110 protein-coding genes, 1 tRNA gene and 2 pseudogenes (2 of these 113 only partly in view) are annotated in these 113,495 nt (G+C 67.8%); 71 read left to right on the forward strand and 42 right to left on the reverse strand.

Annotation, left to right across the window (positions count from 1 at the left end; all coding sequences use genetic code 11):
• Positions 1–162, forward strand: the end of a protein-coding gene (locus QUE68_RS07035; protein WP_284225255.1) for a multidrug effflux MFS transporter. 1,131 nt of this gene lie to the left of the window's left edge; the window shows 162 of its 1,293 coding nt (coding positions 1,132–1,293); its start codon lies off the left edge, out of view; it ends in the stop codon at positions 160–162.
• 169 nt (positions 163–331) lie between these two features.
• Entirely contained in the window at positions 332–2,344 is a 2,013-nt protein-coding gene (locus tag QUE68_RS07040) for an MFS transporter (protein WP_284225256.1), read from the forward strand.
• A gap of 1 nt (position 2,345) precedes the next feature.
• Here the strand turns inward: QUE68_RS07040 and QUE68_RS07045 are convergent, their stop codons facing one another.
• Genes QUE68_RS07045 through QUE68_RS07055 form a run of 3 tightly spaced genes read right to left on the reverse strand, consistent with a single transcriptional unit; the run spans position 2,346 to position 7,679 of the window.
• Positions 2,346–3,704: an FAD-binding oxidoreductase gene (locus QUE68_RS07045; RefSeq protein ID WP_284225257.1), complete on the reverse strand. Its 1,359-nt coding sequence runs from the start codon at positions 3,702–3,704 to the stop codon at positions 2,346–2,348.
• Positions 3,701–7,117 carry a TM0106 family RecB-like putative nuclease gene (locus QUE68_RS07050; protein WP_286275759.1) on the reverse strand — a complete coding sequence of 1,139 codons (3,417 nt, stop codon included), beginning with the start codon at positions 7,115–7,117 and terminating at the stop codon, positions 3,701–3,703. Before QUE68_RS07050 ends, QUE68_RS07045 begins: the two co-directional genes overlap by 4 nt.
• A 46-nt stretch (positions 7,118–7,163) precedes the next feature.
• Positions 7,164–7,679, reverse strand: a complete 516-nt coding sequence (locus tag QUE68_RS07055) for an LppP/LprE family lipoprotein (protein WP_284230729.1) — start codon at positions 7,677–7,679, stop codon at positions 7,164–7,166.
• 134 nt (positions 7,680–7,813) lie between these two features.
• Here QUE68_RS07055 and QUE68_RS07060 point away from each other — a divergent pair, with 134 nt between their 5' ends.
• Together QUE68_RS07060 and QUE68_RS07065 are read left to right on the forward strand one after the other, a co-directional pair.
• Complete coding sequence (locus QUE68_RS07060; RefSeq protein WP_284225258.1) at positions 7,814–9,493, forward strand: DEAD/DEAH box helicase; 1,680 nt, start codon at positions 7,814–7,816, stop codon at positions 9,491–9,493.
• Positions 9,494–9,531: 38 nt separating this feature from the next.
• The gene (locus QUE68_RS07065; RefSeq protein ID WP_286275347.1) at positions 9,532–10,635 is read left to right on the forward strand and encodes an acyltransferase family protein; all 1,104 of its coding nucleotides are present in this window, start codon (positions 9,532–9,534) and stop codon (positions 10,633–10,635) included.
• Positions 10,636–10,644: 9 nt separating this feature from the next.
• Here QUE68_RS07065 and QUE68_RS07070 read toward each other — a convergent pair.
• The 4 genes and pseudogenes from QUE68_RS07070 to QUE68_RS07085 all read right to left on the reverse strand — a co-directional run.
• Positions 10,645–11,190 (reverse strand): annotated as a pseudogene (locus QUE68_RS07070) (TetR/AcrR family transcriptional regulator); the annotation flags it as partial.
• Positions 11,190–12,425, reverse strand: coding sequence for a cytochrome P450 (locus QUE68_RS07075; RefSeq protein WP_286275348.1), 1,236 nt, complete (start codon positions 12,423–12,425; stop codon positions 11,190–11,192). The pseudogene QUE68_RS07070 and the gene QUE68_RS07075, both read right to left, overlap by 1 nt.
• Positions 12,426–12,484: 59 nt before the next feature.
• On the reverse strand, positions 12,485–12,874 hold the full coding sequence (locus tag QUE68_RS07080) for a nuclear transport factor 2 family protein (protein ID WP_284225263.1): 390 nt from the start codon (positions 12,872–12,874) through the stop codon (positions 12,485–12,487).
• Complete coding sequence (locus QUE68_RS07085) at positions 12,871–13,350, reverse strand: DUF3237 domain-containing protein (RefSeq protein WP_286275349.1); 480 nt, start codon at positions 13,348–13,350, stop codon at positions 12,871–12,873. Before QUE68_RS07085 ends, QUE68_RS07080 begins: the two co-directional genes overlap by 4 nt.
• Before the next feature lie 117 nt (positions 13,351–13,467).
• Here QUE68_RS07085 and QUE68_RS07090 point away from each other — a divergent pair, with 117 nt between their 5' ends.
• Positions 13,468–14,115 carry a winged helix-turn-helix transcriptional regulator gene (locus QUE68_RS07090; RefSeq protein ID WP_284225266.1) on the forward strand — a complete coding sequence of 216 codons (648 nt, stop codon included), beginning with the start codon at positions 13,468–13,470 and terminating at the stop codon, positions 14,113–14,115.
• A gap of 10 nt (positions 14,116–14,125) precedes the next feature.
• On the opposite strand, the gene tap is transcribed toward QUE68_RS07090, so the two are convergent.
• Complete coding sequence (gene tap, locus QUE68_RS07095; protein WP_286275350.1) at positions 14,126–15,358, reverse strand: multidrug efflux MFS transporter Tap; 1,233 nt, start codon at positions 15,356–15,358, stop codon at positions 14,126–14,128.
• A 75-nt stretch (positions 15,359–15,433) separates the two neighbouring features.
• Between tap and QUE68_RS07100 the strand changes: the two genes are divergently transcribed.
• Together QUE68_RS07100 and QUE68_RS07105 are read left to right on the forward strand one after the other, a co-directional pair.
• Positions 15,434–16,285, forward strand: coding sequence for a uracil-DNA glycosylase (locus tag QUE68_RS07100; RefSeq protein WP_286275351.1), 852 nt, complete (start codon positions 15,434–15,436; stop codon positions 16,283–16,285).
• Positions 16,286–16,288: 3 nt separating this feature from the next.
• A complete protein-coding gene (locus QUE68_RS07105; RefSeq protein WP_286275352.1) occupies positions 16,289–17,341 on the forward strand; it encodes an LLM class flavin-dependent oxidoreductase in 1,053 nt (350 codons plus the stop codon).
• Here the strand turns inward: QUE68_RS07105 and QUE68_RS07110 are convergent.
• Positions 17,338–17,784: a nitroreductase family deazaflavin-dependent oxidoreductase gene (locus QUE68_RS07110; RefSeq protein ID WP_284233341.1), complete on the reverse strand. Its 447-nt coding sequence runs from the start codon at positions 17,782–17,784 to the stop codon at positions 17,338–17,340. The genes QUE68_RS07105 and QUE68_RS07110 overlap by 4 nt on opposite strands.
• Before the next feature lie 42 nt (positions 17,785–17,826).
• Positions 17,827–18,249 carry an HIT family protein gene (locus QUE68_RS07115; RefSeq protein WP_284233343.1) on the reverse strand — a complete coding sequence of 141 codons (423 nt, stop codon included), beginning with the start codon at positions 18,247–18,249 and terminating at the stop codon, positions 17,827–17,829.
• Positions 18,250–18,293: 44 nt separating this feature from the next.
• Here QUE68_RS07115 and QUE68_RS07120 point away from each other — a divergent pair, with 44 nt between their 5' ends.
• Positions 18,294–19,685: an amidase gene (locus tag QUE68_RS07120; RefSeq protein ID WP_286275353.1), complete on the forward strand. Its 1,392-nt coding sequence runs from the start codon at positions 18,294–18,296 to the stop codon at positions 19,683–19,685.
• Positions 19,686–19,688: 3 nt separating this feature from the next.
• On the opposite strand, the gene QUE68_RS07125 is transcribed toward QUE68_RS07120, so the two are convergent.
• Positions 19,689–20,603 carry a hypothetical protein gene (locus QUE68_RS07125; RefSeq protein ID WP_286275354.1) on the reverse strand — a complete coding sequence of 305 codons (915 nt, stop codon included), beginning with the start codon at positions 20,601–20,603 and terminating at the stop codon, positions 19,689–19,691.
• Positions 20,604–20,669: 66 nt separating this feature from the next.
• Positions 20,670–21,152 carry a DNA-deoxyinosine glycosylase gene (locus QUE68_RS07130; RefSeq protein ID WP_286275355.1) on the reverse strand — a complete coding sequence of 161 codons (483 nt, stop codon included), beginning with the start codon at positions 21,150–21,152 and terminating at the stop codon, positions 20,670–20,672.
• Between the two features lie 39 nt (positions 21,153–21,191).
• Between QUE68_RS07130 and QUE68_RS07135 the strand changes: the two genes are divergently transcribed.
• Positions 21,192–22,334 carry an adenylate/guanylate cyclase domain-containing protein gene (locus QUE68_RS07135; RefSeq protein ID WP_286275356.1) on the forward strand — a complete coding sequence of 381 codons (1,143 nt, stop codon included), beginning with the start codon at positions 21,192–21,194 and terminating at the stop codon, positions 22,332–22,334.
• A 21-nt stretch (positions 22,335–22,355) separates the two neighbouring features.
• On the opposite strand, the gene QUE68_RS07140 is transcribed toward QUE68_RS07135, so the two are convergent.
• Together QUE68_RS07140 and QUE68_RS07145 are read right to left on the reverse strand one after the other, a co-directional pair.
• Positions 22,356–23,945 (reverse strand): class I adenylate-forming enzyme family protein, encoded by a 1,590-nt coding sequence (locus QUE68_RS07140; RefSeq protein WP_286275357.1) that lies wholly within the window; start codon positions 23,943–23,945, stop codon positions 22,356–22,358.
• On the reverse strand, positions 23,942–24,844 hold the full coding sequence (locus QUE68_RS07145) for an AIM24 family protein (protein WP_286275358.1): 903 nt from the start codon (positions 24,842–24,844) through the stop codon (positions 23,942–23,944). The genes QUE68_RS07140 and QUE68_RS07145 overlap by 4 nt, the downstream gene beginning before the upstream one ends.
• A 73-nt stretch (positions 24,845–24,917) precedes the next feature.
• On the opposite strand from QUE68_RS07145, the gene QUE68_RS07150 reads away from it, so the two are divergent.
• Complete coding sequence (locus QUE68_RS07150; RefSeq protein WP_284233355.1) at positions 24,918–25,121, forward strand: hypothetical protein; 204 nt, start codon at positions 24,918–24,920, stop codon at positions 25,119–25,121.
• 66 nt (positions 25,122–25,187) lie between these two features.
• Complete coding sequence (locus tag QUE68_RS07155) at positions 25,188–25,730, forward strand: hypothetical protein (RefSeq protein ID WP_284225285.1); 543 nt, start codon at positions 25,188–25,190, stop codon at positions 25,728–25,730.
• A 65-nt stretch (positions 25,731–25,795) separates the two neighbouring features.
• Here QUE68_RS07155 and QUE68_RS07160 read toward each other — a convergent pair whose 3' ends face one another.
• The 3 genes from QUE68_RS07160 to QUE68_RS07170 are packed head-to-tail and all read right to left on the reverse strand — an operon-like array spanning position 25,796 to position 31,637.
• On the reverse strand, positions 25,796–27,958 hold the full coding sequence (locus QUE68_RS07160; protein ID WP_286275359.1) for a molybdopterin-containing oxidoreductase family protein: 2,163 nt from the start codon (positions 27,956–27,958) through the stop codon (positions 25,796–25,798).
• 41 nt (positions 27,959–27,999) lie between these two features.
• On the reverse strand, positions 28,000–29,901 hold the full coding sequence (locus QUE68_RS07165) for an ABC transporter ATP-binding protein (RefSeq protein ID WP_284225288.1): 1,902 nt from the start codon (positions 29,899–29,901) through the stop codon (positions 28,000–28,002).
• Positions 29,898–31,637 carry an ABC transporter ATP-binding protein gene (locus tag QUE68_RS07170; protein WP_284230731.1) on the reverse strand — a complete coding sequence of 580 codons (1,740 nt, stop codon included), beginning with the start codon at positions 31,635–31,637 and terminating at the stop codon, positions 29,898–29,900. Before QUE68_RS07170 ends, QUE68_RS07165 begins: the two co-directional genes overlap by 4 nt.
• Before the next feature lie 130 nt (positions 31,638–31,767).
• On the opposite strand from QUE68_RS07170, the gene QUE68_RS07175 reads away from it, so the two are divergent.
• Together QUE68_RS07175 and QUE68_RS07180 are read left to right on the forward strand one after the other, a co-directional pair.
• Positions 31,768–32,343 (forward strand): DUF3558 domain-containing protein, encoded by a 576-nt coding sequence (locus tag QUE68_RS07175; RefSeq protein WP_284230733.1) that lies wholly within the window; start codon positions 31,768–31,770, stop codon positions 32,341–32,343.
• A 59-nt stretch (positions 32,344–32,402) separates the two neighbouring features.
• A complete protein-coding gene (locus tag QUE68_RS07180; protein ID WP_284230735.1) occupies positions 32,403–32,900 on the forward strand; it encodes a DUF3558 domain-containing protein in 498 nt (165 codons plus the stop codon).
• Positions 32,901–32,929: 29 nt separating this feature from the next.
• Here the strand turns inward: QUE68_RS07180 and QUE68_RS07185 are convergent, their stop codons facing one another.
• Positions 32,930–33,433 carry a SixA phosphatase family protein gene (locus tag QUE68_RS07185; RefSeq protein ID WP_286275360.1) on the reverse strand — a complete coding sequence of 168 codons (504 nt, stop codon included), beginning with the start codon at positions 33,431–33,433 and terminating at the stop codon, positions 32,930–32,932.
• A 114-nt stretch (positions 33,434–33,547) separates the two neighbouring features.
• On the opposite strand from QUE68_RS07185, the gene QUE68_RS07190 reads away from it, so the two are divergent.
• The gene (locus QUE68_RS07190; protein ID WP_286275361.1) at positions 33,548–34,699 is read left to right on the forward strand and encodes a metallophosphoesterase family protein; all 1,152 of its coding nucleotides are present in this window, start codon (positions 33,548–33,550) and stop codon (positions 34,697–34,699) included.
• Positions 34,696–37,314, forward strand: a complete 2,619-nt coding sequence (locus QUE68_RS07195) for an AAA family ATPase (protein ID WP_284233359.1) — start codon at positions 34,696–34,698, stop codon at positions 37,312–37,314. The genes QUE68_RS07190 and QUE68_RS07195 overlap by 4 nt, the downstream gene beginning before the upstream one ends.
• Before the next feature lie 6 nt (positions 37,315–37,320).
• Here QUE68_RS07195 and QUE68_RS07200 read toward each other — a convergent pair.
• The 3 genes and pseudogenes from QUE68_RS07200 to QUE68_RS07210 form a co-directional block, all read right to left on the reverse strand.
• Positions 37,321–37,452, reverse strand: a pseudogene (locus QUE68_RS07200) (LLM class flavin-dependent oxidoreductase); the annotation flags it as partial.
• 44 nt (positions 37,453–37,496) lie between these two features.
• Positions 37,497–38,774: an IS256 family transposase gene (locus QUE68_RS07205; RefSeq protein ID WP_286274351.1), complete on the reverse strand. Its 1,278-nt coding sequence runs from the start codon at positions 38,772–38,774 to the stop codon at positions 37,497–37,499.
• A gap of 269 nt (positions 38,775–39,043) precedes the next feature.
• Positions 39,044–40,267 (reverse strand): acyl-CoA dehydrogenase family protein, encoded by a 1,224-nt coding sequence (locus QUE68_RS07210; protein ID WP_286275362.1) that lies wholly within the window; start codon positions 40,265–40,267, stop codon positions 39,044–39,046.
• Positions 40,268–40,388: 121 nt separating this feature from the next.
• On the opposite strand from QUE68_RS07210, the gene QUE68_RS07215 reads away from it, so the two are divergent.
• Positions 40,389–41,645, forward strand: a complete 1,257-nt coding sequence (locus QUE68_RS07215; protein WP_286275363.1) for an alpha/beta hydrolase — start codon at positions 40,389–40,391, stop codon at positions 41,643–41,645.
• Here the strand turns inward: QUE68_RS07215 and QUE68_RS07220 are convergent.
• From QUE68_RS07220 to QUE68_RS07235, 4 genes are read right to left on the reverse strand one after another with little or no spacing between them, the layout of a single operon-like run.
• Positions 41,635–43,302 (reverse strand): ABC transporter family substrate-binding protein, encoded by a 1,668-nt coding sequence (locus QUE68_RS07220; protein WP_286275364.1) that lies wholly within the window; start codon positions 43,300–43,302, stop codon positions 41,635–41,637. The genes QUE68_RS07215 and QUE68_RS07220 overlap by 11 nt on opposite strands.
• A 19-nt stretch (positions 43,303–43,321) precedes the next feature.
• Positions 43,322–45,145, reverse strand: coding sequence for a dipeptide ABC transporter ATP-binding protein (locus tag QUE68_RS07225; RefSeq protein WP_286275365.1), 1,824 nt, complete (start codon positions 45,143–45,145; stop codon positions 43,322–43,324).
• Entirely contained in the window at positions 45,142–46,074 is a 933-nt protein-coding gene (locus QUE68_RS07230) for an ABC transporter permease (RefSeq protein ID WP_286275366.1), read from the reverse strand. Before QUE68_RS07230 ends, QUE68_RS07225 begins: the two co-directional genes overlap by 4 nt.
• Complete coding sequence (locus tag QUE68_RS07235; protein ID WP_284230737.1) at positions 46,071–47,048, reverse strand: ABC transporter permease; 978 nt, start codon at positions 47,046–47,048, stop codon at positions 46,071–46,073. The genes QUE68_RS07230 and QUE68_RS07235 overlap by 4 nt, the downstream gene beginning before the upstream one ends.
• A 188-nt stretch (positions 47,049–47,236) precedes the next feature.
• Between QUE68_RS07235 and QUE68_RS07240 the strand changes: the two genes are divergently transcribed.
• Entirely contained in the window at positions 47,237–47,509 is a 273-nt protein-coding gene (locus QUE68_RS07240) for a hypothetical protein (RefSeq protein WP_286275367.1), read from the forward strand.
• 7 nt (positions 47,510–47,516) lie between these two features.
• Here QUE68_RS07240 and QUE68_RS07245 read toward each other — a convergent pair whose 3' ends face one another.
• A complete protein-coding gene (locus QUE68_RS07245) occupies positions 47,517–47,984 on the reverse strand; it encodes a hypothetical protein (protein ID WP_286275368.1) in 468 nt (155 codons plus the stop codon).
• Positions 47,985–48,147: 163 nt separating this feature from the next.
• On the opposite strand from QUE68_RS07245, the gene QUE68_RS07250 reads away from it, so the two are divergent.
• From QUE68_RS07250 to QUE68_RS07275, 6 genes are all read left to right on the forward strand, one after another.
• Positions 48,148–48,852 (forward strand): response regulator transcription factor, encoded by a 705-nt coding sequence (locus tag QUE68_RS07250; RefSeq protein WP_284230739.1) that lies wholly within the window; start codon positions 48,148–48,150, stop codon positions 48,850–48,852.
• Complete coding sequence (locus QUE68_RS07255) at positions 48,849–50,495, forward strand: sensor histidine kinase (protein WP_286275369.1); 1,647 nt, start codon at positions 48,849–48,851, stop codon at positions 50,493–50,495. Before QUE68_RS07250 ends, QUE68_RS07255 begins: the two co-directional genes overlap by 4 nt.
• Complete coding sequence (locus QUE68_RS07260; RefSeq protein WP_455012950.1) at positions 50,492–52,369, forward strand: ArnT family glycosyltransferase; 1,878 nt, start codon at positions 50,492–50,494, stop codon at positions 52,367–52,369. The genes QUE68_RS07255 and QUE68_RS07260 overlap by 4 nt, the downstream gene beginning before the upstream one ends.
• Before the next feature lie 55 nt (positions 52,370–52,424).
• Positions 52,425–53,672, forward strand: coding sequence for a bifunctional glycosyltransferase family 2/GtrA family protein (locus tag QUE68_RS07265; RefSeq protein WP_286275370.1), 1,248 nt, complete (start codon positions 52,425–52,427; stop codon positions 53,670–53,672).
• Between the two features lie 31 nt (positions 53,673–53,703).
• Positions 53,704–55,602 carry a glycosyltransferase family 39 protein gene (locus tag QUE68_RS07270; RefSeq protein ID WP_286275762.1) on the forward strand — a complete coding sequence of 633 codons (1,899 nt, stop codon included), beginning with the start codon at positions 53,704–53,706 and terminating at the stop codon, positions 55,600–55,602.
• Between the two features lie 65 nt (positions 55,603–55,667).
• Positions 55,668–56,159: a beta-class carbonic anhydrase gene (locus QUE68_RS07275; protein WP_284225304.1), complete on the forward strand. Its 492-nt coding sequence runs from the start codon at positions 55,668–55,670 to the stop codon at positions 56,157–56,159.
• 17 nt (positions 56,160–56,176) lie between these two features.
• On the opposite strand, the gene QUE68_RS07280 is transcribed toward QUE68_RS07275, so the two are convergent.
• Together QUE68_RS07280 and QUE68_RS07285 are read right to left on the reverse strand one after the other, a co-directional pair.
• Positions 56,177–56,620, reverse strand: a complete 444-nt coding sequence (locus tag QUE68_RS07280) for a PaaI family thioesterase (RefSeq protein ID WP_284225305.1) — start codon at positions 56,618–56,620, stop codon at positions 56,177–56,179.
• Between the two features lie 27 nt (positions 56,621–56,647).
• A complete protein-coding gene (locus QUE68_RS07285) occupies positions 56,648–57,811 on the reverse strand; it encodes a sulfotransferase family protein (protein ID WP_284230746.1) in 1,164 nt (387 codons plus the stop codon).
• Positions 57,812–57,935: 124 nt separating this feature from the next.
• Between QUE68_RS07285 and QUE68_RS07290 the strand changes: the two genes are divergently transcribed.
• The 7 genes from QUE68_RS07290 (at position 57,936) to QUE68_RS07320 (ending at position 65,748) form a co-directional block, all read left to right on the forward strand.
• On the forward strand, positions 57,936–58,511 hold the full coding sequence (locus QUE68_RS07290; protein ID WP_284225306.1) for a TetR/AcrR family transcriptional regulator: 576 nt from the start codon (positions 57,936–57,938) through the stop codon (positions 58,509–58,511).
• A complete protein-coding gene (locus QUE68_RS07295) occupies positions 58,508–59,614 on the forward strand; it encodes a DUF1214 domain-containing protein (protein ID WP_284225307.1) in 1,107 nt (368 codons plus the stop codon). The genes QUE68_RS07290 and QUE68_RS07295 overlap by 4 nt, the downstream gene beginning before the upstream one ends.
• Before the next feature lie 94 nt (positions 59,615–59,708).
• Positions 59,709–60,638 carry a sulfate adenylyltransferase subunit CysD gene (gene cysD, locus QUE68_RS07300; RefSeq protein ID WP_284225309.1) on the forward strand — a complete coding sequence of 310 codons (930 nt, stop codon included), beginning with the start codon at positions 59,709–59,711 and terminating at the stop codon, positions 60,636–60,638.
• Positions 60,638–62,488 (forward strand): sulfate adenylyltransferase subunit CysN, encoded by a 1,851-nt coding sequence (cysN, locus tag QUE68_RS07305; RefSeq protein WP_284225310.1) that lies wholly within the window; start codon positions 60,638–60,640, stop codon positions 62,486–62,488. The genes cysD and cysN overlap by 1 nt, the downstream gene beginning before the upstream one ends.
• A gap of 86 nt (positions 62,489–62,574) precedes the next feature.
• Entirely contained in the window at positions 62,575–63,312 is a 738-nt protein-coding gene (locus QUE68_RS07310) for a 3'(2'),5'-bisphosphate nucleotidase CysQ (protein WP_284234694.1), read from the forward strand.
• Positions 63,313–63,440: 128 nt separating this feature from the next.
• The gene (locus QUE68_RS07315) at positions 63,441–65,090 is read left to right on the forward strand and encodes an HNH endonuclease signature motif containing protein (RefSeq protein WP_284233364.1); all 1,650 of its coding nucleotides are present in this window, start codon (positions 63,441–63,443) and stop codon (positions 65,088–65,090) included.
• A gap of 61 nt (positions 65,091–65,151) precedes the next feature.
• Positions 65,152–65,748: an isochorismatase family protein gene (locus QUE68_RS07320; protein WP_284225313.1), complete on the forward strand. Its 597-nt coding sequence runs from the start codon at positions 65,152–65,154 to the stop codon at positions 65,746–65,748.
• Positions 65,749–65,763: 15 nt separating this feature from the next.
• Here QUE68_RS07320 and QUE68_RS07325 read toward each other — a convergent pair whose 3' ends face one another.
• The gene (locus QUE68_RS07325; RefSeq protein WP_284233366.1) at positions 65,764–66,279 is read right to left on the reverse strand and encodes a DUF2243 domain-containing protein; all 516 of its coding nucleotides are present in this window, start codon (positions 66,277–66,279) and stop codon (positions 65,764–65,766) included.
• A 60-nt stretch (positions 66,280–66,339) separates the two neighbouring features.
• On the opposite strand from QUE68_RS07325, the gene QUE68_RS07330 reads away from it, so the two are divergent.
• Entirely contained in the window at positions 66,340–67,002 is a 663-nt protein-coding gene (locus QUE68_RS07330; RefSeq protein WP_454786462.1) for a pyridoxamine 5'-phosphate oxidase family protein, read from the forward strand.
• Here QUE68_RS07330 and QUE68_RS07335 read toward each other — a convergent pair.
• Complete coding sequence (locus QUE68_RS07335; protein WP_284233371.1) at positions 66,991–67,818, reverse strand: nitrilase-related carbon-nitrogen hydrolase; 828 nt, start codon at positions 67,816–67,818, stop codon at positions 66,991–66,993. The two genes, QUE68_RS07330 and QUE68_RS07335, sit on opposite strands and share 12 nt — an antisense overlap.
• A gap of 60 nt (positions 67,819–67,878) precedes the next feature.
• Between QUE68_RS07335 and QUE68_RS07340 the strand changes: the two genes are divergently transcribed.
• Positions 67,879–68,349 carry an Rrf2 family transcriptional regulator gene (locus tag QUE68_RS07340; protein WP_284230748.1) on the forward strand — a complete coding sequence of 157 codons (471 nt, stop codon included), beginning with the start codon at positions 67,879–67,881 and terminating at the stop codon, positions 68,347–68,349.
• An 83-nt stretch (positions 68,350–68,432) separates the two neighbouring features.
• Here the strand turns inward: QUE68_RS07340 and QUE68_RS07345 are convergent, their stop codons facing one another.
• A complete protein-coding gene (locus QUE68_RS07345) occupies positions 68,433–69,056 on the reverse strand; it encodes a TetR/AcrR family transcriptional regulator C-terminal domain-containing protein (protein ID WP_349816887.1) in 624 nt (207 codons plus the stop codon).
• Between the two features lie 99 nt (positions 69,057–69,155).
• Between QUE68_RS07345 and QUE68_RS07350 the strand changes: the two genes are divergently transcribed.
• The 4 genes from QUE68_RS07350 to QUE68_RS07365 all read left to right on the forward strand — a co-directional run bounded on the left by QUE68_RS07350 (position 69,156) and on the right by QUE68_RS07365 (position 72,330).
• Positions 69,156–70,070 (forward strand): alpha/beta hydrolase, encoded by a 915-nt coding sequence (locus QUE68_RS07350; protein WP_284233373.1) that lies wholly within the window; start codon positions 69,156–69,158, stop codon positions 70,068–70,070.
• Positions 70,057–70,713, forward strand: coding sequence for a maleylpyruvate isomerase family mycothiol-dependent enzyme (locus tag QUE68_RS07355; RefSeq protein WP_284233375.1), 657 nt, complete (start codon positions 70,057–70,059; stop codon positions 70,711–70,713). Before QUE68_RS07350 ends, QUE68_RS07355 begins: the two co-directional genes overlap by 14 nt.
• 158 nt (positions 70,714–70,871) lie before the next feature.
• Complete coding sequence (locus QUE68_RS07360) at positions 70,872–71,885, forward strand: nitronate monooxygenase (protein WP_284233376.1); 1,014 nt, start codon at positions 70,872–70,874, stop codon at positions 71,883–71,885.
• Positions 71,886–72,036: 151 nt separating this feature from the next.
• Positions 72,037–72,330, forward strand: coding sequence for a hypothetical protein (locus QUE68_RS07365; protein ID WP_284225322.1), 294 nt, complete (start codon positions 72,037–72,039; stop codon positions 72,328–72,330).
• A gap of 57 nt (positions 72,331–72,387) precedes the next feature.
• Here QUE68_RS07365 and QUE68_RS07370 read toward each other — a convergent pair whose 3' ends face one another.
• The 3 genes from QUE68_RS07370 to QUE68_RS07380 are packed head-to-tail and all read right to left on the reverse strand — an operon-like array spanning position 72,388 to position 75,238.
• Positions 72,388–73,290, reverse strand: a complete 903-nt coding sequence (locus QUE68_RS07370; protein WP_284225323.1) for a DUF4097 family beta strand repeat-containing protein — start codon at positions 73,288–73,290, stop codon at positions 72,388–72,390.
• A gap of 17 nt (positions 73,291–73,307) precedes the next feature.
• Positions 73,308–73,952 (reverse strand): response regulator transcription factor, encoded by a 645-nt coding sequence (locus QUE68_RS07375; RefSeq protein WP_284225324.1) that lies wholly within the window; start codon positions 73,950–73,952, stop codon positions 73,308–73,310.
• On the reverse strand, positions 73,940–75,238 hold the full coding sequence (locus QUE68_RS07380; RefSeq protein WP_284225325.1) for a sensor histidine kinase: 1,299 nt from the start codon (positions 75,236–75,238) through the stop codon (positions 73,940–73,942). The genes QUE68_RS07375 and QUE68_RS07380 overlap by 13 nt, the downstream gene beginning before the upstream one ends.
• A 219-nt stretch (positions 75,239–75,457) precedes the next feature.
• On the opposite strand from QUE68_RS07380, the gene QUE68_RS07385 reads away from it, so the two are divergent.
• Complete coding sequence (locus QUE68_RS07385; RefSeq protein WP_284225326.1) at positions 75,458–75,886, forward strand: DoxX family protein; 429 nt, start codon at positions 75,458–75,460, stop codon at positions 75,884–75,886.
• Position 75,887: 1 nt separating this feature from the next.
• Here QUE68_RS07385 and QUE68_RS07390 read toward each other — a convergent pair whose 3' ends face one another.
• On the reverse strand, positions 75,888–76,301 hold the full coding sequence (locus QUE68_RS07390) for a VOC family protein (protein WP_284225327.1): 414 nt from the start codon (positions 76,299–76,301) through the stop codon (positions 75,888–75,890).
• Positions 76,302–76,378: 77 nt separating this feature from the next.
• Between QUE68_RS07390 and QUE68_RS07395 the strand changes: the two genes are divergently transcribed.
• Positions 76,379–77,260 (forward strand): LLM class flavin-dependent oxidoreductase, encoded by an 882-nt coding sequence (locus QUE68_RS07395; RefSeq protein ID WP_284230753.1) that lies wholly within the window; start codon positions 76,379–76,381, stop codon positions 77,258–77,260.
• Between the two features lie 9 nt (positions 77,261–77,269).
• Here the strand turns inward: QUE68_RS07395 and QUE68_RS07400 are convergent, their stop codons facing one another.
• Positions 77,270–78,031, reverse strand: a complete 762-nt coding sequence (locus QUE68_RS07400) for a phytanoyl-CoA dioxygenase family protein (protein WP_284225328.1) — start codon at positions 78,029–78,031, stop codon at positions 77,270–77,272.
• A gap of 613 nt (positions 78,032–78,644) precedes the next feature.
• On the opposite strand from QUE68_RS07400, the gene QUE68_RS07405 reads away from it, so the two are divergent.
• The 3 genes from QUE68_RS07405 to QUE68_RS07415 all read left to right on the forward strand — a co-directional run bounded on the left by QUE68_RS07405 (position 78,645) and on the right by QUE68_RS07415 (position 79,982).
• On the forward strand, positions 78,645–79,142 hold the full coding sequence (locus QUE68_RS07405; protein ID WP_284225329.1) for an IclR family transcriptional regulator: 498 nt from the start codon (positions 78,645–78,647) through the stop codon (positions 79,140–79,142).
• A 75-nt stretch (positions 79,143–79,217) separates the two neighbouring features.
• A complete protein-coding gene (locus QUE68_RS07410) occupies positions 79,218–79,613 on the forward strand; it encodes a DUF6632 domain-containing protein (RefSeq protein WP_284233377.1) in 396 nt (131 codons plus the stop codon).
• Between the two features lie 114 nt (positions 79,614–79,727).
• The gene (locus QUE68_RS07415) at positions 79,728–79,982 is read left to right on the forward strand and encodes a hypothetical protein (protein WP_284233379.1); all 255 of its coding nucleotides are present in this window, start codon (positions 79,728–79,730) and stop codon (positions 79,980–79,982) included.
• Positions 79,983–79,992: 10 nt separating this feature from the next.
• On the opposite strand, the gene QUE68_RS07420 is transcribed toward QUE68_RS07415, so the two are convergent.
• The 4 genes from QUE68_RS07420 to QUE68_RS07435 are packed head-to-tail and all read right to left on the reverse strand — an operon-like array spanning position 79,993 to position 84,036.
• A complete protein-coding gene (locus QUE68_RS07420) occupies positions 79,993–80,667 on the reverse strand; it encodes a class II aldolase/adducin family protein (protein ID WP_284233381.1) in 675 nt (224 codons plus the stop codon).
• The gene (locus QUE68_RS07425) at positions 80,664–81,701 is read right to left on the reverse strand and encodes a zinc-dependent alcohol dehydrogenase (protein WP_284225333.1); all 1,038 of its coding nucleotides are present in this window, start codon (positions 81,699–81,701) and stop codon (positions 80,664–80,666) included. The genes QUE68_RS07420 and QUE68_RS07425 overlap by 4 nt, the downstream gene beginning before the upstream one ends.
• Positions 81,698–83,209, reverse strand: coding sequence for a xylulokinase (locus QUE68_RS07430; RefSeq protein WP_284225334.1), 1,512 nt, complete (start codon positions 83,207–83,209; stop codon positions 81,698–81,700). Before QUE68_RS07430 ends, QUE68_RS07425 begins: the two co-directional genes overlap by 4 nt.
• Positions 83,206–84,036 carry a DeoR/GlpR family DNA-binding transcription regulator gene (locus QUE68_RS07435; RefSeq protein WP_284233382.1) on the reverse strand — a complete coding sequence of 277 codons (831 nt, stop codon included), beginning with the start codon at positions 84,034–84,036 and terminating at the stop codon, positions 83,206–83,208. The genes QUE68_RS07430 and QUE68_RS07435 overlap by 4 nt, the downstream gene beginning before the upstream one ends.
• A 415-nt stretch (positions 84,037–84,451) precedes the next feature.
• On the opposite strand from QUE68_RS07435, the gene QUE68_RS07440 reads away from it, so the two are divergent.
• The 12 genes from QUE68_RS07440 (at position 84,452) to QUE68_RS07495 (ending at position 91,632) form a co-directional block, all read left to right on the forward strand.
• Positions 84,452–85,555 carry a tyrosine-type recombinase/integrase gene (locus QUE68_RS07440; protein WP_286275371.1) on the forward strand — a complete coding sequence of 368 codons (1,104 nt, stop codon included), beginning with the start codon at positions 84,452–84,454 and terminating at the stop codon, positions 85,553–85,555.
• On the forward strand, positions 85,552–86,088 hold the full coding sequence (locus QUE68_RS07445) for a hypothetical protein (RefSeq protein WP_286275372.1): 537 nt from the start codon (positions 85,552–85,554) through the stop codon (positions 86,086–86,088). The genes QUE68_RS07440 and QUE68_RS07445 overlap by 4 nt, the downstream gene beginning before the upstream one ends.
• 105 nt (positions 86,089–86,193) lie before the next feature.
• Positions 86,194–86,415, forward strand: a complete 222-nt coding sequence (locus QUE68_RS07450) for a helix-turn-helix domain-containing protein (RefSeq protein WP_286275373.1) — start codon at positions 86,194–86,196, stop codon at positions 86,413–86,415.
• Positions 86,412–86,834, forward strand: a complete 423-nt coding sequence (locus QUE68_RS07455; RefSeq protein WP_286275374.1) for a DUF2742 domain-containing protein — start codon at positions 86,412–86,414, stop codon at positions 86,832–86,834. The genes QUE68_RS07450 and QUE68_RS07455 overlap by 4 nt, the downstream gene beginning before the upstream one ends.
• A 230-nt stretch (positions 86,835–87,064) precedes the next feature.
• On the forward strand, positions 87,065–88,009 hold the full coding sequence (locus QUE68_RS07460) for an AAA family ATPase (RefSeq protein ID WP_286275375.1): 945 nt from the start codon (positions 87,065–87,067) through the stop codon (positions 88,007–88,009).
• Position 88,010: 1 nt separating this feature from the next.
• On the forward strand, positions 88,011–88,409 hold the full coding sequence (locus tag QUE68_RS07465) for a hypothetical protein (protein WP_286275376.1): 399 nt from the start codon (positions 88,011–88,013) through the stop codon (positions 88,407–88,409).
• Between the two features lie 77 nt (positions 88,410–88,486).
• Positions 88,487–88,696, forward strand: a complete 210-nt coding sequence (locus tag QUE68_RS07470; RefSeq protein WP_286275377.1) for a WhiB family transcriptional regulator — start codon at positions 88,487–88,489, stop codon at positions 88,694–88,696.
• Positions 88,693–88,905 carry a hypothetical protein gene (locus QUE68_RS07475; protein ID WP_286275378.1) on the forward strand — a complete coding sequence of 71 codons (213 nt, stop codon included), beginning with the start codon at positions 88,693–88,695 and terminating at the stop codon, positions 88,903–88,905. The genes QUE68_RS07470 and QUE68_RS07475 overlap by 4 nt, the downstream gene beginning before the upstream one ends.
• A 2-nt stretch (positions 88,906–88,907) precedes the next feature.
• Entirely contained in the window at positions 88,908–89,408 is a 501-nt protein-coding gene (locus QUE68_RS07480; RefSeq protein WP_286275379.1) for a hypothetical protein, read from the forward strand.
• A 154-nt stretch (positions 89,409–89,562) separates the two neighbouring features.
• On the forward strand, positions 89,563–90,411 hold the full coding sequence (locus tag QUE68_RS07485) for a phage major capsid protein (protein WP_286275380.1): 849 nt from the start codon (positions 89,563–89,565) through the stop codon (positions 90,409–90,411).
• Between the two features lie 629 nt (positions 90,412–91,040).
• Positions 91,041–91,316, forward strand: coding sequence for a hypothetical protein (locus QUE68_RS07490; protein WP_286275381.1), 276 nt, complete (start codon positions 91,041–91,043; stop codon positions 91,314–91,316).
• A 22-nt stretch (positions 91,317–91,338) separates the two neighbouring features.
• On the forward strand, positions 91,339–91,632 hold the full coding sequence (locus QUE68_RS07495; protein WP_286275382.1) for a hypothetical protein: 294 nt from the start codon (positions 91,339–91,341) through the stop codon (positions 91,630–91,632).
• Between the two features lie 805 nt (positions 91,633–92,437).
• Here the strand turns inward: QUE68_RS07495 and QUE68_RS07500 are convergent.
• Positions 92,438–92,513 (reverse strand) — tRNA-Arg (locus QUE68_RS07500).
• Positions 92,514–92,741: 228 nt separating this feature from the next.
• On the opposite strand from QUE68_RS07500, the gene argS reads away from it, so the two are divergent.
• From argS to rho, 6 genes are all read left to right on the forward strand, one after another.
• Positions 92,742–94,394: an arginine--tRNA ligase gene (argS, locus tag QUE68_RS07505; protein WP_284233384.1), complete on the forward strand. Its 1,653-nt coding sequence runs from the start codon at positions 92,742–92,744 to the stop codon at positions 94,392–94,394.
• Complete coding sequence (gene lysA / locus QUE68_RS07510) at positions 94,391–95,812, forward strand: diaminopimelate decarboxylase (protein WP_284233386.1); 1,422 nt, start codon at positions 94,391–94,393, stop codon at positions 95,810–95,812. Before argS ends, lysA begins: the two co-directional genes overlap by 4 nt.
• Positions 95,812–97,137, forward strand: a complete 1,326-nt coding sequence (locus tag QUE68_RS07515; RefSeq protein ID WP_284233388.1) for a homoserine dehydrogenase — start codon at positions 95,812–95,814, stop codon at positions 97,135–97,137. Before lysA ends, QUE68_RS07515 begins: the two co-directional genes overlap by 1 nt.
• Positions 97,134–98,219 (forward strand): threonine synthase, encoded by a 1,086-nt coding sequence (gene thrC, locus QUE68_RS07520; protein ID WP_284225339.1) that lies wholly within the window; start codon positions 97,134–97,136, stop codon positions 98,217–98,219. Before QUE68_RS07515 ends, thrC begins: the two co-directional genes overlap by 4 nt.
• A gap of 4 nt (positions 98,220–98,223) precedes the next feature.
• Entirely contained in the window at positions 98,224–99,192 is a 969-nt protein-coding gene (gene thrB / locus QUE68_RS07525; protein WP_284233389.1) for a homoserine kinase, read from the forward strand.
• 322 nt (positions 99,193–99,514) lie between these two features.
• The gene (gene rho, locus QUE68_RS07530) at positions 99,515–101,587 is read left to right on the forward strand and encodes a transcription termination factor Rho (protein ID WP_284233392.1); all 2,073 of its coding nucleotides are present in this window, start codon (positions 99,515–99,517) and stop codon (positions 101,585–101,587) included.
• Positions 101,588–101,642: 55 nt separating this feature from the next.
• Here rho and QUE68_RS07535 read toward each other — a convergent pair whose 3' ends face one another.
• Positions 101,643–102,263: a TetR/AcrR family transcriptional regulator gene (locus tag QUE68_RS07535; protein ID WP_284225344.1), complete on the reverse strand. Its 621-nt coding sequence runs from the start codon at positions 102,261–102,263 to the stop codon at positions 101,643–101,645.
• Positions 102,264–102,400: 137 nt separating this feature from the next.
• Between QUE68_RS07535 and fadD1 the strand changes: the two genes are divergently transcribed.
• From fadD1 to atpA, 12 genes are all read left to right on the forward strand, one after another.
• Positions 102,401–103,996, forward strand: a complete 1,596-nt coding sequence (gene fadD1, locus QUE68_RS07540) for a fatty-acid--CoA ligase FadD1 (protein WP_286275383.1) — start codon at positions 102,401–102,403, stop codon at positions 103,994–103,996.
• Positions 103,997–104,135: 139 nt separating this feature from the next.
• Positions 104,136–104,372 carry a 50S ribosomal protein L31 gene (gene rpmE, locus QUE68_RS07545; protein WP_284225346.1) on the forward strand — a complete coding sequence of 79 codons (237 nt, stop codon included), beginning with the start codon at positions 104,136–104,138 and terminating at the stop codon, positions 104,370–104,372.
• An 88-nt stretch (positions 104,373–104,460) separates the two neighbouring features.
• The gene (gene prfA, locus QUE68_RS07550; RefSeq protein ID WP_284233396.1) at positions 104,461–105,540 is read left to right on the forward strand and encodes a peptide chain release factor 1; all 1,080 of its coding nucleotides are present in this window, start codon (positions 104,461–104,463) and stop codon (positions 105,538–105,540) included.
• Positions 105,537–106,379: a peptide chain release factor N(5)-glutamine methyltransferase gene (gene prmC, locus QUE68_RS07555; protein WP_284233398.1), complete on the forward strand. Its 843-nt coding sequence runs from the start codon at positions 105,537–105,539 to the stop codon at positions 106,377–106,379. Before prfA ends, prmC begins: the two co-directional genes overlap by 4 nt.
• Positions 106,380–106,486: 107 nt before the next feature.
• Positions 106,487–107,140 carry an L-threonylcarbamoyladenylate synthase gene (locus QUE68_RS07560; RefSeq protein WP_284225349.1) on the forward strand — a complete coding sequence of 218 codons (654 nt, stop codon included), beginning with the start codon at positions 106,487–106,489 and terminating at the stop codon, positions 107,138–107,140.
• A gap of 42 nt (positions 107,141–107,182) precedes the next feature.
• A complete protein-coding gene (locus tag QUE68_RS07565; protein WP_284225350.1) occupies positions 107,183–108,355 on the forward strand; it encodes a glycosyltransferase family 4 protein in 1,173 nt (390 codons plus the stop codon).
• 267 nt (positions 108,356–108,622) lie between these two features.
• Positions 108,623–109,069 carry an ATP synthase subunit I gene (locus QUE68_RS07570; protein WP_286275384.1) on the forward strand — a complete coding sequence of 149 codons (447 nt, stop codon included), beginning with the start codon at positions 108,623–108,625 and terminating at the stop codon, positions 109,067–109,069.
• Between the two features lie 9 nt (positions 109,070–109,078).
• Complete coding sequence (gene atpB / locus QUE68_RS07575) at positions 109,079–109,891, forward strand: F0F1 ATP synthase subunit A (RefSeq protein ID WP_284225352.1); 813 nt, start codon at positions 109,079–109,081, stop codon at positions 109,889–109,891.
• Positions 109,892–109,960: 69 nt separating this feature from the next.
• On the forward strand, positions 109,961–110,215 hold the full coding sequence (locus QUE68_RS07580) for a F0F1 ATP synthase subunit C (RefSeq protein ID WP_137144745.1): 255 nt from the start codon (positions 109,961–109,963) through the stop codon (positions 110,213–110,215).
• A 9-nt stretch (positions 110,216–110,224) separates the two neighbouring features.
• Positions 110,225–110,761, forward strand: coding sequence for a F0F1 ATP synthase subunit B (locus QUE68_RS07585; protein ID WP_284233403.1), 537 nt, complete (start codon positions 110,225–110,227; stop codon positions 110,759–110,761).
• Entirely contained in the window at positions 110,762–112,096 is a 1,335-nt protein-coding gene (locus QUE68_RS07590) for a F0F1 ATP synthase subunit B/delta (RefSeq protein ID WP_284225358.1), read from the forward strand.
• 36 nt (positions 112,097–112,132) lie between these two features.
• Positions 112,133–113,495: the 5' portion of a F0F1 ATP synthase subunit alpha gene (gene atpA, locus QUE68_RS07595; RefSeq protein ID WP_284233405.1), read on the forward strand. Its footprint extends 287 nt past the window's final position; only the first 1,363 of its 1,650 coding nucleotides appear in the window; its start codon is at positions 112,133–112,135; its stop codon lies off the right edge, out of view.

Genomic DNA, 113,495 nt, shown 5'->3' on the forward strand with positions numbered 1-113,495 from the left:
GTGGCTCCGCTGGTCGGCGTGCTCGGCAACGACGAACTGGCGCTCGCGGTCGTGATGACGGCGGGTTCGGTGATCGCCTTGCTGGCGCTTCTGGCGGTGGGGACATCGGCCTCCGAGGATGACGCAGCCGCCCCCGCGGGCGCCGTGGCCGATGCCGCGTGATCTGCGACCGTTTGCCAGCCGATGTGAAGGCGTGCCGACTTGTCGTGCCTCGGGCTGATCCGTAGCGTCGGCTCGAAAGCTCCGCAACGCTGGTCGAACAGATGCCGAAGACACTGACACCACCACCGACGCCCGACGCCGCGCCGAGCCTGGAAGGCGAGGTGGCGCGATGACGGCGGCGCGGCAACTGTTGCGGACCAGGACCGGCAACCCCTGGTACGCGCTGTGGGCCCTGCTCGTCGGCTTCTTCATGATCCTGCTGGACGCCACGATCGTCGCGGTCGCGAACCCGTCGATCATGGATGCCCTCGACGTCGACTACGACGCGGTCATCTGGGTCACCAGCGCCTACCTGCTGGCCTATGCCGTGCCGCTGCTGCTGGCGGGCAGGCTGGGAGACCGGTTCGGTCCGCGGAACCTGTACCTGGCCGGGCTCGCGGTCTTCACCGGCGCGTCCCTGTGGTGCGGTCTCGCCGGCAGCATCGAGACCCTCGTCGCTGCCCGCGCCGTTCAGGGGTTGGGTGCGGCGCTGCTGACACCGCAGACGCTCTCGACCATCACCAGGATCTTTCCCGCCGAGCGCCGGGGCGTGGCGCTGAGCGTGTGGGGTGCCACCGCGGGCGTCGCCACCCTGGTCGGGCCGCTGGCGGGTGGCGTCCTGGTCGACGGCCTGGGGTGGCAGTGGATCTTCATCGTCAACGTGCCGATCGGAATCGCCGGACTGGTCCTGGCGTACATCTTCGTGCCCGTCCTGCCGACCGAGAAGCACGGGTTCGACGTGCTCGGGGTGGTGCTGTCCGGCGCCGGGATGTTGATGATCGTCTTCGCCCTGCAGGAGGGTCAGTCGCATGACTGGGCGCCATGGGTCTGGGGCATGCTCGCGGCGGGGGTCGCCGCGATCGCGGGCTTCGTCTATTGGCAGGCGGTCAATCCAGCTGAGCCGCTGATCCCGCTGAAGATCTTCCGCGACAACGACTTCAGCCTGTCCAACGTCGGGATCGCGGTCATCGGCTTCGCGGTGACCGCGATGATCGTGCCGGTCATGTTCTACGCGCAGGCCGTCTGCGGGCTGTCCCCGACCCGGGCGGCGTTGCTGACCGCGCCGATGGCGGTCGCGACGGGGGTGTTGGCGCCCTTCGTCGGGCGGCTCGTCGATCGGTCCCATCCGCGACCGATCGTCGGGTTCGGCTTCTCCGCACTGGCGATCGCCCTGACCTGGCTGTCGTTCGAGATGACGCCGACGACGCCGATCTGGCGGTTACTGCTGCCGTTCCTCCTGATGGGCATCGGCATGGCGTTCATCTGGTCGCCGCTGGCGGCGACGGCCACGCGCAACCTTCCACCCCAGTTGGCGGGCGCCGGGTCCGGCGTCTACAACACCACGCGGCAGGTCGGCAGCGTGCTCGGCAGCGCGGCGATGGCCGCGCTGATGACCGCGCAGATCAGCGCGGCACTTCCCCCTGAGCTGAACCCCGGCGTCGGTCAGGGCGCGGTGACCAGGCTGCCCGGTTTCCTGCACGAGCCGTTCTCCGAGGCGCTATCGCGGTCCCTGCTGCTGCCGGCGTTCGTCGCGCTGTTCGGCGTGATCGCCGCGCTGTTCCTGCGGGGGTTCGGCGGCGGGGGTCCGGCCGGCGGATGGGATTCGGCGCCGCCCCGGAGGCACGCCGATCCAGCTGAGCCGGACTACTTCCGCGACGACGACGAGTACGTCGAGTACGAAGTCGATTGGTCCGCCTCCGCCGACGAGGACGCCGAATGGGACCGACCCACCCCCGCGCCCGACGTGGTCACCGTCGACGAGAGCGTCACCTCACCGTTCGCCGCCCACGTCGAACACCCGCTACCTGCGCCCGCGGACACCTGGCACGGTGGTCCCGTCGAGGAGTGGCACAGCCTGATGGAGGACGAGGCGGACACGGTGCCCGAGCTGATCGCCATCATCGAACCGGACCGGCCCGTCGAGCCCATTCCGCCGCGCAACGGACATGCCCCGTGGCGCGGAATGCTCGAGGAGCCCCTGGATGGGACTACCCCGAATGGGTCGGTGCACAACGGTTTTCACGTCGAGTCGGAGGCGGTCCCGCAGGTGTCGGCATCGGGCGGCAGGCACTCCCGCGACGAGCGCCACGGGGACGACGACGCCGGGACGTACGGCAGGCACTCGATGCGCTTCCGCACCTGAGTCAGCTGAAGAGCACCGCGGCGTTCAGCCGACCGGCGGGATCGAACGCCGCCTTCAGAGCGCGCATTGCGGCGACGTCGGCGTCGGTGCGCGACATCGTCAGGTAGTCCCGCTTGCGGGAGCCCACCCCGTGCTCGGAACTGACGTTGCCGCGACAGCGGGCGATCAATGACATCATCGCCGAGTACAGGACCCGTTCGGCCTCCGGGTCGAGTACGCAGCGCACCAGGTTGAGGTGCAGGTTGCCCTCACCAACGTGGCCGAACAGTACCGGGATGGCGTCTGGCGCGTGTTCGGCGACCAGCTCGGTGGCGGCGGTGGCGAACCCGGCGATCATCGAAAGTGGTAGCGAAACATCGAATTTCAGCGGTGGACCGTATACCCCCAGCACGTCGGCGACGGCCTCGCGGACCTGCCACAGGCGGTATTGGGTCGCGGTGTCGACTCCGACGGCGGGTTCGCCGGCGAGGTCCGCGCCGTCGAGGAGGTCGGCCAGTCGTTCGGTGGGGTCGACGTCACCCGCCAACTCGATGAGCAGTTGCCACGCGCCGTCGACCGCTGCACCGACACCCGCGTGTTCGGCGGTCAGCGCACTGGCACGCGCGTCGATCAGCTCCAGCGCGGCGATGCCGTCGGCGTCGCGGAACGCCCGCCCGGTCTCGAGGAGGGCGTCGAGGTCGTCGAATCCGACGATCGCAGTAACGCGATGCGCCGCAACGGGATACAGCCGCAGATCCAGGCCCGTGATCACGCCGAGGGTGCCCTCGGCGCCGACGAACAGGGACGCCAGGTCGTAACCCGTGTTGTCGCTGCGCACTTCGCTGTGGCGGCGCACCACCGATCCGTCGGCGAGCGCCACGTCGAGGCCGAGGACCTGCTCGCCCATGTTGCCGTAGCGCACGGTGCGCAGACCGCCGGCGTTCGTCGACGCCATCCCGCCCACGGTCGCCGAGTCGCGGGCCGCGAGGTCCACGCCGAACACCAGGCCGGCGTCGGCGGCGGCACGCTGTACGGCGGCGAGTGTGGCGCCCGCACTGGCGCGGAGACGGCGTTCGACGGTGTCGACCCCGCCGATGTCGGTCAGTCGCTCAGTCGAGAGCAGGACGTCGTCGTGCTCGGGAACCGTGCCTGCGACCAGTGACGTCCGGCCGCCCTGCACGGTGACGTAGGCCCCCGCCGCGTGGCACGCCTGCAGGACGGCGGCGACCTCGTCGTCGGAGCCCGGCCGCACCAGCGCCTCTGCCCGGCCGCGGTAGCGCCCGGTGTAGTCCACACAACGGCCGGCCAGGACGTCGGCGTCGGTGCTGACGTACCTGGCGCCGACGATCGCCGCGAGCCGGTCGGTCAGTGTCGCAGTCACTCCGAGGGTGTATCACACGCCGACAGCGACAGAAACGCGCCGAGATCGATCAAGCCGTCCGGGGTGGCCGGCAGGTAGTCCGTCAACAGCGTCGACCGGACGATGATTGCCGCGTACTTGGCCCGGCTCACCGCGACGTTGAGCCGATTCCGGTTGAGCAGGAACGAGATTCCGCGCGGTACGTCGTCGGCGGAGGACGCGGTCATCGACACGAACACCACCGGTGCCTGCCTGCCCTGGAACTTGTCGACGGTGCCGACCTCGACGTCGGTCAGGCTCGCGGCGTCGAGCTGCCGCCGCAAAATGACCACCTGCGCGTTGTACGGCGTGACGACCAAGACGTGCCCCTGGCCCAGCGGCGCCGTGCCCTCCTCGTCGGTCCACGGCGTGCCGAGCAGGCGTTGGATCTCGGCGACGATCGCCGCGGCTTCCTCCGGGCTGTCGGTCGAGTTGCCGTCGTGGTCGATCTCCAGCACGCGCACGCCGGGGGGCACGCCGTCCAGTCGGCGCGCACCGCTGACCTCCGTCTTGGCGTGCAGCCGGCCGTCGTAGGACAGCCGAGACACCGGATCGCACACCGCGGGGTGCATGCGGTAGGACAGCTCGAGGAAGTAGCCGCGAGCGGGTGGCAGCGTGTGGTGGCCGTCCACCAGCCAGCCCAGCGCCGAATGGTCGACGGGCTCGGGATGGGTGCCTTGGCTGACCTGCGGGAGCTGCTGCGGGTCGCCGAGCAGCAGCAGGTTCTCGGCGGCGGTCGCTACCGCGATGGTGTTGGCGAGGCTGTACTGGCCCGCCTCCTCGACGACCAGGAGGTCGAGCGCGCCACGGGGGACGCGGCCGGCGTTGGCGAAGTCCCAGGCCGTGCCGCCGATCACGCCACCCGCGGGATCGGCGATGAAGGCGGCGTAGTCCTTCTCGGCGATGTCTCGCCATGGCGCGTTCGGGCTCTTCTTCTTGCCGACCCGGTCCGGTGCCACCCCGGCCTCGATGACGCAGCCGAGCAGGTTCTCGATGACCGCGTGCGACTGCGCGACCACGCCGATGCGCCAGTGGTGGTGGTTGACCAGCCGGCTGATCACCTGGGCGGAGGTGAAGGTCTTGCCGGTACCGGGCGGCCCGTGCACCGCGAGATACGACGAGTCGAGGTCGAGCAGGGCGGCGGCGATGTCGGCGGCGACGTCGTCGGTGCGGGGCAGTGCGGCGCCGCTGACGGTGCGTGGCGGTCGGCGCAGCAGGAGGTCGATGATCGCGTCGGCGGGCAGGTTCGGCAGCCCGGCGCCGATCAGCATCGCGGTCGCCTCGAGGGATTCCCGAAGTGGCTTGGTGCTGATCGGCGGTCCGGGGGTCAGCGCGAACGGCATGGCGGCGAACACGTCACCGTCCTTGGGCTGCTTCTCGACGATCAGCGCCTCCGTGGGCGCCTCGGGGTTGTCGCAGTCGATCACCTCGACGCTGGCGAACCCGCGCCGGTCGGGGTCATCGGCCAAACCGGCGGGGGCCGGCGGCTCGTACAGGGCGTACATGGTCCGGCCCAGTCCACCGGTGGCGATCTCTCCGAAGAGGCGGACGTGCCGTTGCGGCTTGCGGGCCCGTGGCGGCTGGTGCCAGTCGGCGACGATCTCCTGGCGGTCTGCGATGAACACGTCGCCGTTGTCGGCCCATTCGTCGACGGGGTTGTTGACCCGGTCGAAGTGGGCCCACCAGAACGGTTTGTCCTCCCGTTTGTGATAGCCCCTTGCGGCCGCGACCATCGCGACGGCGGTCTGCTCGGGCGTGCGCGGCTCCACGCCGTCGCCGGCGAACCTCATCAGCGTCCGCTCCAGCCCGTCGGCAGTCTCCACGGCTTCCTCCGCCGCCGCGTCGCGCACCCGTTGCGGTCCGCGCGGGGGGACCTCGGATTCGATCGCGCGCGCCACCAGCCAGTCGCGGAGCCGCCGCGTCGACCGGCAGTCGTACCGGTTGTAATCCTCGATCTCCTTCAGCACGATCGCCGCATCGTGCTCCTTGCCCTCGTCGCGCAGCGCGCAGTAACGGGCGTATTGCGTGATGGAGTCCGTCGCGGTGGTCACCTCACCGGTGCGCAGTTCGTTGCCCATGTACAGCGGCTCGAGATACTTGATGCTATAGCTCTCCGTACCGACCCGAATGCTCTTGCGCACCAACGGATACAGATCGACCAGAACGCCGTTGCGCAGCAGTTCGTCGACGTCGTTCTCGCCGACGCCGTATCTCCCGGCCAGGCGCAGCAGCGTGCTCTTCTCGTACGCGGCGTAGTGGTACACGTGCATGCCGGGGTGCTTCTTGCGGCGCTTGCGCACCATGGCCAGGAAGTCGACGAGGGCCTGGCGCTCGCTGGCCCGGTCATGCGCCCAGAAGGGAGTGAACTCATCGGTGCTCGACAGCACGCCCCACAGGTATTCCAGACCCCACTCGCGGCCGTTGAGCGTCCACAGCGGGTCACCCTCGAAGTCGAAGAACAGGTCACCCCTGTCGGCGTCGGGCAGCACCATCAGGGGCTGGGCGTCCACCACCTCGTAGGGCGGTTTGACGTTGCCATTCTGGATGATTCGGTCGGCGACCTGCAGCCGGGCCTGCGCGGTGAGGGCCTTCACCGTTCGCGCGGACAGCTCGGGCACCGCGCCGTCGAGGTCGGCGAGGTCGTGCATCGTGGTGATGCCTGCGTCGAGCAGGCGGGCGCGTTGGCTCACCCGCATGCCGGCGACCAGCAGCAGGTCGTCGCGGGCCCGGACCTCGACACTGCACTCCGGACAGCGGAAGCAGGCGCGGACGTGCTCGTCGTCCCAGCTGACCGGCCGGTCGCGAGCGAGGTGCTCGTCGAGCAGCCGCTCCAACGCAACGCGACGCGGCAGGTACACCGGCAGCAGGTCGTCGACCCGGTAGCTCGCGGCGGTGCCGTCGCCGAGGACCAACTCGACCTCGTCGGCCACCGGAATGCCGCTGCGCGCCAGCGTGTCCGCGTACGCCGCCAGCTGCAGCAGGGCCTCCACCTTCACCGAGCGGGCGAGCTTGGTGTCGCGCAACAGGTACCGGTCACCATCCAGCACCAAGAAGTCGGCGAAGCCCACGAAGCGGCCGTCGAACATCGCCGCCTGGTAGATGACCGGGGCCCGGCTCTCGACGGCCCGCATCGTCTGATCGGACGCGGCGCGCAGGCCCGCGGCGGTGTACCGCGGGCGGCCGATGACCGTGACGTCGCCGAACTCGGCGCGTAGGTCGTCGAGCTGTCGGCGCTCGTGCTCGTCGCCGAGAGTGGACGTACGGGCGAGGAGTTCGTCCTCGACGAGGATCTGCGGGCTGCGCCCGAGTTTCGCGTCGAACGCCCGCAGCAGCGCGTATTCGCACCGGGCCGCGGCGGCGAGGTCGGACGCGCTGTAGACGACGTCCTCTGCCATGACGAACACGACTCCGACTGTAGGTCAGGGGTCCGACGTCGAGCCGCTAGCCCGTGTTGCCGATCAGCTCGACGCCGTTGCCGTTCCAGCGGAACCGCACCACGCTCTTGAGTCCGCTGGCCTCGTTGAGGTACATCAGGGCGATCGTGTCACCGGTGGTGACCGACTCGTCGAGACCGTTGAAGCCATAGGTGTCCGGCACGCCGGTGGGGATGACCTTGCCGAGGTGGAACAGCACGGCTCGGGTGTTCGGGTTGTCAGCGTTGGTGTTGGCCTTGATGACGATCGCAGACAGCGGCGCGCACTCGTTGTAGTTGCCCGCCAGCGGTTCCGAGTTCCACGGCTGGCCGCTGCGCGGATCGCGCGGCAGCTCGGATACGGCCTTGGCGATCTCGGGCGCGGCGAGGTTGATCGCGCACGGGTCGGCGGGCGCCGGGGCCGGGGATGGGCCGGAGGCCACCGTCGGCGCGGGGGCGGGAGGCGGCGTCTGCACCGGCGCCACGGGTGCCTCGGGTGTCTTCGACACCGTCGAATCGCTCGCCCCGCAGCCGGTCAGCACCATCGCCACCGCCGGGACCGCGAACCACCACCGGCACCTCACTGGACCCTCACGGTGGGCCACGGTACCGGCTGTAGATGGCACCGCGGCTGACAACATGGGAGGGGGGCTACGACTACCCGTAGACTGACCAACCGATGAGCTCTGATGAAACCGACGCGACGAGCGCCGAAGTAACCTTCGCTGACCTGCAGATTCACCCATCGGTGCTGCGGGCCCTGGCCGACGTCGGGTATGAGTCGCCGTCGGCCATCCAGGCCGCCACGATTCCGCCGATGATGGCGGGCTCCGACGTCGTCGGCCTGGCGCAGACCGGAACGGGTAAGACGGCGGCGTTCGCCATCCCGATCCTGTCGCGGATCGACACCTCCAGCCGCACCACGCAGGCCCTGGTACTGGCTCCGACGCGCGAGTTGGCGCTGCAGGTCGCCGAGGCGTTCAGCCGGTACGGCGCCCACCTGCCGGTGAACGTGCTGCCCATCTATGGCGGCTCGTCGTACGGCCCGCAGCTCGCCGGACTGAAGCGTGGCGCGCAGGTCGTGGTCGGCACGCCCGGCCGGGTGATCGACCACCTCGAGAAGGGCAGCCTCGACGTCTCGCACCTGGACTACATGGTGCTCGACGAGGCCGACGAGATGCTGCAGATGGGCTTCGCCGAGGACGTCGAACGCATCTTGGCCGAGACGCCCGAATACAAGCAGGTGGCGTTGTTCTCGGCAACCATGCCGCCGGCGATCCGCAAGATCACCAACAAGTATCTGCACGACCCCGTCCAGGTGACGGTCAAGTCGAAGACCGCCACGGCGGAGAACATCTCGCAGCGCTACATCCAGGTCGCCGGTCCGCGGAAGATGGACGCGCTCACGCGGCTGCTCGAGGTGGAACCGTTCGAGGCGATGATCGTGTTCGTCCGGACCAAGCAGGCCACCGAGGAGGTCGCCGAGAAGCTGCGGGCGCGCGGGTTCTCAGCCGCGGCGATCAACGGTGACATCGCCCAGGCGGTGCGCGAGCGCACCATCAGCCAGCTGAAGGACGGCACGATCGACATCCTGATCGCCACCGACGTGGCGGCGCGCGGGTTGGACGTCGAGCGCATCTCGCACGTGCTCAACTACGACATCCCGCACGATCCCGAGTCCTACGTGCACCGCATCGGGCGCACCGGCCGGGCCGGGCGCTCCGGCGCGGCCGTGCTGTTCGTCACGCCGCGGGAGAAGCACCTGCTGCACTCGATCGAGCGCGTGTCCCGGCAGAAACTCGTCGAGTCCCAGCTGCCGTCGGTCGACGACGTCAACGACAAGCGGGTGGAGAAATTCCGCGAGTCGATCACCGAGGCGCTGAACGCCCCGGGAATCGAGTTGTTCCGCAAGCTGATCGAGGGTTACGAGCGCGACCACGACGTTCCGACGGCCGAGATCGCCGCCGCGCTGGCGGTGCAGAGCCGCGGCGGCGGTGAGTTCTTGATGACCGAGCCGCCCCCCGAGAAGCGGCGCGAGCGGCCTGACCGCGACTCGGGTGCCGACGGCCCGCCGCGCAAGCGCCGCGACAACGTCCGCAGCGATTTGGCGACCTACCGCATCGCGGTGGGCAAGCGGCACAAGGTCGGTCCCGGATCGATCGTCGGGGCGATCGCCAACGAAGGTGGCTTGCACCGCAGCGACTTCGGGCACATCACCATCAAGATGGACCACTCGCTGGTCGAGTTGCCCGCCAAGCTGTCCAACGAAACGCTGAAGAAGCTCGAGCACACCCGCATCTCGGGCGTGCTGATCAACCTCCAACAAGATCGCGGACCGAGCCACCACACCTCGAAGTGACGCGGCGGGAGGACCCTGACGTAGGCGGTCTCGAGTCGGTGAGCTCGGGCCGCGTCGCCTCCCTGACGGGAATCCGCGCCGTCGCGGCGCTCCTGGTGATGCTCACGCATGCGGCGTACACGACCGGCAAGTACACCCACGGCTACGTCGGACTGGTGTACTCCCGCATGGAGATCGGCGTCCCGATCTTCTTCGTGCTGTCCGGTTTCCTGTTGTTCACACCGTGGGTGCGCGCGGCCGCCGAGGCCGGCCCACCACCGTCGCTGCGCCGCTACGCGTGGCACCGGGTGCGGCGCATCATGCCCGCCTACGTCATCACGGTGCTGGCGGCGTACCTGCTGTACCACTTCCGCACGGCGGGACCGAATCCCGGGCACACGTGGATGGGGTTGTTCCGCAACCTGACGCTGACGCAGATCTACACCGACGAGTACCTGTTCTCCTACCTGCACCAGGGCTTGACGCAGATGTGGAGTCTCGCCGTCGAGGCGGCCTTCTACGTCGCGCTGCCGCTGCTGGCGCACCTCCTGCTGGTGGTGCTGTGCAGGCGCCGGTGGCAACCCGCGCGGTTGGTCGCGGGGCTGGTCGCACTCGCCCTGATCTCCCCGGTGTGGCTGGTGTTGGTGCACACCACCGACTTCCTGCCCGACGGTGCGCCGCTCTGGTTGCCCACGTACCTGATGTGGTTCGTCGGCGGAATGCTGCTCGCCGCACTGCTCCCGCTGGGTGTGAAGGCCTACGCGATGGTGTGCGTTCCGCTGGCGCTGGCCTGCTACTTCATCGTCTCGACACCGCTCGCCGGGGCGCCGACCACGTCACCGTCCGAACTCCGCGAGGGACTGCTCAAGACGCTGTTCTACGCCGTCATCTCCACGCTGCTGGTGGCGCCACTGGCATTGCGGGGAACCGACGGTGTCGGCGGCTGGTACGGCCGGGTGCTGGCGAGCCGGCCGATGGTGTTCCTCGGCGAGATCTCCTATGAGATCTTCCTGATCCACCTCGTCACCATGGAATTGGTGATGGTCGAGATTCTGCGCTTCCCGATCTACACCGGATCGATGTTCTGGCTGTTCGTGGTCACGCTGGCGGTCACCGTGCCGCTGGCGTGGCTGTTGCACCGCGTCACGCGCGTGCGCTCCTAGCACCCGCCCCACCGCCGGGATCACGAACTCCTCGAGCATCGCCCGCTCCTCGGCGTCATCGCGACCGGGAAAGACCAGCAGCGAGACCATCACCCGCACCAGCCAGCGCGCCCGTGACTCCACGTCGTCGAGGCCCAGCGAGCGCAGGAACGCCTCGGTCAGCGCCTGAATCACCTCCGAGCGTTCGGCCATCTCGCCGCCGAGCGGCCGCTGGCCCGCCGCGAACCAGGAGGACAGGGCCGGACTCTCGCGGACGCCGCGCAACGCCGCGAGGACACCGTCGGTCAAGCGGTCGCCCGGCGCCTTGCCGGCGTCGTCTCGGTGGCCCAGTTCGCGGAACATCCTCTGGGTCTCCCGGTGCACATAGGCGGTGTGCAGGGCGTCACGGTTTTCGTAGTAGCGGTACACCGTCGCCCGGGAACATCCTGCTGCCCTGGCGATTTCGTTCATTCCGACACTGGCGGCATCCCGCCTCGTGAACAGCTGCTCCGCGGCGTCGAGGATGCGGTCGGCGGCTACCTCCGAGCGGCGGTCGGCCAGCCAGTCGGCGGCCACTAGCCGACCCGGAACGGGATCGACAGCGGCCGTCGCACGTAAGCGCCGCCGGCCCAGACGATTCCGTCCTCGTCGATCTCGAAGTCGGGAATCCGGGCCAGGAGTTCCTCCAGTGCGACGCGTGACTGCATGCGGGCGGCCGCGGCGCCGAGGCAGTGATGTGCGCCGTGGCTGAAGGTGAGGATGTTGCGAGGTCTGCGCGTCACGTCGAGTTCGCCTGCACCGTAACCGTATTGGCGTTCGTCGCGGTTGCCGGAGCCGTACAGGAACATCACGCGACGGCCCTCGGGAATCGTGGTGTCACCGATGGTGACGTCGCGGGTCACCGTGCGGCCGAGCATCTGCACCGGAGAGGTGAGTCGGAGGAACTCGTCGATGGAATCGCCGATCAGATCGGGGTTCTCGACCAACAGGGCGCGTTGATCGGGCCGCCGATGCAACAGCTGTACCGTGCCGCCGAGCATCCCGGTGGTGGTGTCGTTGCCACCGGTGACCATCGTGAAGGTGAACGCCAGGATGGAGAGCACACCGGCGATGTCACCGTCGGCGCCCACGCCCGCGGCGACCAGATGCGAGACGGTGTCGTCGCCCGGCTCGACGCGGCGACGTTCGATTAGCGCGGTGAAGTACGACATCATTGCGCCCAGCGCATCGCCGAGTGTGCCCAGGGCGCCGCCGATCCCACCGTCGGCGGTGTTGGCGGCGACGATCGCGTCGGTCCACCCGTCGAACTGGTCGCGGTCCTCCTCGGGAACGCCGAGATAATGCGCCACGACCATCGACGGCAGCGGTTTGAACAAGTCGGTGACGATATCGCCGCCGCCGGTGGACCTGAGGCGTTCGATTCGTTCGATCACGTACTCGCGGACCTTTGGTTCGACGGCCTCGACCTGCCGCGGAGTGAACCCTCGCGAGACGAGCTTGCGGAACTCGGTGTGCACCGGCGGATCCTGCATCACCATCGGCGGGTTGTCGGCCAGCCCGATCATCTCGAGCTCGCCGTAGTTCACGGTCAGCCCCTGCGCCGAACTGAACGTCTGGTGATCCCGGGCCGCCGCGAAGATGTCCGCGTGACGTGACAGCACGTAGTAGTCGTGATCGGGGTTGGGCGGGACGACGTGGTGCACCGGATCGTGGTCCCGCAGCGTCCGGTACATCGGCCACGGGTCGGCCCAGGTCGCCGCGGTGGGCAGTTCGAAGTGGGCCGACGGATTATGAGACACAAGCACCGACATGTCTCATCAGTACGACAAATGCGAAGTGTTGTCAACAGTCTGCCCCCAATCCAGCAGCGTCAACCGGCGAGTGCCCGCTCGAACTGCACGCCGTCGATGAAGGTGTCCTTGCGGACGACCTGCCAGTCCGCCGTGGTGGTCACTAGGTCCATGCAGTGCCATTCAGCCGGCGCGCCCGCCGGAGTGCGGCACGTCAACGTCCAGTCCAAGATCCAGTGCCGTGGACCGAACACCGTGCGATGGACCTCGAAACCGAAGCCGGGTAGCGCCTCGAACATCGTTGCGAAGGCGTCCCGCACCGGCCCCGAGCCCTCGACCGCCGGTTGGCCGTGGTGCACCCAGAACGTCGTCTCGGGGGCGTGCAGGGCGATGATTGCGTCGGGATCGCGAACCGCCCACGCCGCGAGATAGCGCTCGTGGAGTTCGGCCAGGGATGCTGGTCGGCTCATCGGACTGCGAAGACGCGATAGTGGACCTCGGTCAGCGACACCTGATTGATGGCGACGGTGTGGATGGCGTTCAGCCAGCGGTAGCGCGGGTCGTCCGTGTCGAAGAGGGGGCTGGAGCGAGCCACCATCTCGTCGTGGCGGATGAGCTCGCCCGCAGCGAACCGTGCCGAGGCCGCAGGTGTCATCTGCACGCGACCGGTGTTCGTGAGGTGCACGTGCGCGCCGTCGTCGGTGCGCAGGGTCCCGCGTACGTCCAACCGGGCCACGTTGTCGCTGCCGAACAGGATCCAGTCGCCACCGCCGGGCAGGATGTCACCTGCGACGCGTGGGCCCTCGCAGCGACCGTGCGAGACGACGTAGGTCAACCGGGTACCGATCGGGGTGGCGAAGATCTGCACCGGTTCGAAGGCGATGCGGATGTCGAGCAGGTGCTCGAGCGTGGGGGTGGCGTCGATGTCGACCAGACTGCTTGTCACGGTGAACCTTTCGAACTACTGCGATGAAATGGATCGTGGTGGTCTTCAGGTTAGGTTCATAACTTGGAAAAAACAAGTATTAGGTTGGAAAAACAAATTGGAGCGTACGATGAGTCCATGCCATCCCGTTCCTACGGCCAGTACTGCGCAATCGCCAAGAGTCTCGACGTGATGGGCGATCGGTGGACGCTGCTCATCGTCCGTGAATTGCTGGACGGACCAAGGCGATACGGCGATTTGCTGTCGCGGCTCACACCCATTGCGACCGACATGCTGGCCGGAAGGTTGCGTCACATGGAGGCGCACGGATTGGTCCGCAAACGCGAACTGCCGCAGCCGGTGTCGGTGACCGTGTACGAACTCACCGACGATGGTCAGGCGTTGGAGGACGTCATCGATGCAATCGCGCGGTGGGGGCGCCCGCTTCTCGAGTCCCGAGGCCCCAGCGAAGTCGTGCGGCCCGAATGGCTGGTCCGCGCGGTGCGGGCCTACGTTCGGGCCGACCGCGGCGGTCCGCCAACGACCATCCAACTCGTCACGCCCGAGGGCCGTGTCACGGTCGTGATCAGTCCGGACGCAGTCGACGTCGTCGACGACGACGTCCGGCCCGATGTCACCCTGACCGGATCAGCCGAGTCACTCGCCGCGGCAATGGATCCGAGGCGCATCACGGAGTTGGTCGAGTCGGGCGTTCTGACGGTCGACGGTACCCCTCGCGCGGTGCGCCGGGCCGGAGGGCTCTTCGCGGTCCCGCGCGGGTCATGACACCTCCCCGTCAACCGGCCGGTTCGGGCTCCCTGTCCAACTGGCGTAGGGCAGGCAGGAACACAGCCACCACACCGAGCAGCAGCATGGGCAGCGACAGCGCGAGGAACGTCGTGTGCAGGCCGGCGGTGTCGGCGAGCGGCCCCGCGATGACCAGTCCCAGCGGGCCGGCGGCATAGGCGAGTGAACCCATCACCCCGACCACGCGTCCGCGCAGGTGAGCCGGCGCGCGGGTCTGCATGACGTAGTTGTAGATCGGGGCGATCGGCCCGTAGACGAAGCCGACGACCGCACACAGCACCAAGATCACCGGCAGGGGTGGCAGGAACGCGATGACGGTCATCGACACACCGAGAACCAGCAACGCGATCAGCATGATGGTCCGTCGGTTCGTGTACCGCGACAGCACCGCGTAGCCAAGCGCACCGATCAGACCGCCGACGCTCAAGGCCATCAGCACCCAACCCAGTTGCGCGGGCTCGTCGCGGTCGGTGAAGTACTTGGGGAACAGCACGCTCTCCATCGGCATGTACAGCCCCGTCGCGGCGAGGTCGACGAAGGCCAGCGTCCGCAGCACCGGTGTCCGCCAGACGAATCGGAGTCCCTCGACGATGCCCGCCCACACCTGAGGCAGGTGTTCGCGGTTCGGGTTGCCCGCACCCTCGAGTCGCAACACCGCGATGGCGGCGATGGACAACCCGAACGCCCCCGCCGTCACCCACATGGTGTCGATACCCCCGAGGGTCGTGATCAGCAGGCCGCCGATACCGGGTCCGACGATGTAGGCGAGGTTGAACACCGCCTCGTACACGCTGTTGGCATGATCCAGCGTCCATCCGGCGCGTTGGGCCGCCTCGGGGAGCATGGTCTCCCTGGCCGTCATCCCGGCAGGGTCGAAGAAGGCGCCCAGTGCGGCCAGGCCGGCCAGGACGGCGACGTCGATGGCGTCGACGCCGAAGGTCAGCGCGATCACTGGCACGGCGATCACCGACAACGCCGAGAGCGCGTCGGAGATCATCGACACCCGTCGGCGCCCGAGGTAGTCGACCGCGGCACCCGCGATCAGCGTGGCGACCAGCAGCGGCAGCGTGCCCGCCATCGCCACCACCGAGGCCTCGACGGCGGACCCGTTGCGCTGCAAGACCAGCCACGGAAACGCGACGAGCGAGATGCCGTTGCCCGCCCCGGCCGACAGGGCTGCGAAGAAGATCAGGAACAGCGGCCCACGGTTCTTGGTGATCATGAGTTATCGCGGCTGAATCTAGCAGCGTGCCTGCCCCGGCGGCGACGTAATTACCTGCACGTGCACAGTGGTGGCGTGACCTTGGCACATCCGCGAACGGGCGAGCCGTTCGATTCGCCCGTGCCCCCGGGGACCGGCTGGCCCGGTGATCCGGCCCTACCCGAGACGCCGGTGGCGACGACGCCCGCGTGGGTGCGGGCCCTGGCGAAGCGATGCGGCTCGGTCGATGCGCTGGACGCCGAGGTCAGCGTGTGCCGGGCGTGTCGGCGGTTGGTCGAGTGGCGCGAGAAGGTGGCGGTCGAGAAGCGCCGGTCCTTTGCCGACGAACCCTATTGGGGCAGGCCAGTTTCCGGTTTCGGTTCGGTCACACCGAAGATCCTCGTCGTGGGCCTCGCGCCGGCTGCCAACGGCGCCAATCGGACCGGCCGCGTGTTCACCGGCGACCGCAGCGGCGACTTCCTCTTCGCCGCGCTGCACCGCGCCGGCCTGGCGAGCTCACCACTGAGTGTCGATGCGGCAGACGGCCTGATGCTCAACGACACTCGCGTGGTGGCCGCCGTCCGCTGCGCGCCCCCGGACAACGCCCCCACGCCGGAGGAGCGTACGACGTGTGCACCCTGGCTGGATGCCGAGTGGCGGCTCGTCGGCCCCGGTGTGCGGGTGATCATCGCGCTGGGCGGGTTCGCCTGGCGGGTCGCGATCGACATGGTTCGCGCGGGCGGCGGGGTGGTCAGCAGGCCACTGCCCAAGTTCGGGCACCTGGCGGTCGCGATGCTCGGGGAGATCGCGCTGATCGGCTGCTATCACCCGAGCCAGCAGAACACCTTCACCGGACGCCTCACCCCGGCGATGCTCGACGAGGTCTTCGATACCGCCACACGAATCGCGGGGGTGGGGAACGATCGCGGCGGATCGGCGGTTGAATGAACCGTGCGCCTCTCGGTACTAGACCTCGTCCCCGTCCGCAGTGACCAGACCACCTCCGATGCCCTCGCGGCGACCGCGCGTCTCGCCAAGACCGCCGACGAGCTGGGCTACACGCGGTTCTGGGTGGCCGAGCACCACAACATGCCCGCGGTGGCGGCGACCAGTCCGCCGGTGGTCATCGCCTACCTCGCCGCCCAGACCACCCAGGTGCGGCTGGGCTCCGGCGGGGTGATGCTGCCCAACCACGCGCCGCTGGCGGTGGCCGAGCAGTTCGCGCTGCTCGAGGCGGCCGCGCCAGGGCGCATCGACCTCGGCATCGGCCGCGCACCGGGTTCGGATCCGGTGACGTCGATGGCGCTGCGCGGCGCGGCGGGCAGGGACGATTCGGACATCGAGAACTTCCCGCAATATCTGGACGACGTGGCCGCGCTGATGAGCACCACCGGCGTCAAGGTGGCGTTGCGCGGTCGCGGACTCCTCGATCAGAACTACGTGCTCAAGGCCACGCCCGCCGCCGCCAGCGAGCCACGGCTGTGGCTGCTCGGCTCGTCGTTGTACTCGGCCCACCTCGCCGCGGCGAAGGGCCTGCCGTACGTGTTCGCCCACCACTTCTCGGGTCAGGGCACCGAGGAGGCGCTCGACACCTATCGCTCGGAGTTCCGGCCGAGTGACCTCGCGGCCGAACCCACCACGTTCATGACGGTCAACGCCTCGGTCGCACCCACCAGCGAGGAGGCGATGGACCTGATGCTGCCGAATCTGCACATGATGGCCTTTCTGCGCACCGGTCAGCCGCTGCGCGCCCTCGACCTCGTAGAGGACGCAAGGGTCGTCGAACTGAGCCACCAGCAGCAGGCCATCGTCGGCGCCGGCCTGGAACGGGCCATCGTCGGTTCACCGACCGAGGCGGCTGACCAGATACGTTCTCTGGCAACCCATTTCGGCGTCGACGAGGTGATGGTCAACCCGGTCGGTTCGGCCTTCCGTGGCGTCGACCCCCGCACGGCGCCCGCGCGCGACGAGACGCTGGAACTGTTGGCCAAGGAGCTCTTCTAGGGCGTCAGCGCGATGATTGGGATCGGTCGGCTGGTTCGCTTCTGATATCCGTCGTAGCGCTGGGAGTTGTTGTCGTTGACCAACTTCCACAGCCGGGCGTAATCCGGGTCGTCGGGCCCGACGATCCGTGCCGTGGCGGGCATCCGCTTGGGCCCGATGTTGATCTCGACGTTCGGGTTCGCCTTCAGGTTGAAGTACCAACCGGGCGCCTTCGGGTCCCCGCCCTTCGAGGCGACGACGTGGTACGCCCCGCCGTCGAGGGCGTAGCTCAGCGCGTGCGTCCGCGCGATGCCCGTCTTGGCACCGACGGTGTGCAGCAGCAGAATCGGCGCCTGACCCGGAATCCGGTGGCCGATCCAGCCGTTGGTCTTGCGGTAGATCGCATCGTGGACCTTCAGCAGCGGTAGGCCGAGGTAACGCTCCCATACGGGCATGTTGCTCATGAGGGTCAGTCTGTCACCCGTTCGCCACGAGAGGCTTCCGCTCTAGTCGAGGCCGGCGAGCGCGTCGCGCAGAATGCGTGCAGTCGCTTCGCGGTCGGGATCGCGGCGGACCACCAGGCCCTTGGCGAAGGACAGTTTGTCCCCGGTCTTGCGAGGTGCCACGTGCAGATGGATGTGGAAGACGCTCTGGAACGCCGCCTTCCCGTCGTTGACGACGATGTTGTTGCCGTCGGCGTGCAGCTGCGACGCGCGGGCCGCTCGGCCGATGCGCTGGCCAATTCGGATCAGGCCGGCGACCGTGTCGGCGGGGGTGTCGGTCAGGTCGACGGTGTGCGCCTTGGGGATGACCAGCACGTGGCCACGGACGATGGGCCGGATGTCGAGGATGGCCAGGTAGTCGTCGTCGGTGTAGATGCGGAGGGCCGGCGCATCACCGGCGACGATGGCACAGAACACGCAGGGCATGGGGCCACCGTAGTAGCCCGGTCCGCGGGACTACCGTTGCGCGGGTGGACCCTCGCGAACTCGCCTTCACCGGCGCGGCCGAACAGGCGCGGCTGCTGGCCTCGGGCGCGGTCACGGCGCCTGCCCTGTTGGACGTGTACCTCGACCGGATCGCGCGACTCGACCGCGAGTTGCGTTCCTACCGCACCGTTCTCGCCGATAGCGCGCGCCGGGAGGCCGCTGCCGCACAGGACCGGCTGGACGCGGGTGAGCGCCTGCCCCTGCTCGGCGTGCCGGTCGCGATCAAGGATGACACCGACGTGGCGGGCGAAACGACCACCTACGGCAGCAGCGCGCACGGCCCGGCGCCCACCCACGATTCCGAGGTGGTGCGGCGCCTGCGCGAGGCGGGTGCCGTGATCCTCGGCAAGACGTCGGTGCCCGAACTGATGATTTGGCCGTTCACCGAGACCGTCACCTTCGGTGCCACGCGCAACCCATGGCGCACCGACGTCGCGCCGGGGGGCAGCAGCGGCGGAAGCGCCGCGGCGGTGGCGGCAGGTCTGGCCGCGCTCGCCTCGGGCTCCGACGGGATGGGCTCGATCCGGATCCCGTCGACGTGGTGCGGTCTGTTCGGGATCAAGCCGCAGCGCGACCGGATATCGCTGGCGCCGCACGAGGGGGCCTGGTCCGGGTTGAGCGTCTACGGCCCGATCGCCAGGACCGTCGAGGACGCGGCGCTGTTCCTCGACGTCACCTCGGCGCTGCCCGGCCCAGACGGTGGTTTCGTGGCGGCGGCCGCGCGGGAACCGGGACGGCTGCGAGTCGCCTTGAGCACCAAGGTGCCACCTCCGCTGACCGCCTGGGTCGGCAGGCCGCAGCGCGATGCGGTCCGCGAGGCGGGCGAGCTGCTGCGCGACCTCGGGCACGACGTGATTGAGCGGGATCCCGACTATCCACCGAGTGCTGTTCTCGGGCAAGCACTTCCGCGCTACTTCCGCGGTGTACACGACGATGCGGCGGCCCTCCCGCGACGCGAGCGGCTGGATCGTCGCACCCGTGCGTTCGCCAGGGTCGGTGCGCTGGTGTCGGATCGGCGGTTGGCGTCGATGCGCGTCGCTGAGGCGGACGTCACCGCCCGCGTCACCAGCATCTTCGACGACGTCGACGTGGTCCTCACTCCGGGCACCGCGATGGGGCCGTCCCGCATCGGTGCCTACCAACGTCGCGGCGCGATCTCGACACTGGCGTTGGTGGCGGCCCGGGTGCCGTTCCAGGCCATGTTCAACGTGACGGGCCAGCCCGCCGCGGTCGTGCCGTGGGGACTCGACGCGCATGGCGTTCCGACGTCGATCCAGTTGGTGGGCCGACCGTTCGACGAGTCGACCCTGCTGTCGCTGGGGGCACAGCTCGAGTCGGCGCGGCCGTGGGCGCACCGCCGTCCCCCGGTGAGCTGAGGACTAGCTGGTCGACACGGGTTGCGTAGGCGGCACGTCGGCCACGTGGCCGGTGGTCTCGCCGACACCGTCGAACAGCGCGGCGACGTCGTCGGGAACCGGTGCGAGGGCCGCTGCCGAGACGAACTGGCGGATGGTCGACCCGGTGCAACGTCCGTCGACGTTTCGCGCACCGAGCCCCGCCCTGATGTCGTCGATGTCGACTGTCCGGAAGTCGATCGAGAAGCGGGTCCGACCGCTGTCGTTCGGCACGTTCGATTGCAGGTGATGTCCGGAGAACTGGAGCATCCCACCGACCGGAGTGATGAGCACCGTGGCCGAGAACGGGTTCACCGTCTCGGTCGGTCCGGGGAGCGTGCGGGCGTCGCCACTGTCCTGGGCATGCCACACCAGGTGGTCGTACTCCTCGGAGCCGTTGGCGATCGCTTGGTTGAAGTACTCCGGGTGCAGAGCCAGCGCGTTGTCTTCGCTGACGTCGTACACCGGCATCCAGTAGTTGAGCTGTGCCAGCGGTGCGGAGTACCACGTGTCGCGGTGCGGCTGGCAGGTCAGCGCCAGACCGGTCGCCAGGTAGTCGTCGCTCGTCGAGATGCGTAGTCGCGGCGCGTCGAAGTACGTCGTCTCCGGGTCGCACCCGCGCTCGACGAGGAGTTGCTGGACCAGGCGACGGGTGTCGGGGTGATAGCGGAAGCGGGGCTCGAGCGCCTCGACGATGGCGGCGTATTCGGGGCCGGGAAGGTCGAACTGCGCCAGCTCGGGGTCGCGACCGCCGAACGCTTCGCTAATTAACGTTCTAGCAAATAGTACGAGGGAAGTCGCCGCCGCCGTGGGAGAGGTGACGTTGATGGCGCCGCCGTATATGTGCGCACGCCGCAAGGGACCGGCGACGGGCTGGTCGAACTGCACGGCGATGGGCACGGACGTGATCCTTGACTCGGTTGACGCTAACTTCAGCGTAGTCGCTCAGTATACCGAAAACTGGCGTTATACGACTTCGCGCCACCTGTCCAGCTTGTCGGCGAAGGTCATCGGCAAAGCACCGCTGCTCGACGGCAGTCGCACAGCGGGCAGGTCGGTCCGGACGTTTCGCTCGAACAGCTCGAATGCCGTCAACCCGTTGACGAAGATCCGCCGAATGCCGTCATGCTGGGTCAACAGGGGCCCGAGGTCATTGACCACCAGGGTCTTGCGGTCGATCTTTGCATCCAGGCTGCCCACTCGCCGGCATTGGTGGACGACGTCCCACAGCGCCACCCCATGCCCCGTCAGCACGTCGATTCTTTGCTCGTAGGGGAGATCGGCGTCGAACCCGAACAGCGTTCCCACGAGCGGCCAGAACTGGTTGCGCCGATTGGCGTAGTACTCACCCGCGAGCAATGACCGCTCGCTGGGGAACGACCCGAGCAGCAGGACCCGAGCGCCGTCGCCGACGACGGGTGGCAGGCCTTCGCGCAACGGTTGGGTCATCGAAGCGAATCCTCCCAGACCGTCGGCTACCTTGAGCCGGTGGGAGACGCGGCCGACACCCGGGATGACATCGAAGCATCGGGCCTGCTGGAGGGCCTCGAGGGCACGGCGCGCGCCGAACGGGCCGAGCTGATCGAATGGTTGTCGTCGCGAGGCTTCACGACCGAGCAGATCAGGGAGTCGTTCGCGCCGATGCTGCTGGCCACGCGCCGCGCCATGGGGGATGACGGCACGCTGGTGTCGGCCCGTCAGATCAGCGCGGACACCGGCCTCGATCTGCCATTGCTGCAACGCATGATGCGCGCGGTCGGATTACCCCGGGTGGACGATCCCGACGCCGTCGTCCTGCCGAAGTCCGACGGTGACGCATTCGGCAGCGCACGGAGGTTCCTGGAGCTGGGGATCACGCCGGATCAGGTGGTGCTCGTCCTCCAGGTCCTGGCCGAGGGGCTGACGCGGGCCGCGGACGTCATGCGGTATGCGGCGCTGGCCGCGGTGTTGCGCCCGGGCGCCACCGAGCTGGAGACCGCGATGGCCTCCGAGGCGTTGGTCGAACAGGTCGCCCCGCTACTCGCCCCGATGATCGCCGACACGCTGCGCCTCCAGCTGATGCACATCATGGAGACCGAGGCCGTCACCAATACCGAGCGCGCCGAGGGGATCCCGCTGCCCGGCGCGCGTCTGGTGACCGTCGCGTTCGCCGATCTGGTCGGGTTCACCCGGCTCGGCGAGGTCGTCCCGCCCGAGGACCTCGAGAGACTGGCGCATCGATTGGCCGATCTCGCCCGCGAGGTGGCGGTGCCTCCGGTCCGCTATGTCAAGAGCATCGGCGACGAGGTGATGTTGGTCAGCAGCGATCCCGTCGCGATGCTCGGCGCGGTCCTGGATCTGCTGCAGGCCACCGAGGCCGACGCGGACTTCCCGCGGTTGCGGGTGGGGCTGGCCACCGGAATGGCCGTCAGCCGCGCCGGTGACTGGTTCGGCAACTCGGTCAACCTGGCCAGCCGTGTGACGGGGGCGGCGCGGCCCGGCGCGATCCTGGTATCGGAGTCCACCCGTGAGGCGATCGGTGAGGTCGAAGGCATCGCGTGGTCGTTCGCGGGCGGGCGCCGCCTCAAGAACATCAAGGACGAGGTGAAGCTGTTCCGGGCCCGCAGGGCCGCCGAGCAGTCATCACCGTAGCGGCGTGAAGTGCCTTGGCCGTCAGGGCCCCGGTACCCCGGCGAACGACACCGCGAGCGACTTCTTGTCGACCTTCTCGCCGGCCAGCGTCGGCAGCGGTTCGGCCCGCACCTCCCAGCGGGTGGGCACCGCGAAGTACGACAGCACGCCCGACACGTGAGCCGTCAGCTCCTCGACACTCGGCGGCTCGGCGCCGGCCTGGTGCACCACCACCGCCACCAGCTCTTCGCCCAGGTCCGGGTGCGGAATCCCCAGCGCGGCGACCTCCGCGACGGCGGGGTGGCTGGCGATCGCGGCCTCCACGTGCGGGCAGGCGATGTTCTCCCCGCCCCGGATCACCACGTCCTTGCTCCGACCGTCGATGAACAGATAGCCGTCTTCGGTCAGGTGACCCAGGTCGCCGGAGTGCAACCACCCGTCGGCATCCACGGTCTCGGCGTTCACCGCGGGGCCGACCCCCACGTAGCCGTTCATCACGGTGGGGGAGCGGGCCAGCACCTCGCCGATGCCTGCGTCGTCCGGGTCGGCGATGCGGATCTCCACCACGGGATAGGGCCGCCCGACGGTGCCGGGGTGGACGGCCAGGTCGCGGGCGTCGGCGACGGTGAGGAAGCCGCCCGCCTCGGTCATCCCCCAGGTATTGCTCAGCCCGCGTTCGCGGAGCCGTGGCAGCTTGGCTCGGATCCGGTCCAACAGCGCCGTCGTCACGGGTGCACCGCCCAACGGCCACGACTTCAGGCTCGACAGGTCGAACGACGCGAAGTCGGGATGCTCGAGAAGGCGACTGGCCATGGTGGGCACCGCGCCCCACACCTGAACGCCCTCCCGTTCGATCAGGGCGAGGATCTGGCCCGCGTCGAAGCGGCCCTGGGCCATCACGATCTTCCCGCCGGTCAGGAAGTGGGTCAGCAGGCTCGAGAGGCCACCGACGTGGAACATCGGCGTGGTCGCCAGGCTGACGACCTGCGCGGAGTCCGCGTCGAGCAGATGCGGCAACCGGCCCGTGCGCTGCATGATGTCGTGCTGGTTGCAGATCACCGAACGACGGGACAGCTCAACGGCTTTGGGCATACCCGAACTGCCCGAGGTGAACAGGATCAGCGCGGCCACGTCACCGTCGGTGGCGACGGTGGAGGACGGCGCGCGACCGCCGTCGACGTCGATCGCCAGGTCGGCGAGCGGGCTGCCGGGCACGTCGATCGACAGCTCGGTATCGCCCAGCACGTGACGGGGCGCGAGAACCGTTGCGGCATGCTCGATCTCGGCACCGCTCCACCACCGGTTCGCCAGTACGGGGACCGCGCCCGACAGCCACAGGGCCCACAGCGCCACCACCCACTCGGGGCTGTTGTAGCCGAAGACCATCACCCGGTCACCCGGTCTGATGCCCAGTTCGGCGAGATGCCGAGTGGCGGCGTAGGCGGCGGCGCGAAAGCCCGCGAAGGTGACTCGGCGCTCGCCGTGGACGAGGAACGTCCTGTCCGTCCACACTTCGGTACCGGACACCAGCTCGTCGAACGACGACGGGCTGCAGTCGTAGACCAGACCGGCGTGCCCGCCATAGGTGCCCTCGCTGACCTCCGAGCCCCACACCGGTCGTGGCGCGCTCACCTCTGCGGCGGGAACTGGATGCCCTCCGACGGCTGGACGATGACGAATCCCTGGCCGTGGAACGACACCTGCAGCGCCTCGCCCGAGCCGCGGCCGATCAGGGCGCCCGCCTTGAAGCTCGCCTTCAACTGGGTCTGTAGGTTCGCTGACCACGCCACGACCGCGTTCGTGTCGGCGAAGGTCGGGGCCTCCGCGGCGTTGAGCACCACCGGCGGCCCATCCGTGGTTAGCGCCACCCAGCCGGTACCGCGCAGCGTGGTGTTGAACAGTCCGCCCGTCGCGATGCTGCCGCCCTTCACCCGCTCGATGTTCCAGTCCAGGCCCGACGAGAAGGCCAGGACGTTCTTGCCGCTGATGGACAGGCCGGAGTTGGTCAGGTTCAGCAGGTGCACGTCGTGTGCCAACTCGGCGAGGAACACGTCGCCCTGGCCCTGGCAGCGCATCAGCGGCACGCCTTCGCCGGTGAAGGCCTTCTTCAGGAACTTGGAGGCGCCGCCGCCCTCGAAAGCGAAGTCGACGTTGCCCTGGTAAGCGACCATCGAGCCCTGGCGGGCCATGAACGGCTCACCGAGGCGGACGCGCAGCAGTTTGGCGTTCTGGTTCGCGATCGGCTTGGCTTCCTTTTCGCTGAACCGGCCGTCGACCAGGTCACCGCTGATGCCGGCGAACCCGTCGCCCGCGGGCTGGCCCTGCCCCTGGCCCTGGCCCTGGCCCTGGCCCTGGCCCGGCTCCTGGATCGAGGCCTGGGGAGTCTGCGGAGCGGGTGCGGCGCCCAACGGCGCCCTGCCCACCTGGCCTTGCTGCGACACCTGGTCAGACCAGCCCTGGCCGTCCCACCAGCGGTATTCGTACCGGCCCTCGGGATCGGGCTGCCAGCTTCCTTGACCAGGTCCAGACACCGTCGTGCTCCTCGGTTCGATTGTTCGGATCGCTATGACGAACACTATGGCAATGCGGTGGCATGCTGGGGAGATGTCGAAGGAGATCGATCCGGTGCGGGCCCGCAGCGCACTCGAGGTCGTCAAGCAGCATCCCGGAATGGTCTTGTTCCTGGCCTCGCCGGGCATCGTGGCGGTGGGCGCCGTGTGGTGGCTCGCGAGTCCCGGTTGGGCAGTCCTGCTGTTGATCGCGCTGGTGGTCGGCGGCGGTGTGGCCGTCAAACGCAAGCTGAGCTGACCGCCGCGGCTTTCGCTCGTGGAGAAGTCTGCCCCGTTACAGATGTAACAAGGTAATCATGTAAGCATGAAACCACATCACCGCGGCCGCTCCGGCGGCTGGAACCAATCCCAACAACCCGACGCGAGCGATGCGCCGGACTGGATCGCCGGACGCCTGCCGCAGGGCTGGTTCTCGGGCGATCCCACCGTCGTCGTCGACCGTGAGGAGATCACCGTCATCGGCCGTCTCCCCGAACCGGAGTCCGAGGAGAGCGACGCCCGCGCGTCGGGTCGTGCCGCACGCTTCCGTGAGGAGACCCGATCGGAGCGCATGCGCATCGCCGACGAGGCGGAGCACCGCTACGGCCGCAAGGTCGCCTGGGGCGTCGAAATCGGTGACGAGCGAATCCTGTTCACGCACATCGCGGTACCGGTGATGACGCGGCTGCGGCAACCCGAGCGCCAGGTGCTCGACACGCTGGTCGACGCCGGGGTGGCCCGGTCGCGGTCCGACGCACTCGTGTGGTCGGTCCGTCTGGTGGGTGAGCACACCGACGAATGGCTGGGCAAGCTGCGCGAGGCGATGTCGAAGGTCGACGATTTGCGTACCGAGGGCCCCGAACTCTGACCCCCTGCGCGATTTCGGCGTGATTGGTCGCGCTCACCGCGACTGAACACGCCGAAGTCGCACGTTCAGACGCGCTCGACCCCGACGAACGTCGAGCTGAGCGCGGACGTCTGTGACAGCGGGTCGACGTCAGCGCCGACCAGCAGGTTGCGGTTGACGCCAAAGGACTGGGGCTCGGCTCCGCCGCGGGGATCGAAGATCCTCGAACCCCAGCCGTGGTCGACCACGACGTGGCCGCGGCGGAGCCGGTCCGACAGTTCGGCATCCAATTCGATCGCGCCGACCGGGGAGAAGACCCGCACCCGGTCACCATCGCCGACGCCGAGCGCGGCCGCGTCCTCCGGGTGGAGCAGCACCCCGTTGCCCTTGCCGCCCGGGTGAAGGCCCGGTAGTTCGTTGAGCCAGGAATTCATCGAGTGCCTGCGCCGCCGGTTGCCCAGAGCGAACGGATAGCGGTGCGGCGCAACGGGGGCCGGGGCGGCCAGGAGTTCGCGCGCCCTGGCGACGAACTCAGGCGGTGCGGCGTGCACCCGCGCGTCCTTCGTGCGCAATGCGCCCCGGAAGTGGCCGAACTCGCGCGGACCCAGCACGATGCCGTGTGGGTGGGCGATGAGCTCACGCCAGGTGATCTTGTGGCCGTTGACCTTTCGCGCGAGTCGGATGAACAGCCGGTCGAGCCAGTGCGGACCGAACGCCCACGCGGGCCGCCCGGTCACCGCCGCCAACCGCCTACTGGCCCCGATGAAGGCATTGAACCCCTTCACACCGAACAACGGCCGGCGCATGGCGATCGCGAGATCGACGAAGATCTGCCATTCCTGTCTTGCCCCCGACGGCGGCTCGACGGCCTTGACGCCGTACTGGACGAACGGTTCGTCGTGCATGCTGCTGGTGAACGTCAGCAGATCATCGCGTTCCAGCCAGTGCACGGCGGGCAGCAGCCAGTCCGCATGCCGGTGACTCTCGCGCTGGACCAGGTCGAGGATCACGAGCAGGTCCAGCTGCGCGAGGGCCTCGTCGAGTGCGTCGCCGCGCGGGCCCGACACCACCGGGTTGCCGCAGTTGATCAGCATCGCCCGAATTTGACCAGGACCGGGTGTGGTGATCTCGTCGGGCAATTCGGCCAGCGCATGCGCCCCGGCAACCATCTCGCGGCCCGCCAGGCGGCTGCGATGGGGCTTGGTCTTGGCGAGTCCAGCCAACCGCAGTGCATCGAAGTAACCCGGTTCGAAACGGCGCCCGCCGGGTCGGTCCATCCGGCCGGTGATCACGTTGAGGACGTGGCCCAGCCATTCGCCGACGGTGCCCGCGGCATGCAGCGAGATCCCGGTGCGCGTGACGACCATGGCGCCTCTCGCAGAGGCGAAATCGCGTGCGACGCCCGCGATTCGATCACGGTCGATACCGCAGCGGGTGGCCAGCTCGTCGAGGTCTGCCTGCGCGACCAGGGCCCGCAGGTCAGGAACGCCGGTGGCCAGCTCGGCGCAGTCCTCGGCGTGCTCGAGTCCTTCGTCGAGGATGACCTTCACCATCGCCAGCAGCAGCGCCCAGTCCTGACCTGGTCGTACCTCTAGGTGGACGTCGGCCTTGTCCGCGGACTCCGTGCGGAGCGGGTCCACCACCACGATGGTGGCGCCGTCGGCCTGCCGGGCCAAGGCGCGGCGCCATCCGCCGGGTACCGTCTCCAGCCAATTCCAGGCGCTGACTGCGGGATTGGTGCCCACGAGGAGGAAGTAGTCGCAGTTGTCGACGTCGGAGACGGGCGCCATCAACGACGAGCCATACATCGCCTCAGCGACGACGTGCAGCGCGTTCTGGTCGATTGAGCCGACGGCGTAGCGGCTGCCGGTTCCCACCGCGTCCATCCAGGCGTTCATGAACAGCACGTTGGACGACGAGTGTCCGGACGGGTTGCCGTAGTACGCGCCGATCGCATCGGGTCCGTCCGCCTCGATCAGGGCGTTCATCCGGTCGGCGATATCGCGGATCGCCTCGTCCCAGGTGGACTCGACGTACCCATCGCCGACCCGGCGCATTGGCGCGAGGATGCGGCGCGGGTGCTCGACGAGCTGGTTGGCCGTGCGTCCCTTGGCGCAGAAGTCCTCCCAGCTGTGCGGGTTCTGCTTGTCGGCCGAGATCTTGGTGACCCTGTCGTCCTCGACCGTCACCTCGAGTCCGCAGGACGCCATGCAGTACCGACAGAAGGTGTGCACGGTCCGCTGCGTCATCGCCCCGACACTACGGTCGATGCCGCCGTCTGTGAGGGGAACTACGCCTGCGTCATCGACCAGTACTCACCGTGCCGGGCGATCAGCTCATCGTGGGTGCCCCGTTCGACGATCCTGCCCGCCTCCATCACCAGGATGACGTCGGCATCGCGAATGGTCGAAAGCCGGTGCGCGATGATGAAACTCGTCCGGTCGCCGCGCAGCTCGGCGGTGGCCTGCTGGATCAACAGCTCGGTGCGGGTGTCGACCGAGCTGGTGGCCTCGTCGAGGATCAGCAGACTCGGCTGGGCGAGGATGGCTCTGGCGATCGTGATCAGCTGCTTCTCGCCGGCGCTGATGTTGCCGCCGTCGTCGGTGATGCGGGTCTGGTAACCGTCGGGCAGGGTCGCGACGAAGCGGTCGACGTGTGCGGCCCTGGCCGCCTCCACCACCTGCTGCTCGTCGGCGTCGGGTCGGCCGTAGGCGATGTTGTCGTAGATGGTCCCGCCGAAGAGCCAGGTGTCCTGCAGCACCATGCCGATGCTGGAGCGCAGGGCGTGGCGGCTCATCGCAGTGATGTCGACCCCGTCGATCAGGATCCGGCCGGAGTCCACCTCGTAGAACCGCATCAGCAGGTTCACCAGCGTGGTCTTGCCCGCCCCGGTGGGGCCCACGATGGCGACGGTGCTGCCCGGTTCGGCGACCAGCGACAGGTCCTCGATGATCGGTGTGCCCGGCCGGTACGCGAAGTCGACGCGCTCGAACTCCACCCGGCCCGGCCCTCGTCGTCCGGTGTTCGAGTCCGGCGGATCGGGCGTCTGCTCCTCGGTGTCGAGTAGGTCGAAGACTCGCTCCGCACTGGCGATTCCGGACTGCAGCGTGTTGTACATCGCGGCGACCTGCGTCAGGGGCTGGTTGAACTGGCGGACGTACTGAATGAACGCCTGGATGCTGCCGAGCGTGATCTGCCCCGTCGCCACCTGCAGGCCGCCGACCACCGCGACGGCGACGTAACTCAGGTTTCCAACGAACGTCGTCGCCGGTGACACCAGCCCCGACAGGAACTGGGCGCCGAAGCCGGCGCGGTACACGTCGCCGTTGAGTTCGCGGAACCTGTCCTCGGCCAGCGCCCGGTGCCCGAACGTCTTGACGACGGTGAAACCGCTGTAGGTCTCCTCGACGTGGGCGTTGAGACGTCCGACGTTGCGCCACTGCGCGATGAACTGATCGCGGCTGCGCCGGGCGATGGTGCGGGTTGCCCACAGCGACAACGGCACCGTCAGCACCGTGATCAAGGCCAGCAGTGGGGAGAGGATCACCATCATCACCAACACCGCGACGACGGTCAGGATCGAGGTCAGCAGCTGGCTGATCGTCATCGACAGGGACGACTGGATGTTGTCGACGTCGTTGGTGACTCGGCTGAGGACCTCCCCCCGTTGCCGTGAGTCGAAGTACGACAGCGGTAGCCGGTGCACCTTGTCCTCGACGTCGGAGCGCAGCGCCACCATGGTCCGCTGGATGATCACGTTCAGCAGCCGGGCCTGCACCCAGAGCATCAGGGCCGCCACGAGATACAGCGCCAGCGCGAGCAGCAGGGTACGGCCGACGGCATCGAAGTCGACGCCGCGCCCCGGCACTACGTTCATCCCCGACAGCAGGTCGGCGAAGGTCTGGTCACCACGCGCCCTGGCCGCCTCGATCGCCTGTTCCTTGGTGATGCCGGCGGGCAGCTGTCTGCCGATGACGCCGCTGAACAACAGGTCCGTCGCGTGCCCCAGGATCAGGGGGCCGACCACCCCGATGCCGATGCCGACGATACCGAGCAGCAACACCACCGCCGTCGGCAGACGTTGCGGGGTAAGTCTTCTCAGCAGCCGCAGCGCAGTGCCCGTGAAGTCCTTGGACCGTTCGGCCGGCGCGTCGAGGCCCGCGTTCAGTCGCCCTCCGATCGGCCGGGTCATCGGAGATCACCCACTTCGCTGAACGCCTGCGAGTCGGCGAACTCCGCATACACGGGGCAGGAGCCGATCAGCGTGTCGTGCCTGCCGGTGCCGACGACCGCGCCGTCGTCGATGACGACGATCTGGTCGGCCTCGATCACCGTCGAAATGCGTTGCGAGACGATGACGACCGTCGATTCCGCCGACACCTCGGCGAGCGCCGCGCGCACGCGCGCATCCGTGTGCACGTCCAGCGCCGAGAAGGCGTCGTCGAACAGGTAGACCGCCGGTCGGCGGATGACGGCCCGCGCGATGGCAAGCCGCTGCCGCTGCCCGCCGGAGAAGTTGATGCCGCCCTGCGCGACGCGCATCTCCAATCCGTCGGGGTGCGCCGACACGAAGGAGTCCGCCGACGCCACGCGCAGCGCCTCCCACATCTCGTCGTCGGTCGCGTCCGCCTTGCCATAGCGAAGGTTTTCGGCGACCGTCCCCGTGAACAGGTAACCGCGCTGGGGTACCAGTCCGATCGTCGACCAGAGGTCCTCGACGTCGTAGTCGCGCACGTCGATGCCGTCGACGGTCACGGCGCCGCCGGTGACGTCAAACAGGCGACAGATCAAGGAGATCAGCGTCGACTTGCCCGATCCCGTCGACCCGACCACGGCGGTGGTGGTTCCGGGGCGTGCCGTGAACGAGATCCCCTGCAGCACCGGGCGGTCGGCGCCCGGGTAGCTGAACGTGGCGTCGACGAGTTCGATCGAACCGGTCGCGGCGGCGGGTCGGACCGGTGTCTCGGGGCTGGTGATCGCCGGTGTCGTGGACAGCACCTCGGAGATGCGCTCGGCGCACACCGAGGCGCGCGGCAGCATCACCAACAGGATCGTCGCCATCAGCACGGCCATCAGGATCTGCATGAAGTAGGACAGGAAGGCGATGAGGGAACCAACCTGCATCTCGCCCGAGTCGATCCGCATGCCGCCAAACCAGATCAGCGCCACGCTCGACACGTTGATCACCAGCGTCGTCACCGGCAGCATCAGGGCCTGCAGGCGTCCCACCGTCAGCGCGGTGTCAGCCAGTGCCTGGTTGGCCTCGGCGAACCGCTCCCGCTCGAACGGTTCCCTGGCGAACGCACGGATGACCCGGATGCCCGAGAGCTGCTCGCGCAGAACGCGATTGATACCGTCGATCAATCGTTGCATGGCCCTGAAGAACGGCAACAGCTTCGAGACGATCCAGTAGTTGGACAACCCCAGTAGCGGCACGCTGATCATCAGCAGCCACGACAATCCGGCGTTCTGGTGGATGGCCATGAAGATCCCGCCGATGCACATGATCGGTGCGGCGATCAGCATCGTGCACGTCATCTGGAGCAGCACCTGGATCTGCTGGACGTCGTTGGTGGTGCGCGTCAGCAGCGTCGGCGCGCCGAAGCGGGCGGTCTCCTCTGCCGACAATCCGGTGACGTGATGGAACATCGCCGAGCGCAGGTCGCGACCGAAGCCCATGCCCACGCGGGACCCGAAGTAGACGGCGCCGACCGCACACACCACCTGCAGTGCGGTGACGCCGAGCATCATTATGCCCAGTTCGACGATCCTGGCGGTGTCACCCGTGGCCACGCCGTCGTCGATGATCGCGGCGTTGATGGTCGGCAGGTACAACGACGCCAGTGTGCTGATCACCTGGAACGCGGCGACGATGGCGACCGGCCCGCGGTAGGGCCCCGCATACCGTCGCAGCAACGCCCAGAGCATCACGCAACTGTCGCACACCGCGTCGTCGCCCATCCGGTGCGCCCGTAACCATGAATTTGCTTAGAAAACTCCTGGTCAGTCGGCATGTCGGTGGTTGTGCCTCAAGGCTGCCGCTACAGTGTCGGGCGTGATGGGAAGACCCGGCCACCGCCCCAGCGGTCGCCACGCGAAGGCGCTGGCCGTGCTGGCCGCTGCGGTGATTCCGCTCGTCGCGGCGTGCTCCGGTGGCTCGGATCAGCCGGCGGGCCCCGGCGGGGACTCCTCGCCTGCACCGGCGGCCGACGCCAAGCACGGGCCGATGATCCCCGAGTGCGGCGGGATCTCCGACGAGACGATTGCCGGGCTCACCAAGATCAACGGTCTGGTGAATACCGCCAAGACGTCGGTCGGATGTCAGTGGCTCCTGGGCGGAGGCATCCTGGGGCCGCACTTTTCCTTCAACTGGTACCGGGGCAGCCCCATCGGCCGGGAACGCAAGACCGAGGAGTTGTCGCGCACCAGCGTGGAGGACATCAACATCGAAGGTCACGACGGTTTCATCGCCCTCAACAGCGACGCGCAGCTGGGTACGTCGCTCTGCGAGATCGGCATTCAGTTCGACGACGACTTCATCGAGTGGTCGGTGAACTTCACCGAGAAGCCGTTCCCCGATGCGTGTGACGTCGCCAAGGAACTTACCCGCCAGTCGATCGTGAACTCCAAGTGAGCGCCCGTCGCCTCCGCCGGGTGACCGCGGCGCTGTTCGCAGTCCTCGCGACCGTCACGATGCTGGTCGGCTGCTCGCGCGACGTGTCGGGCCAGGCGGTCAAGGCGGGTAGCGGGGGCAACACTCCCCGCAACGACAACTCGGCGAAGACCTACCCGAACCTGTTGAAGGAATGCGACGTCCTGACGACCGACGTGCTCGCCAAGACCGTGGGCGCCGATCCTCTGGACATCCAGAGCACGTTCGTGGGTGCGCTGTGCCGGTGGCAGGCCCTCAATCCGACCGGGCTGATCGACATCACCCGGTTCTGGTTCGAGCAGGGCAGCCTCGACAACGAGCGCAACGTGGCCGACTTCCTGAAGTATCAGGTCGAGAGCCGCTCGGTCGCGGGCGTGCAGTCCATCGTGATGAAGCCCAACGACGCCAGCGGCGCGTGCGGGGTGGCCAGCGACGCGGCCGGCGTGGTGGGGTGGTGGGTGAACCCCCAGGTGCCCGGTGTCGACGCATGCGGGATGGCGATCAAGTTGATGGAGCTGACGCTCAACACCAACAACTAGCGCCGACGAGCGCTCGCGCGAGGAGCAGACTAGCGCGGCACGTGGAAGTCGACCAGGGTCGCGCCGCCGAGTCCAAGGCGGTGCCATGGCACCTCGGTCGTGAAGACGGCCATCGCCGACGTGGGGTACTTCGACGTCAGCTCCTCGACCGCGTCAGCGTCCGATTCGAGGCCGGCCAGGGCGAACGCCAGCGATGACATCGTGGGTTCGTGCCCGACGACCAGCAGCGTGCGGACATCGTCGGCGACGGCGTTGATGAGGCGGACCACGGTGCTGGGCTTGGTGTCGTACAGCTCGTCGGAGTAACGCGTGTCCGCCTCGATGCCGGTGCGCGCCAGGGTTTCCCGGGTCCGGGTGGCCGTCGAGCACAGCACTACGTCCACGGGAGCCACGTTCGCCCTGATCCAGTCACCCGCCAAAGCCGCCTCCCTGACGCCCCGCGGGGCCAGCGGCCGGTCGTGGTCGAACACCCCGTCGGGATAGTCGGACTTCGCGTGCCGGAGCAGGATCAAGGTGCGCTCGGAGCTCGTCATCGACATCACGTTACCCACATGCCGACCGAGGTCCGCTCACTTGTCGGAGTGCAGACCTACACTCGCCATGCCCGTCAAAACGACGGCCCACGACTAGAGAGCCGAGGAGTCACGATGCGCTTCTTGCACACCGCCGACTGGCAGCTCGGCATGACGCGCCACTTCCTCAACGGCGAGGCGCAGCCGCGGTATTCGGCCGCGCGCCGCGACGCCGTCGCGGCGCTGGGTGCGCTCGCGGCCGAGACGGGCGCGGAATTCGTCGTCGTCGCCGGAGACGTCTTCGAGCACAACCAACTCGCACCGCGTGACGTCAGCCTGTCACTGGAGGCCATGCGCGCCATCGAGGTTCCGGTGTATCTGCTGCCGGGCAACCATGATCCGCTCGACGCCTCGTCGGTGTACACCAGCGCGTTGTTCACCGCCGAACGGCCCGACAACGTGATCGTGCTCGACCGGGCGGGGGTGCACGAAGTGCGTCCGGGAGTCGAGATCGTCGCGGCGCCTTGGCGTTCCAAGAAGCCGACGACCGATCTGCTTGGCGAGGTGCTCGAGGGCCTCACCGCGGACGGCGTCACCCGCATCGCCGTGGGTCACGGTGGCGTCGATCTCTTCGAACCGGACCGGGACAAGCCGTCCCTGATCCGGCTCGCCACGGTCGAGGCCGCGGTCGCTCGCGGTGCCGTGCACTACGTCGCCCTAGGTGACAAGCATTCTCGGACCGAGGTCGGGTCGACCGGCAGAGTCTGGTACTCCGGCTCGCAGGAGGTCACCAACTACGACCACGTGGAGCCCGATCCCGGGCATGTCCTCGTGGTCGACGTCGACGAGGCGGACCCGCAGCGCGCGGTCCACGTGGCGGGCCGCCGGGTGGGGCGTTGGAGGTTCGTCACCCTGCGCCGGTCCGTCGACACGGCGAGGGATGTCGTGGATCTCGACATCAACCTCGACCAGTTGGCCGACAAGGAACGCACGGTCGTGCAAATCGGGCTGACCGGCACCCTGACGGTGACCGACAAGGCGGCGCTCGACGCGTGTCTGGACAAGTACGTCCGACTGTTCGCCGCGCTCGGCACCTGGGACAAGGAGACCGAGATCGCCGTCGTGCCCGCCGATGGTGAGTTCGACGACCTGGGCATCGGCGGCTTCGCGGCCGCCGCGGTGGACGAACTGGTGGCCACCGCACGGGCGGATAGTTCGCAGGCCGACGACGCCCGGGCGGCGCTGGCGCTGCTGCTGCGGCTGACCGAGCGGGGGAGTGCCGCATGAAGCTGCACCGTCTGGCTCTGCGGAATTATCGCGGAATCGCCCACCGCGACATCGACTTTCCCGATCGCGGCGTCGTCGTCGTGTCCGGTGCCAACGAGATCGGCAAGTCGTCGATGATCGAGGCGCTTGATCTGCTCCTCGAGGCCAAGGACCGCTCGACCAAGAAGGAGGTCAAGCAGGTCAAGCCCACGCACGTCGACGAGGGTGCCGAGATCACCGCCGTCATCTCTTCCGGCGCCTATAAATTCGAGTATTACAAGCGATTCCACAAGAAGCCGGAGACCCGGCTCGTGGTGATGACTCCCGCGCGTGAGCAACTCACGGGCGACGAGGCGCATGACCGTGTGCAGGCCATTCTCGCCGAGACCATGGACACCGAACTGTGGCAGGCGCAGCGGGTGTTGCAGTCGGCATCGACGCTCTCGGTCGAGCTCTCGGGGTGTGATGCGCTGGCGCGTGCGTTGGACGTGGCAGCCGGTCAGACGGTCACGTTGTCCGGTGCCGAGCCGCTGCTCATCGATCGGATCGACGCGGAGTTCCGGCAGTACTTCACGGCGACGGGGAGGCCGACGGGTCTCTGGGCGTCGGCCGTGGCGCGGTTGCGTGACGCCGAGCAGCAGGTCGCCCTGTGCAAGACCGCGGTCGAGGAGGTCGACGACGCGGTCGCGCGACACGCCGCGCTCACCGCGGAGCTCGCCCGGCTGGCGCAGAGCAGGACGACGGCGGCCGGACGCCTCGAGGTGGCCCGGGTCGCCGCCGACGCCGTCAAACATCTCGACGAGCGCCTAGCTGCGGCGCGGGCCCTGGCCGAACCGGCCGAGATGGCGCAGGCCGCGTCCGACACCGCGCTGGGCGAGCGACGCCGGCTCCGTGCCGAACTCGGGGAGCGAAGCGCCACCATCACCTCGCTGGAGTCGGCGGTGAAGGCAGCCGCGGAGGACGGGGTCGTCGCCGACGCCGCCGCCGTCACGGCCGCTGCGGCAGCGGAGACCGCGACGCTGGAGGCCGAGCAGTGCCGCGCCCGGGTCGACGCCGCCCGCGCCACGATGGAGCGGATCGGGCGTCGTCGTGAAGCCGAGAAGCTCCGGGCCACGCTCGGCAGGATCGACGCCGTGGAGCGCGAGCTCGTGGCCGTCGATGCCGAGTTGGCGCCGATCACCCTTTCTGACGGCGTGATGCGTGATGTCGAACTGGCCGCGCTGACTACCGAGCGGGCCGCCTTCCAGGCCGAATTGACGTCGGCACGAATCGAACTCGAGTCCGCCGTCGAGGTGGAGCTGGTGGTCGACGGTCGGCCGGTGCACGTGTCACCCGGGGTTGGCTGGTCGCAGAACGTCACGACCGCGGCCGCGGTCGAACTGCCTGGTGTGTTGACGTGGCGTGTGGTGCCAGGTGCCTCCGCGACCGATTCGCAGGACAAGCTCGAGCGGGCACGCCAGATGCTGGCCGCGTTGCTCGACGAGGCCGGTGTCGACGACGTGGCGGCCGCCCGGACACTCGATGCCCGACGGCGCGACCTGATCGCTGCGGGGGAGCGGCTGCGGGCCACCCGCGACGCCGTCGTCGGAGGCGAGGCCGTACTCGAGCTGCGTTCCCGTCTGGCGGAACTCGAGACCGAGCTCGCCGCACAGTCCTGCGACGACCCCGGGGTAGAGGACGCGCGGGCCCAACTCGAGGCGGCGACCGAGGCGCTCCGGCGCGCGCGTGCCGAGCGCGATGCGTGCCGTTCCACCGCGAGCGCAGCCGCGTCGCACGCGATGAAGGTGTCGAGTATCGCCGCGGTGTTGGGGGCCAAGCTCGGGACCGCCCGCGAGGAGGTCGCCGCCGCCGCCGAACGGCTTGCCCGACAACGGGAATCGAAGACCGACGACCAACTGGTCATCCAGGCCGAGGCCGATGCCGAACGGGCCCGAGGGGTGCTCGCCCAGGTGCTCGCGATCGAGGCCGAGCTCGCCGCCGCCGGACCTGCGGCGGTGGCGGCCGAGTTCGAGGACGCCGCGCGTCGAGCCGTCGAACTCGGTGAACGGCACGGCGAGATCGCGGGCCAGCTGCGTGAAGTGATGGCCCAGCTGCGGGTGTACGGGTCCGAGGGACGCAAGGGGCGACTCGATGCGGCGCAGACCGAGTGTGAGCACGCGGCGGCGGAGCACGACCGGATCGCGCGTCGGGCGGGGGCGGCCCGGCTACTGCACTCGGTGATGAACCGCCACCGCGACGAGTCGCGGCTGCGCTACGTCGAGCCGTTCCGTACCGAAGTGGAACGCCTGGGCCGCATCGTGTTCGGCGCAGACTTCGAAGTCGAGATCGACGGCGATCTCCGCATGGTGGCCCGGACGCTGAACGGGTGCACCGTCCCCTTCGAGTCCCTCTCCGGCGGCGCCAAGGAGCAGCTGGGCATCGTGGCCCGGCTGGCGACCGCTGCGCTGGTCGCCAAGGAGGACGGTGTGCCGGTCGTGATCGACGACGCGCTGGGCTTCAGCGATCCCGATCGGCTCGCCAAGATGGCCGAGGTGTTCGACGCGGTCGGCGGTGACGGTCAGGTCATCGTGCTGACGTGCAGCCCCGAGCGCTACGCCGGAATCGTGGACGCCCAGCACCTGCTCCTGGCGATCTAGCCGGGATCAGCTGGCGACGGACACGGTGCGCTCCTGCGGTGCATCGAAGGTGGCGGCGGGCAACCCGAGATGGTCGCGCAACGTGTCACCGGTGTACTCGGTCCTGAACAGACCGCGGCGCTGCAGCTCCGGCACCACGGCGCGGGGGACTATCTCGTTAACGGTGTTTCCGGCGGTTTTCATCAGTAGGTTTCGGCTGCCGGGAATCGGTCGCCGAAGGTGATCGCGAACGCATTCAGCGCGGGTTTCCACCGCATCGTCCATCGTGCCCTGCCGACGCCGGTCGGGTCCAGGGATCGGGTGACGAGGTACAGGCATTTCAGGGCGGCCTGCTCGGAGGGGAAGTGCCCGCGGGCCTTGATTGCGCGGCGGTAGCGGGCGTTGAGTGACTCGATGGCATTCGTCGAGCAGATCACCTTCCGTATCTCCACGTCGTAGTCCAGGAACGGGATGAACTCGTTCCAGGCGTTGTCCCAGAGTTTGATCACCGCTGGGTAGCGCTGTCCCCATTTCTCGGCCAGATCATCGAACGCCGAGCGGGCCGCAGTAGCATTGACCGCGGTGTAGATCGGCTTCACATCGCGTTTGATCTCATCCCAGTACTTGCGGGACGTGAGCCGAAAGGTGTTGCGTATCAAGTGAATGATGCACGTTTGGACGATCGCTTGGGGCCACACGTTGCTCACCACTTCGGGCAGTCCCTTGAGGCCGTCGCAGACCACGAAGAAGGTGTCCTTGACGCCGCGGTTTCGTAGGTCGGTGAGCACGGCCATCCAGAACTTGGCGCCTTCACCGCCGGTGCCGGCCCACAGGCCGAGGATGTCGCGTTCCCCGCCCAGGGTGACCCCGATGGCGGCGTAGAACGGTCGGTTGGCGACCTGGCCGTCGCGGACCTTCACCACGATCGCGTCGATGAAGATCGCGGCGTAGGTCTCATCCAGAGGCCGTACCGTCCATTCGTTCATCTCCTCGAGTACCTTGTCGGTGATTCGGCTGATCGTCTCCTTGGAGACCGAGGCACCGTAGATCTCGGCGAAGTGCGCCGAAATCTCGCCGGTGGTAAGCCCTTTGGCGTACAACGACAGCACGACCTCATCGACACCGGTGAGCCGGCGCTGCCGTTTCTTGACGATCTGCGGCTCGAACGTCGCCGCCCGATCCCGCGGTACGTCGATCTCGACCGGGCCGGTGGTGTCGGTCAGGACAGTCTTGGACCGGGTGCCGTTGCGGATGTTGCTCGACCCCGCCTCGGGCGGGTCGTGTTTTTCATAACCGAGGTGCTCGGTCATCTCCTCGTTCAGCGCGGCCTCGATCACCGTCTTGGTCAGCTGTTTGAGCAGCCCATCGGGTCCGGTCAGTGACAGGCCCTGTTCCTGGGCCAGCCGCACCAGCTCGACCGCGGCCTTCTGCTCAGCGGACTGCTCAGCCTTCTTCTTGGTCACGTCATTCAGTGTCGTCATCGTGGCGACCTTTCTCGCCGAGCATCGCTCAGCGTGTCAGGCCGGAAACACCGTTAAATCCACAGTCCCCGGCGCGGCTCTTGATGTCGTGGTGAACCCGGTATCACTGCCCGGGTGCCGCCACGCGGCGTGCGAGTGGGTGACCTGGGAGGCGATCTGGAAGCCACCGAGGTGGAGTTGACGCGTCATGGGTGTCCTTCTCCGCGATTTGTGCACCCGCGCCCGCGTTCACCGCGGGAGAGTGTGCACGAATCGCGTGGGGGTGGGGGTTAGAAGTAGGCGTTGGCGGGGACGGGCGTGTCGTGCAACAGGTTCGCGCCGATCGCGACCGCCTTGTACGCGACCGGGTTGTGCAGGGTGATGGTGCGGATGTTGCGCCAGTGTCGGTCCAGACCCTTCTGCCGACTCGCTGCGCTGGCGCCGCCGAGCTCCAACAGCCGGGTCGCGGCCTCGGGGGCGATGGCATCGAGGTGGACCTTGACCTTGGCGACCTTCAGCTGGGCGTCCTGAGCCAGCTGCGCGTCGGGGTTGCCGTCGGCGGTCGTCGCGGCCGAGTTGGTCGCCGCCGCGATCGCCTCCGCGGCGTCGAGCACCGCCGCCTTCGCGACGTAGGCGGTGCTGGCCAGCTCGCCGAGCAGCCGTTGCAACAGCGGGTCGTCGGTGGGGCGCTCGGCGGGGGCGTGGCTGAAGCTGCGGTCGCGGGAGCGCAGCAGCGTCACGCCGTCGTCCACGACGGCCGCCAGGATGCCCGCGACGACCGCGTGGATGAACAACTGCAGTGACGCGTACTGGACCGTGGGCACGCCGGGGGCGTCGTACGGCGCGTCGGCGAGGATCTCGTCGGAGGTGACCGCGACGTTCTTGAACACCGTCGTGCCCGTGCCGGTGCGCCGCTGGCCGAAACCGTCCCAGTCGTCGATCAGCTTCACCCCGGTGCGATCGGCGGGCACGACGACGGTCGCCACGGAGTCATGATCGGTCGTGGCGGTGACGGTCAGATAATCGGAGAACAGCGTGCCGGTGCTGTAGAACTTCTCGCCATCGAGCCGGAAGCCGCCGGTCGGATCGGGCAGCAGGCGGGTGTTGAACACCAGGCTGCCGACCGCGTTGGCGCCCTTCTCTCTGAACGCGTTGCCGAAGAGCTTGCCGTCGGCGACCTTGCCCAGCCATTGCTGCGACGGGGAGTCCGCACTGGTGCGCAGCCGCTCCTCGGTGAACCAGAAGTGCGTCCGGAAAATGTGCGCCACAATGGGATCGGCTCGGGCCACGTCGATCACCGCGGAGAACAATTGCGGGACAGTCAATCCCGAGCCGCCGAGTTCATGCGGTAGGCGCAGTGTGCCGAAACCGGCGCGTTTGAGTTCGGCGACCTGATCAAAGGGATTCTCGTCGTTCAGGTCTCGGTCCTTGGCGCCCGCCGCGATGCGGCTGAGCAACTCGTCCCACTGCGGGGAGCCCGGGAGTATGCGGATGTCGTTCTCGACGGTGGTCATGGCCTCGTTTCTACGGCTCCTCGTCGATCGCGACACTGCTTTGGCTCATGCCGAACCTAAGAGTCCGGCAGACGGAGCCGCCCCGGCGGCGACATCCGGCCTAGGGGCACAATGGTGGGTGATGACGATGAATGCCGCGCGCCGCCGTATCCACGACAAACTGGCCGCGCAGCCGGGGGTGCGTTCGATCCGTCGGCCCATCCTGGCCGACGGATCCGACGACTTCGATCTCTACTACGTGCGCACCGGCGAGGTGACCGACCATCCGCTGGTGATCATCCCCGGTGGCCCCGGAGCCGCATCGATCGCGCTCTACCGCGGGTTGCGCAGGCGCGCCGTGGCCGACGGGCGCGACGTGATCATGATCGAGCACCGGGGTGTCGGGATGTCCCGGCACGACGACCAGGGTGCCGACCTCCCGCTCGAGGCGATGACGATCGACGCCGTCGTCGGGGACATCGCCGCGGTGCTCGACGACGCCGGGGTCGACGAGGCGGTCGTCTACGGCGCGTCCTACGGCACCTACCTGGCCGCCGGGCTCGGCGTGCGGCACCCGCAGCGGATACACGCGATGATCCTGGACTCACCGCTGCTGTCGGCCGACGACATCGACGAGGTCAGGCGCGCCGTGCGCCGGCTGCTGTGGGACGGCGCCGACACCGGGAACGACGAGCTCGCCGAGAAGGTGCACCGACTGGTCTCCGACGGTGTGCTATCCCCGGCCTCGGTGCAGCTGGCCGCCGACCTGTACGGGCTTGGCGGGCCCGACCTCCTGAATCGACAGCTGGACCTGTTGTTGAGCGATCACGACTGGGTGTGGGGCGTCGTGGGTCTGGGCACCCGGCTGCTGGTCGAGCGCAAGATGCCGTACCACAACGAGCCCGACCTCGTCGGTCGCATCGGCTACCGCGAACTCAACTACGGCGCGAAACCCGACGGCTTGCCCCTCGACCCGGCGGTGGCCCTTCGCGAATCGGCAACGGGGGAGGTCGACTTCGTCGCCGAGCCCTATGACCTCATTGCGGCCATGCCGGGATTCGACTGGCCCACCGTGGTGGTCTCCGGCGGCCGTGACCTGACCACGCCGCGTGCGGTCGCATGCCGCATCGCCGACCTGATTCCCGGGGCCGTGCTGGTCGACATGCCCACCACGGGGCACAGCATCCTCGACGTCAAGGAACGCTCGGCGCTCGACATCGTCAAGGCCGTCTACGAGGAAACGATCTCCGAACTACCCGCCCGCTCAGCCGATCTCGATGCTGCACCGAGTCTGCTGAGCGTCCGGCTGCTCAAACGCGCGATCACGGCGGCCTCGGCGGCGGAGTCGGCGGTGCCGTCGTCGGTGCCGCGCGCGGTCCGCAGCGTCACTACTTCGTGAAGCCGATCGCGGTGTAGTCCACGTCACCCAGTCCGGCCGCGCCGAAGTTCGCGAGATTGCTTCGCACGGCCACGTTTCCGGGCGACTGGGTGAGTGGGAGGCTGAAGCCCTCGGCCCAGATCAGCTCGTCGACCTCGTTGGCCAGTGCGCGGGCCTTGTCGGGGTCGAGCTCCTCGAGCGTCTCCTCGATCTTGGCGTCGATCTCGGGGCTGCCGATCTTGCCGAAGTTGCTCTCCCCGGTGGACAGGTAGATCTGGTTGAGGCCGGACAGCGGGAACGCGTCGGCCACCCAACTGAACTGCGCGATGTCGAAGTTGCCGACGGTGACGTACTGGCTGAAGAAACCGTTGCCGCCCTTGGCCTGAAGGTCTAGCTTGACGCCGATCTGCGCGAGGCTGCTCTGCGCGATCTGCGCCACTTGCCGGGTGCTGGCAGCGTCGTAGAACACGTCGCGGATGACGAGCTGTCTGCCGTCCTTCTCGCGGAACTGCCCGTTCATCTGCCAGCCGAGATCGTCGAGTTCCTTCTTGGCCGCCTCCGGGTCGAACGCGACCACGGCGCTGTTGTCCTGGTAGCCCTCCTGGCCCGCCACGTAGATGTGGTTGTTCAGCGGGGTGGGATCGTCAGCCAGTCCCCGCTGGGTGACGCTGGCGATCGTCTGGCGGTCGATACCCTTGGCGATCGCCGTCCGCAATGCCTTGTCGGACAGGATCGACCCGGGTGCCCCGTTGAAGGTGAAGTGGTACCAGCCCAGCCCGGGGGCACGACGAATCGAGATACCCGGTGTGCGGCGGGCGATCTCCATCTCGTCGAGCGTGGCCAGACCGCTGGCGTCGAGGGCGTTGTTCTGCAGGGCCGGAATTCGGGCCTCGTCGGCTAGGACCGTGTAGGTGATCCCGTTCAGCCGAGGCGTCGCTCCCCACCACATGGGGTTGCGGGCGAGGGTGATTCGTTGCGCGGTGCGGTCGATGCCGGTGATGACGAACGGGCCGGCCGACGGGCCCGGCTGGGTCAGCTGAGCCTTGTTGAACGCGTCTGCGGTCGCGGTCATGCTCTTGGGGAGCAGCATCGTGTTGCCGGACAACATGCCTCGCCACTCCGCGTACGGCTTGGCGAAGGTCATGATCGCCTGGCGGTCGTCGACGCCGCGGGTGACCGAGGCGACCCGCTCGCTGCCGTTGGTGCTGGCGATCGCGAACGCCTTGTCCTTGCCGCTGGTGGCGTCGATCTGGGACTTGATGTCTTCCCAGGTGATCGGGGTGTCGTCGCTCCAAACGGCCTTCGGGTTGATGGTGTACGTGACCACCTGGGGGTCGGTGCCGGTCAACTCCACCCCGGTGAAGTAGTCGGGGTTGACCGTCGGCGACCCGTCGGGGCCGATCGTGAAGGCCCGCGGCAGCGTCGACTTGAGCATGTTCGCGGCGTCGGCGACGTTGCCGTCGATGTGCAGGGGATTGAAGTTCTCGGGGAAGCCGGACAGTGCGAGCCGCAGGTCGCCGCCGTCCTGCAGGGAAGCGGGGTCCTGCGGATTCATGTCGTTGGTGGTGCCGATCTCGGCGTTGCCTCCGGCCGACGGCGGCGGTTGGCTGCCACCGGAGCACGCCGTGAGCGCGAGTCCGGCGACGAGAAGGGCGCTGGCGAGGCGTCGAAGCTCCATGCGGACAGACTCTAACCGTTCACGGTTGCGGCACCGCGGCCAGCAACTGTCGGGTGTACTCGTGTTGGGGGTGCGCGAAGATCTCACCGGCATCACCCGACTCGACGACCGAACCCTGATGCATCACCACTAGCCTGTCGGCCAGATGCTTCACGACCGACAAGTCGTGTGACACGAACAGATACGACAGTCCGAACTGGTTCTGCAGATCCAGCAGCAGGTTGATGATGCCCGCCTGAATCGACACGTCGAGGGCGGACACCGGTTCGTCGAGGGCGAGGATCTTCGGCTGCAACGCCAACGCACGGGCGATGCCGATGCGTTGCTTCTGTCCGCCGGAGAACTCCGCCGGGTACCGGCTGGCGTCCTGACGCCGCAGTCCGACGGTGTCGAGCAGTTCGGCGACCCGCGCGTCGACTCGGCTCTTGTCGAAGCCGTTGGCCGTCAACGGTTCTGCTAGTGCATCGAAGACGGGTAGCCGCGGGTCGAGCGAGGCGACGGGGTCCTGGAACACGACCTGTAGATCACCGCGCAGCGCGCGGCGGGAACGTCGGTCGAGGGTCGCGACGTCGTGGCCGAGCACTTCGATCGAACCGCCCTGCGGGGCAGTCATCTCCAGGATTTCGTGCAACGTGGTCGACTTCCCCGACCCGGATTCCCCGACGATGCCCAGCGTCTGGCCCTGACGCAGCTCGAAGCTGACCCCGTCGACGGCCCGCACCTCGCCGATCTTGCGCCGGAACACCGCGCCCTTGGTGAGTGTGTAGGTCCGGACCAGGTTCTCCACGCGGAGGACGATGGGGGCGTCGGGATCAGTGGCCGTATCGGCGGGCGCGGTCGATACGCCGTACACGTCGGCGGCCGAGCGGCCCGCGACGTCGTCGGTCCGGATGCATGCGGCGGCGTGACCCGTTGCGACGGTCAGCAATTCCGGCTCCGCAGCGAGACAGTCGTCGATGGCCAACGGGCACCGCGGCGCGAACGGACAACCCGGCGGGAGGGCCGCCATCGACGGCGGCGCCCCGGGGATCGGCACCAGGCGTGACCCCTGGACGGCATCGAGCCGTGGCACCGAGCCCAGCAGTCCCACCGTGTACGGCATCACCCGGCTGCGGGTCAGCTCGGCCACCGGCGCGGTCTCCACGGCCCGGCCCGCGTACATCACCACGGCACGGTCGGCGAACTCGGACACCACGCCGAGATCGTGGGTGATGATCAGCACGCCTGCACCGGTCACGTCCCTGGCGGTGCGCAGCACGTCGAGGATCTGCGCCTGCACGGTGACGTCGAGCGCCGTCGTCGGCTCGTCGCAGACGATGAGGTCGGGATCGTTGGCGATCGCGATGGCGATGACCACGCGCTGGCGCTCGCCGCCGGACAGCTCGTGGGGGAAGGCCCCGGCGCGGCGCTGGGGCTGGGCGATGCCGACCAGCTCGAGCAGTTCGACGGCGCGCGCCCCGGCGGCCTTGCGGCTCAACTCCCGCTGGTGGACGCGCAGTGCCTCCGCGATCTGATCGCCCACGGTGTAGACCGGCGTCAGGGCGGACATCGGGTCCTGGAACACCGTGCCGATGACCCGGCCCCGGATCCGCGACATCCGCTGGTCGTCGAGGCCGATGAGCTCGTCGCCGTGCACGCGTACCGAGCCGGACACCGTCGCGTACTCCGGAAGCAGCCCGACCACGGCCATGGCCGTCGCCGACTTCCCGGCGCCGGACTCGCCGACGAGCGCCACGACTTCGCGCGGCCGGACGTCGAACGTCATACCCCGCACTGCGGCGACGTCTTCGGCGTCGGTGGTGAAACCGACGTGCAGGTCGGAGACCCGGAGGAGTTCGGTCACGTCCGCCGCCGTCGCCGGGGAGGTTTGGCGCCGGGATCGATGGCGTCGCGCAGGCCGTCGCCGATCACGTTGGCGCACAGCACGATCAGCACGAGCACGCCGGCGGGGAAGAGGAACACCCACGGGAATGTGGTGACCGAGGGGGTGCCGTCGGCGATCAGCGTGCCCAGGGACACGTCCGGCGGCTGGATGCCGAATCCGAGGAAGGACAACCCGGTCTCGGCGAGGATCGCCACGCCGACGTTCAGCGTGGTGTCGATGATGAGGATCGACGCGACGTTCGGCAGCACGTGGCGCAGGATGATGCGTCGGTTCGATACGCCCATGTACCTTGCAGCCGTGACGAATTCACGCTCGCGGAGGCTCATCGTCAGCCCCCGGACGATGCGCGCGCTGATCATCCAGCTGAAGACGGCCAGCAGCAGAATCAGCGAGAACACCCGGCCCGACTGACCGAGGCTCGGGGTGACGATGGCGATGAGGATGAAGCTGGGGACGACCAGCAGAAGGTCCACCACCCACATCGCCACGCGGTCCCGCCAGCCGCCGAAGTACCCGGCGACGGCGCCCACCGTCGCCGCGATGATCGTCGAGATGAAGGCCACGCAGACGCCGATCAACAACGACTTCTGCATCCCGCGCAGGGTCTGTGCGAGCAGGTCCTGGCCCACTGAGTTCGTGCCGAACCAGTGGCTGGTGCTCGGTGGTTGCTGCAATGCCAGGAAGTCGAGATCGGTGTAGCTCCACGGCAACAACGGCGGCAGCGCATAACAGCCGACGAACATCACCACCAGCACCACCAACGCGCCGACGGCGAGCCGGTTGCGCAGGAAGCGGCGCGTGGTCAGCGTGCGGCGCGAGGCGAAGGCGCCGACGTCGAGACCCGACTGCGCTGTCGACGCCGCATCCGTCGTCACCGGTTCGGTCATGCCACCCTCACCCTCGGATCGAGTGCGGCATAGATGACGTCCGACAGCAGCCCGGCGAGCAGAATCGTCGCACCGGTGAACACGGTGATCGCCGCGATGATGTTGGTGTCCTGCGTGGCGATGCCCTGAACCACCCACTCGCCCATGCCATGCCAGCCGAAGATCTTCTCGACGAACACCGCCCCCGTCACCAGTCCACCAACGCCGTAGGCGAACAGCGTGGCCATCGGAATCAAGGCCGTGCGCAAGCCGTGCTTGAACAGCGCCTGGCGCCGCGTCAGACCCTTCGCGCGGGCCGTGCGGATGAAGTCCTGGCCGAGGACGTCGAGCATGGCGTTGCGCTGGTAGCGGCTGAAGCCGGCGATCGAGAAGAGGGCCAGGGTGGCCGTCGGCAGGACGAGGTGTTGCACACGGTCCACGAACTGCGCCCAGACCCCGGGTAACGGAGTGGGTGACGTCTCGCCGGTGTACTCGAACAGGTTGAAGCCCAGCGCCGTGTTGGCCCGCAGGGCGCCCAGGATCAGCAGGTTGGCTACCACGAACGTCGGCATGCTGATCAACAGCAGGGACAGCACCGTGATGATGCGGTCGGATACGCGGTACTGCCGGATGGCGCCCCACGCGCCGACCACCACGCCGATGAACGTGCCGAGCACCGAGCCGAGGAAGACCAGCCGCAGGCTGACCCCAATCCGCCGCCACAGTTCGTCGGACACGGGTTGTCCCGCGACCGTCGTGCCGAAGTCGCCCTGGACCGCGTCGGACACCCAGTGCCCGTACCGGATCGGGATCGGTTGGTCGAGGGCGAGCTCGGCGGCCTTCGCGTCGATGACCGCCTGTGGGGGCCGGGGGTTGCGGCCCTCCAGGCTGTCGAGTGGTTTGAACGACCACGACGCGAGCGCGAACGTCAGGAACGAGGCCAGCACCAGAAGGACGATGTAGTTCAGCGCTCGACGAACGAGGAAGCGCGTCACGTCACGCCCGCCGGGAACCGCATGGCCACAGGGTAGGAGATTGGCGGCCGATCCCGTCGTCATGGGCGCTCCGACGCGCGCCGCCCGGTTGAGTGCACGCCGGGAATCCGCTTCGCGTTTGATGCGCGGCCGCTGCGGTTACCCGAAACTTTGCACACATTTCGAGTAGTCGAATGGAGTGATTTCCCGTGAGCATCAAGAGCTTGAAGGTGATGGCGGCCAGTATCGGCGCGGGTGCGCTAATCGCCGGTGGCGCACTGACCGTGGCGTCCAACAGCTGGGCCGAGCCGACACCTGCGCCGCCTGGCCCGGTGCCGACGGAGGAAGCGACGGTCGGCGAGACCACCACCGAGACGACGTTGACCGAGGAAACCGCGCCGCCGACGCCCACGACGTCATCCGCGGTGCCGGAGATCGAGGGCCCGGCGCCGCTACCTCCCGAGCAGGATGACGCGCTCTGATCCGAGTTCAGTGACCTGCCGATAGGGGAGGCCGCATGGTGGAAACCGTCGCGGTCCCCCCTTCGCGTAGGGCATCGATGACGATCGGGTCGTGCACGGCGAAGGGCGGCTTGACGGCGGTGCCCACCTCGCGGATGACGTAGGTCTGGGTGAAGCCGTCATCGCTTCGGGCGGTCACCGAGGTGGCGGAGATCGCCGTGATCACGCCGGTCTGCGTGATGCGGGTGGTGAAGCCCCCGCGGCCGTCGGCGACCACGGACTCCCCGTGCACTGACCCGGCCCCGCCGAGGTCGTGATGTGCGCCAGTGAAGGGTGCGCTCAGCGGCGGCGGGCCGCCCATGCCGGGGAATCCGAATTCGCCCATTGCGTGGCTCCCGCTCCCGGTCGCTGCGGCGATGGCGGCGCCACCAACCCCGGCCACGGCGGCGGCCACCGCTACCGCGCCGACGGTCTTGCGCACTCCCCAAGTGGTCATGGGCTCCACTGTGCAGGTTCGACGTGTGCGCCGGCTGTGAACGGTCTTCACAGCCGGCACATAGAAACCGCACAGTGCCCGCCCATGCCGTTGCTGGATGATGACGTTGATGACCACTGCCCACGGTTCCGAACGAGAACACGCCGATCCTGCGCGACTCGTCATGCGCCGAGCTGACGGCAAGCCCATCAACGTCCTGGTGGTCGACGACGAACCCGTGCTCGCCGAGCTGGTGTCCATGGCGCTGCGATACGAGGGCTGGGACATCGCCACCGCCGGCGACGGCGAGACGGCGATCGCCCTGGCGCGGGAGAACCCGCCCGACGTCGTCGTGCTCGACGTGATGCTGCCCGACATGAGCGGACTGGACGTGCTGCACGTGTTGCGGGCCCAGATCCCCGGGCTTCCGCTGCTGCTGCTGACGGCCAAGGACTCGGTCGAGGACCGCATCGCCGGTCTCACGGCGGGCGGTGACGACTACGTGACCAAGCCGTTCAGCCTCGAGGAAGTGGTGCTGCGGCTGCGTGCCCTGCTCAGGCGCACCGGGGTGGCCGATGAGACGGGCGGCGCGCAGCTCGTGGTCGGCGATCTCGTGCTCGACGAGGACAGCCACGAAGTGACCCGGGCGGGGGAGTCCATCACCCTGACCGCCACGGAGTTCGAGCTGCTCCGGTTCATGATGCGCAACGCCAAACGCGTGCTGAGCAAGGCGCAGATCCTCGACCGGGTGTGGAGCTACGACTTCGGCGGGCGGTCCAACATCGTCGAGTTGTACGTGTCGTACCTTCGCAAGAAGATCGACAGCGGCCGCGAGCCGATGATTCACACGCTGCGCGGCGCGGGGTACGTCCTCAAGCCGCCGCGATGAGGTCGCGCCGCAGCGCCGAGCCGTCCGAACCGCACAGCCGGGTCCTTGCTCCGCGCACGTGGTCGCTCCGCGTGCGCTTGCTCGTCACCCAGGTAACCCTGTTGGCCGTGGTGTGCGTGGGTATCGGCGCCGCCACGGAGTTCGCCCTGCAGCGCTTCCTGGTGCGCCAGCTAGACCAGCAACTGGTGGAGGCGGGCCGACGGTCCGCCGCGATCTTCGAACTTCCCCCGCCGATGTTCGACTTCCCGTCGCCCACGGTTCAGCGTGAGCGCTTCGATCCCGACTTTGGGCCAGGGCCGGGCTTCCTGAACGCCCCGGGGCAGGCCACTAGGACGGTGGGCGCGGTCATCTCACCGTCGGGGGCGGTCGACGCCGGCGTCATCAACCGGGACGGCACCCGATCCACGGTCGACGGTCCGGCCGCCGCCGCGCTCGTGAAGGTGCGGCCGAACGGACGCCCGACGACGGCCGAACTCGAGGGACTCGGCCGCTACCGGCTGATCGCCCTGCACGCCCGCCACGGCGACCAGACGATCGTGACCGGGCTTCCAACCGCGGTCATCGACGACACGCTCTGGTGGGTGCTGTGGATGTTCTGCATCATCGCGCTCATCGCGCTGATCGCTGCGGCCACCGCAGGCATCCTCGTCATCCGTCGCCAGTTGGCCCCGTTGTCGAGGGTCACCGCGGCCGCCCGCGACGTCGCCGGCCTGGAGCTCGACAAGGGTGAGGTGAACCTGCCGAGCCGGATCGTCCAGGTCGATCCCGAGGGGGCGCACACCGAGGTCGGCCAACTCGGATCGGCGCTCAACACGATGCTGGACCGCATCGCCGGTGCACTTTCCGCGAGGCACGCCAGCGAGACCCGGGTCCGCCAGTTCGTCGCCGACGCCAGCCACGAGCTGCGCACCCCGCTGGCCGCCATCCGCGGTTACACCGAACTGGCTCAACGCAAACGGCAGGATCTACCCGAGGACGTTGCCCACGCGATGAGCCGGGTGGAATCCGAGACCGAGCGGATGACGCATCTCGTCGAGGACATGCTGCTGCTGGCGCGCCTCGACGCGGGACGGCCGCTGGGCCGTGAACCCGTCGACCTGTCGCGGCTCGTGGTCGACGCCGTCAGCGACGCCCACGTGGCCGGGCTCGACCACGACTGGGCCCTGGACCTCCCCGAGGAGCCGCTCACCGTCATCGGGGACGAGGCGCGGCTTCAGCAGGTACTCGTGAACCTGTTGGCCAACGCCAGGATTCACACTCCCGCAGGCACGTCGGTGACGACGTCGCTGGCCCTCGACGGCGCCGTGGCGGTGCTGACCGTGGCCGACGAGGGGCCGGGTATCGCCGCGGACCTGTTGCCGGAGGTCTTCGTGCGGTTTGCGCGAGGGGACTCGTCGCGTGCTCGGCGCGGAGCCGCCCCGGCGGCGACATCGGACCGCGGAGCCTCGAACAGCAGTCCGGGTGGTACGGGCCTCGGTCTGTCGATCGTGGCCGCGGTGGTCAAGGCGCACGACGGCACGATCGACGTCCGAAGCGAGCCTGGCAGCACGCAGTTCGTCGTGCGGCTACCGCTTGGTTCACAGTCGACGCACAGCCCCAACCAATCACGGACCCAGCTGCCTGCCAGACACTCGGTGGAGTGACCGCAGTACTCGCGCGCCCCGCGCCCGCCGACGGCGACGAGGCGTCCTCGGGTATCTGTCAGCAGCCCGTCTCGCTCGGTGAACGCGTCACCATTGGCGTTCTCCTGGTGGCCACCGCCGTGCTCTACCTATGGAACCTGTCCGCCAGTGGTTGGGCCAACGGCTTCTACTCGTCGGCCGCCCAGGCCGGGGCGGCCGACTGGACGGCGATGCTGTTCGGCTCCAGTGACGCAGGCAATGCGATCACGGTCGACAAGACGCCCGCCGCGCTCTGGGTGATGGACGTCTCGGTGCGCGTGTTCGGGCTGAATTCGTGGAGCTTGCTGGCGCCGCAGGCGTTGGAGGGAGTCGCCGCGGTGGCCCTGCTGTATGCGGCCGTGCGCCGCGCCGCGGGGCCGTCGGCAGCACTGCTCGCCGGCGCGGTCTTCGCGCTGACACCCGTTGCGGCGCTGATGTTTCGGTTCAACAATCCCGATGCGCTCCTGGTACTCGCCCTCGTCGCGGGTGCGTACTGCGTGCAGCGGGCCTGCGAGCGTGACAGCAGCCGCTGGTGGCTGGCGGGCGCGGGTGTCGCCGTCGGCGTCGGGTTCCTGGCCAAGATGCTCCAGGCGTTCCTGGTGCTGCCCGCCTTCGGGGTGGCCTACCTCGTCGCCGCCGCGGTCCCGCTGCGCACCCGCGTCGTCAGATCGGTCGGAGCCGTCGCGGCGATGGTGCTCAGCGGCGGCTGGTATCTGCTGCTGGTCGAACTGTGGCCGTCCGCGTCGCGGCCCTACATCGGCGGGTCCCAGAACGACAGCATCATGGAGTTGGCGCTGGGATACAACGGTCTGGGCAGGCTCACCGGCGATGAGACCGGTGGCTTGGGCAACATGAACTTCGACGTCGGCTGGGGCAGGCTGTTCGGCACCTCGATGGGCGCCTACGCCGCGTGGCTGATCCCCGCCGCCCTGGTGTGCCTCGCCGCCGGCCTGTTCATCACCCGTCGAACCCCGCGGACCGATCCGGCGCGGGCAGGCCTGATCCTGTGGGGTGGCTGGCTGGTCGTCACCGCCGTCGTCTTCAGCTACGCCAACGGCATCCTGCACCAGTACTACACCGTCGCCCTCGCTCCGGCGATCGGCGCAGTCATCGGCATCGGTTCAGTGCTGTTGTGGCGCAACAGGGTCGACATCCGATCTGCCGTCGCGATGTCCACCACCGTCCTCGTCACGGTCATCCTCGCCGCCGTTCTGCTGGCGCGGCGCCACGACTGGTTGCCGTGGCTGGGTGCGGCGGTGGCCGTCGCCGGTGTCGCCGCCGCGGTGCTGCTGCTGGTGGTGAGCCGGCTTCCGGCCCGCGTCGCCACCGGCGTCGCCGCGCTGGCCGTCCTGGCCTGTCTGGCCGCGCCGACCGCCTACGCGATCGCGACCGCGGCCACCCCGCATTCCGGGGCGATCCCGTCGGTGGGCCCGGCGCGCGGACACGCGACGTTCGGCGGTCCCGGCGGCTTGCTCGACATACCCGAGGCCGGGCCCGGTCTGACGGCGCTGCTGTCCGACGGTGCCAACGGCTACCGGTGGACGGCCGCGGTCGTCGGCTCGACCAATGCGGCAGGCTATCAATTGGCCTCCGGCGCACCGGTAATGGCGGTGGGTGGCTTCAACGGCACCGACCCCGCCCCGACGCTCGCCGAGTTCCAACGGGACGTGGCCGACGGTCGCGTCCACTACTTCGTCCGCGGCCGTTCGATGATGTTCGGCATGCCCGGCGCCCGCGATCACGGCGGCAGTCGCGAGGCCTCCGACATCAGTGCGTGGGTCGAGGCGAACTACTCCCCGAAGACGGTCGACGGCGTCACCGTCTACGACCTGACTGCAAGGCCAACGCATTCATAGCCGGCGCATAGCTCGCACAGGAGGCCACCACACGCGGCGGGTCGACGATGGAGCCATGACAGATATTCAGGATGCTGAGATCGCGTTCGGTTCGCGGCCCCACGCGGCACGGGAGGCCCGTGCGCTCGGCGTTCCGGTGCTCGACGTGGTGATACCGGTCTACAACGAACAGGCCGCTCTCGCCGCGTCGGTGCGCCGGCTCCACCGTTACCTCCGCGACAGCTTCCCGTATTCGGTGCGCATCACCATCGCCGACAACGCCAGCATCGACGAAACCCCGCGCATCGCAGCCGAACTCGCCGACGAACTCGACGACGTCCGCGTGGTGCGACTCGAGGAGAAGGGGCGCGGGCGCGCGCTGCATCAGGTCTGGTCGCAGTCCGATGCCATGGTGCTGGCCTACATGGACGTCGACCTGTCGACCGACCTCGCCGCCGTCGGGCCCCTCGTCGCGCCGCTCATCTCGGGGCACTCCGACGTGTCGATCGGCACCCGGCTGGGGCGCGGGTCACGGGTGGTGCGGGGCCCCAAGCGCGAGATCATCTCGCGGTGCTACAACTTGATCCTGAAGTCGACGCTGCAGGCCCGGTTCTCCGATGCGCAGTGCGGTTTCAAGGCGATCCGTGCCGACGTCGCCCGTCAGCTGCTGCCCCACGTCGCCGACACCGGGTGGTTCTTCGACACCGAGTTGCTGGTGCTCGCCGAACGCAGCGGCCTGCGGATCCACGAGGTGCCGGTCGATTGGGTCGACGATCCCGACAGCCGGGTGGACATCGTCGCCACGGCCACCGCCGACCTCAAGGGTGTGGGCAGGTTGCTCCGCGGCTTCGCCAGCGGGTCCATCCCGGTGAACGCCATTGCGGCGCAACTCGCCCCGTCGCGATCCTCCGCGGCCGTGCCGAATTCGCTGTTCCGCCAGGTCGTGCGCTTCGGTGCCGTCGGCGTGGCGTCGACCGCGGCCTACCTCCTGCTCTACGTGCTGCTGCATCCCGTCATCGGCGCCCAGGCGGCGAACCTCTGTGCACTGCTCCTCACCGCGGTCGCCAACACGGCGGCCAACCGGCGCTTCACCTTTGCCGTGGCAGGTCGGGCGAAGGCGGGCCGCCATCACGTCGAGGGGCTCATCGTCTTCGCCATCGCCCTGGCCATCACCAGCGGGGCGCTCGCGGGGTTGCACGTCTTCGTCGACCAACCGCACCGCTTGCTCGAACTCTCCGTGCTGATAGCGGCCAACCTGATCGCCACCGCAGTCCGCTTCGTCCTCCTGCGCGGCTGGGTGTTTCACCCCCGCCGGGCCCACTGACATCGACCGAACGAGGAAACCGACCGTGACCCTGACTGCCGAAGACGTCCGACCCGATGCCGTCGTCGACGAATCTTCTCCGCCCGATCCACGTTGGACCCGGCCCGCGTTCTGGGCGCTGCTGGTGGGCACCGGCGCGCTGTACCTGTGGGGGCTCGGCTCCTCGGGGTGGGCCAACAGCTACTACGCCGCCGCGGCGCAGGCCGGCACGCAGGACTGGAAGGCCTGGTTGTTCGGCTCGCTCGACGCAGGGAACGCGATCACCGTCGACAAGCCGCCCGCGGCGATGTGGTTGATGGGCCTGTCCGGAAGGCTCTTCGGCTTCAACGAGTTCACCATGCTTCTGCCGGAGGCGCTGATGGGCGTCGGCGCGGTCGCGCTGTTGTACCTGACCGTCCGGCGAAGCAGTGGTCCGTCCGCAGGGCTGATCGCGGGCCTGGTGCTCGCGCTGACGCCCGTGGCGACGTTGATGTTCCGCTACAACAACCCCGATGCGCTGCTGGTGCTGCTGTTGGTGGTGGCGGCGTACTGCACGGTGCGCGCCATCGACGCGAGTACGGCTCGGCGGATGATGGCGTGGATGGCGCTGACGGGTGCCGCGATCGGCTTCGCGTTCCTGACCAAGATGCTGCAGGCGTTCCTCGTCGTCCCCGGTCTGGCGTTGGCGGTCCTGGTGGCCGCCCCGTTCGGAGTGTGGAAGAGGCTGGGCGCGTTGCTGATCGGCGGCGCCACGATGATCCTGTCGGCGGGCTGGTACGTCGCACTGGTCAGCCTGTGGCCAGCGGACTCGCGGCCCTACATCGCCGGATCCACCGACAACAGCCTGCTGCAGTTGGCGTTCGGCTACAACGGCATCCAGCGCATCGCCGGTAACGAGGGCGGCGGGCCTGGTGGTGGCTTCGATCCAGGCCACGGCGGTGCCGCTGGCGGCGGCATGAACCTGTTCTTCGGTGGCGACCCCGGCATCGGTCGGTTGTTCGGCGCATCGATGGGCGCCGAGGCGTCGTGGCTGCTGCCCGCCGCGCTGATCGGTCTGGTCGTCGGAGTTTGGCTGACGTGGCGTACGCCCCGCACCGATCGCGTTCGGGCCGGTGTCATGCTCTGGGGCGGTTGGCTTTTGGTGACGGGCGCGGTGTTCAGCTTCATGGCTGGCACGGTGCACCCGTACTACAACGTCGCGCTGGCGCCCGCCGTAGCCGCCCTGGCGGGCATCGGCGTCGCGCAACTCGTCCGTCGCCGGGAGTCGCTGCTGGCGCGACTGGCGCTCGCCGCGATGTTGCTGGCCACCGGCGTGTGGTCCTTCGTTCTGCTGAACCGGACTCCCGAGTGGTGGCCGGTCATCCGGTGGACGGTGCTGATCGGGTCGATCCTGGTCGCGCTGCTGCTGGCCATCCGGGCGGACCGCCTCGGCAAGGCGACGGTGGCGGTCGTCATCGCCGCCGCGATCGTCGGCCTCGGCGGCCCGGCGGCGTTCTCGGTCTACAACGCCGCCACCGCGCACGACGGGCCGGGCACCATGTCGGGGCCGCAGAAGGCCGGCGGTTTCGGCAGTCCGGGCGAACCCGGACCCGGCATGCCGGATCTCACCGCCACCCCCGAGCTCGAGGCGCTCATGAAGAGCGCCGACAACCGTTGGGCCGCTGCGGGTATCGGCTCGATGTCGGTGAGCGACCTCGAGCTCAAGACGGGAAGCTCGCTGATGGCCATCGGTGGCTTCACCGGCGGCGACCCCTCGCCGACGCTGGAGCAGTTTCAGCAGTACGTCGCCGACGGTCAGGTGCGGTACTTCCTGGCCGACTCTGGTCGCGGCGGGCCGCCCGGACACCGGACGGGCTCGGCTGGTGACATCACGGCCTGGGTGGAGAAGACGTTCACCAAGACCGATGTGGGCGGCACCGGCGTGTACGACCTGCAATCACCGCGATCGTGAGTCTTCGCTGACGGGCAGGCGGTGACTATGGTCGAGGTCGTCGTGTGCCCTTTGAGGAGGTTCCCATGTCCGTGACCGACGAGTACCTCGCGAACAACGAGGCCTACGCCGCTGGGTTCAGCGGGCCCCTGCCGCTGCCGCCGAGCAAGCACGTCGCGATCGTCGCGTGCATGGACGCCCGACTCGACGTGTATCGCGCCCTTGGCCTGGCGGAGGGCGAGGCGCACGTCATCCGCAATGCCGGCGGTGTGGTGACCGACGACGAGATTCGCTCGCTGGCCATCAGCCAGCGACTGCTCGGCACCAGGGAGATCATCCTCATCCACCACACCGACTGCGGCATGCTGACGTTCACCGACGACGGCTTCAAGCAGCAGATCCAGGACGAGATCGGACTCAAGCCCGAATGGGCGGCCGAGTCGTTCACCGATGTCGACGAGGACGTCCGGCAGTCGTTGCGCCGCATCGAGGCCAGCCCATTCGTCACCAAGCACGAGTCGTTGCGGGGCTTCGTGTTCGACGTCGCGACCGGCAAGCTGAGAGAGATCACCCTGTAGTCAGGCATGCCGAGAACTCAGCCCACCTTGTAGGTCGCGATTGCCTTGGCGACCAGTTCGCCGTCGGGCGTCACCACGTCCACGTCGCAGTTGACCAACGTCTTGCCGCGCCGCAGCACTCGCCCGACGCCGATCAGATCGGTCGCCCTTGCCGGGGCGAGGTATTGCAGGGCCATCGACGTCGTCACGCCGCGCAGCGATTCGGCGGCCTGCACGCCGGCCCAGGCCGCCGCCATCACGGTGATGTCGGCCAACGCAGCGATGGCGCCGCCGTGCACCATGTCGCCGAGGGTGACGTTGGTGGGGTCCCACGGCATGCGCAGGCGCACCTCGTCGCCATCGAGGGTTTCCGCCGTGACTCCGAGTTTGGTGACGAACGGTGACTGCGGGAGGAACTGCGCCATGACTTCGGCGCCGGTGAGTGGCGACACGTCGTCATCGTCTTCCCTGCCAGGGGGCATCTCAATTACCTCGGAGGTAGGTGGCGCTCATGACAGGAAGCGCTGCGAGTACGGTGCGAATCGCTCGCGAAGGTCGTCCGGGTCGAGGCCGAACATCTCACCGGACGTCGCCACCCGACCCAGCCGGTTGCGTTGGTGCCCCGCCAAATAGGTCGCCATCGCGCCACGTGCCGCGTCGGTCACCGGCTCGCCGGCCAAGGCGTAGATCCGTTCGGTGACGCCGAGCTCGTCGGCCATGAAGTCGTCGAATCGCACGTCGACCGAGCGGTCCGGCCCGATGACGTCGCGGTCCCGCATGAAGGCGGTCAGCATCGACTCCAGGCGGTCCACCCACGATGCGGCGATCTGCTCGACGGGCACCCGGCTGCGATGCATCCGCGCGGAGTAGGTGATCATCGCGATCATCGACAGCACCACCGGCACGGGATCGCGATGCGTACACACGACCACGGCGCCGGGGAACACGCGGTCGAGCACGGTCAGCTGTTCGAGGTGCTGAGGAGACTTGAGCAGCCAGCGCCGACCCCCGCGGAGGAATTGCAACGCCTTGAGTTGCGTGGCGAGATGCTCGTAATGCGTTGTCTGGTCGTGGGTTGAGTAGTAGTCCCGCCATCGGGGCGCGTCGCACAGCGTCTCCATCAGCATCGTGGAGACGTCGTTGGCGAGTAGCTGGATCTCTTCGTGCACGTGGTCGGTGGTCATCTCGTGCATCAGGGCGAAGTGCGGCATGACGATGTTCATCACCTGCACGGCCACGTCCATTCGGCTGCGCCGCGGATCCGGCTCGGTCCCCGCTTCGGACGCCATCGGGAAGGGCTCGACGCCCTCCCAGTAGGGCAGGGTGCGAAAGGTGGGGCCGGCTCCCAGCAGGTTGTGAAGATGGGTGGTTCCGGTACGCGGGAGACCGACGATGACGACGGGTGGCGCCAACTCGATGTCGTGGATTTCGGGGTGGCGGGCCAGCAGATCGGTGAGCAGCAGACGGTTCTTGAGCACCTGCAGCAGTTGGCTGTAGAAGTTCACGATGCCTGCCGCGGTGAGACCGTCGATGTCGCGGACGTCGGCCAGGTAGACGTCGAGCCGCTCCCGGTAGTCGTCGGCGCCGAAGTCGGTGAGACCGGTGTCCACGGTGGCTCTGGCATGCAGCGCGTCGGCGTCGAGGGGACAGTCCGGTGCCAGCGACGCCATCATGTCGCGGATCTGCTCGGCTTCGGGGCTGAATCTCGGCTCGGCGAGATCGTCCAGATGCACGGGGTGGGGGACGAGAGCGGCTGTGGCGTCGGTCACAGCGACTTATGTTACTGTAAGTTTCGTAATGACGACGGACTTTGGCAGACCTCGCGATCCCCGCATCGTCGGCGCGGTGCTCGAGGCGACGGTCGAGATGCTCGGCGAGTCGGGTTACGCCGAACTCTCCGTCGACGCGATCGCTCGCCGGGCGGGCACCAGCAAGCCGGCGATCTACCGCCGCTGGCCGAGCAAGGCGCATCTCGTCCACGAGGCGGTGTTTCCGCTCGGCGAGCTCACCGAACTTCCCGACACCGGATCGATCGGCGGCGACGTGCGCGCCATGGTGCGCCGCAGCGCCGACGTGTTGACCACCCCCGCCGCGAGTGCCGCGCTCCCTGGGCTGGTCGGTGAGCTGGCCGCCGACCCGACCCTGCATGTCGCACTGCTGCAACGCTTTTCGGGCATCCTCTCGCACGGTCTGACGCAGCGGCTGGAGGATGCCGTCGCACGCGGGGAGGCACGACCGGACGCGACTGCGGACGAACTCGTCGAAGCCGTGGCGGGCATTACCTTCTTCGCGCTGCTCACTCACGGGGCAGCGCTCGACGACGCCTGGGTGGACCGGACGGCCACCCTCATCACGAGAGGCATCAGCACATGACCGATCACGAGTCGACCACCGCGTGGCGCGAACTGTTGGAGACACTGCAGGGACTCGACGGTGCGTTCCTCACCGGCGATCGCGCGGTCACCGACGACCGGCACGTCGCCGATGGATACCGGATGCTGGCCACCACGTTGGGCGTGGCGTTCGATACCTACCTGTTCGCCGACCCCGGTCGACCGACGTGGATGGAACTCAACACGCCGTTCCGGGCCGACCGTCGCTGGGGCGGCGACAACACCGACGCCTACTACCTGATGTGCCCGGTCGACCCAGGGCGGCGCTATCGCATCAGCGGCAATGCCGGTGACAGCGTGTACTTCTCGGTGACCGCCTACAACGAACCGTCACCGGGCGCCTGGTCGGACAAGGTCGTCGCGATCCTGCGCGACGACGACCTCGAGGTGGACGCGGACGGCAACTTCTCCTTCGACTTCGGGCCGACGCCCGAGGCTGCGGTGCTGGTGACCCGTGACTACCAGGCCGACCCGCGGACCGGTCGCCCCGTGGCATGGCGCATCGAGGCGCTGGACGAACCCGACGCCTTTCGGCACGGTGATGCCGAGACCGCGGCGGCGCTGCGCGCCAGCGCCGCCTGGATGCGGACCATGTTCGCCATTCTGCCGCTGGCCGTCGGGGTGCGCAGCGAGGATGCGCACACCCTGGGCCATGAGATATCGCAGACGGCAAATGAATTCGCGGATCCCTACCAGGTGCCCGATGCCAACTTCGGCTGGTCGGCCCGTGATGCCTGCTACGCGTATGGCAGCTTCGTCCTCGCCGACGACGAGGCCCTCGTCATCACGCACCGGCCGCCCGCCTGCCGGTTCTGGAATCTGGTGGTCTGGAACCAGTTCATGGCGACGCCTGGCGTCGACGATGCGCGCAGTTCGATCAACGGCCACACGGCGGTGCCGAACGCCGACGGTTCGGTGACGATCGTGCTGTCCAAGGGTATGACCGCCCATCCGAACTCGCTGACGACGCTGGGCTATCCGCTGGGCAACCTGGCGTTCCGCTGGTTCCTTGCCGACGGGGTGCCGGCCCGTCCCGAGGCGCACCTGGTCAAGGCGTCGGACGCACCGACGACGGTGGACTGATCGACCCCGATCGTTGACACGCCGCCACGCCGACGGCTACATTCCTGGTCATGATTGCAATTCTGGCTAACTCTACCAACTTAGTGGGGAAGCCTTGACCGTCGCGGGGAACGTCGACCGGGCCGCCGGCAAGTACGAACTGAGCCACTTGCGGTCGTTGGAGGCCGAGGCCATCCACATCATCCGTGAGGTTGCCGCGGAGTTCGAGAAGCCCGTGCTGCTGTTCTCCGGCGGCAAGGACTCGATCGTCATGCTGCACCTCGCCATCAAGGCATTCCGCCCGGGTCGGCTGCCGTTCCCGGTGATGCACGTCGACACCGGCCACAACTTCGACGAGGTGCTGCAGGCCCGTGACGACCTCGTCGCCGAGTCCGGCGTGCGGCTCGTCGTCGCCAAGGTGCAGGACGACATCGATGCCGGCCGCGTCGTCGAGACCATTCCGTCGCGCAACCCGATGCAGACGTTCACCCTGCTGCGGGCCATCCGGGAGAACAAGTTCGACGCCGCGTTCGGCGGCGCTCGGCGCGACGAGGAGAAGGCCCGCGCCAAGGAGCGGGTGTTCAGCTTCCGCGACGAGTTCGGTCAGTGGGACCCCAAGGCGCAGCGCCCCGAACTGTGGAACCTCTACAACGGCCGCCATCACAAGGGTGAGCACATCCGGGCGTTCCCGATCTCGAACTGGACCGAGTTCGACATCTGGTCCTACATCGGCGCCGAGAAGATCAAGCTGCCCTCGATCTACTACGCCCATCCGCGCGAGGTCTTCGAGCGCGACGGAATGTTGCTGGCCCTGCACAAGTACCTGCAGCCGCGCAAGGACGAAGAGGTGGTCGAGAAGATCGTGCGCTTCCGCACGGTCGGCGACGTCACGTGCACCGGCTGCGTGGAGTCGACGGCGGCCACGGTGTCCGAGGTGATCGCCGAGACCGCCGTGTCACGGCTAACCGAACGTGGCGCCACCCGCGCCGACGACCGCATCTCCGAGGCGGGGATGGAAGACCGCAAGCGCGAGGGGTACTTCTGATGGCTACTCTGCTCAGACTGGCGACCGCGGGTTCCGTTGACGACGGCAAGTCCACCCTGATCGGCCGCCTGCTGTTCGACTCCAAGGCCGTCATGGAGGATCAGCTCGCGTCGGTGGAGCGGACGTCCCGGGAACGCGGGCACGACTACACCGATCTCGCCCTGGTGACCGACGGCCTGCGGGCCGAGCGCGAGCAGGGCATCACGATCGACGTCGCCTATCGCTACTTCGCCACGGCCAAGCGGAAGTTCATCATCGCCGACACCCCGGGCCACGTGCAGTACACCCGGAACATGGTGACGGGGGCGTCGACCGCGCAGCTGGTGATCGTCCTGGTAGACGCGCGTCACGGGCTGCTGGAGCAGTCGCGGCGGCACGCCTTCCTGGCCTCGCTGCTCGGCATCCAGCACATCGTGCTGGCGGTCAACAAGATGGACCTCGTCGACTGGAGCCAGGAGCGGTTCGAGGAGATCCGCGACGACTTCCACGAGTTCGCCGCCCGTCTCGACATCCACGACGTGACCAGCATTCCGCTGTCGGCGCTCAACGGCGACAACGTGGTCACCAAGTCTGACGTCGCACCCTGGTACGAGGGCCCGGCCCTCCTGTCGCACCTCGAAGAGGTCTACATCGCCGGGGATCGCAACCTGGTCGACGTCCGGTTCCCCGTGCAGTACGTCATCCGACCGCAGAGCCGCGAGCACGCCGACCACCGCAGCTATGCGGGCACCATCGCCAGCGGCGTCATGCGTACCGGCGACGAGGTGGTGGTCCTTCCGGCGGGCAAGACCACCCGCATCACCGAGATCGAAGGTCCTGCAGGCCCACTCACCGAGGCGTTCGCGTCGATGGCCGTGTCCATCAGCCTCGCCGACGACATCGACATCTCCCGCGGAGACATGATCGCGAGGCCCAATAACCAGCCTCACGTCACTCAGGACTTCGACGCGACGGTGTGCTGGATGTCCGACGACGCGGCCCTCGAACCCGGTCGGGACTATCTGATCAAGCAGACCACGCGCACGACCAGGGCCAGGGTGACGGCGCTGGACTACCGGCTCGACGTCAACACGCTGCACCGCGACAAGAGTGCAACGGCGTTGAAGATCAACGAACTTGGTCGCGTGACGTTACGCACCCAGGTGCCGCTACTCCTCGACGAGTACTCCCGCAACGCCGCCATCGGATCGTTCATCCTCATCGATCCCGACACCAACGGCACCGTAGCGGCAGGCATGGTGCGTGACACCACCCCGGCGGCAACGCGCACGGCGACCCCGAACGCGGTGCGACACCAGAATCTCGTCACCGCGGAGGATCGACTGTCCCGAGGCAGCACGGTGTGGTTCACCGGGCTGTCGGGTTCGGGTAAGTCGTCGGTCGCCATGCTCGTCGAGCAGAAATTGCTCGAAAGTGGTCGTCCCGCATACGTTCTCGACGGCGACAATCTCCGCCACGGACTCAACGCCGACCTGGGCTTCACGATGGCCGACCGCGCCGAGAACCTCCGCAGGTTGGCGCACGTCGCAACGCTGCTGGCCGACTCCGGCCAAATCGTGCTAGTGCCTGCCATCAGCCCGCTCGAGGAGCATCGCGCACTGGCTCGCAAGGTCCACGTCGACCAGGGTTACGACTTCTTCGAGGTGTTCTGCGATACCCCGCTCGAAGACTGCGAGCGCCGGGATCCCAAGGGCCTCTACGCCAAGGCGCGAGCGGGGGAGATCACCCACTTCACCGGGATCGACAGCCCGTACCAGCGGCCGAAGAACCCGGATCTGCGGTTGACGCCCGACTGCGACGTCAAAACGCTGGCTCAGCACGTGATCGACATGATCGATGCGAAGAAGTGACCGGCGGGCAGGAGCGTAGCGACCGGGGGACAGGCACCGGCGGGCGGGAGCGTAGCGACCGGGGGACAGGCACCGGCGATGACGAGCTGGCCGCGCGCCTGGTCACCGAAGCCGGTGAACTGCTGCTCGGTGTGCGCGCCGAACTGGCCGACGCCACCGCCGCCGAGCGAAAGGACGCCGGCGACAAGCGCGCTCACGCGTTTCTGATGCAGGCCCTGGCGGCCGAACGGCCCGACGACGCCGTGCTGTCCGAGGAGGCCACCGCGGAGGAGAAGGCCAACTCGACACGGCTGAGCGCCGACCGGGTGTGGATCGTCGACCCGCTGGACGGCACCCGGGAGTTCTCCGAGCTGGGCCGCGAGGACTGGGCAGTCCACGTCGCGCTGTGGCAGTCGGGCGAGTTGGTCGCGGGGGCAGTAGCACTCCCCGCGCAAGGCGTCACGTTGGCGACGCCGGACGTCGCTGCACCACCTCCGGCACCGGACACGCCGAGAATCGTCGTGTCGCGCACCAGGCCGCCTGCGGTGGCACTGGCGGTGCGCGACGCCCTCGGTGGCGTTCTCGTCGAAATGGGTTCGGCGGGCGCCAAAGTCGCGTCCGTGGTGCAGGGGTTGGCCGACGCCTACGTGCATGCCGGCGGTCAGTACGAGTGGGATTCGGCCGCGCCCGTCGCCGTGGCCCGTGCCGCGGGCTTGTTCACCTCGCGCCTCGACGGCTCGCCGCTGTTGTACAACCAGGCCGACGTGTTGTTGCCCGATCTCATCGTCTGCCGACCGGAGTTGGCCGACGCCGTGCTGGCAGTCACGCGCTCGCCCTCGACTTAGCATGTGCCACTGACAATTCGGGTGTGCTGGTGGCGGGTTGTGCACAGTCGGCGTTTCATCCACAGGGCGGGGTGTGACGTCTGATCTTTCGTCGCTTCTGGTCGGATTCGGCGCTTATCTTCGAAAGTATGTTCGACTCGTTGGTGGCTGCGACGGCCGGCGCTCACGGCGCTGGTGCCGTCGCGGCGTGGGGCCGCCTGGAGTCCGCGGCGTCCGCTCGCCGTTTGGCGGCGATGGTGTGTGTGCTCGACGCCGCGCACGCCGTGGAGGGGTCCGCCGAGCGGGAGCACTGGAGTCTGGACACCTGGGAGGCCGTCAGCGCGCAGATCGCCGCCACCCTCGGGTTGACCGGCGGTGCCGCGGCGAACCTGCTGCTGACCGCGGTGGCGTTGCGGGACCGGTTTCCGAAGCTCGCTGCGGTGTTCGCCGACGGGTTGGTCACCTTCGCGGTGGTGCGAGCCATCGTGTGGCGCTCCCGGTTGGTCACCGACCCCGACGCCCTGGCCCGCCTCGATGAGGCGCTCGCCGGGGAGGTGGCCCGGTGGGGACCGATGTCGGTGCACACCACCGAGACGACCATCGACGAGTTCATCACCCGCGTCGACCCGGACGCCGTGCGCCGCACCCAGACCCGTGCGCGTGGCCGCAGCGTGGAGATCAGCATCGAGGATGGTTCCGGGATGGCGGAGCTGTTCGCGACGGTGTTCGCCACCGACGCCGAAGCCTTCGACAGGCGGGTGGACGCCCTCGCCGGCACGGTGTGTGAGGCCGATCCGCGGACGCGGGATCAGCGTCGCTCCGATGCGATCGGCGCCATGGCCCGCTCCGCGGACCGCCTGGCCTGCCTCTGCGGACGCGAGGACTGCACCGCGGCGCAGAACCCACCCGCGGCCGGGGTGGTGGTCTACGTGATCGCCCACCAGGACGCCCTCGACGTCCCGGCCATGTCTGACGAGCCCCCGCCCGACGACCCCGGCCCCGATGACGTCGACGCGGGCGATAACGGCGGCGATGGCGGCGGCGAGGATGTCGAGTCACCGGACCCCGGCCCCGACGCCACGTCCCCCAGTCCCGCCGAGGAGTGCTCGGGTCTCGATGGCCTTGCGCCGGCGGTGTTCATCCGACCCACCACCGGAATCCTCACCGACGGGCTCATCCCCCGCCCCGGCCATCTGAGCACCATTCGGCCCGCCGTCACGACCCGCGGGCGGTTCTTGCCCGGTCCGGTGTTCCGGCGTGCCGCCCTCAACGCCACTATCCGCCGGATCCTGCATCCCGGCCAGGCGCCACCGGAGCCTCGCTACCGGCCGTCGAAGAGGTTGGCGGACTTCGTCCGCTGCCGCGACCTGACCTGCCGGTTCCCCGGCTGCCGAGAGCCGGCCACCAATTGCGATGTGGACCATACGATTCCGTGGCCCCATGGTCCGACGCAGGCCGCCAACCTCAAAATACTGTGCCGTCGACATCACTTGTTGAAGACGTTCTGGCCGGGCTGGCGCGATCGCCAGCACCCCGATGGAACCATCGAGTGGACCGATCCGGAGGGGCGGACGCACGTCACCGCTCCGGGGAGTCGGCTGCTGTTCCCCGAACTCTGTCGACCCACCGCACCCGTCACCACGGCCACCAACCCACCGGTGAACCTCGCACCAGGCCTGACGATGCCCCGGCGCAAGACCACCCGCAAGCAAGACCGCGCCCGCCGCATCGCCTACGAACGGGAGCTCAACCGCGCCGAACTCGCCAACGCAGAATCCGAGGACGTACCTCCGGACTAATGCCGATCTGACGCGCGCGTATCCGGCACGGTGGGGCGGGTCGCCTGAGTAGGTTGGAGCGATGAGCAATCCGACGCTGCGCGCCCTGGCCGAACTTCCGCTGACGCCGGCACCCCTGAGCGCGTCGACCTTGGTGATGATCGACTGTCAGAACACCTACACGCACGGTGTCATGGAGCTCGAGGGTGTGCAGGCCGCGCTCGACGAAGCAGCGGCCCTTCTCGACCGCGCACGTACGGCCGGTATCCCGATCATTCACGTTCAACACTCCGACGGCCCCGGCTCGCTCTACGACGTCGAGGGCGAGACCGGCGCGATCGTCGCGCGCGTCGCCCCGCGAGACGGAGAACCCGTCGTGGTGAAGCAGTACCCGAACTCGTTCGTGCAGACCGACTTCGACGACAAGCTGAAGGCGGCCGGCGCCGAGAATCTGCTCATCGCCGGGTTCATGACGCACATGTGCGTCAACTCCACCGCCCGCGGGGCCTTCAACTCGGGCTACGCCCCGACGGTCGTGGCTGCGGCGACGGCGACCCGAAGCTTGCCGGGTGTCGGCGGCGACCCGGTGTCCGCGGCCATACTTCAGTCAGCCAGCCTGGCGGCGCTTGCCGACCTGTTCGCAGTAGTCGTTCCCGACGGCGCCAGCGTCCCCGACTGACGGGCACGCATGGCGTCACCGGCGTCGCTGCGCTCCGGTGGTCGCCAGCGCCCGGGCGCCGCGGCGGTGCAACGTCCAACCGCCCGCCACGAGCAATACCCCGAACACCAGGAAGCCGATGTCCCAGGACATCGGCCCGCCCAGGTCGTCACGCACGTGGTGGACTCCGAGCAGCAAGTGGTCGACGATTCCCTCCACCACGTTGAACACACCCCAACCCGTCAAGAGCAGACCGGCGTGGAACGGCCAGTTCGGGGCCAGCCGACCCTGCCGCCAGGTAATCACCGTCATCACTGATCCGGCCATCACCAGCAGCCAAGTCGCCACGTGGAAGAAACCGTCGGCGACGACGTTGGCCTCCAGTCCCGCCACCGTCGTCGTGGGACTGCCCGCGACGCTGCTGATCATGTGGTGCCACTGCAAGATCTCGTGGAGGACGATGCCGTCGACGAAGCCACCCAAACCCAACCCCAGCAACACGAAAGGCGCCTTCGAGGGAAGTGCGGCGCCGCCATCTCGATCGAGGGTCATGAATGACACGTGCCCATGGGGCGATGGTTCATGCATCATCGGAGGCGATTTCGGCCGATGATGTTCCCCATGACCCAGCCCTCGACCCGGATCAGCCGACTCAGCGAGAAGCAGGAGACCTCCCGCAATGCCCTCGAAGCGCTGCTCGACAGCACGCCGCTCGCCACGGTCGCGCTGATCCGCGACGGCCACCCGCTGATCTTTCCGACCGGGTTCGCGCGGATTGGAGGCGATCTGGTGATCCACGGTTCGACCGGCTCGCCATGGCTGATGGCGTTGGCAACGGGCCTCCCCGCGGCCGTGTCGGTGACCACCCTGGACGGCGTCGTCGTGGCGCGCAGCGGGTTCGAGTCGTCGTTCCGCTACCGCAGCGCGGCGATCTTCGGCTCGTTCGAGAAAGTGCCCGACGCCGACAAGGTAGCCCTCCTCGAGGTCCTGACCGATGCGTTCATCCCGGGTCGGGTGGCGGAGCTGCGGCCCAGCAGCCGCAAGGAACTCGCGGCCACCCTCGCGCTGAAACTGCCCATCGGCGAGGACAATTGGTCGCTGAAGATCAGCGCAGGTTGGCCGGAGGACCCCGAGGAGGATGTCGCGGGGGGTGCCTGGGCGGGCGTGGTGCCGATGTCGGTGACCTACGGAGACCCGGAGCCCGCACCCGATCTCACGGAGGGCATCCCGGTGCCTGCGTCGGTGCGGGCGATGACCGAGCGGTCAGTCCAGTAGCGCGGTCCGCCGGTACAGGTCGGTGCGCCGGTCGCGGTGTACGTCGTTGTTCTCGTTGAACTGCTTGATCCGTGATTGCTCGAGATCGACGTCGGCGGTGATGCGGCCCGCGGTGCCGTACTCGGCCATCGCCATCGGGTAACCGTCGGCATCGGTGATTACGCTTCCACCGACCCAGTCCTGCCCCCGCTCCACACCGGTGCGATCGCACACGGCGATCGACATCCGATTCGTGCCCGCGCCGGCGAGTGCCCGCACCTGCTCGGTCGGCCGCTCGCCGTCGGGGCGGGGCAGCAGCGGCCAGTTCACTGGGGCGCACAGCAGGTCCGCGCCGTCGAGCGCCACTGCCCGGACCCATTCGGGGAATTCGATGTCGTAGCAGATCATCACGCCGACCCGGCCGTGCGCCGTGTCCACCAGCAGCGGCAGATCCTGACCGCGGTCGAACACCGCGTTCTCGAAGTCCCACAGGTGCGCCTTGCGGTACACGCCCCGCAACCCGGTGGGGTCGACGACGGCGGCGCTGTTGTAGACCTCGTCGCCCGCAGCCTCGGGGAAGCCGCCGACGATGGTCAGGTCGAAGGCCTCCGCCAGGTTGGCCCACTCGGTGATGGCAGGTCCGTCGCGGGTCTCGGCGAGCGACTCGAGTTCGGCGCGGTCGGCGAACACGTAACCCGACGTCGCCAGCTCCGGCAGCACGACGATCTGGGCGCCATCGCGGGCCGCAGCCTCGATCGCCGTCCTCGCGGTAGCCCGGTTGCCGGTGGTGTCACCGATCGTCAACGGGATCTGACAGCACGTCACGCGGGTGGGCATGCATCGATCGTGCACCACTTCGGCGGGGTCTGCAGTCGGGTCGATGGCATGATTCGCATCATGCGGATGTCGGCCAAGGCGGAGTATGCCGTCCGGGCCATGGTGCAGCTGGCCACGGTGGCCGACGGCGAGCTCGTCAAGACCGACGACCTGGCCAAGGCGCAGGGCATCCCGCCGCAGTTCCTCGTCGACATCCTGTCCGATCTGCGCACCGATCGGCTGGTGCGCAGTCACCGCGGTCGCGACGGTGGCTACGCGTTGGCCCGGCCCGCCGCCGGGATCAGCATCGCCGACGTGCTGCGCTGCATCGACGGTCCACTGGCCAGCGTCCGCGACATCGGCCTCGGCGACCTGCCGTACGCGGGCCCGACGGCCGCGCTGACCGACGTGTGGCGGGCGCTTCGCGCCAGCATGCGGTCGGTGCTGGAGGAGACCAGCCTGGCTGACGTCGCGACGGGTGACCTGCCGAACCACGTCGCCACGCTCGCGGGTGAGTACGTCGGCCAGGAGGAGGAGCGCGGCCACGCCTAGCGCATTGCCGTCCTTCCGCGAGCGTGCGCGTCTGCAGGCGACATGCCGCGTGAATACGACACTTCGCGCACGCTCGGTGTGAGCTACCGGGAGCGCGCCGCAATGCCGGCGATCAGCATCTGCAGACCCCGGTCGAAGTCGTCCTCGACCGTGGTGGCCATCGCCACCTTGGAGAGCTGTTCGACGTGGGGGAACTCGGAGCCGGCCACTGCGCCGATGGTCGCGGCCGCTTCTGAGGCGCCACCTGTCAGTGGCCCGGCGAGCTCGGCCTGAGCCGACCCGATCACCAGGGCGAAGACGGCGTGGAATGCGGCGAGACGGTCGCGGTCCGTCAGGTCGGCGCGCCCGAGGACGACGACGAGGGCGTCGACGATGGCGAAGCCGGTCGCCGACGCCATGCGACGGGTCAGCACCAGGGGGATGGCGGCGCGATGGGCGCGCACGCCGCGCCACATTTCGGTGGCGATGGCGTGGAGGTCATGGCGCCAGTCCTGGCCCGGCGGCGGCACCGACACCGCGGCGACGACCGCGGCGACGACGAGTTCCTCTAGTGCTTCCTTGCTCGTCACGTAGTTGTACATCGTCATCGGACCGGTCCCGAGCGCACTGGCCAAGGACCGCATGCTGAGCGCACTCAGGCCGGACTCGTCGACGATTTGTAATGCTGCCGAGGCTATTTCGTCCCTGGTGAACCGTGCCCGCACCATCGCCTGACTCCTGCCGCGCCGTCGAAACGCTTGACACGTACACCGTACCTAACGCATGATGCGAAGCAACACGTACAGCGTACTTATCGAGGAGGGTCGATGATGATCGACGACATCGCCGAGATTCCTACCGAGCGCGTCGACTTCGTGTCCGGGGGGACGCGGTGTGCCGCCTGGCTGACCCTGCCGCCCGGCGCCGGCTCTCATCCCGCGGTGGTGCTGGCGCACGGACTCGGCGCCACCCACGACATGCTGCTGACGCAGTACGAGCAACACTTTGCGGCCGCCGGCATTGCTACGCTGGCATTCGACTACCGACACACCGGAGCTTCCGGTGGGGAACCGCGACAACGGATTTCGCTGGCAAGGCAACGCCAGGACGTCATGGCCGCGCTGACCTACGCGATGACACGGAAGGACGTCGATCCGGGCCGCGTCGGGCTGTGGGGCACCAGCCTCGGTGCCATGAACGTGATCCGGGCGGCAGCTGGACGATCCGACGTCGCGGCCGCAGTAGTGCAGTGCCCGATCGTGCACGGGCCTGGCGCGGCGCGCAGTCTGGGGTTGCGGGGGCCCCTGAGGCTGACGCCTGCGATCGTCGACGACGCCGTTGGTGGGCTACTCCGCCGCGGTCGCCGCTATGTGCCGATCGTGGGACCGCAGGGAAGCGTCGCCATGGTGACGGCGTCGGGCGCGCTGGACGGATGGAACTCCACCGTGCCGCCAGGAGGCACGTTCGACAACCGCATCGCGGCGGCGGACGCGGTCGCCATGATCGCCACGTCGGCGCTTCGAGACGCCCGCCGCGTCAGCGCTCCGCTGTTGGTCTGCGTGTGCGACCGCGAGAATCTGATCGACCCGCGGTACGCGGAACTGGTCGCCGAGCGGGCGCCACGCGGCCTCGCGAGGCACTACGACTCCGACCACTTCACGATCTACCATCCACCGCTGCTCGGCAGGGTGCTCATCGATCAGACCGCATTCTTCGTGGAACATCTCGATGTCGACGCGTGAACGCCTGCGGGCCAACGACGTTCGCTTCCTAGCGGTCGCCGCGACGCTGCGGCCCGACGAGTGGGCGGCGCAGAGCCTCTGCACCGATTGGACCAACCGCGAGATTCTGGCCCACCTCGTCGTCGGCTACAGCTGTGCCATCGGTGCGTTCGCCGCCGAGATGGGTCGTCACCGCGGCGCGTTCAACCCGGCCAACGCCGCGCTGGCACGCGAGAAGGGGTCGTCGCGCACCCCCGCCGAACTGCTGGCCGACTTTGCGGGGTTCGTCGAGCGCCCTGAGGGCATCGGCCGGTACTTCCCGCGTCGGCTGTTGCTCGGCGACCACGTCACCCACGAGCTCGACATCGTGATGGCAGTCGACCGCGAGCCCGTCATCGCCACCGATGCGCTCGTCGACGTGCTGAGGACGCAGGTGACGGTGCCCAACCCGTTCGTGCCCGCGTTCGCCAACAGCCTCGGACTGCACCTCGTCGCCACCGACGCCGAGTGGACGCACGGCACCGGGCCCGTCGTCGAAGGCCGGGCTGCTGACCTGGTGTCCGTGCTGGGCAACCGGCCGAGGGCGCTAGGCGCCCTGCGCGGCGACGGCGTCGCGAGGTTGGCGGCGCGGGTGCTCAGCCGCCAAACCCGTACGGCCGGCTGATGATCGCGAGGTAGTGGCGGAAGTGAGGCTGACACCGTGCTAAGGCGTGACTGCTCCTCGCGGATCTTAGCGGCCACGATGGTGTGATTGAAACTGATGACCATCTCGACGACCGAACCACCTTGGGCGCGGCCGGCACGGCGTTGCAGGATGTAGCGATGAGTTTCGACATGCGCTCGCTCGACACGCCACTGATCGTCGCGCCAATGGCAGGCGGCGCGACGACGCCGGAGCTCGCCGCGGCCGGTTCCAACGCGGGCGGCCTCGGCTTCTTGGCCGCCGGCTATCTGACGTCCGAGCTTTTCGCCGAACGCATCACCGCGGCGCGCGGGCTGACGACGGGTCCACTGGGCGTGAACCTCTTCGTCGTCCGGTCGAGTGCGGCCCAGCCCGACGCGATCCGCCGGTATGCGATCGCCCTGGCCGACGAGTCCGAACGCTACGGTGCCCAACTCGGGGAACCGCGTTACGACGACGACCACTGGGCCGCGAAACTCGCCGTCGTGATGGACCTCAAACCCGAGGTGGTGTCCTTCACCTTCGGTCTGCCGACCGCGGACGAATGTCAGCGACTCAGCGGCGGCGGCATCACGACGGTCGCCACGGTCACCACGCTGGCCGAGGCTGAGACCGCCGTCGCGCGCGGCGTGGATGCCGTTGCCGTCCAGGGCCCGGCGGCGGGTGGGCACCGCGGCACGCTCGACCCGGCGGCCGCCCCGCCGACCCAGCCGCTGGATCAGTTGCTGCGCGCCACGACGACCGCACTCGACGTCCCGGTGATCGCCGCCGGCGGGCTGATGACGGCCGCCGACGTCGCCGACGTCCTGGTCTCCGGCGCGGTAGCTGCCCAACTGGGCACCGCGTTCCTGCTGGCGGACGAGGCGGGCAGCAGTCCGGTGCACCGCGCCGCGTTGCGCGACCCGCAGTTCACCGAGACCGCCGTGACCCGATGCTTCTCCGGCCGGTATGCCCGCGGCCTGCGCAACCGGTTCATCGACGACCACGACGCGCAGGCACCCCTGGGCTACCCCGAGATCCACTACATGACGAGCCCCGTGCGGGCCGCGGCCGTCAAGGCGGGCGACCCGCATGGCGTAAACGTGTGGGCGGGCAAAGGATTTCGGAAGGCCACCGAGGGTTCCGTCGCGGACATCATGGCATCGCTGGTCTGACCACGATCCAAAAGCCGTCAGCCTCAACGTCATTCGGGGGATATCCCCCACGAAGGTCGTAGGAAAGCGCCATGCCCAGCTGGCCCGACCGTCAATAGCGTTGGGGGCGTGCGGGAGCGACGGGCTCCCCGTGACGCTGGGAGATCCACCCATGAAGCAGTTCGCATTACCAATCATCGCCGGCTTGACCGCCGCGGCGTTCGCCTTCGGCTCAGCAGCCAATGCCGCGCCTACCGAACCGTCACCGGCCGCCGACACGGTGAAGTCCTTGGCGGCCGACGGTTACCACGTCATCGTCACTAGGACTGGCGCAGGGGAACTTTCGGCCTGTTCGGTCACGTCCGTCCGAACGGGTCAGACGTTCTCCACCGTGGACTCGCGCGGAGGCTCGTCACCTGCCGTCACCGTCGTCTCGAAGACGATGCGGGTAGACCTAGCCTGCTGAGCGCATGCAGTGGCGGACGGGCCGACCGGCCCGTCCGCCACGACGGCATGCGTCCGGTCAGCCGCGGCTGAGGCCGTTCACCGTGACGTCGCCGGTGTCGGATCGAACCGTCACCGTGGCGGCTGCCCGGGCCGGGTCGTTGGTCCTGGGCACCTCAACCTGGGTCGAGCCGCCGGATGCGTTGACCAGATACGGGCCGGGCCGAGGCAGCGACATCGCGACGTCGCCGTCGCGGGTGGTCACGTCGACCCTCCGCGGAGCCGCATCCCGGAATTCGGCGTCGACGTCCCCGTCGGACGAATCGACCACGAACGACTCGGTCACGGACGTGGGTTCGCGGGTCGAGACATCGCCGTCCTCGGTGCGGATCTGGACACGACGAGCCCCACCACCGAGCAGGACGTCACCGTGAGCGCTGTCGACCACTAGTTCGTCCACGTCGGTCTGGGTGAACACCATGCCGCGCTGCTGTCGGACGGTGATCGACATGCGACGAGCCAGTTCGGGCGGCAGGATCACGTTCACCTCGCCTGCGCTGTCCCAGTCGCCCAGTGGCGATCTCGCCCAGCCGGTGAAGGGGGATGGGGCGCCATCGACCACCAGCCGGGCGGTGCCCGCCTCGTCGGTGAGGGTGAGGTTGTGATCCCCCGCGCGGGACGAGTTGAGCAGCCGCATCCTCACCCTTGGTTCGCCGCCATCCCGATCGGCGGTGATGCGTACCGCGGCGGGGACGTCGCCGATGTCGATGACCAGCGCCTTGGTGTCGGCGGGAAGGGCCTTCTCGTCGGCCACCACGCGCAGCGTGCTCAGGCCCCAGGACGTAACCCCGAGTGCAACGACGGTGCTGATGACCACCGCGGCGGCGGCGATGACGAGGAGGACCCGCACGGCGGTGCGGTTGCCCGGAGTGAGTGGCGGGGGAGAAGCGGGCGCGGGTGGCGGAGGAGCAATGGTCGTCATGGTGAAAGTCCTTTGGTTCAGGATTCGAGGTAACGGAGGACGGCGAGGACGCGGCGGTTCTCGCTGGTGTCGGGAGCCAGGCCCAGCTTCGCGAAGATCGAGGCGATGTGCTTCTCGGCCGAACCGACCGAAACGTGCAGCGCGCCGGCGATTGCGGAGTTCGCCCGGCCTTCGGCCATCAGCTGAAGTACTTCGAGCTCGCGGGCGGTGAGCGCGTCGAGCGTGGAGCGTTGCCGCGAGCGGACGAGGATTTGTGACACCACCTCCGGGTCGAGCACGGTGCCGCCCCCGCCCACGACGGCGACCGCGTCGAGGAACGACGGCACGTCGGCGACGCGGTCCTTCAGCAGGTAGCCGAATCCCTTGGTGTCCGAGGCGATCAAATCTGCCGCATACCGTTCCTCCACGTAGTGCGACAGCACGAGCACCGGTGATTCCGGATTCTGGCTGCGGAGCAGTGCCGCAGCCCGAATCCCCTCGTCGGTGAACGTCGGCGGCATCCGGACGTCCAGGATGGCCAGGTCGGGCGCCAGTTCTCGCACGAGGCGCAACAGGTCGGTGGCGTCGGAGACACCTGCCACCACCTGGTGGCCCGCGTCGTTCAGGATCCGCTCGATACCCGCCCGCAGGAGCGCGGAGTCCTCCGCGATCACGATCCGCATGGCAACACCGCCGTCACGATGGTGGGACCCGTTGCGGGGCTTGACACCTCGAAGTTACCTCGCGCCGCGCGAACCCGGTCGCCAAGGCCACGCAGGCCCGTCGCATCGTCGTCGGTGGTCGCGGCGGCGCCGCCGACCCCGTCATCGAACACCGAGACGTGCAGCGCGTTCGAGGTCTCGTCGAACCGCACGGTCACCACGGCCTGGGTGGCCCTCGCGTGCTTGGCCACGTTGGTCAGTGCCTCGGCCACCACGAAGTAGGCACACGCCTCCACCTCGTCGGGTAGCCGGCGGGGCAGGTACACGTTCAGCGAGGTGGGTACGCCCGAGGTTTCGATGCGTTGGACCACCGAGGACAGGGCGGCATCCAGTCCCCGGTCGGCGAGAATCGTCGGTGCGATGCCGCGCACCACGTTGCGCAGTTCGACGAGGGCGCTCTTGGCGTCGTCGTGGGCCTCGGCGATCAGCAACTTGGCCTGGGGGAGGTTGGTGTCGAGCTTGGTCTGGGCCAAGCCGATCGTCATCGCCAGTGAGACGAGTCGAGGTTGCACACTGTCGTGCAGGTCGCGCTCGATGCGATGGCGTTCGGTCTGCGCCGAAGACACCGCGCCTTCGCGGGCGTCGCTCAACGCGCTGACTTCGTCCTGCAGTGCGGCGGTCGCCGACGCCGGCAGGAGCCAGCGGTCGATGGATGCGTCGACCGCGGGTGCGAAGACCACGATCGCGCTGGCGGCCAGCAATGCGACCACGGCCAGCAGCCACGCCAGCGGTGGCGAGAGGAACCATAGGCCCGCCGCCGCATCGCTTCGATCGATCGCCGTGGCGACCGCGGGGCCGGCGAACGCGAACGTTAGCAACGCCAGGGCGATAGCGCTCGCGAACACGTCGTAGCTCAGACGCAGATAGTGGTGGGCGACTGTCTTCCAGAACCGTGCACTGCTGACGTCCAGCCAGAGTTGATGCGCCCAGCGCTGAAAGCCGCTGTAGCCCGACGTCTTACGAGGCGCGAAGGGAATGCCGAAGCCGAAGACGGCTTCGCTGCGGACGCGTTCGATCCAATTAACGCCGCGCATCAGATAGATGAACACCACGCCGGCCACGAGGAAACCGATGACCGAGGGTATCGACGAGATCGCGACGATGAGGATCGTCAACGGGATCCAGAACCAGAGCACGCCGATGGCGGCGCCGGTCAGCATCGAGGCCGAGGGCACCACGCCGATCCGGCGCGAGTGGGAGGGCGCGTCCTGGAGGGGAAGCGGTTCGTCAAGGGTCATTGCCACCATGCCTTCAACCTAGGGAGTCCCGTCGCCCTCTGGTATGGCGTTTCCCCGAGACCCCTGCGGGGGTTAACCCCCTCCTGCGCGAGCGTGCGTGTCCGTACCCCGACACGCCGGTCAGCGCTCCTAGTTTGCGCACGTTCGTCGACGCCGCGATGCGATGAGTTCTGCGCGCGGCGCGTGTCTGACTCGGTACCAGATCATTTCCGCGGACAGGAGCGTGCCATGAACGTCGAAGCCACCGAGCCCCACACCCAAGTCCCCACCCACGCGGGCGGTCGACTGAGCGGGCGGATCGGCGTCGGCATCAGCGTGCTGGTGGGCGCGTTCCTCGTCTTCGACGCGGGCGGGAAGCTCGCGGGTGCGCCGCAGGTGAAGGAGGGCACCGAGGCGCTGGGGTTTCCCGCCAGCCAGGCCTTCGTCATGGGCGTGGTGCTGGCGGTCTGCGTCGTGGTCTACGCGGTTCCGCGGACGGCGGTACTCGGCGCCCTGGGCATCACGGCCTACCTCGGCGGTGCGGTCACGGCGAACATGCGAGTCGAGGCGCCGTTGTTCAGCGCGACTCTCTTCGCCGTCTATTTCGGCGTGCTGATGTGGGTAGGCATGGTGCTGCGTCGACCGGAACTCCTGAAGGTGGCGGGCCTGGCCCGGTGACTCATTTCGGCGCCATCAGTTCCAGCGCAATGTTGTCGGGATCGCGGAACTCGAGGATGTAGCCGACCCCGATGTCCTTGATCCCCTCGTGCTCGATCCCGAGGTCATCGAGATGTGCTGCGGCCGAGTCGAGTTCGCCCCGGGCCGACATGCGTAGGCACAGGTGGTCGAGGCCGACGCGATCCTCGTCGAACCGGTCGTCGGCGACTGGACGTAGTCCGATCAGTGCGTCACCGATGTCGTAGATGACGCCACCGAAGAGGAAGCCCAGTTGCTCGAGGGTGGCGGCGTCGGCGCCCTCGGGCACCTCGAAGGCGACCGGCCAGCCGAACACGGACTCGTAGAAGCGTCGGGACCGCGCGATGTCGGTGACGGTGAGCCGAACGTGTTCGATGGAACGTGCGTTGATCGTCATGTCGACCATGCTGTCAGGTGGGGACGTCGGACGGGCGCGGACTGGGCGCGTGTCAGAATCCGGTCGTGGACATTGGAATGACGCTGCCGGTGATGGAACCCGACCTCGACGCCGCCACGCTGAAGGCGTGGGCGCGGGCCATCGACGGTGGCCCGTTCAGCTCCCTGTGCTGGGGTGAGCGCATCGCCTTCGACAACCCGGACTCGTTGACGCTCCTCGGGGCACTGAGTGCGTGGACCGATCGCGTTCGGCTGGTCACGACCGTCATCGTCCCGCAGCTGCACGACCCGGTCATGCTGGCGAAGGCGCTGGCCACCGGCGACATGCTCAGCGGCGGGCGGCTCACCGTCGGCATCGGCATCGGCGGTAGGAAGGAAGACTACGACGCGGTCGGCGCCGACATGTCGACCCAGACGATGCGCGGCATGGCAGAGCGCGTCGCGACGATGAGGCGGGTGTGGGCGGGCGAGAAGCTCACCGAGTCCATCCTCCCCGTCGGACCTCCGCCGGTGCAGTCGGGCGGTCCGCGGCTGCTGGTCGGGACCATCGGACCCAAGACGGTTCGAAGCGCTGCGACGTGGGCCGACGGGATGGCGGGAACCACCCTCGACCTAGACCTCGACAAGGAGAACGAGCTGTTCGACGTCGCGCGGGACGCGTGGAGCGAGGCCGGGCGGCCCGCGCCTCATCTGGCGACGTCGTTCTGGTTCGCCATCGGGAACGGTGACGAGCCTCGCGCTCAGATGCACCGCCACCTGCGTCGCTACATGAACTGGATTCCTGGCGAATTCGTCGACGCGATGGCACCGACGACGGGTTGGGCGGGCGATGACGACGACCTAGTCGACGTGCTGCGTGGGTTCGAGGCCATCGGCACGGATGAGGTGCACCTCATCCCGACGAGTTCGGACTTCGACCAGCTGCGCCGAGTGGCCGCCGTGGCCAAGGAATTCGCCTGATCGAGGCTCTCAGCCCGCGCCTGGACCGCGGCGGCCGACGCAGAGCGCATCCCATTGCCGCTGCGAAACACTATGCCGCAGTTGCTGTATCGCGCGGCGCGGCAGCATCAGCCGGGAGTAGACGTAATACGGCGACCGGCTCGAATAGGCGAACGTCACCGAGTACCGCTCAGAGGTCGACGGCGGGAAGACTCGATGGAAGACCTGGCCGGTGTCGACGTGAATTGCCGTCATCCTTGGACCGGTGACCTGCGTCCACTCGGTGCGCGGCACCAGGCCCTGCATCCTGTCGTCGGGGACGCCCCGCAGGTTGTGACCACGCGTCGATTCGAGGATCGCCGCGGTGTGGGACCGGTGTACGTAGCCGAACGGCCCGGCACCGGCGCCGACGTCGGCGAGGTAGATGACGACCTTCAGAATTCGACGGTCCTCGTGGTCGAGATGCCAGCGACGGACGGCTTCGTGGTTGCCGCCCGCCGCGGATTCGACCAGTTCGCGTTTGACCTCGACGCCCAGGTAACGCGCCGGCAAGCCGATGTGGCACTCGGCGAGATCCAGGAGGTGTCCGGACAACCCCCACAGGAACAGCGTCGGATCGCCCGCGAGTTCCCGGGGCGTCGCCTTCACGCAAGGCTTGTCCACGGTCTTGCGCCGCAGCAATCCGACGAAGCGGTCGGCTGACGCCACGACGTCGGGTGGCAGGTCGACGGCGCGCACGGCGACCCCGGCGTCGTCGAGATCGGCGAGCACGGTGCGCTGTTCGTCGGACACGGAGGGAAGCCGAATGGCGTGTCTGGCTCGCTTCGCGTCGTACCGCTGGTCACTCCAGTGGCTGACCAGTGGCGTTTCCGCGAGTGAACGCAGGGCGAATGCGCTTTGGCGCCGCATCGCGCTGATTCCGCGCGGCACTAGACGACGGACGGCGCGCGCCTTGCCCGGTCGTGCCTCATCAGCGTCCCCGGCTGCCACGGTTAGCGACACCACGACGATCCTCCAGCCCCGAAAACATACTTTCGCCCTGAATCGGACCTAGGCGATTGCTGAAACTACCACTTGTGGGCACTGAAGGGGGACGGCAAAATGACTGCAACCGTTTCGACGATGGGTCATGATCGGCCCCGGGGCCGGTCGGGTAGCGATCCGTCGATGTCAATGGGTCGAAATCGTCGGCCATGTGCCGCTACGACACGTCATTTACGCTTGCGTCGAACTCTCGGCAAATCGACACGCTGATCATGACACTAGCAGCAGATTGTTTGCTGTAGTTCCCGATCAGTGCGGGTGAGTCGGTCCGCTGAGCGAACCGAAGCCTTTCGCGGTCATTCCGTGGCGACCCACACTTCAGCCCGACACGGCCCTCGAGGGAAAGGTTTGGGCATCGACGATGACCGGGCAGATGACGATGTTGACCGCGATCGGGGCTGCGACGCGTGAACCGGCGCGGACGTTGTCATCCCTGACCGCCACAGTCGTCTCGATCTCGGTACTGCACGAAGGCAGGATCCGGGTGGTCACGGCGACGCGCGGGGTGGTGAAGGACGTGCCGCGGATGCAGCCGTTCGACGAGCTTCCCCCGACGCATGCTGCGGGACAGTTGCTGCTCGTCGCGGCGGGAAGCCTTGGTGGCGAGGCCCCGTCGGGTGTGTCCGACGAAGAATGGCGGCAGGCCCGCGCGACGTTCGCCAGGCCCGGGAATCTCGTCATAGACCGCCAGCAGGTGCTCACCGGCGTGTGTTGCGTTGCCGCTCCGGTGCGGCGGCCCAGCGGGGAGCCTAACGCCTCGATCAGCGCCATCTCGCTCACGCCCTCCGTGCCCGCCGGACTCGCCGAGCTCGTGCAGAGGGCGTCGCGGGAGATCACCCGCAACCTCGCCCTCGGGTGACGCCGAATCGATTGAACCATTCGACCCGCCGCGCACGTTGAGAGAGTGTCGGTACGAAATCGTTTGGAGGACAGAGTGTCACCTGCGTACAAGCTTCTGCGGATCGCACTCGTGATCTTCGGCGCGATCTGCCTGCTGCTCTATCCCCTGGCCGTGGTGTGGCCGGCGGGCTGGGCATGGCATGCCGGCGCTCCGGAGGAATCCGACTACTTCATGATGATCGTGGGCCTGTACGCGACGCTTGGCGTCTTCCTGATCAACGCGGCACGGAACCCGTCGGCCAACCTGAGCCTGATCTGGTTCGCCGCGTGGTCCAGCGCAGTACACGCTTCGATCATGGCGGTGCAGTCCTTCGGCGGCGGACACCACATGGGGCACCTGGCCGGGGACGTCCCCGCACTGCTCTTGGTGGCCGTCGTGCTGTCCGTGCTCGTGGTTCGCTCCGGCGTCGAGCGCGCTCCGGCTAGCTGAGCGCGCTCCATACGACGCACCTGCCGTCGCGCAACGAAGCCAACCCGTTTCAAAACCCCAAGACTGCTGCGGCGCAATGGGCATCGCTGGCATGACGACAGAAGGAGAATCATTGTGGACATTCGTCGAATCGTTGGCGGAATGCTGGCCGCGGGGGCGATCGCCGGCGGGGTCGGTCTCGTTGCGGCGCCCACCGCGGCTGCCCTGCCGAGACAGTGCGGACAACTCAACAACGCGCAGCAGAGTGCGTTCAGGCAGTGGCAGTACCTGAGCGTCACGTACGGGTCCGATAGTTCGAGAGCCCAGGCCGCCGATCGTGCTCAGGTCATCGCGCTGGCTCGCGCAGACGCTGCCGGCTGCTACGGCTGACGCTGCTGGACTACTCAGGTTCTGTCGCGGTATCGGTGGTCTGCTGGCCATAGCCCGAGAGCCGTCGACCCACCTCGGCGAGCTCGTCATCGTCCAGAACGCGGACGCTCGCCCCGGTGGCCATGGCCCGGAGGTGCACGTCGCACACGTACTCGAGGTAGGGCACCAGGCCGAGCACCTTGGGTAACGCCGTACCGACGAGGACCGCGCCGTGGTTGCCCATCAGCGCCGCCGTCCGATCCCGAAGTGCGGCGGTGACGTTGTCGGCCAACTGCGGCGTTCCGAAGGTCGCATACGGCGCGACGCGGACCGAACCACCGAACAACGCCGAGTAGTAGTGGGACGCCGGCACCACGTCGACCACGGTGGATAGCGCGGTCGAGGCCGGTCCATGCGTGTGGACGACCGCGCTGTGCTCCGATGACCGGTAGACGGCCAGGTGCAGGGCCAGCTCGCTGGACGGTTCGAGCACCGCGTCGACCACGTGGCCGTCGAGGTCGTGGATCCCGACGTCGCGAGGCGACATCGTCTCGTAGTCGACGCCGCTGGGGGAGATGACTACGTGATCGTCCACGCGCACCGATACGTTCCCCGCCGTGCCCACCACCAGCCCGGACCGGCTCAGGAATCGGCAGGCCTCGACGACCTGTGCGCGTTCGTCGCCGAACCGAAGTCGGTCGCTCATGGGACGAGGATGTACTTCGAGCCGCGGCCGGCGGCCATGTCCTCCAGGCTGGGCACCAGGGCCTCCAACGGTCGACGCTCGGTCACCAGCATGGAGCCGTCGACCTTTCGGCTGGCCAGCAGCTCGACGGCGGTGCGGACGTAGTTCGGTGTGTGATGGAAGACGCCCTTGAGGGTGTACTCCTCGTAGTGCATGGCACTCGAGTCGACGGAAAACGGTGCGCCCTTGGGGGTTCCGCCAAAGAGCACCGCGGTAGCCCCGGGCCGCAGCGTGCGCACGGTCTGCTCCCACACCTGCGGTAGGCCGACGGCCTCGATTCCGACATCGGCGCCGCGTCCGTGCGGGGTGTGGCTCTTGATCAACGCGACTCGATCGTCGAAATCTGGAACACCGGACAGGTCAACGGTTTGCACCGCTCCCGCTCGCGTGGCCTGCTCCAGACGCCACGGCGACTGGTCGACGGAGACGACGTTGGCGCCGCGCAGCGTGGAGAGCCGGACGAACATCAAACCGATCGGGCCCGCGCCGTGGACCACCACGGTGTCGCCCAGTTCGATTCCCGTCTCGGCCATGCCGTGCACCACGGTGGCCAGCGGCTCCAGTGGTGCGGCGTCGGCGAAGTCGAGATCGTCGGGGAGCAGGTAGGTATTCCTGGCGACGATGGCAGCCGGGATGATCACCTCCTCGGCGAAGGCGCCGTTGAGGAATTCGAGGTTCTCGCAAAGACTCTCGCGATTGCGGATGCATGCCCAGCAGTGACCGCACGGCACCGTGTTGGCGGCGACCACGCGATTCCCGACGGCGAACTGATCGACCCCGTCGCCGACGGCGGTGACCACCCCGGCGAACTCGTGGCCGAACCTTGACGGCAGGACGGGGAACAGCTTCGGGTGCCCGCGCCGGTACGACTTCAAGTCGGTCCCGCAGGTCGCTGCGGCCTTGACCTCCACCAGCACCTCACCAGGGCCTGGTTCCGTCGCTCGGACGTCCTCCAGGCGTAGGTCTCCTGGCCCGTAGAACATGGCGGCTCTCATTGCGATTCTCCTAGCGATAGGTCATGCAGGTCGTGGAGCAGGTCATTGGTATGCACGTAGATGCGCTGGTACACCGACCGCAGCTCGGCATACGCCGCGGCGGCCCACGGCCGGGGTTCGACCACTGCGTCGGTAGTGGCCATTGCCGCCGCCGCTTCGGGAAGCGAGGGGAATTCACCGATGGCGGTCAGCGCGACGGCCGCTGCCCCCAGCGCGCTGATCTCGCCGGCGGCGCAGACTTGCAGCGGTCGGTCGAAGACGTCGGCGAGGATCTGGACCCAGAGCTCGCTACGTGCGCCGCCGCCCATCGCGCGGATCACCGCCACGCGTTCCCCCCGCGCCTGTTCCAACCCGTCGAGCTGCATGCGGAGTTCGAAGGCAATGCCCTCCAGCAGGGACCGGTAGAAGTGGGCGCGGGTGTGGCAGCCCTGCCAGCCCAACGTCACCCCCGAAGCCCGACTGTCCCAGTGCGGCGTCTGCGCAGCGTTCCAGTAGGGGAGCGTCAGTAGATGCTCGCTGCCGGGCGGGAGCATGGCGGCCGCACCCTCCAACTCCGGATCGGGGGCTCCGGCGAGGGCGGAGTCGCCGAACTGCTGCCGGAACCACGTCGGCAGGAAGGTGCCCGACGAGCTGAACGTCTCCACCGTGGTCTGACCCGGCATCGCCGAGACCATCGACCGGTAAGCCCGTGAGGGCAGGTACGTCGTCGTCTCGCTGCCGATCACCACGGCAGTGCCGAGCACCAGATAGGCGGCCCCAGGATCGGTGACCCCCAGTCCGATCCCGGCGGCCTGACCGTCACCGGTGCCCGCCACCACCGTCACGTCGCTGCCGAGGCCCCACCCGGAGGCGACGTCGGCGCGCAGCGGCCCGAGGGAGGTGCCGGTGGGCACGAGGTCGGGCAGCTGATCGCGGCGCAGGCCGGCGAGGTCGAGGAGCTCGCTGCTGTAGTCGCCGGTGGCCTGATCGAGTAACGCCAGCGGATCCACCGATGCGGTGCTCGACACCCACCGGCCCGTCATGGCGTGGACCAGGTAGGTGTGGACGTCGGCGAGCCGCTGGCAGCGCGCCATGGTCTCCGGTTCGTGGTCGCGCAACCACAGCAGCTTGTAGAGGCCGGGTGTGATGTCGGCGGGTTTACCCGACAACAGTTCGACCCGAGGTGAGCCATACCGGCTGGCCTCATCGTGCGCGCGACCGTCTAGCCACAGGATCGCCGGTCGGATGGGCCGGTCGTCGGCGTCGAGGCAGACGAAGCTCTCGCGCTGGTGGGTGACACAGATGGCGGCCACCGCGCCGGGGTCGTCGATGCCCTCGAGCGCCCGTCTGACGGCCAGATCGGTGGCGGCCCACCAGTCGTCGGCGTTCTGTTCGAACCGATGCGGCGACGGGCTGCGGGTGTCGAGGCCATGCGAGCCGGTACCGACGGTGCGCCCCGTGGCGTCGACGACGATCGCCTTGGCCGCCGTCGTCGAACAGTCGACCGCGATCACCAGGGGTGAGGTCATCGTTGGCCGCCTCCTGGCATGTCCCGCGCCGCGACGATGACGTTCACACCGCTGTCCTCGAGGCGTTGCACCTCCGCCGCGTCGAGCCCGTCGTCGACGACGACGGCATCGAACTCCTCGAGGTCGCAGATGCGGTGGATCGCGCGACGGGTGACCTTCGTGTGGTCGATGAGCAGTACGCAGAGTTCGGCGCTCGCCATGAAGGCCCGCTTGAGTTCGCTTGCCGCGCTAGAGGGGTGGAAGCACATGCCCCGCGATACGGCGGTCACCGACATGAAGAGGACGTCGTAGTGCATGTCGCGCAGCGTTCGCACCGACTGGGGGCCGACGAACGACGAGAAGTCGGCGACGTAGTCCCCGCCGATCGCGTTCAGCCTGACCCGGGGGTCGGTCGACAGCTCGTTGATGGCCGGCAGGAAGTTCGTCACCACGGTCAGGGGCGCGTGGGTCACTGGCACGTGCCTCAACAGCTCCGGCAGCACGTGCAGCGCCGTGGTGCTGTCATCGAGCGCCACCGCCTGCATGTCGACCTGCTTCGCGGCCCAGCGGTAGCCGGCGCACGCGACCGCTTGCTTCTCGATGACGTTGAGACCCCTACGGAGTTCGACGTTGCGCTCGAACGCCTCGCTCGATGGCGCCTCGGCCCCGGAGCGCACCTTGCGCAGCATGCCGTGGGCGTCGAGGTGATCGAGGTCGCGATGGATGGTCATGGTGCTGACGCCGAACCGGTCGGCCATCTCGTCGATGCGGGCGACGCCGCGGGCCTTGACGAAGGCGACGATCTCGGACCGGCGATGGGCGTTTCCGCTGGGTCGGGTGGACTGCATGGGCGACTCCGACCTCCTCGTCGAGTGCTCTCGGTCACACCAAAGATATCACCAAACATCACATCCGAACAGAATCGGTGTTAGATCGCCTGGTGTGGCCGCTCGCGGGCGCCACCATTCCGGCGACTGTGCAGTGTCATCCGCAACTCGCGGCGAAGGGAGTATGAGGCCGCACACTCGGCGCATGGCCATCACGTGTGGGGGGCCGCGAGCTGCGGCACTCGCCTCGGTGAACCGTGGTGCCCCCGGCAGGATTCGAACCTGACGAGACATTCCGGTGTGGCTAGTTCATTTACCTGCGGTTTCCATGCTTCTAGCTGGTCTTTCTGCACTTCCACCTATCCGGCAGTATAGGACACTGCCGGACACATTGATACATTGATGTTGTGCAGAACTTGTGCAGGGAATCGGACCAGTGACACGGAAGCGCCGGGGGTTCGGCCGTATCCGGCAGGAGCGCAGCGGTCGCTACAGCGCCGCCTACGTCGGGCCAGATACGAAACTGCACAAAGCGCCGCGCACCTATGCCACCGAAGGCGATGCCGAAGGCTGGCTCGCCGCCGAACGCCGCAAGATCGACCTGGGCACCTGGGGCGCCATTGAACGCTCGGATGGCGTGACGTTACGCGTCTACTCCGACAACTGGCTCGAGCAACGGCAGCTGCGGCCACGCACCAAGCAGCACTACGAGTCGATGCTCGAGCGACTGATCCTGCCCGATCTCGGCGCCATCAAGATGGTCACGCTGACGCCGACCAGAGTCCGGCAGTGGCATACGGGTCTAGGCGTCGTCCACTCGACGCGCAACGCGCACGCCTACGCCCTTCTGCATGCGATCTGCTCGACGGCCGTGCAAGACGAGGTGCTTGACGCCAACCCGTGCCGTATCCGCGCGGCGATGCAGACCAAACGTAAGCGCGATGTCAGCGTGCTCACCCCGGCCGAGGTCGACAAGCTCGCAGCGAAGATGCCCGCCGAACTACGTGCAAGCGTCATCTTGGCCGCCTGGTGTGGGCTGAGGTGGGGCGAAACCTCGGAGCTGCGCCGCAAGGACGTCACCAAGGATGCTGCCACGCTCCGTATTCGGAGGGCGGTTACCTACCGTCAAGGCAAGTTCCATATCGGTGAGCCGAAGACCGCCGCGGGCATCCGAGACGTGGCGGTGCCGCCGCACATCCGCCCGGTGGTGCTGGCGCATCTGAAGAACCACGTCGGTCGCGAGCCGGACGCCTTGCTGTTCCCCGTCGACACCGAGGGCGGGCACATGCATGGCGACAACTACCGCACCCATTGGGAGAAAGCCCGTGCGGCGATCGGCAAGCCGAATATGCGCGTTCACGACCTGCGACACGTCGGCGCCGTGCTCGCCGCCCAATCTGGAGCCACTACAGCGGAACTCATGCATCGTCTCGGGCACACCACGCCGCAGATGGCGCTGCGCTATCAACACGTCGCTGAAGGCCGCGACGCCGAAATTGCAGAGCGGCTATCGAAACTCGTTACAGGAGAGGGCAAATGACCGACGCAGCCGACGAGTTTCGGATGTTTACAGGCGAAATCCGTGACGAGGTGATCGCCAGGAGCCGCATTGAACAGGTGGTGCTCGACGACTACGAGCGCATGACTAAAAAGGCCAGAAAGGAGGTAATGCTTGCGGAATACCGCCATCGCCACAGTACAAAGGGATGCCTGTTGCTGCACGTCTGGCAGACTCCTCGAGGCAGGTGCTACTACCAACCTCCCTATGACCTCCCTCCCGCCGTCGCGGAGGCAGAATCAGCGGACGTGGCCCGGCAAGCACGTACAACCGACGGATATAGCAAGTGGGTCGCCCGCGCCGGATCGTTCGACCAGCTTCTCGAAACCCTCGGCGACGAGATCCTCGTCGAGGGTGCGCAAGGGCCATGGTTCGAACTCAGATGCGACCATGTCCGGATCTTTGTCTCAGGAAAAGTGCTGCGACACAACATCAACGGCGCGAAGCCTGGCTCGCCCGCCCGCGCCTTTCTGCCCGAGGACACGCCGCAGCAAGGTGTCATCGTCCGATATTGAGTGACCTGCCGTGTAACGTTGTGTCCGCAAAGGTTCACGCCCGGCAGGGAATCACGCCAGAACCGAGTCCGTTGGGCCGCTCGGAGACCGCAAAGGCGGTTTCCCATGCCCAGGAACTCACGTCCTCCTCTCAGTCGTCGGGAACGGCGACACCCTGAACTGATCGGCCTTCAAGAGGCCGCGGATTACTGCGACGTCTCGTATCGCACAGTCCGGCGTTGGATCGCCAATGGTCACCTAAACGCCGTTCGAGTCGGCCCCCGCCTTCTGAAGGTCGACGCACACGAGCTGGCCGCTTTCTTGCAGCCGACCGGCGGTGCTGAATGACACCACGAAAAAGCCCGGCCCCTACGGGTAACCGGGCTCTTCCAGGACACCGCGCCAACGGATCTGCCAATGGTACCGCCGCCCGCCGCGATCACGGCGTTAGCGAATCGCGGCAGGTGAGTTGGTGGGAAGTCCGCACCTTCGTTGAAGCTGCTATTCAACAGGCAGGCGTCACGTCATGGCCCGCAGCGGGAACGCCGGCCTGGTGCGCCCTTTCCGGCGGTGATCCGCGAAAGTGGGCAGCCCTCTTCGATGACGCCCAGCACTGGGCTCTTCGCGTCGACACCGCGCAGGAGGCGATGGCTGAGGCCAGTCGTGACCTGTCTAGCGCCGCCGATTGGTCCGCGGCTAACCGGTACGTGACCACTCACAACGCGTTCTATGCCGCTCGGCCCTGGCTCAAGCGGGTGACTCAGTGACGACGCAGAATGTTGCTGGAGCACGTGGGCAGGCCATCGCCGAACGCCTCAATGCATTGAATGACGCCGCGGTTCCCGGTTCCCGATCCCTATTACCGGAACCGGGAACCGCGACAGTTCCCGGTTCCGGGAACCGAGCCGGAACCGGAACCAAGCCAGAATTGACCACAGTTCCCGGTTCCCAACCCTCTATGCGGGAACCGGGAACCGCAGACGAGAAACGTCTCTACGTGGACATATGCGCCCTGCTCGACGGAACCATGCCGGAACCGCCGGAACCGGTCCTCGGCAAGCGCACCGACGGAACCGCACTGTTCTACGCCGGCCAAGTCAACTGGTGCTTCGGTGACCCAGAGTCGGGCAAGACGTGGCTTTGCCTCGTTTGCTGCGTAGAGGCTCTTCTTGCCGGGAAGAGGGTGTTAATCATCGACCTGGACCACAACGGCGCAGCCGCGACGGTGCGGCGACTCATCGACCTCGGCGCACCCCTCGATGCTCTGCGCGATCCCAATCGGTTCCGGTACTGCGAGCCCGAGGACCGCGCCGAACTTCGTCAGGTGGTCGACGACATGGCCGATTGGCGGCCCGCCGTCGCCGTCGTGGACTCGATCGGCGAACTCCTGCCGATGTACGGGTCGAACTCCAACAACGCCGACGAGTTCACCACCGTGCACACCTACGTGCTCAAGCCGCTCGCGAAATCCGGTGCCGCAGTCCTGGCCGTCGACCATCTCGCCAAGTCCGCCGACTCCCGGGCCGTCGGACCGGGTGGCACCGCGGCCAAACGTCGGGCCGTCGGTGGCGTGTCGCTCAGGGTGAAGATCAAGCAGCCCTTCACTCCCGGGCACGGCGGCAGCGCAACGCTGTTGGTGAACAAGGATCGACACGGCGGCCTGCGCAAGCACTGCCCGGTCGGTGATCGCGAACCCGTAGCCGGAACCTTCAAGCTGCTGGCATTCACCGACGGCGTTCTCGAGTGGGCCATCTACCCACCCACCGACGGTGAACGCAACGACGACGAGAACGCACCCGCCGAGGATGTCGCCGCCATCGCTGCACTCGACCCCCCACCGGACACCGTGGAGGACGCCCGATCCCGCCTCAAGTGGCAGAAACAGCGCACCGCCAACGCACTTCGCACTTTCCGCCAACAAACCAACCCAACGGAGAACTGACATGACGACCAATTGCACCGCGGCCGACGCGATGAAATGCGCCGCTGCACTCCTGAAGTCGCGGACCGACTGGACGGGCGACGCGATTGCCGCGTGCGACCAGGACCACGAGATCGAGCTCGACGCGATCAACGAGACGGTGACCGAGATCCTCGCGCTGGCCGCGGAGTTCGGCGATCCACGTCGGTACTCCGATGGGCGGCGCGTCGAGCAGTCCGCGGAGATTGAACGCGGACTCGTCACCCACCATGTGTGGCATCCGGACGCGGCTGCCGAGCAACCCTCGTCCTGGCGCTCCTCGCTGCCCTACGACCCCGGTGAGCCATCGCCGGGCCTCTACGAGGTGAGTCTTACCCCGGTAACGCAAGAGATTCTCGTTCGAGTCGTGAGGGCGTTGTGAGCCAGCTCGACGAACTCATGCTGTCGCTCGCCGGTGCACCATCACTGCCCGGCGCCCGTTGCCGAGGGAAGGCAACTATGTTCGACGGCGCGGACGGCCCCGAGGGTGAGCGCACCCGCCAAGCGGCCCAGCTCTGCCGAACGTGCCCGGCTCTGACCCGCTGCGCCGAATGGGTTGTCACTCAACCTGAGCGCGATCTACACGGCGTAATCGCGGGGAAGTTGTACACCTACGCAAGTCACGCCAGCGTCCGACGCTGGCCCAATGGAACGGAGATCACCCCATGACCGACGACAACGACCAAGATCCCGTCGCCGCGTTCAAAGAGCGCGTCGCGGGCAAGACGATCACCTTCAACGTCGAGGCCGCTGCATCCGAAACCCTCGACGGCGCACCGTTGGGCGTCGACCCGCCCACCACGATGCGCTTCACATTCGACGAGGACGGCGTGTGCGTCCCCGCGTGGGAGTCCGACGACAACGAGGGGATTGCGTAGAAATGACCGAGAACACCACCGACGCCGAGGAACTAATCGCAGCGTCGACGGAGACGCCCGACGCGGCGGCAGGTGCCGCGGACACTCCTGCCGCACCCGAAAGCACCCCTGACAGCGCGGAGGATGCCGAGGTAGTCGAGGACCAGGGCGACAACCCGAACAAGCGGGAAGCGCGGTACCGCCATCAACTACGGGAAGCGCAAGCCGAGCGCGACGAGCTCCGCGTGACCGTCGAGGCGTTGCAAAGGACGGAAGCCGAACGCATCGCCGGAGAGTCGATCCAGAAACCGGGCGGGCTCTGGGCAAGTGGGATCACCGTGGCCGACCTGCTCGACGACGGCGGCACCGTTGACCCAGAGAAGGTGGCGGCCGCCGTGCAGCACGCAACGGAGACGCTTGGCTTGGCCCCGACACGGACCGGCCCCCGACCCGACCCGAACCAAGGTCGCAGTCCCGGGCCGATACCGGTCGGCAACACGTGGGAAGGTGCATTCCGGGGGTAGAATCGGGGGTGACGCCGACGCCCGGTGAGACACCAGGAGTCGAGCTAGCTTTCCGCCCTCGTAGGGCAACGGATTGACGCGAGCCGCGTACCGAGATTGATTCCCGGTACGCGGTTTTCGCGTATCGGACACCCCCATTCTGAGGAGTCCCACAATGGCTAACACCGAAACCACACTCACCAGTGCGAAAGCCTGGTCACCCGACGTCACCGCAGTCGCACCGGATATCGCAGTCCCCGACGCACTCATCCTGGCCACCTCGACCGTCGCAGGAAGCGTCGAGGGCGACGCCCCCGCGGTCCGCGTGCAGTACGTCGACGACGCCGCCGCAGGCTTCGTCGCTGAAGGCGCCACTCTGACCGAGGCCAATCCTGATCTGGCCGAGGTGCTCGTCTACACCGGCAAGATCGCGCAGCTGATCCGCCTGTCGCGGGAGCAGTGGAGCCAGCCCAACGCCGCGCAACTGCTGTCGGTCAGTGTCGCGCGTGCAGTGACCCGCGCCGCGAACGTTGCCTACATCGCACAGGCCAACCCCACCGGGCCGGCCACCACACCCCCCGGCGGCCTGCTCAACGTGTCAGGCATCGTCTCCGGTGGCGCGGTCGCCGGTAGCCTCGACGGCCTCGTCGACCTGCTCGCCACACTGGCCGCGAACTACTCGCAGCCATCGCACATCGTGATGTCGCCGCTGGCGTGGGCCAACCTTAGAAAATTCAAGGTCGGGACCGGGTACGCCGGTTCGCTGCTGGGGACCGGAGCCACCGACGCGCAACGGTTCCTACTCGACCTTCCGGTGATCGTCGACCCCGCCATGCCCACGAATCAGGGCATGGTGCTCGACAAGACTGCGGTGGTGTCCGCGGTCGGACCGGTCCAGGTCGCCGTGTCCGACCAAGTCTATTTCAACGCCGATAGCGTGGGCGTGCGCTGCACGTGGCGGTTCGGACAGAACGTGGTGCGTCCCAATCGCATCGGTAAGTTCACCGTCACCGCACCCGCGTAAACACGAGCGGTGGTGGTCGGATGTTCACGCGGTTTCCTTGGCTGTCCTTCCCGCGAAGGGTCCGCCACGACGAGCTGGCGCCAGCCCCGAGCGGACACCTGCACCCGACCACCAACCACACCGGCAAGGAGAGCCATGACCACCGTCGGACGCCACAACACCACCATCCGCGATAGGCACCGCAAGTTCATCGCACGCAACCAACCCGACTGCGGCATCTGTGGTGACCTCGTCGACAAGACCATCCCCGCAGGTCAACCGGGATCCCCCGAGGTAGACGAGATCATCCCCGTCAGCCTCGGCGGTGACCCACTGGCTCGTGCCAACGTACAACTGACGCACCGAGCCTGCAATGGATGCAAGAGCGCAGGTCAACACTCTGGCACATGCCCGTTGTGCATTGCCAACGGTCGGTCACCTTCCGGCAACAGCTTCGTGACCGAGAGGAAATGGGCGACGAATACCGTACCGTTGTCGCCCAACGGGACTGACGACGTCGAGTAGCCATTGCCGCATATGCGCTTTAGGGGTGGGGGGATACCCCCACAGGGTACCCAACGGCGACCCCCTCCGGTGGTCGCCGTTTTCAAGCACAGGGGCAAATTCCCCTTTGATGAGAGGTCTACGCCGTGGGAGATCGTTCACTGTCGGAGACCGTGCGCGACGGCGACTCAATCGCCAGCCTGCAGGCCATTCGTGACCAGATAGCCGTAGACATCGACTTATGTGGCTCGATGCGGGACAAAGCAGCGCTGTATCTGCGCTTGGCCGACGTCATCGGCCGAATCGACGAACTGAAACCACTTGACGCGAAGGGCGACGCCATTGACGAAATTGCCGCCCGGCGTGCTGATAGGCGATCAGGCACCGCCCCGCGTTCGCCACGCACCAACCGTTCGGGCTAACGGCTGGGAGGATGTCGCCGACTTGGCGGCCAGCCTCGGAATCACCCTCGATCCGTGGCAGGAAAACGTTCTCCAAGCTGCGATGGGCGAGCGCCGCGACGGCACGTGGGCCGCACGTCAGGTCGCACTGTCAACGCCACGCCAGAACGGCAAGAGTGAGCTCATCGTGTTGCGCGCGTTGGCGGGCATCCTGTTGTTCGACGAGCAGAAAATCATTGTTTCGGCCCATCAGCAGGACACGGCGCGCGAAGTTTTCGGCCGGCGTATGGAACCCGGATCGACTATGAAGCGATCGCCACCGAGCTCGCGTCGATGACGCCCGCGCAGTTCAGCATGGAGCGGCTCGGCATGTGGGACGAGAAGACGTCGACCGCACCCGTGATCAGTACGGATCGATGGTTGCAGATGGCGCTAGGGACCTACTGGGCGGCTCAGGCGACGACGACGCCGACGATCGCACTGCGGCCGAGCACTGGCTACAGGACTACCTCACGGTGTCTGGAGCAACACCATCGAAGGTCGTCAAGGCCGACGCCGTCAAGGAGAAGATCAGCGAAGCCACCCTCAAGCGAGCAAAGAAGAAGTTGGGCGTCGTCGACCGGTCCGAGGGGTTCCCCCGCACCTCGACATGGGACCTCCCCAGTCGGCTCACCGCCCAGTCGGACCAGGTCTCGCGTGAGCCAACTGAGCCAACTGAGCCAACTGGACCCGACCTGCATAAACAGGATGAGCCAACTGGACCAGATTCCCAGTCAGCTCAGTTGGCTCACGCTCCCATGAGTGAGCCAACTGGTTAGCCCACTGGCCCCTCACCGGCTGTCATGCCCGCCAAGGTGCCCACGGCTCAACCCCGGGCATCCCGTGAACACCGCCGCACCATCCGCGGCATACCCGTCGACAGCTACCCCGCCTGCACCCTCTGCGGCAGCCCCGTCATGGCCGGCCAAGGCGATGCACACCTGACCTGCAAGCAGTCGCAGCAAACAGAAGAGCGCGCGTCATGAGTACCCGCCGCGTCGTCTTCGTCCCTGACGACTACTGGACAATTCGGTTGGAGCCACACCCGAAATCGCGACCAGGTTGTGCGTATCTTGCGCGGGGCCGCATCCATGCAGGTCAGATGGTGCCCCCGGCAGGATTCGAACCTGCGGCCTTCCGCTCCGGAGGCGGACGCTCTATCCCCTGAGCTACGGGGGCGCGTACTCGAACGATCCGCGCCGTTGGGCCTGCACAGACTAACGCATGCGCGGCGGCCCGATCGCGCCCCGGGGCGCCGGGACATCCGCCGGTCGCTGCGCTCCTGCCCGCCGGAACACTCCCCGGTCGCTGCGCTCCTGCCCACCGGAACACTCCCCGGTCGCTGCGCTCCTGCCCACCGCTAAACGATTCGGGAAGAGGCCACCTCAGACCATAGGATGGTTGCCCGTGACCCCAGCCGATCTGGCCGAGCTGCTCAAGACCACCGCTGCCGCGGTTCTGGCCGAGCACGGGCTCGACGCTGCCGCCCTGCCGGACACGGTCGTCGTCGAACGGCCGCGCAACCCGGAGCACGGCGACTACGCCACCAACCTGGCGTTGCAGCTGGCCAAGAAGGTCGGCGTGAACCCCCGTGAGCTGGCCGGCTGGCTGGCGACGGCACTGACGGGCACCGACGGCATCGCGGGGGCCGACGTGGCCGGTCCCGGCTTCGTCAACCTGCGCATCGAGACGGCGGCTCAGGGCATCGTCGTCGACAACGTCATCGACGTCGGCGTGGCCTACGGCGGATCGGAAGAACTCGCGGGCGAGAAGGTCAACCTGGAGTTCGTCTCCGCCAACCCGACCGGACCGATCCACATCGGCGGTACCCGCTGGGCGGCCGTCGGCGACGCGCTGGGGCGCCTGCTCACGACGCAGGGCGCCCAGGTCGTCAGGGAGTACTACTTCAACGACCACGGCACGCAGATCGACCGGTTCGCCAACTCGCTGCTCGCCGCGGCGAAGGGGGAACCCACCCCCGAGGACGGATACGCGGGCAGCTACATCTCCGAGATCGCCCAGCAGGTGCTGGCCACCGCACCCGACGTGTTGAGCCAGTCGGCCGAGCAGCAGCTCGAGACGTTCCGCGCCAAGGGCGTGGACCTGATGTTCACCCACATCAAGCAGTCGTTGCACGACTTCGGCACCGACTTCGACATCTACACCCACGAAGACTCGATGCACACCTCCGGCCGTGTGGATGAGGCCATCGCCAAGCTGCGCGAGACCGGCAACATCTACGAGAAGGATGGCGCAACCTGGTTGCGCACCACCGAGTTCGGTGACGACAAGGATCGGGTCGTCATCAAGAGTGACGGCAACCCGGCCTACGTCGCCGGCGATCTGGCGTACTACCTCGACAAGCGCCAGCGCGGATTCGACCTCTGCATCTACATGCTCGGCGCCGACCACCACGGGTACATCGCCCGGCTCAAGGCCGCGGCCGCCGCGCTCGGCGACGATCCGGACACCGTCGAGGTGCTGATCGGCCAGATGGTCAACCTGGTGCGCGACGGCCAGCCGATGCGGATGAGCAAGCGCGCGGGCACCGTCATCACCCTCGACGACCTCGTCGAGGCCATCGGCGTCGACGCCGCGCGTTACGTGCTGATCCGCAGTTCCGTCGACAGTCCGATCGACATCGACCTCGCTCTGTGGTCGAGCGCCTCGAGTGAGAACCCGGTCTACTACGTGCAGTACGCGCATGCGCGATTGTCGGCGTTGGCGCGCAGCGCGACCGACCTCGGCCTCCTCCCCAGCACCGAGCACCTCGAACTGCTATCCCACGACCGCGAGGGCACGCTGATGCGTTCCCTCGGCGACTTCCCGCGCGTGCTGAAGACCGCTGCCACCCTTCGTGAGCCGCACCGCGTGTGCCGCTACCTCGAGGATCTGGCCGGCGACTACCACCGCTTCTACGACTCGTGCCGGGTGCTGCCGCAGGGCGACGAGGAGCCGACGGATCTGCACGCTGCTCGGCTCGCGCTGTGCCAGGCCACCCGCCAGGTGATCGCCAACGGCCTGCACATCTTGGGCGTGAGCGCCCCGGAGCGTATGTGATGGCCCATCCCGCTGGCCCCCGCCATGCCGAGGACAACCGCCACGGTAGTGCCCCCGCGCGCCCGCAATCGGCGAGCGAGATGTTGGCACTCGCACCGAACGTGTGGCCGCGCAACACCGTCCGCGCCGCCGATGGCGGGGTGTCGATCGCCGGTGTTCCCGTCACCCGGCTCGCCGAGGAATACGGCACGCCGCTGTTCGTGATCGACGAGGACGACTTCCGCTCACGCTGCCGCGACATCGCCGCGGCCTTTGGTGGCGGTGAGCACGTCCGGTACGCCGCGAAGGCGTTCCTGTGCACCGAGATCGCCCGCTGGATCGACGATGAGGGCCTGTCGCTCGACGTCTGCAGCGGAGGCGAGCTCGCCGTCGCACTGAACGCCGACTTCCCCGCCGAGCGAATTGCATTGCACGGCAACAACAAGTCCGTCGCCGAACTGGCCATGGCGGTGAAGGCCGGCGTCGGGCACGTCGTGCTCGACTCGATCACCGAGATCGATCGCCTCGACGCCATCGCCCGCGATGCGGGCGTCGTGCAGAACGTGCTGATCCGGGTCACCGTCGGCGTCGAGGCGCACACCCACGAGTTCATCTCCACGGCGCACGAGGACCAGAAGTTCGGTCTCTCGCTTGCCAGCGGTGCGGCGATGGATGCCGTCCGGCGGGTGTTCGCGGCCGACCATCTGCGGCTGGTCGGTCTACACAGCCACATCGGCTCGCAGATCTTCGACGTCGCCGGCTTCGAGCTCGCCGCCCATCGGGTCATCGGGTTGCTTCGCGACGTCGTCGCCGAGTTCGGCGTCGACAAGACCGCCCAGATGTCGATCGTCGACCTCGGCGGCGGTCTGGGCATCTCCTATCTGCCGCAGGACGATCCACCGCCGATGGAGGACCTCGCGGCGAAGATCGGCGCCATCGTGGTGCACGAGTCCGAGGCCGTCGGCCTACCGGCGCCGACGCTGGTCGTCGAGCCGGGCCGGGCCATTGCGGGCCCCGGCACCATCACGCTGTACGAGGTGGGGACCGTCAAGGACGTCGCCGTCAGCCAAAGCGCGCATCGTCGCTACGTCAGCGTCGACGGCGGGATGAGTGACAACATCCGCACCTCGCTCTATGCGGCCGAGTACGACGCCCGCCTGGTGTCACGCAGCAGCGAGGCAGCTCCCGCGCTGGCTCGCATCGTCGGAAAGCACTGCGAGAGCGGGGACATCGTCGTTCGTGACACCTGGGTGTCCGATGACGTCGCACCCGGCGACCTGATCGGTGTCGCCGCGACCGGTGCGTACTGCTATTCCATGTCGAGCCGGTACAACCTGCTCGGCCGTCCCGCCGTGGTCGCCGTACACGACGGGGTGTCGCGCCTGATTTTGCGCCGCGAAACGGTGGACGATCTTCTGAGCTTGGAGGTAGGCAACTGATGGTGGAGAACGAGAAGCCGGTCGGGGTAGCCGTTTTGGGTCTCGGTAACGTCGGCACCGAAGTGGTGCGGATCATCGAGGCGAGCGCATCCGATCTCGCCGCCCGGATCGGCGCGCCGCTCGAGTTGCGCGGCATCGGGGTTCGACGGGTGGCCGCCGACCGTGGTGTGCCCATCGAGATGTTGACCGACGACGTGGACTCTCTGGTGTCCCGGGACGACGTCGACATCGTCGTCGAACTCATGGGTCCGGTGGAGCCGGCGCGCAAGGCGATCCTCGCCGCCCTGGAGCGCGGCAAGTCGGTGGTGACCGCCAACAAGGCATTGATGGCGGTGTCCACCGGCGAACTGGCGCAGGCAGCTGAAAGCGCCCACGCGGATCTGTATTTCGAGGCTGCAGTGGCGGGCGCCATTCCGGTCATTCGACCGCTGACTCAGTCGCTGGCCGGTGACACCGTGCTGCGCGTGGCGGGAATCGTCAACGGCACCACCAACTACATCCTCTCGGCGATGGCCGAGACGGGGGCGGACTACTCGTCGGCGTTGGCGGACGCGAGCGCGCTCGGCTATGCGGAGGCGGATCCGACGGCCGACGTAGAGGGGTTCGACGCCGCGGCGAAGGCGGCGATCCTTGCATCGATCGCCTTCCACACCAGGGTGACCGCCGACGACGTCTATCGCGAGGGCATCACCAAGGTGAGCTCGGCGGACTTCGAGTCGGCCAAGGCCCTCGGCTGCACCATCAAGCTCCTGGCCATCTGTGAGCGCATCATCAACGATGAAGGGCAGCAGCGAGTCTCGGCGCGCGTATACCCCGCGCTGGTGCCGTTGGAGCATCCGCTCGCCTCTGTCAACGGTGCGTTCAACGCGGTCGTCGTCGAGGCGGAGGCTGCCGGTCGGCTGATGTTCTACGGCCAGGGCGCAGGCGGTGCGCCAACGGCCTCGGCGGTGATGGGCGATCTCGTCATGGCGGCCCGCAACCGCGTCCAGGGCGGCCGCGGGCCGCGCGAGTCCAAGTACGCCGAATTGCCCATCGCACCCATCGGATTCATTCCGACGCGGTACTACGTCAGCATGAACGTCACCGACCGGCCGGGCGTGCTGTCGGCCGTCGCCGCCGAGTTCGGCAAGCGCGAGGTCAGCATCGCGGAGGTCCGCCAGGAGGGCATGGTCGACGAGGAGGGCCAACGGTGTGGGGCGCGCATCGTCGTCGTGACCCACCGGGCGACCGACGCCGCGCTCTCGGAAACGGTTGACGCCCTTGCCGATCTCGACGTCGTCTCGAGCATCAACAGCGTGTTGCGTCTGGAAGGGACGAACGAATGAGTAGCGCCGCCCGCACCACGGTGCACCAGCCGTGGCCCGGCCTGATCGCCGCCTACCGCGACAGGCTCCCCGTGGAGGACGGCTGGACTCCGATCACCCTGCTGGAGGGCGGCACGCCGCTCATCGACGCCAGGCGCCTCTCCGAACAGACCGGCTGCACGGTGTACCTGAAGGTGGAGGGGCTCAACCCCACCGGCTCGTTCAAGGACCGCGGCATGACGATGGCGGTGACCGAGGCGGTGGCCCGCGGCCAGAAGGCCGTGCTGTGCGCCTCCACCGGCAACACGTCGGCATCGGCGGCCGCCTACGCCGCACGGGCGGGGATCACCTGTGCGGTCCTGATCCCGCAGGGCAAGATCGCCATGGGCAAGCTGGCCCAGGCGGTCATGCACGGCGCCAAGATCATTCAGATCGACGGGAACTTCGACGATTGTCTCGAGTTGGCCCGCAAGTTGACCAACGACTTCCCGACGGTGTCGCTGGTGAACTCGGTGAATCCGTACCGGATCGAAGGTCAGAAGACGGCGGCGTTCGAGATCGTCGACGCCCTCGGTGAGGCTCCCGACGTCCACGCCCTCCCCGTCGGCAACGCGGGAAACATTACCGCGTACTGGAAGGGCTACACCGAGTATCACCGCGACGGATTGATCGACAAGCTACCCCGCATGCTCGGCACCCAGGCCGCGGGTGCCGCTCCCTTGGTGTCGGGTCAGCCGGTCGCGAAACCCGAGACCATCGCCACCGCCATCCGGATCGGCTCGCCGGCGTCGTGGAACTCCGCGGTCGAGGCGCAGCAGCAGTCGAACGGCCGCTTCCTGGCCGCCACCGACGAGGAGATCCTCGCCGCCTACCACCTGGTGGCGCGCAGCGAGGGAGTGTTCGTCGAGCCGGCGTCCGCGGCCAGCATCGCCGGCCTGCTCAAGTCGATCGACGACGGCTGGGTCCAGCGCGGCTCCACCGTGGTGTGCACGGTCACGGGCAACGGACTGAAGGATCCGGACACGGCACTGAAGGAGCTCCCACCCGTGATGGCGATCGCGGTGGACCCCATTGCCGTTGCGGCCGAGCTCGGCTTGGCCTAGCAGCGTGCACGCCCTTCCCGCTGGGCTGGCCGCCACCTCCGTCGTGGCCGCGTCGAGCGCCAACCTCGGCCCAGGTTTCGACAGCCTTGGCTTGGCGCTGGGCTTGTATGACGAAATCTACGTGCAGACAACCGATTTCGGTCTTCACGTGGAGGTCGAGGGGGAGGGGGCCGGACAGGTTCCGGTGGATTGCTCGCATCTCGTGGTGCGCGCCGTCGAGCATGGTCTGCGCGCGGCGGGGGTGAGCGTCGGAGGACTGATCGTCAAGACGCGCAACTCGATCCCGCACTCGCGCGGGCTCGGCTCCTCCGCCGCTGCCGTCGTCGGCGGTCTCGCCGCAGCCAATGGTCTTGTGGCGCAATCGAGTTCAGCGCCGCTATCCGACGCCGACCTCATTCAGCTGTCCTCGGAGTTCGAAGGGCACCCCGACAACGCGTCGGCGGCCGTCCTCGGTGGCACGGTGGTGTCGTGGACCGAGGGCGAGGCTCCGCAACCGAGGTACGCCGCCGCCGAAGTGCACCTGCACCCCGACATTCGCCTCTTCACCGCCATTCCCGAGGTGCGTTCGTCGACGGCGGAGACCCGTGCCGTCCTGCCCGATCACGTCAGCCACGCGGACGCACGTTTCAACCTCAGCCGCGCCGCGTTGATGGTGGTGGCCCTCACCGAACGCCCGGATCTGCTCATGGCGGCCACCGAGGACCGCCTGCATCAGCCGCAGCGTGCGGCGGCGATGCCCGCCTCCGCGGAATACATCGAGATCCTGCGTCGTTCTGGGGTGGCAGCGGTGCTCTCCGGTGCCGGGCCCGCGGTGATCGCCTTCAGCACCGAGTCGGAGCTTCCCAGGGCGGCCATCGAGTACGGCGTCGCCCACGGTTTCTCCGTCCAGGAAATGTCGGTCGGCCAGCATGTTCGCTGGGCATCGACCGAGGCCATCTCGGATGGTCTCGGGTCCAAGACCGGAGCCGTGTAGTTGACAACCTTCACACCTGAATCAGGCGAGGTTCTTGCTTCCCACGAGAATGCGGGTTATTCTCGCTCTCGTCCAGCAATCGCACGTCTGTGCCTGCGCCTACACTAGGACGACTACCAATCCTTCTCGTGGATGACGGTTCGCCGTACGACGGCGAATCCCGGCGATCACCGTTGTAACAGCAATGGATCTACAGGCAATGGATCTATAGCAACGGTGGACCAGAGCATCAGTAGGCACTTGGTAGCCCGGCATTTGGCGGTTCAGCCGAATGCGACGAACCCCCGCACAATCGGATCGGCGGGGGAAAGAAAGGAAATCCGTGACTGATACGGACCTCATCACGGCTGGTAGCAGCAACGACGACGTCGAGCTGCAGAGCCCCGTGAAATCACCCACCGTGGAAGCGGTTTCGGCTGCACCGAGTGATTCGGCCCCGGCACCGACCACGGGAAGCACCTCGGGCGCCGTTTCGGCCTCGGGCGATCGCCCGACCTCCCTGACCGCCATGGTCCTCCCCGACCTTCGGGCGCTGGCCGGACAGCTCGGCATCAAGGGCTCCTCGGGTATGCGCAAGAGCGAGCTGATCGCTGCCATCCGCGAACACCGCGGTGAGACCAACGGCGCAGGTGCCGCGACGAAGCAAGCCGTCGCCGAGCCCGCGCCTGCCGCCGAGTCGGCACCGCCCGCCGCAGCCGCCGCCGAGGCTCCCGCGCCGCCGCGCCGCGAGCGACGTGGCTCGTCACGTGGCGCCGGTGCCGCGGTCGACACGGAGAAGCCCGAGCAGAAGGCCCCCGAGGCCAAAGTCGCGACCGAGGAGAAGGCACCCGCCGAGGCTCCCGCAGACAAGGCCGCCGACAAGGCGGACCGTGGCGAGAAGAACGACAAGCCCGCCAACGAGAAGTCGGCCGGCGACAAGTCTGCTGGTGACGAGAAGGACTCCGCCCAGTCCGACGGTCCGCGCAACAACGACCGTCAGAACAACGGAAACCGCGGCAACCAGAACAACAACAACCAGAACAACGGCAACAACCAGAACAACAACCAGAACCAGAACAACAACCAGAACCAGAACGACGACGACGACGACGGCGACGGACGCCAGGGCAGGCGTGGCCGTCGGTTCCGCGACCGCCGGCGCCGTGGCGAGCGCGGCGACGTGCAGGGCGGCGGCGGCGGCGGCAACGACCGCGACCGCGACCGCGACACCGAGTTGCGTGAGGACGACGTCGTCCAGCCCGTCGCGGGCATCCTCGACGTCCTCGACAACTACGCCTTCGTCCGTACCTCCGGGTACCTGGCCGGCACCAACGACGTCTACGTCTCCATGAACATGGTTCGCAAGAACGGCCTGCGCCGCGGTGATGCGATCACCGGCGCCGTCCGTGTGGCCCGCGAGGGCGAGGGCGGTGGCGGCGGTAACAGCGGCCAGAACCCGCGGCAGAAGTTCAATCCGCTGGTGCGGCTCGACTCGGTCAACGGCGGCCCCGTCGAGGACGCGAGGAACCGCCCCGAGTTTCAGAAGCTGACCCCGCTGTACCCGAATCAGCGGCTGCGTTTGGAGACCACTCCCGACCGGCTGACGACGCGTGTGATCGACCTGATCATGCCGATCGGCAAGGGCCAGCGCGCCCTCATCGTCTCGCCGCCCAAGGCGGGCAAGACGATGATCCTGCAGGCGATCGCCAACGCGATCACCACGAACAACCCGGAATGTCACCTCATGGTCGTGCTCGTCGACGAGCGACCTGAGGAGGTCACCGACATGCAGCGCTCGGTCAAGGGTGAGGTCATTGCCTCCACCTTCGACCGGCCGCCGACAGACCACACGGCGGTCGCCGAGTTGGCCATCGAGCGAGCCAAGCGACTGGTCGAACAGGGCAAGGACGTCGTCGTCCTGCTGGACTCGATCACGCGCCTCGGCCGTGCCTACAACAACGCATCGCCGGCTTCGGGGCGCATCCTCTCCGGTGGTGTCGACTCGACGGCGCTGTACCCGCCGAAGCGCTTCCTGGGCGCGGCCCGCAACATCGAGGACGGCGGCTCGCTGACGATCATCGCCACGGCCATGGTCGAGACCGGTTCCACCGGTGACACGGTCATCTTCGAGGAGTTCAAGGGCACCGGCAACGCCGAGATCAAGCTCGACCGCAAGATCGCCGAGCGTCGCGTCTTCCCCGCGGTGGACGTCAATCCGTCCGGTACCCGCAAGGACGAGCTTCTGCTCTCGAGTGACGAGTTCGCGGTCGTGCACAAGCTGCGTCGCGTGCTGTCGGGGCTGGACTCGCACCAGGCGATCGACCTGCTGATGAGCCAGCTGCGCAAGACGAAGAACAACTACGAGTTCCTGGTGCAGGTCTCCAAGACCACGCCTCAGAACATGGATTCCGACTAGTTGGTCCGATCGCAAGAGCCCCCGACACGCCGTCGGGGGTTCTTTGCGTTCACGCTCAGTCTGCGGCGGGGTCGGCCCGAAGGCCCGGCATCACGTAGCGACGGACGTGCCCGAGCACCGCGTCGTGGTCGGCGGGGTCGAGTTCTCGGCCGGGCACCGTGGCCAGCGACAGCAGCGCCCGAGCCACCCACTCCGACGCCTCGGCGATGTCCACGTCGGGATGGATCTCGCCGCGATCCCGGGCGGCGACCAGGTACCGCGACCAGAATTCACCCAGGTCGGGCACCAGGCCGAGGACACCCGCGCCCGCACAGGCCGCGAACTCCTCCGGCTCCTCCACACGCAGCTTCATCAGCAGCGCGCCGGGATCGGCGTAGGCCGACCGACCGTGGCGGATCCCCGCGGCGATCTGCTCGTCGAGACCGTCGATCTGCTCGAGCATCGCGTGCGATTCCGACCAGTAGGCGTCGTTGAGCCGCACGATCGCGGCACCGAGCAACGAGTTCTTGTCGGGGAAGTGCCGATACAGCCAGCCCCGCGAGACGCCAGCCACCTCCGCGACCTCGGAGACCGTCGTCGACCGAATGCCCTTGGCGCGCAGGCACACTTCGGCGGCGTCGATCAGCCGATCCCGCACGCTTCTGGATGCCGGCCGGGGTGCGGTGGCGCTCGTCAACGGCGGACTCCTGTTCGTCTTTCGGCGCTAGAGGGTGGGACTGATGCATTCTGCCCGTTGCCAGACGGTACCGTCTGCCGGGTCGGTGGTAGACACTTCGTACATTCTGTTCACACCCGAGACCGAGGTAGCCAACGATGGCGGACACACTCCAGCAGTTGCTCCGGGCGAGAGCCGATCAGGACTCCGTCGCCGTCAAGCACGGTGAGGCGTCGTGGACATGGCGCCAACACATCGCCGAGGCGAGCGCGCACGCCGCCGCCGTCATCGAGGCAGCGGACCCGTCGCGCCCGCTGCACGTCGGCGCGCTCATGGGGAACACCCCGGACATGTTGACCGCGTTGGCCGCCGCGGGCCTCGGCGGATACGTCCTATGCGGCATCAACACCACACGCCGCGGGGACGCTCTAGCCCGCGATATCGCGCGCGTCGACTGCCAGCTGGTCCTCACCGGCCCCGACCATCGACACCTGCTCGACGGCGTCGACCTGCCCGGTGTCACCGTGATCGACACGAGTAGCCAGGACTGGGCGCAACGGATCGGCACCGCGCCCGCGTTGGTGCCCCATCGCGAGGTCGAGCCGGACGACACGTTCATGATGATCTTCACCTCGGGCACCAGCGGTGAACCCAAGGCGGTCGAAGTGCCGCATGCGATCGTCCTGTTCGCGGGAAGTGCACTCGTCGAGCGGTACGGTCTCGACGGGTCCGACGTCTGCTACCTGGCGATGCCGCTGTTCCACTCGAACGCGGTGTACGCGGGCTGGAGCGTCGCCCTCGGCGCGGGTGCCGCGATGGTGCCCGCCGCGTTCTCGGCGTCGAAGTTCCTGCCCGACGTCCGCCGCTATGGCGCGACCTACATGAACTACGTGGGCAAGCCGCTGGCCTACATCCTGGCTACGGCCGAGCAGCCCGACGACGGTGACAACCCGTTGCGGATCGCGTTCGGAAACGAGGCGGCAGACCGTGACATCGCCGAGTTCAGCCGGCGGTTCGGCTGCTCGGTGTGGGACGGTTTCGGTTCGACTGAGACGGCCGTGATCATCACCAGGCCCGACGACTGCCCGCCGGGATCGATCGGCAAGGGCTTCCCCGGGGTGGCCATCTACGACCCCGAGACCGTCGTCGAGTGCGACGTGGCCCGGTTCGACGACGACGGCGCCCTGCTCAATCCCGACGCGGCGACGGGGGAGCTGGTCAATACCAGCGGAAGCGGCCTGTTCCGTGGGTACTACAACGACCCCGCAGCCACCGACCAGCGGCTGCGCCACGGCATGTACTGGTCCGGGGATCTCGCCTATCGGGACGCCGACGGGTGGATCTACCTCGCCGGGCGGACGGCGGACTGGATGCGGGTCGACGGAGAGAACCTGACCACCGCGCCCATCGAGCGAATCCTGTTGCGGCTCAATGACATCAGTCGAGTGGCGGTGTATCCGGTGCCAGACGAACACGTGGGTGATCAGGTCATGGCGGCGATCGTGCTGCGCGACGGCGCCGAGCTGAGCCCCCAGGCGTTCGAGGAGTTCCTGAAGGCCCAGCGGGATCTCTCGCCGAAGGCCTGGCCGCGTTACGTGTGGGTGGCCGAGGACCTACCGAGCACGGCGACCAACAAGATCCTCAAACGCGAATTGATCACCCGTGGCGTCGATCCGGAGGGTCGGGTGCTGTGGAAGCGCGACGGGACCGCGTTCCTCGACGCGTCGCTCGGCCCGCTGAGCACCGTGGAATAGGCACCGGTGTCCGGTCGTTTAGGTAGTTGGCGGCTGACCTGGCATAATCGACCGTCGACCCCTCGGTTCCGGTTCACGTCTGAAGACTCGGGTCAGTGACTTCAGGCGACCCGGCGACCACCTATTGAAGAGGACCAACATGAAATCGGGTATTCACCCCAACTACGTAGAGACCAGCGTGGTCTGCGGCTGTGGTAACAGCTTCCAGACCCGCAGCACCAAGGAGAGCGGCCACATCGTGGTCGAGGTCTGCTCCCAGTGCCACCCCTTCTACACCGGCAAGCAGAAGATCCTCGACAGCGGCGGCCGCGTGGCCCGCTTCGAGAAGCGCTACGGCAAGCGCACCTCCGGTGAGAAGGCTGCAACCGAGAAGTAGCTGCTCAAACGGCGCCCGTTCCGACGCATTCGTGCGAAGGACGGGCGCCGCTTGCGTTTCCGTGATGGGTTCGTCGAAGGAGGGCACGATGGCAGGGACCGATGCCGCGACGCGAGTCGATGCGCTGCTCGCTGAGCATGCCGACCTCGAACGTCAGCTCTCCGATCCCGCCCTGCATGCCGACGCGGGCGCGGCCCGCCGGGTGGGTCGCCGGTTCGCCCAGTTGGCGCCCGTCGTGTCCACCCACCGCAAGCTGGAGACCGCTCGCGGCGACCTCGAGGCCGCCCGCGAACTGGGCACCGAGGACGCGTCGTTCGCCGCCGAGGTGCCCGACCTGACCACCCGTGTAGCCGAACTCGAACAGCAGCTCGGCGACCTTCTGGCCCCGCGCGACCCACATGATGGGGACGACGTGGTCATGGAGGTGAAGTCGGGAGAGGGCGGCGAGGAATCGGCCCTGTTCGCTGCCGACCTCGCCCGCATGTACGTCAGGTACGCCGAACGCCACGGCTGGAACGTCACCGTGCTGGACGAGACCTTCTCCGATCTCGGGGGATACAAGGACGCCACGCTCACGATCGCCAGCAAGGGAGCCAGCCTCGACGGCGTCTGGTCGCGGCTGAAGTTCGAAGGTGGCGTGCACCGCGTGCAGCGGGTGCCGGTCACTGAATCCCAGGGCCGGGTGCATACCTCGGCCGCAGGCGTGCTGGTCTATCCTGAACCCGAAGACGTCGCCGAGGTCTCCATCGACGAGTCCGATCTGCGCATCGACGTGTACCGGTCCTCGGGCAAGGGCGGCCAGGGCGTCAACACCACCGACTCGGCGGTCCGCATCACGCACCTCCCGACGGGCATCGTCGTGACCTGCCAGAACGAGCGTTCGCAGCTGCAGAACAAGGCCCGCGCAATGATCGTGCTCGCCGCCCGACTGCAGGCGCTCGCGGAGGAGCAGGCGTCGGCTGACGCGTCAGCCGACCGGGCCAGCCAGATCCGCACCGTGGACCGCAGTGAGCGCATCCGCACGTACAACTATCCCGAGAACCGGATCACCGATCATCGCATCGGTTTCAAGGCGCACAACCTCGACCAGGTCCTCGACGGGGACCTCGATCCGATGTTCGACGCGTTGGCCGCCGCCGACAGACAAGCCAGGCTGCAGGAGACATGACCCGGTTGCGGCGAGCCATCGACGAGGCGGCCGCCACGCTGACCAGGGCCGGCATCGACAGTGCTCGCGTCGACGCCGAACTCCTCGCCGCGCACACTGCGGGCGTCGATCGCGGACTGCTGCGATTCCACGATCCCGACGAGCACTTCTACGCCGGCTACGGCGCCGTCGTGGACGCACGTGCGCGCCGGGTGCCCCTGCAGCACCTGACCGCGTCGGCCGCATTCGGGTCGCTCGTCCTCGAAGTCGGTCCTGGAGTGTTCATCCCGCGGCCCGAGACCGAGTCGCTGCTGGAATGGGCGCTCGGGCAACCGCTTCCGCGAGCCCCGCTGATCGTGGACCTCTGCACCGGGTCGGGGGCGCTCGCCGTTGCGCTGGCCGCGGCGACGCCGGGGGCGCATGTCATCGCCGTCGAGGACTCCGCCGAAGCGCTGGCGTACGCGCGGCGAAACCGTGCGGGCTACGACGTCGAGCTCGTCGAGGCCGACGTCACCGGACCCGGATTGCTCGAAGAGTACGACGGCACCGTCGACCTGCTGGTGTCGAATCCGCCCTACATTCCAGACGACGCCGTACTGGATCCCGAAGTGGCTGAGCATGATCCGGCTCACGCTCTATTCGGCGGACCCGACGGGATGCGGATCATCGGCCCGATCGTGACGCTGGCCGCCCGGCTGCTGCGCCCCGGCGGGGGCGTCGCCGTCGAGCACGACGACGACACCGCCGCGCAGACCGTGGCGTTGTTCGAGGACTGCGGTGCCTTCATCGAGGTCACATCGCGCCGGGACCTGGCCGGTCGCCCCCGGTTCGTCACGGCGAGGCGAAGGGGTTCAGGCTAGGGAACATGAGCTACAGCGAGAAGCGGAGCGGGATCGCGCATGAGTTACAGCGAGAAGCGGAGCGGGATCGCGCATGAGCTACAGCGAGAAGCGGAGCGGGATCGCGCATGAGTGAGGTGTTCGACTGCGCCGACCCGGCTCAACGGCCGGCCGGCATCGCCTCGGCGATCAGCGCGCTCAAGGGCGGCCGCTTGGTGGTGCTGCCCACCGACACGGTCTACGGTATCGGCGCCGACGCCTTCGACGGGGCCGCCGTCGCGGCGCTCCTGGCCGCCAAGGGACGCGGTCGCGACATGCCGGTACCCGTCCTCGTCGGGTCGTGGCACACCATCGATGGGCTGGTGTATTCGGTGCCCGAATCGGCCAGGCACCTCATCCGCGCCTTCTGGCCCGGCGCGCTGAGCCTGGTCGTTCAGCAAGCGCCGTCGCTGCAGTGGGACCTTGGCGATGCGCAGGGCACGGTGATGCTGCGCATGCCACTGCATCCGGTGGCGATCGAGTTGCTGCGCGAGGTCGGGCCCATGGCGGTGTCGAGCGCGAACATCTCGGGAAGGCCCGCCGCCGTCACGGCCGCGGACGCCCGCGACCAGCTCGGCGACCTGGTCGAGGTGTACCTGGAGGCCGGACCGTCCGCGCGGGGTTCGGCGTCTACGATCGTCGACCTCACCGGCGCGCAACCCCGCGTACTGCGCGAGGGGCCCGTCACGTCTGCAGCCATCGCCGACGTCCTCGGGCTCGAGCCGGAGACGCTCTCGAGCTAAGGCTGGCGGGCGGTCTCAGGTCGGTCCAGTAGATTTCACCGCGTGGAGGGCCTGCTCGCATTGTCGGATCGCGGTGCCGGCGTCCCGCTGCGCGAGCTCGCGCTCGTCGGGCTCACGGCGGCCATCGTCACGTATTTCGCGACGGGCTGGGTGCGAGCCCTGGCCACCCGCCTCGGGGCCGTGGCCTACCCGCGCCAACGCGACGTCCACACACAGCCGACGCCGCGCATGGGTGGCTTGGCGATGTACGTCGGCATCGTCGCGGCCGTGCTTCTCGCCTCGCAGCTGCCGGCACTGACCCGCGGCTTCGTCTACTCGTCGGGCATGCCCGCGGTCGTCGTGGCTGGTGGGCTGATCATGGCGATCGGGTTGATCGACGACCGGTGGGGTCTCGACGCCCTGACCAAGTTCGCCGGCCAGATCACCGCCGCGAGCGTGCTGGTCACGATGGGCGTCGCATGGAGTGTGCTGTACATCCCGATCGGCGGCGTCGGCACGATCGTGCTCGACCAGGTGACGTCCATCCTGCTGACGTTGGCGCTGACGGTGTCGATCGTCAACGCCATGAACTTCGTGGACGGCCTGGACGGGCTGGCCGCCGGCCTCGGATTGATCACCGCCGCGGCGATCTGCATCTTCTCCGTCGGACTGCTCAGAGACCACGGTGGCGACGTGCTGTTCTACCCGCCCGCGGTGATCTCGGTGGTCCTGGCCGGTGCCTGCCTGGGGTTCCTGCCCCACAACTTCCATCCGGCCAAGATCTTCATGGGTGACTCCGGCTCGATGCTGATCGGACTGATGTTGGCGGCGGCCTCGACCACGGCCGCCGGGCCCATCTCGCAGAACGCTTACGGCGCCCGTGACGTCTTCGCGCTGCTGTCGCCCTTCCTTCTGGTGGTCGCGGTGATGTTCGTGCCCGCCCTGGACATGGCGCTGGCCATCGTGCGCCGCACCCGTGCTGGACGCAGCCCCTTCAGCCCGGACAAGATGCATCTGCACCACCGACTCCTACAGATCGGCCACTCCCACCGACGGGTCGTGCTGTTGATCTACATGTGGGTGGGCATCGTCGCCCTCGGCGCGGCCAGCACGATCTTCTTCGACCCCCGATACACCGGCGCGGTCATGCTCGCGGCGATCGTCGTCGCCGTCGTCATCACGCTCATTCCACTGTTGCGGAGGGGCAGAGAAGTTCCCAGCGAGCTCTCAGACTAAGGTGTACGACGCTAAGTAGTAGTACCCCGTTTAGGCCTGCCTACCATGTGGTACGGTGCTGGCAGAACCCGAAAAACCTCGCGGGTTGCCGGCCCGGCCCATCGGCTTTGCACCAGCCGATCGGAGCCGATGTACGACCGACAAAGGGAGCAACCCCTTGGGTGATTCCAGCGCGACCGACGCCCTCCGATACGCTCGGCGGGCACGCGCCGGATCATTGACGTCAAAGGGGACAGCTTCCGTGAAAGCGTGGATTGAGGTGAGTCAGTGACGACACCAGCGCAGGACGCGCCGTTGGTGTTCCCATCCGTCGCGTTCCGGCCGATGCGTCTCCTGATCGTCTGCATCGCGCTCACCGCGGTGGCTCTGGTGGCGTCCGGATTCATCGGCCACGTCTTCTTCGGAGCCTTCTTTGGCGTCGGCCTCGGCCTCGGCTTGGTCAACGCGCTGTTGGTGCGTCGTGCGGTCGAGTCGATCACCGCCGAGGACCACCCCCTCAAGAAGAAGATGGCCGTCAACTCCGCGATGCGGCTGTTCTTCGTCACGGCGATCGGGCTGACCATCGCCATCGTGTTCAAGAAGCACGACGGCCTCGCCGTGCTCTTTGGGCTCGCGATCTTCCAGGCCGTGTTGGTGCTGAGCACCAGCATCCCCGTGCTGAAGAAGATCCGCACCAACGGACTGGACGTGCTGGAATCGGAATCGAAGGATTGACAGACGGCAATGAATGAGACCTTCCTCGCCGCCGAGGGTGGAGCACCGATCCACGTCGGGACCCATGAGTACGTGTTCCATTTCCTGGGCATGACCTTCAACGGCGACACCATCATCTCCACCTCGATCGCGGCCGTCATCGTCATCGCGCTCGCGTTCTACCTGAAGTCCAAGGTCACCTCGACCGGTGTGCCCGGCGGAGTTCAACTGTTCTTCGAGACCATCACGATTCAGATGCGCCAGCAGGTCGAGGCCGCGATCGGCATGAAGATCGCTCCGTTCGTGCTACCGCTCGCCGTGACCATCTTCGTGTTCATCCTGGTGTCGAACTGGCTTGCGGTGCTGCCGGTGCAGTATGGCGGATCCGACGGCGCCGCAGGCGAATTGATCAAGGCGCCTGCGTCGGACATCAACTACGTGCTGGCGCTCGCCGCGTTCGTCTTCATCTGTTACCACGCTGCAGGTGTGTGGCGTCGCGGCGGCTGGGGCCACGCGAAGAAGGTCGTCAAGGGTCACGTCACGTTGATGGCGCCGATCAACATCATCGAGGAACTCGCCAAGCCGATCTCGTTGGCTCTGCGACTCTTTGGCAACATCTTCGCCGGCGGCATCCTGGTCGCGCTCATCGCGATGTTCCCCTGGTACATCCAGTGGGCACCCAATGCCATCTGGAAGACGTTCGACCTCTTCGTCGGTCTGATCCAGGCGTTCATCTTCGCCCTGTTGACGATTCTGTACTTCAGTCAGTCGATGGAGCTCGATCACGACGACGACCACGATGCCAAGGACAGTCACGACACCAAAGAAGAAGCGCACCACTAAAAGCCAGTACGACCCCGTACGCCAGCAGTCCTGGTGGTACCACCACCAGTTACCAAGGAGGAATAAGGAATGGATCCAAACGCCCTCATCACGGCCGGTGCTCTCATCGGTGGTGGATTGATCATGGGTGGCGGCGCAATCGGCGCGGGTATCGGCGACGGCATCGCCGGTAACGCGCTGATCTCCGGCATCGCGCGGCAGCCCGAAGCACAGGGCCGCCTCTTCACGCCGTTCTTCATCACCGTCGGTCTGGTGGAAGCCGCATACTTCATCAACCTTGCGTTCATGGCGCTGTTCGTCTTCGCCACGCCGGGCCTGCAGTAAATCGTCGGCATGGGTGAACTCTGGTCAACCGTCCTGGCGGACGGCATCAACATCCTGGCCTCCAGCCAGGCAGCGGGCGAAGGAGGCGGCGGGGGGAACAACTTCCTGATCCCCAACGGGACCTTCTTCGTCGTGCTGATCATCTTCCTGATCGTCCTCGGTGTGATCACGAAATGGGTTGTGCCACCGATCAGCAAGGTTCTCGCGGAGCGGGAGGCCATGCTGGCCAAGACGGCGGGGGACTCCCGCAAGTCGGCGGAACAGGTCGCAGCGGCGCAAGCCGACTACGACCAGGCGATGGCCGGAGCTCGCTCCGAGGCGTCGTCGATCCGCGACGAGGCCCGGGTGGCCGGTCGGCAGGTCATCGACGAGAAGCGCGCCGAGGCCAGCGGTGAGGTCGCCGAGACCGTAAGCGAGGCAGATGCCGAATTGGCCGGACAGCGCTCGTCGACGGAATCCGCCCTCGAGTCGTCGGTGGACAGCCTGTCCACCACGCTGGCGAGCCGCATTCTGGGCGTCGACGTGCAATCAGGCGGGAGCCGCTAAATGTCGACATTCATCGGTCAGCTGATCGGGTTCGCGCTCATCGTCTACATCCTGTGGCGCTTCGTCGTGCCGCCGGTGAAGACGATGATGCAGAAGCAGCAGGACGCGGTGCGCACGGCGCTCGCCGAAAGTGCCGAAGCGGAGAAGAAACTCGCCGAAGCGGACGCCATGCACGCGAAGGCGCTCGAAGAGGCGGAACGGGAAGCCTCGAAGGTCACCGAGGAGGCGCGGCACGATTCCGAGCGCATCGCCAGCCAATTGCAGGAGCAGGCGGGCGTCGAAGCCGAACGCCTCAAGGCTCAAGGTGCGCAGCAGGTTCAGCTCATGCGGCAGCAACTGATCCGGCAGCTGCGGCAGGGTCTCGGACAGGAGTCGGTCGGCAAGGCCGACGAGCTGGTGCGTGCCCACGTGGCCGATCCGGCCGCACAGGCCGCCACAGTGGATCGCTTCCTCGACGAGCTTGACGACATGGCCCCGTCGAGCGCGACGGTCGAGACCGGCGCGTCGGCACGGTTCCGCGCTGCCAGCCGTGAGGCGTTCGCCACGCTCAGCGGCGAATTCGACGACGTGGCAGGTGATCTCGACTCGTCGGGTTTGACCACGCTCGCCGACGAACTCGCTTCGGTGGTATCGGTGCTCATCGCCGAGCCCAGCCTCACCAAGAATCTCGCCAAGCCCAGCGACGATCACGATGCCAAGGTCCGCCTCGTCGATCGGCTCTTCGGCGGCAAGGTGGACGATCACACGCTGAAGCTGCTGCGCGCCGCGGCATCCCAGCGGTGGTCCGCGGAGGCCGATCTGGTCGCCGGGGTCGAGCACACCGCACGTCTTGCCCTTCTGAAGCGTGCCGAGCTCGACGATGAGGTCGACGCCGTCGAGGACCAGCTCTTCCGCTTCGGTCGCGTCCTCGACGCCGAACCGCGCCTGTCCGCTGCACTCGGTGACTACACGACGCCGGCGAGCGGCCGAGTCGAGTTGCTGAACAAGGTCATCGAGGGTTCCGGTGTCACGGGGACCGCGGCTGCTCTGCTGTCACAGACGATCAGCCAGCTTCGCGGCGAACGGGCCGACGAGGCGGTCGTCGATTTGGCCGAACTCGCAGTGGCCCGTCGCGGCGAGCTCGTCGCGCACGTCAGCGCGGCCGCAGACCTCTCGGACGCCCAGCGCACCCGACTGGTCGAGGTGTTGACCCGGATCTACGGACATCCCGTGTCCGTTCAGCTCAACGTCGCGTCCGAACTGCTCGGCGGTCTCGCAATCACCGTCGGCGACGAGGTGATCGACGGCTCCATCGCGTCGCGCCTGGCCGCTGCGCAGACCCAGCTGCCCGACTGACCCACAATCCACATCAAAAGGTAGGAAGACCAGAACATGGCAGAGTTGACAATCTCCGCTGCTGACATCGAAGGTGCCGTCGAGGAGTACGTGTCCTCGTTCTCCGCCGATACCGAGCGCGAAGAGATCGGCACGGTCATCGACGCCGGTGACGGCATCGCGCACATCGAGGGCCTGCCCTCGGTGATGACGCAGGAGCTCCTCGAGTTCCCCGGTGGCGTTCTCGGTGTCGCACTGAACCTGGACGAGCACAGCATTGGCGCGGTCATCCTCGGCGACTTCGAGAAGATCGAGCAGGGCCAGCAGGTCAAGCGCACCGGTGAAGTGTTGTCGGTCCCCGTCGGTGACGCATTCCTCGGACGCGTGGTCAACCCCCTGGGCCAGCCGATCGACGCGCAAGGCGACATCGAAACGGACACCCGCCGCGCGCTCGAAGTCCAGGCACCGTCGGTGGTTCAGCGGCAGGGCGTGTCCGAGCCGCTGCAGACCGGCATCAAGGCCATCGATGCGATGACCCCGATCGGTCGCGGGCAACGTCAGCTGATCATCGGCGACCGCAAGACCGGCAAGACCGCCGTCTGCGTGGACACGATCCTCAACCAGCGTCAGGCGTGGGAAACCGGTGATCCCAAGCAGCAGGTGCGCTGCGTGTACGTCGCGATCGGCCAGAAGGGCACCACGATCGCCAGCGTCAAGCGCGCGCTCGAAGAGGGCGGCGCGATGGAGTACACCACCATCGTGGCGTCCCCGGCCTCTGACCCCGCCGGCTTCAAGTGGCTTGCGCCGTACACGGGTTCGGCCATCGGTCAACACTGGATGTACGACGGCAAGCACGTTCTCATCGTGTTCGACGATCTGTCCAAGCAGGCCGACGCCTACCGCGCGATCTCGCTGCTGCTGCGCCGCCCGCCAGGTCGCGAGGCGTTCCCCGGCGACGTCTTCTACCTGCACTCCCGTCTGCTGGAACGTTGTGCGAAGCTGTCCGACGAACTGGGCGGTGGTTCGATGACCGGCCTGCCGATCATCGAGACCAAGGCCAACGACATCTCGGCGTTCATTCCCACCAACGTCATCTCGATCACCGACGGCCAGTGCTTCCTGGAGTCCGACCTGTTCAACCAGGGCGTGCGACCGGCCATCAACGTGGGTGTGTCGGTGTCTCGCGTCGGTGGTGCCGCGCAGATCAAGGCCATGAAGGAGGTCGCGGGCTCCTTGCGACTGGACCTGTCGCAGTATCGCGAATTGGAGTCCTTCGCGGCGTTCGCGTCCGATCTGGACCCGACCTCGAAGGCGCAGCTCGAGCGCGGCAGCCGGCTGGTGGAGCTGCTCAAGCAGCCCCAGTACAGCCCGCTGTCGGTCGAGCAGCAGGTCATCGCGATCTTCCTCGGCACCAAGGGTC

The sequence above is a fragment of the Mycolicibacterium sp. TUM20985 genome (genome assembly GCF_030295745.1).
Taxonomy (GTDB): domain Bacteria; phylum Actinomycetota; class Actinomycetes; order Mycobacteriales; family Mycobacteriaceae; genus Mycobacterium.

Coding starts and splice junctions, on each gene's coding strand:
- QUE68_RS07075 (WP_286275348.1), bottom strand. CDS start 12,425: ATGTCGGTGCTTGTGTCTCATAATCCGTCGGCCCACTTCGAACTGCCC.
- QUE68_RS07090 (WP_284225266.1), top strand. CDS start 13,468: ATGCCATCCCGTTCCTACGGCCAGTACTGCGCAATCGCCAAGAGTCTC.
- QUE68_RS07190 (WP_286275361.1), top strand. CDS start 33,548: ATGCGCTTCTTGCACACCGCCGACTGGCAGCTCGGCATGACGCGCCAC.
- QUE68_RS07290 (WP_284225306.1), top strand. CDS start 57,936: ATGACGACGGACTTTGGCAGACCTCGCGATCCCCGCATCGTCGGCGCG.
- QUE68_RS07345 (WP_349816887.1), bottom strand. CDS start 69,056: ATGGTGCGGGCACGGTTCACCAGGGACGAAATAGCCTCGGCAGCATTA.
- QUE68_RS07515 (WP_284233388.1), top strand. CDS start 95,812: ATGGTGGAGAACGAGAAGCCGGTCGGGGTAGCCGTTTTGGGTCTCGGT.
- QUE68_RS07425 (WP_284225333.1), bottom strand. CDS start 81,701: ATGAGAGCCGCCATGTTCTACGGGCCAGGAGACCTACGCCTGGAGGAC.
- cysN (WP_284225310.1), top strand. CDS start 60,638: ATGGCTACTCTGCTCAGACTGGCGACCGCGGGTTCCGTTGACGACGGC.
- QUE68_RS07230 (WP_286275366.1), bottom strand. CDS start 46,074: ATGACCGAACCGGTGACGACGGATGCGGCGTCGACAGCGCAGTCGGGT.
- QUE68_RS07315 (WP_284233364.1), top strand. CDS start 63,441: ATGTTCGACTCGTTGGTGGCTGCGACGGCCGGCGCTCACGGCGCTGGT.
- QUE68_RS07180 (WP_284230735.1), top strand. CDS start 32,403: ATGCTGGTCGGCTGCTCGCGCGACGTGTCGGGCCAGGCGGTCAAGGCG.
- QUE68_RS07295 (WP_284225307.1), top strand. CDS start 58,508: ATGACCGATCACGAGTCGACCACCGCGTGGCGCGAACTGTTGGAGACA.
- QUE68_RS07355 (WP_284233375.1), top strand. CDS start 70,057: ATGTCGACGCGTGAACGCCTGCGGGCCAACGACGTTCGCTTCCTAGCG.
- tap (WP_286275350.1), bottom strand. CDS start 15,358: ATGATCACCAAGAACCGTGGGCCGCTGTTCCTGATCTTCTTCGCAGCC.
- QUE68_RS07250 (WP_284230739.1), top strand. CDS start 48,148: ATGCGCCGAGCTGACGGCAAGCCCATCAACGTCCTGGTGGTCGACGAC.
- QUE68_RS07320 (WP_284225313.1), top strand. CDS start 65,152: ATGAGCAATCCGACGCTGCGCGCCCTGGCCGAACTTCCGCTGACGCCG.
- QUE68_RS07365 (WP_284225322.1), top strand. CDS start 72,037: ATGAAGCAGTTCGCATTACCAATCATCGCCGGCTTGACCGCCGCGGCG.
- QUE68_RS07560 (WP_284225349.1), top strand. CDS start 106,487: ATGAGTGAGGTGTTCGACTGCGCCGACCCGGCTCAACGGCCGGCCGGC.
- QUE68_RS07220 (WP_286275364.1), bottom strand. CDS start 43,302: ATGGAGCTTCGACGCCTCGCCAGCGCCCTTCTCGTCGCCGGACTCGCG.
- QUE68_RS07160 (WP_286275359.1), bottom strand. CDS start 27,958: ATGACGCAGCGGACCGTGCACACCTTCTGTCGGTACTGCATGGCGTCC.
- QUE68_RS07055 (WP_284230729.1), bottom strand. CDS start 7,679: ATGGTGCTGACCGGCTGCGGGGCGAGCGATTCGACGGTGTCGAAGACA.
- QUE68_RS07585 (WP_284233403.1), top strand. CDS start 110,225: ATGGGTGAACTCTGGTCAACCGTCCTGGCGGACGGCATCAACATCCTG.
- QUE68_RS07155 (WP_284225285.1), top strand. CDS start 25,188: ATGAAACCACATCACCGCGGCCGCTCCGGCGGCTGGAACCAATCCCAA.
- rpmE (WP_284225346.1), top strand. CDS start 104,136: ATGAAATCGGGTATTCACCCCAACTACGTAGAGACCAGCGTGGTCTGC.
- QUE68_RS07175 (WP_284230733.1), top strand. CDS start 31,768: ATGGGAAGACCCGGCCACCGCCCCAGCGGTCGCCACGCGAAGGCGCTG.
- QUE68_RS07115 (WP_284233343.1), bottom strand. CDS start 18,249: ATGCCCTGCGTGTTCTGTGCCATCGTCGCCGGTGATGCGCCGGCCCTC.
- QUE68_RS07335 (WP_284233371.1), bottom strand. CDS start 67,818: ATGCCCACCCGCGTGACGTGCTGTCAGATCCCGTTGACGATCGGTGAC.
- QUE68_RS07165 (WP_284225288.1), bottom strand. CDS start 29,901: ATGACCCGGCCGATCGGAGGGCGACTGAACGCGGGCCTCGACGCGCCG.
- QUE68_RS07170 (WP_284230731.1), bottom strand. CDS start 31,637: ATGCTCTGGGCGTTGCTGCGACGGTATGCGGGGCCCTACCGCGGGCCG.
- QUE68_RS07350 (WP_284233373.1), top strand. CDS start 69,156: ATGATGATCGACGACATCGCCGAGATTCCTACCGAGCGCGTCGACTTC.
- QUE68_RS07385 (WP_284225326.1), top strand. CDS start 75,458: ATGAACGTCGAAGCCACCGAGCCCCACACCCAAGTCCCCACCCACGCG.
- QUE68_RS07205 (WP_286274351.1), bottom strand. CDS start 38,774: ATGACGACACTGAATGACGTGACCAAGAAGAAGGCTGAGCAGTCCGCT.
- QUE68_RS07185 (WP_286275360.1), bottom strand. CDS start 33,433: ATGACGAGCTCCGAGCGCACCTTGATCCTGCTCCGGCACGCGAAGTCC.
- QUE68_RS07050 (WP_286275759.1), bottom strand. CDS start 7,117: ATGGCAGAGGACGTCGTCTACAGCGCGTCCGACCTCGCCGCCGCGGCC.
- QUE68_RS07080 (WP_284225263.1), bottom strand. CDS start 12,874: ATGAGCCGACCAGCATCCCTGGCCGAACTCCACGAGCGCTATCTCGCG.
- QUE68_RS07275 (WP_284225304.1), top strand. CDS start 55,668: ATGTCCGTGACCGACGAGTACCTCGCGAACAACGAGGCCTACGCCGCT.
- QUE68_RS07405 (WP_284225329.1), top strand. CDS start 78,645: ATGACCGGGCAGATGACGATGTTGACCGCGATCGGGGCTGCGACGCGT.
- prfA (WP_284233396.1), top strand. CDS start 104,461: ATGGCAGGGACCGATGCCGCGACGCGAGTCGATGCGCTGCTCGCTGAG.
- QUE68_RS07340 (WP_284230748.1), top strand. CDS start 67,879: ATGCGGATGTCGGCCAAGGCGGAGTATGCCGTCCGGGCCATGGTGCAG.
- QUE68_RS07450 (WP_286275373.1), top strand. CDS start 86,194: ATGCCCAGGAACTCACGTCCTCCTCTCAGTCGTCGGGAACGGCGACAC.
- QUE68_RS07325 (WP_284233366.1), bottom strand. CDS start 66,279: ATGACCCTCGATCGAGATGGCGGCGCCGCACTTCCCTCGAAGGCGCCT.
- QUE68_RS07475 (WP_286275378.1), top strand. CDS start 88,693: ATGACCGACGACAACGACCAAGATCCCGTCGCCGCGTTCAAAGAGCGC.
- QUE68_RS07370 (WP_284225323.1), bottom strand. CDS start 73,290: ATGACGACCATTGCTCCTCCGCCACCCGCGCCCGCTTCTCCCCCGCCA.
- QUE68_RS07430 (WP_284225334.1), bottom strand. CDS start 83,209: ATGACCTCACCCCTGGTGATCGCGGTCGACTGTTCGACGACGGCGGCC.
- QUE68_RS07445 (WP_286275372.1), top strand. CDS start 85,552: ATGACCGACGCAGCCGACGAGTTTCGGATGTTTACAGGCGAAATCCGT.
- QUE68_RS07265 (WP_286275370.1), top strand. CDS start 52,425: ATGACAGATATTCAGGATGCTGAGATCGCGTTCGGTTCGCGGCCCCAC.
- QUE68_RS07040 (WP_284225256.1), top strand. CDS start 332: ATGACGGCGGCGCGGCAACTGTTGCGGACCAGGACCGGCAACCCCTGG.
- QUE68_RS07060 (WP_284225258.1), top strand. CDS start 7,814: ATGAGCTCTGATGAAACCGACGCGACGAGCGCCGAAGTAACCTTCGCT.
- QUE68_RS07380 (WP_284225325.1), bottom strand. CDS start 75,238: ATGGTGGCAATGACCCTTGACGAACCGCTTCCCCTCCAGGACGCGCCC.
- QUE68_RS07280 (WP_284225305.1), bottom strand. CDS start 56,620: ATGCCCCCTGGCAGGGAAGACGATGACGACGTGTCGCCACTCACCGGC.
- QUE68_RS07480 (WP_286275379.1), top strand. CDS start 88,908: ATGACCGAGAACACCACCGACGCCGAGGAACTAATCGCAGCGTCGACG.
- QUE68_RS07420 (WP_284233381.1), bottom strand. CDS start 80,667: ATGAGCGACCGACTTCGGTTCGGCGACGAACGCGCACAGGTCGTCGAG.
- QUE68_RS07465 (WP_286275376.1), top strand. CDS start 88,011: ATGACGACCAATTGCACCGCGGCCGACGCGATGAAATGCGCCGCTGCA.
- atpB (WP_284225352.1), top strand. CDS start 109,079: ATGAATGAGACCTTCCTCGCCGCCGAGGGTGGAGCACCGATCCACGTC.
- QUE68_RS07580 (WP_137144745.1), top strand. CDS start 109,961: ATGGATCCAAACGCCCTCATCACGGCCGGTGCTCTCATCGGTGGTGGA.
- QUE68_RS07210 (WP_286275362.1), bottom strand. CDS start 40,267: ATGACCACCGTCGAGAACGACATCCGCATACTCCCGGGCTCCCCGCAG.
- QUE68_RS07485 (WP_286275380.1), top strand. CDS start 89,563: ATGGCTAACACCGAAACCACACTCACCAGTGCGAAAGCCTGGTCACCC.
- QUE68_RS07435 (WP_284233382.1), bottom strand. CDS start 84,036: ATGCAGTCCACCCGACCCAGCGGAAACGCCCATCGCCGGTCCGAGATC.
- QUE68_RS07455 (WP_286275374.1), top strand. CDS start 86,412: ATGACACCACGAAAAAGCCCGGCCCCTACGGGTAACCGGGCTCTTCCA.
- QUE68_RS07285 (WP_284230746.1), bottom strand. CDS start 57,811: ATGATGGCGTCGCTGGCACCGGACTGTCCCCTCGACGCCGACGCGCTG.
- prmC (WP_284233398.1), top strand. CDS start 105,537: ATGACCCGGTTGCGGCGAGCCATCGACGAGGCGGCCGCCACGCTGACC.
- QUE68_RS07590 (WP_284225358.1), top strand. CDS start 110,762: ATGTCGACATTCATCGGTCAGCTGATCGGGTTCGCGCTCATCGTCTAC.
- QUE68_RS07215 (WP_286275363.1), top strand. CDS start 40,389: ATGACGATGAATGCCGCGCGCCGCCGTATCCACGACAAACTGGCCGCG.
- QUE68_RS07375 (WP_284225324.1), bottom strand. CDS start 73,952: ATGCGGATCGTGATCGCGGAGGACTCCGCGCTCCTGCGGGCGGGTATC.
- QUE68_RS07245 (WP_286275368.1), bottom strand. CDS start 47,984: ATGACCACTTGGGGAGTGCGCAAGACCGTCGGCGCGGTAGCGGTGGCC.
- QUE68_RS07130 (WP_286275355.1), bottom strand. CDS start 21,152: ATGACCCAACCGTTGCGCGAAGGCCTGCCACCCGTCGTCGGCGACGGC.
- QUE68_RS07150 (WP_284233355.1), top strand. CDS start 24,918: ATGTCGAAGGAGATCGATCCGGTGCGGGCCCGCAGCGCACTCGAGGTC.
- QUE68_RS07195 (WP_284233359.1), top strand. CDS start 34,696: ATGAAGCTGCACCGTCTGGCTCTGCGGAATTATCGCGGAATCGCCCAC.
- QUE68_RS07395 (WP_284230753.1), top strand. CDS start 76,379: ATGACGCTGCCGGTGATGGAACCCGACCTCGACGCCGCCACGCTGAAG.
- QUE68_RS07330 (WP_454786462.1), top strand. CDS start 66,340: ATGTTCCCCATGACCCAGCCCTCGACCCGGATCAGCCGACTCAGCGAG.
- QUE68_RS07360 (WP_284233376.1), top strand. CDS start 70,872: ATGAGTTTCGACATGCGCTCGCTCGACACGCCACTGATCGTCGCGCCA.
- QUE68_RS07255 (WP_286275369.1), top strand. CDS start 48,849: ATGAGGTCGCGCCGCAGCGCCGAGCCGTCCGAACCGCACAGCCGGGTC.
- QUE68_RS07390 (WP_284225327.1), bottom strand. CDS start 76,301: ATGACGATCAACGCACGTTCCATCGAACACGTTCGGCTCACCGTCACC.
- fadD1 (WP_286275383.1), top strand. CDS start 102,401: ATGGCGGACACACTCCAGCAGTTGCTCCGGGCGAGAGCCGATCAGGAC.
- QUE68_RS07110 (WP_284233341.1), bottom strand. CDS start 17,784: ATGAGCAACATGCCCGTATGGGAGCGTTACCTCGGCCTACCGCTGCTG.
- thrC (WP_284225339.1), top strand. CDS start 97,134: ATGAGTAGCGCCGCCCGCACCACGGTGCACCAGCCGTGGCCCGGCCTG.
- QUE68_RS07470 (WP_286275377.1), top strand. CDS start 88,487: ATGTTCGACGGCGCGGACGGCCCCGAGGGTGAGCGCACCCGCCAAGCG.